The 115,111-nt window shown below is 58.4% G+C and carries 104 protein-coding genes, 3 tRNA genes and 1 pseudogene (1 of these 108 cut by a window edge); 64 read left to right on the forward strand and 44 right to left on the reverse strand.

Annotated features, from left to right (window positions below):
* The 3 genes from AD669_RS12800 to AD669_RS12810 form a co-directional block, all read left to right on the forward strand.
* Positions 1–763 carry the 3' portion of an FAD-binding oxidoreductase gene (locus AD669_RS12800; protein WP_053120229.1) on the forward strand. It extends 539 nt beyond the left edge of the window, so only the last 763 of its 1,302 coding nucleotides appear in the window; its start codon lies beyond the left edge, outside the window; it ends in the stop codon at positions 761–763.
* Positions 764–965: 202 nt separating this feature from the next.
* Complete coding sequence (locus tag AD669_RS12805) at positions 966–2,621, forward strand: intermembrane transport protein PqiB (protein ID WP_053120231.1); 1,656 nt, start codon at positions 966–968, stop codon at positions 2,619–2,621.
* Between the two features lie 17 nt (positions 2,622–2,638).
* Complete coding sequence (locus AD669_RS12810) at positions 2,639–3,190, forward strand: membrane integrity-associated transporter subunit PqiC (RefSeq protein ID WP_053120233.1); 552 nt, start codon at positions 2,639–2,641, stop codon at positions 3,188–3,190.
* Between the two features lie 16 nt (positions 3,191–3,206).
* Here the strand turns inward: AD669_RS12810 and xerC are convergent, their stop codons facing one another.
* The gene (gene xerC, locus AD669_RS12815) at positions 3,207–4,052 is read right to left on the reverse strand and encodes a tyrosine recombinase XerC (RefSeq protein WP_256218858.1); all 846 of its coding nucleotides are present in this window, start codon (positions 4,050–4,052) and stop codon (positions 3,207–3,209) included.
* A 446-nt stretch (positions 4,053–4,498) separates the two neighbouring features.
* On the opposite strand from xerC, the gene arnB reads away from it, so the two are divergent.
* From arnB to AD669_RS12855, 8 genes are read left to right on the forward strand one after another with little or no spacing between them, the layout of a single operon-like run.
* Positions 4,499–5,647: a UDP-4-amino-4-deoxy-L-arabinose aminotransferase gene (gene arnB, locus AD669_RS12820; RefSeq protein ID WP_053120238.1), complete on the forward strand. Its 1,149-nt coding sequence runs from the start codon at positions 4,499–4,501 to the stop codon at positions 5,645–5,647.
* Positions 5,644–6,666 (forward strand): undecaprenyl-phosphate 4-deoxy-4-formamido-L-arabinose transferase, encoded by a 1,023-nt coding sequence (gene arnC, locus AD669_RS12825; RefSeq protein ID WP_053120240.1) that lies wholly within the window; start codon positions 5,644–5,646, stop codon positions 6,664–6,666. The genes arnB and arnC overlap by 4 nt, the downstream gene beginning before the upstream one ends.
* Positions 6,663–8,654 (forward strand): bifunctional UDP-4-amino-4-deoxy-L-arabinose formyltransferase/UDP-glucuronic acid oxidase ArnA, encoded by a 1,992-nt coding sequence (arnA, locus tag AD669_RS12830; protein WP_053120242.1) that lies wholly within the window; start codon positions 6,663–6,665, stop codon positions 8,652–8,654. Before arnC ends, arnA begins: the two co-directional genes overlap by 4 nt.
* Complete coding sequence (gene arnD / locus AD669_RS12835; RefSeq protein ID WP_053120243.1) at positions 8,654–9,538, forward strand: 4-deoxy-4-formamido-L-arabinose-phosphoundecaprenol deformylase; 885 nt, start codon at positions 8,654–8,656, stop codon at positions 9,536–9,538. Before arnA ends, arnD begins: the two co-directional genes overlap by 1 nt.
* Positions 9,535–11,187: a lipid IV(A) 4-amino-4-deoxy-L-arabinosyltransferase gene (arnT, locus tag AD669_RS12840; RefSeq protein ID WP_053120244.1), complete on the forward strand. Its 1,653-nt coding sequence runs from the start codon at positions 9,535–9,537 to the stop codon at positions 11,185–11,187. Before arnD ends, arnT begins: the two co-directional genes overlap by 4 nt.
* Complete coding sequence (gene arnE / locus AD669_RS12845; RefSeq protein WP_053120246.1) at positions 11,184–11,528, forward strand: 4-amino-4-deoxy-L-arabinose-phosphoundecaprenol flippase subunit ArnE; 345 nt, start codon at positions 11,184–11,186, stop codon at positions 11,526–11,528. Before arnT ends, arnE begins: the two co-directional genes overlap by 4 nt.
* Positions 11,525–11,929: a 4-amino-4-deoxy-L-arabinose-phosphoundecaprenol flippase subunit ArnF gene (gene arnF / locus AD669_RS12850; RefSeq protein WP_053120248.1), complete on the forward strand. Its 405-nt coding sequence runs from the start codon at positions 11,525–11,527 to the stop codon at positions 11,927–11,929. The genes arnE and arnF overlap by 4 nt, the downstream gene beginning before the upstream one ends.
* Positions 11,926–13,317: a UDP-glucose/GDP-mannose dehydrogenase family protein gene (locus AD669_RS12855; RefSeq protein ID WP_053120250.1), complete on the forward strand. Its 1,392-nt coding sequence runs from the start codon at positions 11,926–11,928 to the stop codon at positions 13,315–13,317. Before arnF ends, AD669_RS12855 begins: the two co-directional genes overlap by 4 nt.
* Positions 13,318–13,558: 241 nt before the next feature.
* Here AD669_RS12855 and AD669_RS12860 read toward each other — a convergent pair whose 3' ends face one another.
* Positions 13,559–17,467, reverse strand: a complete 3,909-nt coding sequence (locus AD669_RS12860) for a hypothetical protein (RefSeq protein ID WP_156316148.1) — start codon at positions 17,465–17,467, stop codon at positions 13,559–13,561.
* 313 nt (positions 17,468–17,780) lie between these two features.
* Between AD669_RS12860 and AD669_RS12865 the strand changes: the two genes are divergently transcribed.
* The 4 genes from AD669_RS12865 (at position 17,781) to AD669_RS12880 (ending at position 22,285) form a co-directional block, all read left to right on the forward strand.
* The gene (locus AD669_RS12865; protein WP_053120254.1) at positions 17,781–18,959 is read left to right on the forward strand and encodes an MFS transporter; all 1,179 of its coding nucleotides are present in this window, start codon (positions 17,781–17,783) and stop codon (positions 18,957–18,959) included.
* A gap of 155 nt (positions 18,960–19,114) precedes the next feature.
* Positions 19,115–19,801: an HPP family protein gene (locus AD669_RS12870; protein ID WP_053120256.1), complete on the forward strand. Its 687-nt coding sequence runs from the start codon at positions 19,115–19,117 to the stop codon at positions 19,799–19,801.
* Positions 19,802–20,023: 222 nt separating this feature from the next.
* Positions 20,024–21,130: an enoyl-CoA hydratase/isomerase family protein gene (locus AD669_RS12875; protein ID WP_053120259.1), complete on the forward strand. Its 1,107-nt coding sequence runs from the start codon at positions 20,024–20,026 to the stop codon at positions 21,128–21,130.
* 3 nt (positions 21,131–21,133) lie between these two features.
* Complete coding sequence (locus AD669_RS12880) at positions 21,134–22,285, forward strand: acyl-CoA dehydrogenase family protein (protein ID WP_053120261.1); 1,152 nt, start codon at positions 21,134–21,136, stop codon at positions 22,283–22,285.
* Positions 22,286–22,386: 101 nt separating this feature from the next.
* Here the strand turns inward: AD669_RS12880 and AD669_RS12885 are convergent, their stop codons facing one another.
* The 6 genes from AD669_RS12885 to AD669_RS12910 all read right to left on the reverse strand — a co-directional run bounded on the left by AD669_RS12885 (position 22,387) and on the right by AD669_RS12910 (position 29,385).
* Entirely contained in the window at positions 22,387–23,160 is a 774-nt protein-coding gene (locus AD669_RS12885; protein WP_053120263.1) for an enoyl-CoA hydratase, read from the reverse strand.
* A 15-nt stretch (positions 23,161–23,175) separates the two neighbouring features.
* A complete protein-coding gene (locus AD669_RS12890; protein WP_053120264.1) occupies positions 23,176–24,303 on the reverse strand; it encodes an acyl-CoA dehydrogenase in 1,128 nt (375 codons plus the stop codon).
* A gap of 138 nt (positions 24,304–24,441) precedes the next feature.
* A complete protein-coding gene (locus AD669_RS12895; RefSeq protein WP_053120265.1) occupies positions 24,442–25,635 on the reverse strand; it encodes an acetyl-CoA C-acyltransferase in 1,194 nt (397 codons plus the stop codon).
* Between the two features lie 12 nt (positions 25,636–25,647).
* Positions 25,648–26,409 carry an SDR family NAD(P)-dependent oxidoreductase gene (locus AD669_RS12900; protein ID WP_053120266.1) on the reverse strand — a complete coding sequence of 254 codons (762 nt, stop codon included), beginning with the start codon at positions 26,407–26,409 and terminating at the stop codon, positions 25,648–25,650.
* Positions 26,410–26,425: 16 nt separating this feature from the next.
* Positions 26,426–28,090: an AMP-binding protein gene (locus AD669_RS12905; protein ID WP_053120269.1), complete on the reverse strand. Its 1,665-nt coding sequence runs from the start codon at positions 28,088–28,090 to the stop codon at positions 26,426–26,428.
* A 278-nt stretch (positions 28,091–28,368) separates the two neighbouring features.
* On the reverse strand, positions 28,369–29,385 hold the full coding sequence (locus AD669_RS12910; RefSeq protein ID WP_053120271.1) for an AraC family transcriptional regulator: 1,017 nt from the start codon (positions 29,383–29,385) through the stop codon (positions 28,369–28,371).
* A 288-nt stretch (positions 29,386–29,673) separates the two neighbouring features.
* Here AD669_RS12910 and efeU point away from each other — a divergent pair, with 288 nt between their 5' ends.
* The 4 genes from efeU to efeO (AD669_RS12930) are packed head-to-tail and all read left to right on the forward strand — an operon-like array spanning position 29,674 to position 33,892.
* A complete protein-coding gene (gene efeU / locus AD669_RS12915; protein ID WP_053120273.1) occupies positions 29,674–30,513 on the forward strand; it encodes an iron uptake transporter permease EfeU in 840 nt (279 codons plus the stop codon).
* Between the two features lie 8 nt (positions 30,514–30,521).
* Positions 30,522–31,721, forward strand: coding sequence for an iron uptake system protein EfeO (efeO, locus tag AD669_RS12920; RefSeq protein WP_053120275.1), 1,200 nt, complete (start codon positions 30,522–30,524; stop codon positions 31,719–31,721).
* Between the two features lie 18 nt (positions 31,722–31,739).
* Entirely contained in the window at positions 31,740–33,038 is a 1,299-nt protein-coding gene (efeB, locus tag AD669_RS12925) for an iron uptake transporter deferrochelatase/peroxidase subunit (RefSeq protein WP_053120277.1), read from the forward strand.
* A gap of 29 nt (positions 33,039–33,067) precedes the next feature.
* The gene (gene efeO, locus AD669_RS12930; protein WP_053120279.1) at positions 33,068–33,892 is read left to right on the forward strand and encodes an iron uptake system protein EfeO; all 825 of its coding nucleotides are present in this window, start codon (positions 33,068–33,070) and stop codon (positions 33,890–33,892) included.
* A 108-nt stretch (positions 33,893–34,000) separates the two neighbouring features.
* Here efeO (AD669_RS12930) and pssA read toward each other — a convergent pair whose 3' ends face one another.
* Positions 34,001–35,344, reverse strand: coding sequence for a CDP-diacylglycerol--serine O-phosphatidyltransferase (gene pssA, locus AD669_RS12935; RefSeq protein WP_053120281.1), 1,344 nt, complete (start codon positions 35,342–35,344; stop codon positions 34,001–34,003).
* A gap of 204 nt (positions 35,345–35,548) precedes the next feature.
* On the opposite strand from pssA, the gene AD669_RS12940 reads away from it, so the two are divergent.
* Positions 35,549–36,112, forward strand: a complete 564-nt coding sequence (locus tag AD669_RS12940) for a TetR/AcrR family transcriptional regulator (protein ID WP_053120283.1) — start codon at positions 35,549–35,551, stop codon at positions 36,110–36,112.
* A gap of 54 nt (positions 36,113–36,166) precedes the next feature.
* Positions 36,167–36,646, forward strand: coding sequence for a nuclear transport factor 2 family protein (locus AD669_RS12945; RefSeq protein WP_053120284.1), 480 nt, complete (start codon positions 36,167–36,169; stop codon positions 36,644–36,646).
* 104 nt (positions 36,647–36,750) lie between these two features.
* On the opposite strand, the gene sfnG is transcribed toward AD669_RS12945, so the two are convergent.
* Positions 36,751–37,833, reverse strand: a complete 1,083-nt coding sequence (gene sfnG / locus AD669_RS12950; protein WP_053120286.1) for a dimethylsulfone monooxygenase SfnG — start codon at positions 37,831–37,833, stop codon at positions 36,751–36,753.
* Between the two features lie 360 nt (positions 37,834–38,193).
* Between sfnG and AD669_RS12955 the strand changes: the two genes are divergently transcribed.
* A complete protein-coding gene (locus AD669_RS12955; RefSeq protein WP_053120291.1) occupies positions 38,194–38,973 on the forward strand; it encodes a TSUP family transporter in 780 nt (259 codons plus the stop codon).
* On the opposite strand, the gene nudC is transcribed toward AD669_RS12955, so the two are convergent.
* The 3 genes from nudC to AD669_RS12970 form a co-directional block, all read right to left on the reverse strand.
* Positions 38,941–39,771, reverse strand: coding sequence for an NAD(+) diphosphatase (nudC, locus tag AD669_RS12960; protein ID WP_053120293.1), 831 nt, complete (start codon positions 39,769–39,771; stop codon positions 38,941–38,943). The genes AD669_RS12955 and nudC overlap by 33 nt on opposite strands.
* 6 nt (positions 39,772–39,777) lie before the next feature.
* On the reverse strand, positions 39,778–40,590 hold the full coding sequence (locus tag AD669_RS12965) for a crotonase/enoyl-CoA hydratase family protein (protein ID WP_053120295.1): 813 nt from the start codon (positions 40,588–40,590) through the stop codon (positions 39,778–39,780).
* Positions 40,591–40,785: 195 nt separating this feature from the next.
* Entirely contained in the window at positions 40,786–41,556 is a 771-nt protein-coding gene (locus tag AD669_RS12970; RefSeq protein WP_053120297.1) for a class I SAM-dependent methyltransferase, read from the reverse strand.
* Between the two features lie 159 nt (positions 41,557–41,715).
* Here AD669_RS12970 and AD669_RS12975 point away from each other — a divergent pair, with 159 nt between their 5' ends.
* The 3 genes from AD669_RS12975 to AD669_RS12985 all read left to right on the forward strand — a co-directional run bounded on the left by AD669_RS12975 (position 41,716) and on the right by AD669_RS12985 (position 43,550).
* Positions 41,716–42,249, forward strand: a complete 534-nt coding sequence (locus AD669_RS12975; RefSeq protein WP_053120299.1) for a tetratricopeptide repeat protein — start codon at positions 41,716–41,718, stop codon at positions 42,247–42,249.
* A gap of 63 nt (positions 42,250–42,312) precedes the next feature.
* Positions 42,313–42,798, forward strand: a complete 486-nt coding sequence (locus tag AD669_RS12980) for a sigma-70 family RNA polymerase sigma factor (RefSeq protein ID WP_371262375.1) — start codon at positions 42,313–42,315, stop codon at positions 42,796–42,798.
* A complete protein-coding gene (locus AD669_RS12985) occupies positions 42,795–43,550 on the forward strand; it encodes an anti-sigma factor (protein WP_053120300.1) in 756 nt (251 codons plus the stop codon). Before AD669_RS12980 ends, AD669_RS12985 begins: the two co-directional genes overlap by 4 nt.
* Here AD669_RS12985 and AD669_RS12990 read toward each other — a convergent pair.
* The 3 genes from AD669_RS12990 to AD669_RS13000 all read right to left on the reverse strand — a co-directional run bounded on the left by AD669_RS12990 (position 43,534) and on the right by AD669_RS13000 (position 47,946).
* Entirely contained in the window at positions 43,534–45,717 is a 2,184-nt protein-coding gene (locus AD669_RS12990) for a hypothetical protein (RefSeq protein WP_156316149.1), read from the reverse strand. The genes AD669_RS12985 and AD669_RS12990 overlap by 17 nt on opposite strands.
* A 221-nt stretch (positions 45,718–45,938) precedes the next feature.
* Positions 45,939–47,240 (reverse strand): ATP-binding protein, encoded by a 1,302-nt coding sequence (locus tag AD669_RS12995; protein WP_053120304.1) that lies wholly within the window; start codon positions 47,238–47,240, stop codon positions 45,939–45,941.
* 4 nt (positions 47,241–47,244) lie between these two features.
* Positions 47,245–47,946 (reverse strand): response regulator transcription factor, encoded by a 702-nt coding sequence (locus AD669_RS13000; RefSeq protein WP_053120306.1) that lies wholly within the window; start codon positions 47,944–47,946, stop codon positions 47,245–47,247.
* Between the two features lie 275 nt (positions 47,947–48,221).
* Between AD669_RS13000 and AD669_RS13005 the strand changes: the two genes are divergently transcribed.
* The 11 genes from AD669_RS13005 (at position 48,222) to AD669_RS13055 (ending at position 60,879) form a co-directional block, all read left to right on the forward strand.
* The gene (locus AD669_RS13005) at positions 48,222–49,379 is read left to right on the forward strand and encodes an efflux RND transporter periplasmic adaptor subunit (RefSeq protein WP_053120308.1); all 1,158 of its coding nucleotides are present in this window, start codon (positions 48,222–48,224) and stop codon (positions 49,377–49,379) included.
* Between the two features lie 15 nt (positions 49,380–49,394).
* Positions 49,395–52,496, forward strand: a complete 3,102-nt coding sequence (locus AD669_RS13010; RefSeq protein WP_053120310.1) for an efflux RND transporter permease subunit — start codon at positions 49,395–49,397, stop codon at positions 52,494–52,496.
* A 134-nt stretch (positions 52,497–52,630) separates the two neighbouring features.
* Positions 52,631–53,050 (forward strand): hypothetical protein, encoded by a 420-nt coding sequence (locus AD669_RS13015; RefSeq protein WP_053120312.1) that lies wholly within the window; start codon positions 52,631–52,633, stop codon positions 53,048–53,050.
* A 138-nt stretch (positions 53,051–53,188) separates the two neighbouring features.
* Complete coding sequence (locus tag AD669_RS13020; RefSeq protein WP_053120314.1) at positions 53,189–53,830, forward strand: DUF1345 domain-containing protein; 642 nt, start codon at positions 53,189–53,191, stop codon at positions 53,828–53,830.
* A 75-nt stretch (positions 53,831–53,905) separates the two neighbouring features.
* A complete protein-coding gene (locus AD669_RS13025; RefSeq protein WP_053120315.1) occupies positions 53,906–54,760 on the forward strand; it encodes an AraC family transcriptional regulator in 855 nt (284 codons plus the stop codon).
* 37 nt (positions 54,761–54,797) lie between these two features.
* Positions 54,798–55,406: a LysE family translocator gene (locus tag AD669_RS13030; RefSeq protein ID WP_053120316.1), complete on the forward strand. Its 609-nt coding sequence runs from the start codon at positions 54,798–54,800 to the stop codon at positions 55,404–55,406.
* 135 nt (positions 55,407–55,541) lie between these two features.
* Entirely contained in the window at positions 55,542–56,570 is a 1,029-nt protein-coding gene (locus AD669_RS13035) for a LacI family DNA-binding transcriptional regulator (RefSeq protein WP_053120317.1), read from the forward strand.
* Positions 56,571–56,724: 154 nt separating this feature from the next.
* Entirely contained in the window at positions 56,725–57,507 is a 783-nt protein-coding gene (locus AD669_RS13040) for a sugar phosphate isomerase/epimerase (protein ID WP_053120318.1), read from the forward strand.
* Positions 57,500–58,474, forward strand: coding sequence for a sugar kinase (locus tag AD669_RS13045; protein ID WP_053120320.1), 975 nt, complete (start codon positions 57,500–57,502; stop codon positions 58,472–58,474). The genes AD669_RS13040 and AD669_RS13045 overlap by 8 nt, the downstream gene beginning before the upstream one ends.
* Before the next feature lie 115 nt (positions 58,475–58,589).
* On the forward strand, positions 58,590–59,888 hold the full coding sequence (locus AD669_RS13050; RefSeq protein ID WP_053120322.1) for an MFS transporter: 1,299 nt from the start codon (positions 58,590–58,592) through the stop codon (positions 59,886–59,888).
* Positions 59,889–59,901: 13 nt separating this feature from the next.
* A complete protein-coding gene (locus tag AD669_RS13055) occupies positions 59,902–60,879 on the forward strand; it encodes a D-glycerate dehydrogenase (RefSeq protein WP_053120324.1) in 978 nt (325 codons plus the stop codon).
* A gap of 124 nt (positions 60,880–61,003) precedes the next feature.
* Here AD669_RS13055 and AD669_RS13060 read toward each other — a convergent pair whose 3' ends face one another.
* Positions 61,004–62,191, reverse strand: a complete 1,188-nt coding sequence (locus AD669_RS13060) for a pyridoxal phosphate-dependent aminotransferase (RefSeq protein WP_053120326.1) — start codon at positions 62,189–62,191, stop codon at positions 61,004–61,006.
* Between the two features lie 210 nt (positions 62,192–62,401).
* On the opposite strand from AD669_RS13060, the gene AD669_RS13065 reads away from it, so the two are divergent.
* Positions 62,402–63,139 carry a hypothetical protein gene (locus AD669_RS13065; protein ID WP_053120328.1) on the forward strand — a complete coding sequence of 246 codons (738 nt, stop codon included), beginning with the start codon at positions 62,402–62,404 and terminating at the stop codon, positions 63,137–63,139.
* Positions 63,140–63,208: 69 nt separating this feature from the next.
* Here the strand turns inward: AD669_RS13065 and AD669_RS29010 are convergent, their stop codons facing one another.
* The 4 genes and pseudogenes from AD669_RS29010 to AD669_RS13080 form a co-directional block, all read right to left on the reverse strand.
* Positions 63,209–63,757: a methyl-accepting chemotaxis protein gene (locus AD669_RS29010; protein ID WP_371262376.1), complete on the reverse strand. Its 549-nt coding sequence runs from the start codon at positions 63,755–63,757 to the stop codon at positions 63,209–63,211.
* A gap of 357 nt (positions 63,758–64,114) precedes the next feature.
* A pseudogene (locus AD669_RS29015) lies at positions 64,115–64,834 on the reverse strand (MCP four helix bundle domain-containing protein); the annotation flags it as partial.
* Positions 64,835–65,171: 337 nt separating this feature from the next.
* Positions 65,172–66,314 carry a glycerate kinase gene (locus AD669_RS13075; RefSeq protein ID WP_053120332.1) on the reverse strand — a complete coding sequence of 381 codons (1,143 nt, stop codon included), beginning with the start codon at positions 66,312–66,314 and terminating at the stop codon, positions 65,172–65,174.
* A 200-nt stretch (positions 66,315–66,514) separates the two neighbouring features.
* The gene (locus AD669_RS13080) at positions 66,515–67,630 is read right to left on the reverse strand and encodes a sugar diacid recognition domain-containing protein (protein WP_053120334.1); all 1,116 of its coding nucleotides are present in this window, start codon (positions 67,628–67,630) and stop codon (positions 66,515–66,517) included.
* 171 nt (positions 67,631–67,801) lie between these two features.
* Between AD669_RS13080 and AD669_RS13085 the strand changes: the two genes are divergently transcribed.
* The 3 genes from AD669_RS13085 (at position 67,802) to rarD (ending at position 71,380) form a co-directional block, all read left to right on the forward strand.
* Positions 67,802–69,112 carry an MFS transporter gene (locus tag AD669_RS13085; RefSeq protein WP_053120336.1) on the forward strand — a complete coding sequence of 437 codons (1,311 nt, stop codon included), beginning with the start codon at positions 67,802–67,804 and terminating at the stop codon, positions 69,110–69,112.
* A gap of 179 nt (positions 69,113–69,291) precedes the next feature.
* Positions 69,292–70,305: an aldo/keto reductase gene (locus tag AD669_RS13090; RefSeq protein WP_053120339.1), complete on the forward strand. Its 1,014-nt coding sequence runs from the start codon at positions 69,292–69,294 to the stop codon at positions 70,303–70,305.
* Between the two features lie 193 nt (positions 70,306–70,498).
* Complete coding sequence (gene rarD, locus AD669_RS13095; RefSeq protein ID WP_053120341.1) at positions 70,499–71,380, forward strand: EamA family transporter RarD; 882 nt, start codon at positions 70,499–70,501, stop codon at positions 71,378–71,380.
* Positions 71,381–71,538: 158 nt separating this feature from the next.
* Here rarD and hppD read toward each other — a convergent pair whose 3' ends face one another.
* On the reverse strand, positions 71,539–72,615 hold the full coding sequence (gene hppD / locus AD669_RS13100) for a 4-hydroxyphenylpyruvate dioxygenase (RefSeq protein WP_053120348.1): 1,077 nt from the start codon (positions 72,613–72,615) through the stop codon (positions 71,539–71,541).
* A gap of 577 nt (positions 72,616–73,192) precedes the next feature.
* Here hppD and AD669_RS13105 point away from each other — a divergent pair.
* Together AD669_RS13105 and AD669_RS13110 are read left to right on the forward strand one after the other, a co-directional pair.
* Entirely contained in the window at positions 73,193–74,728 is a 1,536-nt protein-coding gene (locus AD669_RS13105; RefSeq protein ID WP_053120352.1) for an EAL domain-containing protein, read from the forward strand.
* 233 nt (positions 74,729–74,961) lie between these two features.
* Positions 74,962–75,327: a histone-like nucleoid-structuring protein, MvaT/MvaU family gene (locus AD669_RS13110; RefSeq protein WP_053120358.1), complete on the forward strand. Its 366-nt coding sequence runs from the start codon at positions 74,962–74,964 to the stop codon at positions 75,325–75,327.
* A 208-nt stretch (positions 75,328–75,535) separates the two neighbouring features.
* Here the strand turns inward: AD669_RS13110 and AD669_RS13115 are convergent, their stop codons facing one another.
* Positions 75,536–76,054 carry a DUF4946 domain-containing protein gene (locus tag AD669_RS13115; RefSeq protein WP_053120359.1) on the reverse strand — a complete coding sequence of 173 codons (519 nt, stop codon included), beginning with the start codon at positions 76,052–76,054 and terminating at the stop codon, positions 75,536–75,538.
* A 140-nt stretch (positions 76,055–76,194) separates the two neighbouring features.
* Between AD669_RS13115 and gloA the strand changes: the two genes are divergently transcribed.
* Positions 76,195–76,716 carry a lactoylglutathione lyase gene (gene gloA / locus AD669_RS13120; protein ID WP_053120360.1) on the forward strand — a complete coding sequence of 174 codons (522 nt, stop codon included), beginning with the start codon at positions 76,195–76,197 and terminating at the stop codon, positions 76,714–76,716.
* A 175-nt stretch (positions 76,717–76,891) separates the two neighbouring features.
* Here the strand turns inward: gloA and ahpF are convergent, their stop codons facing one another.
* From ahpF to AD669_RS13135, 3 genes are all read right to left on the reverse strand, one after another.
* Positions 76,892–78,454 carry an alkyl hydroperoxide reductase subunit F gene (gene ahpF, locus AD669_RS13125; RefSeq protein WP_053120362.1) on the reverse strand — a complete coding sequence of 521 codons (1,563 nt, stop codon included), beginning with the start codon at positions 78,452–78,454 and terminating at the stop codon, positions 76,892–76,894.
* 123 nt (positions 78,455–78,577) lie between these two features.
* Positions 78,578–79,141, reverse strand: a complete 564-nt coding sequence (ahpC, locus tag AD669_RS13130; RefSeq protein WP_007912224.1) for an alkyl hydroperoxide reductase subunit C — start codon at positions 79,139–79,141, stop codon at positions 78,578–78,580.
* Positions 79,142–79,277: 136 nt separating this feature from the next.
* On the reverse strand, positions 79,278–80,210 hold the full coding sequence (locus AD669_RS13135) for a site-specific integrase (RefSeq protein ID WP_053120364.1): 933 nt from the start codon (positions 80,208–80,210) through the stop codon (positions 79,278–79,280).
* Positions 80,211–80,387: 177 nt separating this feature from the next.
* Here AD669_RS13135 and AD669_RS13140 point away from each other — a divergent pair, with 177 nt between their 5' ends.
* Positions 80,388–81,404 (forward strand): DNA-binding protein, encoded by a 1,017-nt coding sequence (locus AD669_RS13140; RefSeq protein ID WP_053120366.1) that lies wholly within the window; start codon positions 80,388–80,390, stop codon positions 81,402–81,404.
* On the opposite strand, the gene gorA is transcribed toward AD669_RS13140, so the two are convergent.
* From gorA to galU, 3 genes are all read right to left on the reverse strand, one after another.
* Entirely contained in the window at positions 81,401–82,759 is a 1,359-nt protein-coding gene (gene gorA, locus AD669_RS13145; protein ID WP_053120368.1) for a glutathione-disulfide reductase, read from the reverse strand. The two genes, AD669_RS13140 and gorA, sit on opposite strands and share 4 nt — an antisense overlap.
* Before the next feature lie 83 nt (positions 82,760–82,842).
* Entirely contained in the window at positions 82,843–84,360 is a 1,518-nt protein-coding gene (locus AD669_RS13150) for an MFS transporter (protein ID WP_256218853.1), read from the reverse strand.
* A gap of 264 nt (positions 84,361–84,624) precedes the next feature.
* Positions 84,625–85,464, reverse strand: a complete 840-nt coding sequence (gene galU, locus AD669_RS13155) for a UTP--glucose-1-phosphate uridylyltransferase GalU (protein WP_053120371.1) — start codon at positions 85,462–85,464, stop codon at positions 84,625–84,627.
* A 248-nt stretch (positions 85,465–85,712) separates the two neighbouring features.
* Here galU and AD669_RS13160 point away from each other — a divergent pair, with 248 nt between their 5' ends.
* Both AD669_RS13160 and AD669_RS13165 read left to right on the forward strand, forming a co-directional pair.
* On the forward strand, positions 85,713–85,901 hold the full coding sequence (locus AD669_RS13160) for a hypothetical protein (protein ID WP_053120372.1): 189 nt from the start codon (positions 85,713–85,715) through the stop codon (positions 85,899–85,901).
* A gap of 140 nt (positions 85,902–86,041) precedes the next feature.
* Positions 86,042–86,329, forward strand: a complete 288-nt coding sequence (locus AD669_RS13165; RefSeq protein WP_053120373.1) for a hypothetical protein — start codon at positions 86,042–86,044, stop codon at positions 86,327–86,329.
* 3 nt (positions 86,330–86,332) lie between these two features.
* Here AD669_RS13165 and AD669_RS13170 read toward each other — a convergent pair whose 3' ends face one another.
* On the reverse strand, positions 86,333–86,563 hold the full coding sequence (locus AD669_RS13170) for a hypothetical protein (protein ID WP_053120375.1): 231 nt from the start codon (positions 86,561–86,563) through the stop codon (positions 86,333–86,335).
* 71 nt (positions 86,564–86,634) lie between these two features.
* Positions 86,635–86,991 (reverse strand): hypothetical protein, encoded by a 357-nt coding sequence (locus AD669_RS13175; RefSeq protein ID WP_053120376.1) that lies wholly within the window; start codon positions 86,989–86,991, stop codon positions 86,635–86,637.
* 211 nt (positions 86,992–87,202) lie between these two features.
* Here AD669_RS13175 and AD669_RS13180 point away from each other — a divergent pair, with 211 nt between their 5' ends.
* From AD669_RS13180 to ada, 5 genes are all read left to right on the forward strand, one after another.
* The gene (locus AD669_RS13180; RefSeq protein ID WP_007946189.1) at positions 87,203–87,505 is read left to right on the forward strand and encodes a DUF1883 domain-containing protein; all 303 of its coding nucleotides are present in this window, start codon (positions 87,203–87,205) and stop codon (positions 87,503–87,505) included.
* 29 nt (positions 87,506–87,534) lie between these two features.
* Positions 87,535–87,708: a hypothetical protein gene (locus tag AD669_RS28460; protein ID WP_156316150.1), complete on the forward strand. Its 174-nt coding sequence runs from the start codon at positions 87,535–87,537 to the stop codon at positions 87,706–87,708.
* Positions 87,709–87,801: 93 nt separating this feature from the next.
* On the forward strand, positions 87,802–88,512 hold the full coding sequence (locus tag AD669_RS13185; protein WP_053120377.1) for a 2OG-Fe(II) oxygenase: 711 nt from the start codon (positions 87,802–87,804) through the stop codon (positions 88,510–88,512).
* Positions 88,513–88,517: 5 nt separating this feature from the next.
* Complete coding sequence (gene alkB / locus AD669_RS13190) at positions 88,518–89,183, forward strand: DNA oxidative demethylase AlkB (RefSeq protein WP_053120486.1); 666 nt, start codon at positions 88,518–88,520, stop codon at positions 89,181–89,183.
* A gap of 86 nt (positions 89,184–89,269) precedes the next feature.
* Positions 89,270–90,337 (forward strand): bifunctional DNA-binding transcriptional regulator/O6-methylguanine-DNA methyltransferase Ada, encoded by a 1,068-nt coding sequence (ada, locus tag AD669_RS13195; RefSeq protein WP_053120378.1) that lies wholly within the window; start codon positions 89,270–89,272, stop codon positions 90,335–90,337.
* A gap of 13 nt (positions 90,338–90,350) precedes the next feature.
* On the opposite strand, the gene AD669_RS13200 is transcribed toward ada, so the two are convergent.
* Positions 90,351–91,334: an MDR family oxidoreductase gene (locus AD669_RS13200; protein ID WP_053120380.1), complete on the reverse strand. Its 984-nt coding sequence runs from the start codon at positions 91,332–91,334 to the stop codon at positions 90,351–90,353.
* Between the two features lie 190 nt (positions 91,335–91,524).
* Here AD669_RS13200 and AD669_RS13205 point away from each other — a divergent pair, with 190 nt between their 5' ends.
* The 10 genes from AD669_RS13205 (at position 91,525) to AD669_RS13250 (ending at position 101,967) form a co-directional block, all read left to right on the forward strand.
* Positions 91,525–93,987, forward strand: a complete 2,463-nt coding sequence (locus AD669_RS13205) for a hypothetical protein (RefSeq protein ID WP_053120382.1) — start codon at positions 91,525–91,527, stop codon at positions 93,985–93,987.
* A gap of 97 nt (positions 93,988–94,084) precedes the next feature.
* Positions 94,085–95,146, forward strand: coding sequence for a nitronate monooxygenase family protein (locus AD669_RS13210; protein WP_053120384.1), 1,062 nt, complete (start codon positions 94,085–94,087; stop codon positions 95,144–95,146).
* 181 nt (positions 95,147–95,327) lie between these two features.
* Positions 95,328–96,095: a molybdate ABC transporter substrate-binding protein gene (gene modA / locus AD669_RS13215; protein WP_053120386.1), complete on the forward strand. Its 768-nt coding sequence runs from the start codon at positions 95,328–95,330 to the stop codon at positions 96,093–96,095.
* Complete coding sequence (gene modB / locus AD669_RS13220) at positions 96,096–96,776, forward strand: molybdate ABC transporter permease subunit (protein WP_053120389.1); 681 nt, start codon at positions 96,096–96,098, stop codon at positions 96,774–96,776.
* Positions 96,777–96,779: 3 nt separating this feature from the next.
* On the forward strand, positions 96,780–97,859 hold the full coding sequence (modC, locus tag AD669_RS13225; protein WP_053120391.1) for a molybdenum ABC transporter ATP-binding protein: 1,080 nt from the start codon (positions 96,780–96,782) through the stop codon (positions 97,857–97,859).
* Between the two features lie 72 nt (positions 97,860–97,931).
* Entirely contained in the window at positions 97,932–98,969 is a 1,038-nt protein-coding gene (locus AD669_RS13230) for a DNA topoisomerase IB (RefSeq protein WP_053120393.1), read from the forward strand.
* Positions 98,970–99,113: 144 nt separating this feature from the next.
* Positions 99,114–100,742 carry an ABC-F family ATP-binding cassette domain-containing protein gene (locus tag AD669_RS13235; protein WP_053120395.1) on the forward strand — a complete coding sequence of 543 codons (1,629 nt, stop codon included), beginning with the start codon at positions 99,114–99,116 and terminating at the stop codon, positions 100,740–100,742.
* A 71-nt stretch (positions 100,743–100,813) separates the two neighbouring features.
* A complete protein-coding gene (locus AD669_RS13240; protein WP_053120397.1) occupies positions 100,814–101,044 on the forward strand; it encodes a hypothetical protein in 231 nt (76 codons plus the stop codon).
* Positions 101,045–101,165: 121 nt separating this feature from the next.
* Positions 101,166–101,396, forward strand: coding sequence for a hypothetical protein (locus tag AD669_RS13245; protein WP_053120399.1), 231 nt, complete (start codon positions 101,166–101,168; stop codon positions 101,394–101,396).
* 286 nt (positions 101,397–101,682) lie between these two features.
* Positions 101,683–101,967: a hypothetical protein gene (locus AD669_RS13250; protein WP_053120401.1), complete on the forward strand. Its 285-nt coding sequence runs from the start codon at positions 101,683–101,685 to the stop codon at positions 101,965–101,967.
* A 43-nt stretch (positions 101,968–102,010) separates the two neighbouring features.
* Here AD669_RS13250 and AD669_RS13255 read toward each other — a convergent pair whose 3' ends face one another.
* The 3 genes from AD669_RS13255 to AD669_RS13265 form a co-directional block, all read right to left on the reverse strand.
* Positions 102,011–102,268: a hypothetical protein gene (locus AD669_RS13255; protein WP_053120488.1), complete on the reverse strand. Its 258-nt coding sequence runs from the start codon at positions 102,266–102,268 to the stop codon at positions 102,011–102,013.
* Positions 102,269–102,368: 100 nt separating this feature from the next.
* A complete protein-coding gene (locus AD669_RS13260) occupies positions 102,369–103,673 on the reverse strand; it encodes an MFS transporter (RefSeq protein ID WP_053120403.1) in 1,305 nt (434 codons plus the stop codon).
* Between the two features lie 30 nt (positions 103,674–103,703).
* Positions 103,704–104,882: a M20 aminoacylase family protein gene (locus tag AD669_RS13265; RefSeq protein WP_053120404.1), complete on the reverse strand. Its 1,179-nt coding sequence runs from the start codon at positions 104,880–104,882 to the stop codon at positions 103,704–103,706.
* Positions 104,883–105,023: 141 nt separating this feature from the next.
* Between AD669_RS13265 and AD669_RS13270 the strand changes: the two genes are divergently transcribed.
* The gene (locus tag AD669_RS13270) at positions 105,024–105,977 is read left to right on the forward strand and encodes a LysR substrate-binding domain-containing protein (protein ID WP_053120407.1); all 954 of its coding nucleotides are present in this window, start codon (positions 105,024–105,026) and stop codon (positions 105,975–105,977) included.
* A 71-nt stretch (positions 105,978–106,048) separates the two neighbouring features.
* Here AD669_RS13270 and AD669_RS13275 read toward each other — a convergent pair.
* The 8 genes from AD669_RS13275 to AD669_RS13310 all read right to left on the reverse strand — a co-directional run bounded on the left by AD669_RS13275 (position 106,049) and on the right by AD669_RS13310 (position 110,977).
* Positions 106,049–106,135: transfer RNA gene (locus tag AD669_RS13275), tRNA-Leu, on the reverse strand.
* Between the two features lie 195 nt (positions 106,136–106,330).
* Positions 106,331–106,404 (reverse strand) — tRNA-Cys (locus tag AD669_RS13280).
* 47 nt (positions 106,405–106,451) lie between these two features.
* Positions 106,452–106,527: transfer RNA gene (locus tag AD669_RS13285), tRNA-Gly, on the reverse strand.
* Between the two features lie 60 nt (positions 106,528–106,587).
* Positions 106,588–107,148: a CDP-diacylglycerol--glycerol-3-phosphate 3-phosphatidyltransferase gene (gene pgsA, locus AD669_RS13290; protein ID WP_053120408.1), complete on the reverse strand. Its 561-nt coding sequence runs from the start codon at positions 107,146–107,148 to the stop codon at positions 106,588–106,590.
* A gap of 32 nt (positions 107,149–107,180) precedes the next feature.
* Positions 107,181–109,004 carry an excinuclease ABC subunit UvrC gene (gene uvrC, locus AD669_RS13295; RefSeq protein WP_053120410.1) on the reverse strand — a complete coding sequence of 608 codons (1,824 nt, stop codon included), beginning with the start codon at positions 109,002–109,004 and terminating at the stop codon, positions 107,181–107,183.
* Between the two features lie 2 nt (positions 109,005–109,006).
* Positions 109,007–109,648 carry a UvrY/SirA/GacA family response regulator transcription factor gene (gene uvrY, locus AD669_RS13300; protein ID WP_024012761.1) on the reverse strand — a complete coding sequence of 214 codons (642 nt, stop codon included), beginning with the start codon at positions 109,646–109,648 and terminating at the stop codon, positions 109,007–109,009.
* Between the two features lie 127 nt (positions 109,649–109,775).
* Positions 109,776–110,219 (reverse strand): N-acetyltransferase, encoded by a 444-nt coding sequence (locus AD669_RS13305; RefSeq protein WP_053120412.1) that lies wholly within the window; start codon positions 110,217–110,219, stop codon positions 109,776–109,778.
* A complete protein-coding gene (locus AD669_RS13310) occupies positions 110,216–110,977 on the reverse strand; it encodes a carbon-nitrogen hydrolase family protein (RefSeq protein WP_053120414.1) in 762 nt (253 codons plus the stop codon). Before AD669_RS13310 ends, AD669_RS13305 begins: the two co-directional genes overlap by 4 nt.
* A 618-nt stretch (positions 110,978–111,595) precedes the next feature.
* Here AD669_RS13310 and AD669_RS13315 point away from each other — a divergent pair.
* Positions 111,596–112,672 (forward strand): 3-deoxy-7-phosphoheptulonate synthase, encoded by a 1,077-nt coding sequence (locus tag AD669_RS13315; protein ID WP_053120416.1) that lies wholly within the window; start codon positions 111,596–111,598, stop codon positions 112,670–112,672.
* A gap of 43 nt (positions 112,673–112,715) precedes the next feature.
* Here AD669_RS13315 and AD669_RS13320 read toward each other — a convergent pair whose 3' ends face one another.
* On the reverse strand, positions 112,716–113,894 hold the full coding sequence (locus tag AD669_RS13320; protein WP_156316151.1) for a hypothetical protein: 1,179 nt from the start codon (positions 113,892–113,894) through the stop codon (positions 112,716–112,718).
* Positions 113,895–114,229: 335 nt separating this feature from the next.
* On the opposite strand from AD669_RS13320, the gene AD669_RS13325 reads away from it, so the two are divergent.
* The gene (locus AD669_RS13325) at positions 114,230–115,099 is read left to right on the forward strand and encodes a triacylglycerol lipase (RefSeq protein ID WP_053120418.1); all 870 of its coding nucleotides are present in this window, start codon (positions 114,230–114,232) and stop codon (positions 115,097–115,099) included.
* Positions 115,100–115,111 lie beyond the last annotated feature (12 nt).

Here is a 115,111-nt window from a genome sequence, read left to right on the forward strand (position 1 = left end):
GGACATGGGCTCAGGCCACCTGCATCCGTTGGATCTGGTGCAAGGCGAAGCACGGCTGGCGGCTTCGCTCGGCGTGCGGATTTTCGAGCAAAGCCAGGTACTGGAAATCATCCACGGCGCCACCGTTCAAGTGCGTTGCGCCAACGGCAGTGTGCGTGCGGGCAGTTTGGTATTGGGTTGCAACGCTCATCTGGATGAACTCGAACAACAGCTCAGTGGCAAAGTGCTGCCGGCCGGCAGTTACATCATCGCCACCGAGCCGTTGTCCGAGGAACGCGCCGCGCAATTGATTCCGCAGAATCTGGCGGTGTGCGACCAGAAAGTCGGCCTCGATTATTACCGGCTCTCGGCGGATCGGCGCTTGCTGTTTGGCGGAGCCTGTCACTACTCCGGACGCGATCCGGCCGACATTGCCGCCTATATGCGGCCGAAAATGCTCAAAGTCTTCCCGCAGTTGGCCGACGTGAAAATCGATTATCAGTGGGGTGGCAAGATCGGCATCACGGCCAACCGTTTCCCGCAGGTCGGGCGCCTCAAACAGCATCCAAACGTGTTCTATGCGCAGGGTTATTCCGGCCATGGCCTGAACGTCACGCATTGGTGCGCAAAACTGCTCGGCGAAGCGATTCACGCCGGCCACAGCCAAGGCATGGACGTGTTCAGCGGTGTGCCGCACATGACCTTCCCCGGCGGCCGGGCGCTGCGCTCGCCGTTATTGGCTCTGGGCATGTTCTGGTATCGCCTGCGCGAACTCATCGGCTAACATCCCTCCCCTGTAGGAGCTGCCGAAGGCTGCGATCTTTTGATCTTAAAAACAGAATCAACAGATCGCAGCCTTGGGCAGCTCCTACATTTTCAATGACATATGGGTTGTTCACATTTGCTCTATCGCGAAGCACCTCTATATTAATGAGGTGCTTTTGCGTTACTGACGCTCAGTGCCCAATAAACCGAGGAGGACATGGATGAAGTCGTCAGCCGTCGACGAGCCGCGAGCACCAGGCCAGGCACCGATCAAGACCCGCCGTTTTGGCGTGTCATTGGTCTGGATCGTGCCGATTGTTGCCGTATTGGTGGGTATTTCGCTGGTCGTGCACAACATCATGCAGGAAGGCCCGACCATTACGGTCACCTTCAAGACCGGTGACGGTCTCACCGCCAACAAAACTGAAGTTCGCTACCGCAACGTGGTCATCGGCCATGTATCGGACGTGGAATTGAGTGACGATCAGAAGAACGTCAACGCCACCATCAAACTGGCCAAACAGGCCGAGACCTTCACCCGTGAAGACTCGCAATTCTGGGTCGTGCGTCCGCGTATCGGCGCGGGCGGCGTGTCGGGCATCGACACCCTGTTGTCGGGCGATTACATCGGTGCCGACATCGGCCAGTCGAACACCCGTGCAAAGAATTTCAAAGGCCTGGAGAACCCGCCGCCAATCACCTATGGCGAGCCGGGCAAGCGCTTCAGCCTGCACACTCAAGACCTCGGTTCGCTGGACATCGGTTCGCCGGTTTACTACCGCAAGATTCCGGTAGGCCAAGTGGTTGCCTATGAGCTGGACAAGGATGGCAAAGGCGTGAACATCGAAGTGTTCATCCATGCCCCCAACGATGCTTACGTGACCGAAAACACCCGTTTCTGGAACGCCAGCGGCATTGACGTCAACGTCGGCGCCAACGGTTTTGCGGTGAAAACCGAATCGCTGTCGACCCTGTTGGTCGGCGGTATCGCCTTCCGTGCCCCGGAATACAGTCCCAACGACACGGTCGCCGCTGATGACCGTAATTTCGAACTGTTCGACGATCAACAGTCCGCCCTCGCCCCCCCCAACGGCAAGGCGCAATACCTGAGTCTGCGTTTCGAACAGCCCATGCGCGGCCTCAAGGTCGATGCGCCGGTGGAGTTTTCCGGCATTGAGATCGGGAAAGTCGTGGCGATCAATCTCGACTTCGATGCGAAGAAACAAACCTTTCCGGTCAATGTCGGCATCGTCATCTACCCGCAGCGTCTTGGCCAGGCTCACGCCAAAGTGCTGAAAGCCTTCAACCACAACCCCGACGACGAAGCCGCCGGGGTGCGACTGATCGGCACCTTCGTCGAGAATGGTTTGCGCGCGCAGGCACGCAGCGGCAACTTGCTCACCGGGCAGTTGTACATCGGTCTGGATTTCTACCCGAAAGCGCCGAAAGTTCCGTTCGACGTCAATGCACGTCCGGTCAGCATCCCGACCATTCCGGGCAGCCTCGAACAGTTGCAGGAAAAACTCGAAGCGATGCTCAACAAGATCAATGCACTGCCAGTGGAGCGCATTGCCGGCAATCTCGATGGCAACCTGATCGAGTTGCGCAAAGGCCTGACGCAGTTCAATGCGAAGACTTTGCCGGGCGTGCAAAAAACCCTCGGCGATGTCAGCAAAACGCTGGAGTCCGCCAATTCAACGTTGGCCGAAGATTCGCCACAACGCGAAAAACTCGGCGAAACGCTCGAAGAACTTGGACGCATGTCACGCTCGCTGCGTGAGTTGTCGGATTACCTGGGCCGTCATCCGGAATCGCTGATTCGCGGTCGCCCCGATAACGCCGCACCACTGGACCTTAAAGGCCCGCCACGCAATTGAGCACAGGAGCTGAAACCATGGCATTACCGTTGAAGATCACCGTGCTCGCTGCGTGCTTGTTGCTCGGCGCCTGCCGCAGCGACCCGATCAGCTTCCACACCCTGACGCCGGTGCAACCCGGCACCGGCCGCAGCGGCGCAGACATTGCCATCGAAGGCATTTCCGTACCGCCGCAAGTCGATCGAGCGCAAATCGTCATTCGCGAAGGCAACAGTGGTCTGGCAATTCTGGAAACCGAATGGTGGGGCGCCAGCCTCGCCGATGAATTGCGCAGTGCGCTGGTCGACCAACTGAGCAGCGCGGCCGGGCAACAGCGGTCATCGGTGCGGATTGAAGTGCAACGCTTCGATTCGATTCCGGGCCAGTACGGCTTGATCGACGTGAAATGGCGCTTGCGTCCGCTGGGGGCAACCGACAGTGGCTTGCTGACGTGCCGTTCAGTCCTGCAAACGCCATCCGGGCCGAGCATCGACGAACTGGTGGCAGCGCAGCAGAACAACGTCAAACGCCTCGCGGCGCAAATCACTCAGGCTGCCGGCAGCTCACGCGGCTGCCCACCCTCCTCCTGACCCCCACTCGCCCTGATCAGAGGTCGAAGCGATCCACGGCGCGGCGACGTTCATTGTCGTCGCGCACGTCGTAATTGGCGGTGGTTTGAATGTTGCTGTGATGCGCCAGTTTCTGCGCGATCGACAGATCATGCTCCTCGATCACCCGCGTAATGAATGAACGTCTGAAGTCGTGAGGCATGATCTTCACCCCGACCTGCGTGCCGCGCTGACGGGCGATGTAATAGATCGCGTGTTTGGTGATGCGCTCGCGGGTGATGTGGCTGCCACGGCGGATGCGATTGAACAGAAACGCATCATCGCTCTCGCCCTCCTTGAGTTGCTCGCGACGGAATTCCAGCCAGGCATTGAGCTTGGCGAACGCCCAGGTCGGCGCGTACTTGATCAGTTGTTTATTGCCCTTGCCGGTAACGGTCAGGCTGCGCTCGCGGAAGTCGACCTGGTTTAAATCCAGATCCACGGACTCCGACTTGCGCATGCCGGTGCCGTACAACAAGGCAATCACGGCAGCATCACGCAGACCCTGCGGCCGTGGATCCGCAGCGCAGACTTCCATCAATTCGTGAATCAATGTGCGTTTGAGATTGCGGCCCTGCGATAACCGCGTGCCGGCGATGCCTTTGACCGAACGCATCTTCAACAGATGATCCTGCGTGATCAGGCTCATGCGCCACGCTTCGTTCATCACACCGCGCACGGCATTCACATACAGCGAAGACGTATTCGGTGCGTAGCTGTCGGCGCGCAATGCTGCCACCAGCGCGATGACATCCTCAGGCTGCAGTGCATGCCAAGGGATTTCCTCGATGTTCACTTCTTCGAAACCGAGGCGGTCAGCCGCATCTTGCAAAACATAACGCATGGTCAACTGGCTGGAAGGCGCCAGCCGTGCCAGATACAACGTCAGCGGATTAATGTTGGACGGGGTGGATTCAATACTCGACAAGTCAATCAAACGAAACGGCCTTGAATAGAAAACGGTTCAACAAAACAACTTAAAAGTGCAAAGAAACTTATATAAGGAACGACTCTTCCGTAGGACTTTTCTATTAAAAGTGCCGATGAATGGAAGAAGTCTGAACGGCGGCTGTACGGCTCAAAGATAGACGATTTGCCGACCGCTTTTTGATGTTCCTTTCACAAAAACCGGCATAACCTTAATTACAACAGGTTGCCCCGAAAGGCCTACAACCTGCCGTCCGTGGGCATAAAAGTCAATCAGGCATTCCCCGGGCGGTCTTCCAAACCATTGAAATTCCGTGTTTTTCAGACAACTGGCTGAAGGATGGCTGTCGCCTCGAGGTTCTTATGAGTCAAGCGTTTCTGCCGTTTTCGCGTCCGAGTATCGGTGAAGAAGAAATAGCCGCCGTCGAACAAGTATTACGTTCGGGCTGGATAACCACCGGGCCTAAAAACCAGGCTTTGGAAGAACAGTTTGCAGACTATGTCGGTTGCCGTTATGCCGTGGCACTTTCCTCGGCCACGGGTGGCATGCACATCGCTTTACTCGCGTTAGGCATCGGCCCCGGTGATGAAGTGATTACGCCTTCGCAAACCTGGGTGTCGACCGCCAACATGATTTCGTTGCTCGGCGCCAAACCGGTGTTTGTCGACATCGACCGCGACACGCTGATGACCGACGCCGCGCGTATCGAAGGCGCCATCACCCCACGCACTAAAGCGATCATCCCGGTGCATTACGCCGGCGCGGCATTTGATCTCGATCCGCTGTACGCCCTGGCTGAAAAGCATGGCATCGCGATCATCGAAGACGCCGCCCACGCGGCGGGCACTCGCTACAAAGGTCGTCATGTCGGCTCGCACGGCACAGCGATTTTCTCCTTTCACGCGATCAAGAACATGACCTGTGCCGAAGGTGCGATGTTCGTCACCGACGACGAAGCGTTGGCCAGCCGTGTGCGCATGCTCAAGTTCCATGGTCTGGGCGTTGACGCCTACGATCGCCTGACCGGTGGCCGCAAGCCGCAGGCACAAGTGATGGAGCCGGGTTTCAAATACAACCTCGCCGACATCAACGCCGCGATTGCGCTGGTACAGCTGCAACGTCTGGACGAGATCAATGCGCGCCGCACCGAACTCGCCGCCGCTTACCGGCAAAAACTCGAAGGCCTGCCGGTGCTGCCACTGGCCCTGCCCGTTTACGCGCAACAGCACGCCTGGCACCTGTTCATCCTGCGCATCGACAGCGAGCGCTGCGGCATGGATCGCGAAGCCTTTATGAAGGGCTTGCAGGATCAGGGCATCGGCACCGGCATCCATTTCATCGCCACCCACCTGCACACCTGGTATCGCCAGCGTGACCCGGATTTATATCTGCCCAACACCGAGTGGAACTCGGCACGGTTGTGCTCGATTCCGCTGTTCCCCGACATGAGCGATCAAGACCTCGATCGCGTGGTCGGGGCCATCGCCACCCTCATGGATAAACGCCTGTGAAACCCTATCCGATTCGCTGCGTGTCGATCGTCATCCCGGTCTACAACGAACAGGACAGCCTCCCGGAACTGCTGCGCCGCACCGAAGCGGCGTGCCGGATGCTGCGTCACGACTATGAAATTGTCCTCGTCGACGACGGCAGCCGGGACGAATCCGCCAACATTCTTGAAGAAGCCGCCACCCGCGAAGACAGCCCGTTCGTGGCGGTCATTCTCAACCGCAACTACGGCCAGCACGCGGCAATCATGGCTGGCTTCGAACAGTGCAAAGGCGATGTGGTGATCACCCTCGACGCCGACCTGCAGAATCCGCCGGAAGAAATTCCGCGTCTGGTCGCCGAGGCGGAAAAAGGTTACGACGTGGTCGGCACCGTGCGCGGCAATCGTCAGGATTCGGCATTGCGCCGCTACCCCTCGAAACTGATCAACCTCGCCGTGCAGCGCTCCACCGGCGTCGCCATGAGCGACTACGGCTGCATGCTCCGCGCTTACCGCCGCACGATCATCGACGCGATGCTCGCCTGCCGTGAGCGCAGCACGTTCATCCCGATTCTGGCCAACAGCTTCGCCCGCCACACCACCGAAATCGTCGTCGCCCACGTCGAGCGTGAACACGGTGATTCGAAATACAGCCCGATGCGTTTGATCAACCTGATGTTCGACTTGATCACCTGCATGACCACCACGCCGCTGCGCCTGTTGAGCATTGTCGGTTTCGCCATGGCCGGTCTCGGCGTGTTGTTCGCTGCGGCGTTGATCGTGTTGCGTCTGGTGTTCGGAGCCGGATGGGCCGGGGACGGCATGTTCGTGCTGTTCGCGGTGCTGTTCGTGTTCACCGGTGGCCAGTTTATCGGCATGGGCCTGCTCGGCGAATACCTGGGGCGCATGTACAGCGACGTGCGCGCCCGCCCGCGTTTCTTCATTGAAAAAGTGTTGCGCAGCCACCCTTCCCACCCGGCGCCTGCGATCACGGTTGATGGTCTTTCTTCTACTTCTACTACCGGTCAGGTTCTCTCATGAGCGCAAAAACTGTTGTCTTCGCTTACCACGATATTGGCTGCGCCGGCATTCAAGCCCTGCTCGACAGCGGCTACGACATTGCCGCCGTGTTCACTCACGCCGATGACCCGAAAGAGAACGCTTTCTACGCCTCCGTCGCGCAACTGTGCGCCAGCAAAGGCATCCCGGTGCATGCGCCGGAAGACGTTAACCACCCGCTGTGGATCGAGCGGATTGCCAAGCTCAGCCCTGAGTACATTTTCTCCTTCTACTACCGCAACCTGCTGAGCGAGCAACTGCTGGCCACCGCGAAAAAAGGTGCGTTCAACCTGCACGGTTCGTTGCTGCCAAGCTACCGTGGCCGCGCTCCGGCGAACTGGGTGCTGGTCAATGGTGAAAGCGAAACCGGCGTCACCCTGCACCGCATGGTCAAACGTGCCGATGCCGGCGCCATCGTCGCGCAACAACGCGTGGCCATCGAGCGCAGCGACACCGCGCTGAGCCTGCACGGCAAACTGCGTATCGCCGCGACCGATCTGTTGCGTGACACCCTGCCAGCAATGCTGCAAGGCAAGACCAGCGAAACCGCGCAGGACGAATCGCAAGCCACGGTATTCGGTCGTCGCACGGCGGCGGACGGCAAACTGCTCTGGGCCAAACCTGCTGAGCAACTGTTCAATCTGGTGCGCGCCGTCACCCAGCCTTATCCGGGCGCGTTCTGCGCTGTGGGCGAGCACAAGCTGATCGTCTGGAGTGCCGAAGTCGTCAAAGGCAACGACGGTCAGGCACCAGGCCGGGTGATCAGTGTCGATCCGCTGCGCATTGCTTGCGGTGAAGACTCGCTGGTGATTCTCTCCGGTCAGCGCAACGACAACGGCCTGTTCCTCAGCGGCCCGCAACTGGCCAGTGAGTTGGGTCTGGTCGACGGTTCGCTGCTGCGCGGCGCTGAATCCGGTCGTGCGCCACGTCGCACGCGCGTGCTGATCCTTGGCGTCAACGGCTTTATCGGCAATCACTTGTCCGAGCGTCTGCTGCGTGATGATCGCTACGAAGTCTATGGTCTGGACATCGGTTCCGACGCTATCGACCGTCTGCGCAGCCACCCGCATTTCCACTACGTGGAAGGCGACATCAGCATTCACTCCGAGTGGATCGAATACCACATCAAGAAGTGCGACGTGGTGCTGCCGCTGGTGGCTATCGCCACGCCGATCGAATACACCCGCAACCCGCTGCGCGTGTTCGAGCTCGACTTCGAAGAAAACCTGAAACTGGTGCGTTACTGCGTCAAGTACAACAAACGCGTGATTTTCCCGTCGACCTCGGAAGTCTATGGCATGAGCCAGGACAAACACTTCAACGAAGACACCTCGAACCTGGTGGTCGGCCCGATCAACAAGCAGCGCTGGATCTACTCCGTATCCAAACAATTGCTCGATCGGGTGATCTGGGCGTACGGCGCCAAGGGTTTGAATTTCACTCTGTTCCGTCCTTTCAACTGGATGGGCCCGCGCCTTGATCGTCTGGACTCGGCACGTATCGGCAGCTCCCGCGCCATCACCCAATTGATCCTCAACCTGGTCGAAGGCACGCCGATTCGTCTGTTCGACGGTGGCGAACAAAAACGCTGCTTCACCGACATCGCTGACGGCGTCGAAGCACTGGCGCGGATCATCGATAACGACAACGACGTCTGCAACGGCCAGATCATCAACATCGGCAACCCGGACAACGAAGCGAGTATTCGCCAGTTGGGTGAAGAGTTGTTGCGCCAGTTTGAAGCGCATCCGCTGCGTGACAACTTCCCGCCGTTCGCCGGTTTCCGCGACGTCGAGAGCAAGGCGTTTTACGGCGCCGGTTACCAGGACGTCGAACACCGCAAGCCAAGCATCGCCAACGCCAAGCGCCTGCTCGACTGGACGCCAACCGTAGAAATGCGCGAGACCATCGGCAATACGCTGGATTTCTTCTTGCGTGAAGCCATGCTCGAAATCGCGGACAAGCATTGATGCAGGCCGGTTTACGCATCGACGTCGACACCTTTCGCGGCACCCGTGAAGGTGTGCCGCGTTTGCTGGAAATGCTCGACGAGGCGCAGATCAAGGCGACGTTTTTCTTCAGTGTCGGCCCGGACAACATGGGCCGGCATCTGTGGCGCCTGATCCGCCCGCAGTTCCTCTGGAAGATGCTGCGTTCCAATGCCGCCGGCCTGTATGGGTGGGACATTCTGCTGGCCGGCACCGCGTGGCCGGGCAAACCGATTGGCCGCGAACTCGGGCACCTGATGCGTCAGGCCCGCGACGCCGGTCATGAGGTCGGTCTGCACGCGTGGGATCACCACGGCTGGCAAGCGAATGCCGGGCGCTGGAGCGAGGCGCAACTGGCCGAGCAGATTCGTCAGGGCGTCGACACCTTGAGCGACATCCTTGGCGAGAAAATCACCTGTTCCGCCGCCGCCGGTTGGCGCGCCGACGAGCGTGTGATCGAGGCCAAGCAAGCCTTTGGCTTTCGCTACAACAGCGATTGCCGGGGATCGCAGCTGTTCCGTCCGTTGTTGGCGGACGGTACGCCCGGCACGCCGCAGATACCGGTGGATCTGCCGACCTTCGATGAGGTGGTCGGCCCCATCGTTGCCGCGCAGGAATTCAACGCGTTCATCCTTGAGCGGTTTCGCCCGGAAATGCTCAACGTCTACACCATTCATGCCGAAGTGGAAGGGATTCTGATGGCTGAGGATTTTCGTCACTTGCTGGCCGATGCGCGCCAGCGAGGTATCGACTTCAAACCGCTGGGCGACTTGCTGCCCGAGTTCTTCAACACTTTGCCCGTGGGTCGCGTACAGCGCGGCGCTCTCGATGGCCGTGAAGGCTGGCTGGGAGTGCAAGGCGCATGACTAAACGCTGGGCTTTGCCGCTGCTGTTGTTGGGCATCTGTCTGCTGGCCTACTTGTTGCCGCTGGGCAGCCACGGTTTGTGGATTCCCGATGAGACACGCTATGCGCAAATCAGTCAGGACATGCTGCTGAGCGGCAACTGGGTATCGCCGCACTTTATGAGCCTGCGCTATTTCGAGAAGCCGATTGCCGGCTACTGGATGATCGCGCTCGCACAGAATGTGTTCGGACAGAACCTGTTCGGCGTGCGCTTCGTTTCGGCGCTGAGCACCGGGTTGAGCGTGTTGCTCTGTTATCTGATCGCCCGGCGCTTGTGGAATGAGCCACGCAAAAGCTTCGCCTGCGCCCTGCTCTACATGAGTTTCACCATCGTTGCCGGCCAGGCGGGATACGCCAACCTCGATCCGCAGTTCACCTTTTGGGTCAACCTGAGTCTGGTGGCGCTGTGGTTTGCCGTCGACAGTCAAACCAGTGGCAAACGCATGCTGGCCTGGGCAGTGCTGGGGCTGGCGTGCGGCATGGGTTTTATGACCAAGGGTTTTCTCGCGTGGTTGTTGCCGGTGTTGATCGCCCTGCCGTGGATGCTCTGGCAAAAGCGCTGGCGGGAACTGCTGACATACGGCCCGGTGGCGATTGCCATCGCGATTCTCATCAGTTTGCCGTGGGTGCTCTCGGTGCATGCGCAAGAGCCCGACTTCTGGCGGTTCTTCTTCTGGCATGAACACATCCGCCGTTTTGCCAGTGACGACGCCCAGCACGATGCGCCGTGGTGGTTTTACCTGCCGCTGCTGCTGGCGTTCAGTCTGCCGTGGGCGGGTTTGATCCCGACAGCGTTCAAGCAGGCATGGCAGACACGCGCCCAGCCCCCCGTGGTGTTTCTGTTGCTGTGGCTGCTGATGCCGCTGCTGTTTTTCAGCCTGAGCAACGGCAAGTTGCCGACCTACATTCTGCCGTGCCTGCTGCCGATGGCGCTGTTGTTGGGTAATGCGTTGGCCGACCGTTTGCGGCTGGAACAGGGTCGAGCATTGGGTCTCAATGGCCTGCTCAATCTGCTGCTAGGCATCGTCACGCTGATCGCGCTGGTGTACCTGCAACTGAACCGGCCGCTGTACGACCACGAACTGCACAGTCTGGTGCTGGTGTTTATCGGGCTGATCGGCTGGATCATCGCCAACCTGCTGCAAGCCTTTCTGCCGCTGCAATGTTGGGCCGCACCGGCGTTCGGCAGCCTGTTGTTGATTGCGGTGCTGCCGGCGGCACTGCCGAAATCGGTGGTTGCCAACAAGATGCCTGATCAATTCATCAAACATCACGTTGCTGAACTGGCGCAGACCGATCACCTGCTGAGCAATGATCTGGGTGCCGCCGCTGCACTGGCCTGGCGTCTGAAAACCCCGCAAGTCGCGTTGTACAACACGATAGGCGAATTGAAATATGGCCTTGCCTATCCTGACGGCATTCAACAACGGGTCGATCCCGATCAAGTGCAACAGTGGATGCGCGAGGCGCGCCGCAGCGGTTCGGTCGGCGTGGTGATGCGCGTCAAGGGGCAGGACGAACTGGACGAAATCGACAGATTGCCAAAGGACGGCGTCCACTACGAACAGGGCAACCTGGTGATCATGATTCTGCCCAGGGAGGCGTCATGAGCCTGTTGCTGCTGTTGGCCGCGTGCCTGCTGACCTGTCTGGGACAGGTCGCGCAAAAGTACGCCGTGGAGGGTTGGCGCGGCGGCGATTCTTCGTTGACCGCCAAACTGCGTTCGCCGTGGTTATGGCTGGCCCTGCTCGCCCTTGGCTCGGGCCTGCTGGTCTGGCTGCTGGTGTTGCAGCGCATTGAAGTCGGCATCGCTTATCCGATGCTCAGCCTCAACTTCGTGCTGATCACTTTGATTGCGCGCTTCGTCTTCCGTGAACCGATCGACCGCCAGCATTGGCTTGGTGTCGCGCTGGTGATCGGCGGCGTGGCTCTGCTGGGGCAACAGTCATGAATCAACGTCGTGGAATCACTTTCGCCCTCGGCAGCGTTTTGCTGGTCAGCGCCGCGCAACTGGCAATGCGCTGGAGCATGACGCGCCTGCCCGTGCCAGAACAATGGCTGGCATTCGACAACCTCGACCTGCGTGCCCTGGCCGTAGTTGTCGCAGCGATCTTTGCCTACGCCTTATCAATGTTGTGCTGGCTGCTCGCCTTGCGCGACTTGCCGCTGGGCCGCGCCTATTCGCTGCTGAGCATCAGCTACGCGCTGGTGTACCTGCTGGCGGCCAGTCTGCCGCTGTTCAACGAATCCTTCAGTTTCACTAAATCGCTGGGCGTGGCGTTGGTCATGCTCGGGGTCATCACCATCAACACGCGTCCGGCTCGTGCGCCTGCACTCAGGAGTGCTCCATGAAAATCACAGTATTTGGCAGCGGTTACGTCGGTCTGGTGCAAGCGGCGGTATTGGCCGAGGTTGGCCATGATGTCGTGTGCATGGACGTCGACCAGAAGAAGGTCGATCTGTTGCGTCAGGGCCACGTGAGTATTTTCGAACCGGGGCTGGCCAGCCTGGTGCGCGAAGGCCTCGATTCCAAACGCCTGTTGTTCACCACCGATGAGAAACTCGCGGTGCAGCACGGTCGAGTGGCGTTCATTGCGGTGGGCACGCCGTCCCGCGAGGACGGTTCGGCGGATCTGCGTTACGTGCTCTCGGTGGGCGATGCGATTGCCCGGCACCGTGAGCAGCCGCTGATTCTGGTGGAGAAATCCACAGTACCGGTGGGCACCGGCGATACCTTGCGCGCGCACATCGAGAAAGCGCTGATCAAGGTCGGTCGGCTGCTGCAGTTCGATATCGTTTCCAACCCTGAGTTTTTGAAGGAAGGCTCGGCGGTCGCTGACTGCCGCCGCCCGGATCGCATCGTCATCGGCTGTGAAGGTGATGACGTGCGCGACGTGATGCGCGATCTGTACTCACCGTTCAACCGCAATCATGACCGCATCATGTTCATGGATCTGCGCAGCGCTGAACTGACCAAATACGCCGCCAACTGCATGCTGGCGACCAAGATCAGCTTCATCAATCAGATCGCTGAACTCGCCGAACACTTGGGCGCCGACATTGAGTCGGTGCGCCAAGGCATCGGTGCCGACACGCGCATCGGTTATCACTTCATCTATCCGGGTTGCGGTTATGGCGGTTCGTGCTTCCCGAAAGACATGCGCGCGCTGATCCACAGCGCCGAAGAAGCGCATTGCTCCAGCGATTTGCTGCAAGCGGTCGAGGCGATCAATCAGCGACAGAAACACAAGCTGTTCGAGCGCATCAACGCGTTCTATCAAGGCGAACTGCGCGGCAAGACGTTCGCCCTGTGGGGCCTGGCGTTCAAACCGAACACCGACGACATGCGCGATGCGCCGAGCCGTGTGTTGCTGGAGGAGTTGTGGGCCGCCGGCGCCAGCGTGCGTGCGTTCGATCCGGAAGCCATGCAGGAAACCCAGAACCTTTATCCGGACGAATCGAAACTGATGCTGATGGGCACCCCGGAATCGGTATTGCCGGGCGCCGATGCACTGATCATCTGCACCGAATGGCAGCAGTTCAAGGCACCGGATTTTGAGCTGATCAAACAGCGTCTGAACAATCCGGTGATCTTCGACGGTCGCAACCTGTACGACGCCGAGCGCTTGGAGCGCAACGGTATCCAGTACTTCCCGATGGGCCGTGGCGAATCGCGCAAATTGCCGATACCGTTTTCATCGGTGGCTTTCACCAACCCGATGAGATCCTGCAATACATGAACCCCTTGCAGGCGCTGCCGAAGGTTGCGATCTTTTGGCTTTTTTTACATTCCAGATCATAAGATCGCAGCCTGCGGCAGCTCCTACATGTCCCAACGTTTGCTGTGCGTCGTGCCCTATTCGCTGACGCGGCCGTTCGCCCGCTGCGCCATGCGCGTGGCAATTATCTGAGACCAGCGCAAGCCCCTGTGGCAGCGGGCTTGCTCGCGAAGCTTTTGACAATTTCGCGCCCGATGAAGCCCTAGCCCGCATTCACCACCTGAAAGGTGAATTCATTCATCCACGGCCCGACGATGGACGGCAACATTTGCCTTCCTGCCATTCGAATGTTCCCGAGTGGCAGAGGTTTAGTGACACACTCCCAGTACCCGTCCTCCGTGACATTTGCACTTGCTAACGGATTATTGGTATCTCCGGACCTGTATAAAAAGACAGTTGCGCGAGGATGACCACGCCCTTTCAACAGCGTCACCGGCGCAACTTGCTCACCGTTTGAATGACTCTCGAGAATGGGTGCAGGCAGAGCATTTTCCACGTTAACGGTGACTTCTGGACAGAATAAAGAATTCTTATCATCCAGCGTTTGCTGGACTGTAATAGTGAAATTCTTGAGCGCCGCGGCATGACTCAGGCACATACGCCACTGGCCATAAGCATCGACGGAACCTTCACCGTACAGAATGGTGCCATTATAAAAATTGCGCGCTCGAACAACGGCCCCGGGCATCCCCTTTCCGCTCATCCAGAACCGAGTGTCCACGGTAGCTCCTGCTGTCGGGCTTTCGATAGTGGGCGCGGGGAATCCGGCGCTGACTTGAACAACTTCAAACGTCGGATCTGGCTTCAACTCTGCAGACCAAATCTCGTCACTGGCCTGAATGACGGTGAGTGACTGCGAACCCTCGGCAAAAGCGGGTAAGCGCAAAGCCCAACGTCCCTGTACGTCCACCCACGCTTGAGCGAGGTCTTTACCGTTTTGACGGACATGGACCTTGGCCCCCGCAACGCCTGTCCCCGCCAACATCGGCTGGAGCCCGACCTCTTCACCTGGAAATGGCCGGGCGACAGTCGGTGCACTGAAACCGGTCAGCGGATACTCGATAATGAATCGCCCGCTACGCACCCACGGCGACTTTTTCCCGCCCAAGGTTTGCTGCACGATGACCCAGTTGGGCCCAGGATTAAGATCCGTGTTGCCCTCAACTGACCAATAGCCAGACTGATCGACGGTTGTAGTCGGTGCATGATTGATTGCGGGGTTGAATAGATCGGCCACCTGAATTGTCGCGCCGGGGAGCCCTCGGCCGCTGAATAGCACTCTTGAAACGAGGAAGTCACCGTCTGCAGGGTGAACGATCAGAGGTGCCGTCAGATCCTGAAGGTTGACGACGGCGGTATCGCTAGGATCTCCTCCAACTGAATCTTTGGTGCTATAGGCCCAATAGCTATAGTTCGTATCACCCTCGATTTTTTTGACAGTGCCCGACCATCGTCCTTCACTGTCTGCCAGGAATGCACCGAGATTGTCGCCCGCTCCTGCACCGAGACGTCTTACAACGACCGTATCGCCCGGGTGGGTGTATCCCGAAACGACCATTGACGAAGGATCAACCCACTCCCCTGCCGAAGGGCTTTCAAGATCTGGAGCGTTGGTCACCGTAACAAAGGAGTATTCCATGCTTACCCCATCTCCGCCTCCGTAAGATTGAGTGATTTTCAATTTTTTGCGGCCCACCGGCTCCAAAAATACTGGTGCTACCCATTGGCCATTTGCATCGACTTTAATGCCGCCGATCACTGGGTAATCGACGCCATCGAAAGACAGTTTTACAACAGCACCGGGCCAACCTGTTCCACTAAACGTGCTGCGTCGTGGGTAATAATTGTTTGGAACAGGTGTGAGCAGAGGCTTTGGCACCTTAACCGCGAACCGTACAGAAACACTGCGCTCGGAGGCCTGTTTTTCTGAGGTCTGCTGGGCATAAATATCGTGCTCGCCCACGACGAGTTCTTTGTCCAGTTTTACTGCCCATATACCCGATGCGGGCACGATAGTCTGGCCCAGCGCTGGGCCTTGGACCTTGTTGTCGAACACTGCGACGGTGGCGCCATCGTATCCGTTTGTCCCTTTGATTTCGGGTCGGAAGTCTGTCTCCTGTTGATTGCCCGGGAAGGTGATCACGGGTGTAGGTGTCGCAATTTTGAATTCAACCGGGCCGGCAGGAGGAGATGTTTGTTCAGAAAATGTTTGCGTGACCGTGAAGGTGTATTTACGTGGCACAAATGTAATTGGCAATGACGTCCATTTGCCGTCTGGAGCGCCTGTTACCGGAATCGGAATCTCTTGTTTTCCGTCGTTGATCAAAAGCATGAGCGAAGCGCTTGGCCAGCAACTACCGGAAAACGTTGCGGACAGACCATCGAGAGCCACAAGAATGTCTGTGGGTGCCAGTGGTTTGATGATCAAGGGCGCTGGCGCCGTAACCGGTAGTGAGTAAACGCCATTCATCAACTGCCGTACCGACACGGTATAGCTGCCCGGTGCAACCGCAGTAGCGGTTGTCGCCGTCCAGTCGCCGGTGGCTGTAACGGTTGCCGGTGACAAAGTAACCGTCGTTGTGCCGATGAGCTCGACCACGATAGTTGCAGCCGCCAGACCCTGCCAGACACTGCCCCGTCCGGTAACGGTGGGAATTTGCCCGATAAAGGTTGGCGTGTTGACGGTCGGAACAGGCGTCGGCACGTCGAAGACAGGTGCGTCTGGATGATAGATCGAAAAGATCCACGCGCTACCATTTTTAATTTTTTGCCTCGCCCCCCAACCGGAGCCGGTCGTGCCAGGTTTGATGGTAATGGGGGTCGTTTCGAAGTAGCCCTGCGAGTTCACCAAGGCGGTAGCATTCGGACTACCAGCGCCGGGGTGAATGTCGATGGTCGCAGTGGGAAAGCCCGTGCCTTTAAATATTGTAGTCGTGCCGGAATAGATGATTTGAGTGATAACCGGAGGCGCGGGTCTTACAGTCAGGGCGACAGGTGCGCTGCGGGTTGAAAGCCTGCCCGAGTAATTTAACTGCGCTGTGATGGTGCGAACACCCGGTTCCAAATTCTGTGTGAACTGTGCACTCCATGTTCCCGAAGTTGTTGTAACGCCTTGGCCAATTTTTTCATTGGTCATGTCCCGGTAGATATCGACTTGAATATTTGAGAACCCGGTAGTTGTTCCTGAAATGGTTGGTCGCAAGTCCACAGCATTGCCGGGGGCTGTCACAACAGGGGTAGGAAGTACAAGAAACTCTTGGGCTTGTGCCTTATCAGAGCTAATTCCCAGCAAAACTTGCTCGCAGGTCAAATTGATCAATGCACGAGGCAGTGCAGTCGTTACATTAACAGTCCATGTACCATTACCAGCGACCAATGCTTCGCCGAAAACCACGCTTCCTTGATCGGCTTCAAGAACTCTTATATTTGTGCCGGGATAACCACCCGAGCCTGTGATTGTCGGTTTAGCGCTGTCAATAATCCCATTCGCTGGTGGATTAATAACTGGTTTACCCAAACCAATAATCTCGAACCGCTCACTCCATTCCGATTCATAAAGACCTTCCACGTCAAATCGTGCGGCATACAAATGCCTACCATTAGGAGTTGCTAGGGATGTAGAGCAGTCACCATTCATTTGAACTGTTAGAGGATCATGATAAATACCCAACGACAGATTATAGATTTGTACATGGTATTTCACACCTGTCGGTAACTGACGCATCGGCGGGTTGAGTGGAATTTTTCCGGACACCCAAACTTCTCCTGGAAACTTACCCACTAGCACCTTTCCCCCAAGCGCGGTGCCATATACAGGATTTGTATGTTTTAGCCGGATATTACGATTCAACGATTCCTGTCCTCGTTGATTACTCACCACGATTAGATCTGAAACAACGCTCGCGAAAAACGACAAGGACATCTGCCCGTTGCGATAAGGGAGATCAGAATAATTTTGGCGGACAACTGAACCGTGCCAAAAACTGACGTTATAAGTGTCGTCGCCCCACATGCCCCCATCAAGGCGAACCGGAACACCTACATTGTAATAAGTTTTATCGGAGACAGGATCTAACATTCTAAATGTAAGAATTTCATTTTCATCGCGCATAGCAGCCTCGATACCCGTAATAAATAGATTGACTCCCTAGGTAAACTCTATTCATACGCCTCATATCCAACACCTGTAAGATCTGACAGTCCCGACGAACGGTGCGGCGCTATCTGAGCTGATGTTCGATTAGGCTTTAGACCAAATCTGCTTTGAGGATCTTTTGAGAATGAGCAACCACTTGGCGGGGATGGCCTTCTCGCGATCGGACTCGGTTTTAAAGGGAAATTGATTATCGGCTTGACCCCGGTTTCGGGCACGGTGAGGATGACCGCGCCAGCCAAGAACTCGAAATAAGGAAATCTCTTTTCCCGTGGGCACCTACTCCCCCCTCATCCGCCGGCTAATGGTCGCCTCACTGACCGTCGTCATCAGCCGTGCCCTGATCAGCCCGCTGCTCACGCTTTTCCTCAGCAACAAACTCGGCCTCAACCCCCAGGACGTCGGACTTCTGCTGGGCATCGCCGTATTCAGCGCCACACTCCTGTCGCTTTACGGCGGCTACATCATCGACCGACTCGACAAGCGTCAGTTGCTGATCCTGACCATGCTCTCCAGCGGCATCGGTCTGATGCTTTTGACCTTCTCGCAGAACCTGTATCTGGTCACTTTGGTGCTGATCATCAGCGAAACCGCGTCAGCCCTGTTCCTGATTTGCTCGAAGGCGATCCTCAGTGAAAACCTGCCGGTGGGCCAACGGGTCAAGGCGTTTTCGCTGAACTACACGCTGACCAATATCGGCTACGCGGTTGGTCCGATGATGGGCGTGGTGATTGCCGGCGTTCAGCCGTCGGCGCCGTTCATCGTGGCGGGGGCGATTGCCATAGGCAGTGTTTTTCTGCTGCTGGGCGCCAGGAAGGAGGCAAGCACGGAGACTTCGAGCAGCCCGTCGCAAAGTTTTCTTAACACCCTGATGATCCTGAAAAACGACCGGACGATGATCCTCTTCACCCTTGGCTGCCTGCTCAGCACATTGGTGCACGGGCGCTTCACCCTGTACCTGTCGCAATACCTGTTGGTCACGCACACCCAGCAACAGACGCTGGACACAATGGCCGCCCTGCTCGCCTGCAATGCGATCACGGTGATTTTGCTGCAGTACCAGATCGGCCGATTCCTCAAGCGCGAGCACCTGCGTCACTGGATAGCCGGCGGCACGGCGTTGTTCATCGTCGGGTTGATCGGTTTCAGCCTCGCCGACAGCTTGGTGGGCTGGTGCATAGCGATGTTTATCTTCACTTTGGGCGAGATGATTATCTACCCGGCAGATTTCCTCTTCGTCGATACCCTCGCCCCGGAAGAACTGCGCGGCAGCTATTACGGCGCGCAGAATCTGGCGGCACTCGGTGGCGCGGCGAGTCCAGTGATGTGCGGGTTTCTGTTGATGCACACGCCAGCGCCGAGCATGTTCTACGCATTAAGCGCATTGGCGGCGGTGGGTGGTTATTTGTGTGTAATCAGCGGACGTCGTGTCGCTTCAGTTCAAAAGTAACGCACTGAAACTGCATTTATATGAATTTGTCAGCATCGAAATAGATCGGCACACTGTGCGCGTTCCTCCCCCAATGTTGGAACACTTCGAGGGCTTTCCGGATTGCCGGACGAGTCCTTTTTTTTGTCCGGAATTTGTAGAAGGATCGGTTTTACATGCTCGCTCGCTGGTTGCCCGCCGCCATCAATACCCGCCCCACCGAATGGAGCCGCGCCGCGATCGGCATGGCGCTCGGCACGCTGTTCAGTGTGTGGTTGTGCGCGCAGGTGTTTGGTCATGAAGTCGCCTATCACTTGATCGGCCCGTTGGGTGCTTCGGCGGTGTTGCTGTTTGCTGTTTCGTCCGGTGCCCTCGCCCAGCCGTGGTCGATTCTCGGCGGTTACTTGTGTGCCGGTGTCGTCGCTTTGCTGGTGGCTCATGTACTCGGGCGAACCCTCGGCAGTGCGTGCCTGGCGGCGGGCATGGCGCTGATTCTGATGTGTTGGCTGCGTTGCCTGCATCCACCGGCGGGTGCGTTGGCGTTGACGTTGGTGCTGGCCGACCCGGCAACGATCGCCATGGACTGGAAAGCCATGGAGCCGGTGATGCTCGGCGCCGCGTGCATGCTGCTCAGCGCTTTGGCGTACAACAATCTGACGCGGATTCGTTATCCGAAACGCCCGGCGGAACCGGCGCCATCGGTGGCCCCGGTGGACAACCAGGCAATCACCGCCGAAGACCTGAAACTGGCGCTGGCCGACATGGAAGCCTTCATCGACATCACCCCCGAAGACCTCGAACAACTGATCCACGCCAGCGAACTGCACGCCAAGCGCCGCAGCATCACCGCAACCTTCACCTGACCCTTGTAGGAGCTGCCGAAGGCTGCGATCTTTTGACTATGTTTTTCAAGATCAAAAGATCGCAGCCTTCGGCAGCTCCTACAGAAGTCATCGCGTTAAGGCAAAAACGCAGACAGCCCCTGCACATATCCCCGTTGTACATGGCAAATTTGCACTGTTACGATCCGGTAACGCTCGCGCGCGAGCTTCTCGAATAAAGACAATAAAAGCAGGGAGTTACTGATGACAGCTCAGGCTTCATCCCCGCGGACTCAGTCCATGGATGCCACGCAAAACGAAGTGCTGGCCGAGGTTCGCAACCACATCGGGCACCTGACCCTTAACCGCCCCTCCGGTCTCAACGCCATCACCCTCGACATGGTGCGCCTGCTGCAACAGCAGCTCGACGCTTGGGCGACCGATGCCGACGTCCACGCCGTTGTGTTACGCGGTGCCGGCGAAAAAGCCTTCTGCGCGGGCGGCGATATTCGTTCCCTGTACGACAGTTTCAAAAGCGGCGACACGTTGCACGAAGATTTCTTCGTCGAGGAATACGCCCTCGACCTGACGATTCATCACTACCGCAAACCGGTGCTGGCCTTGATGGACGGTTTTGTCCTCGGCGGCGGCATGGGCCTGGTGCAAGGCGCGGATCTGCGCGTGGTCACCGAGAAGAGCCGTCTGGCGATGCCGGAAGTGGCCATCGGTTATTTCCCGGACGTGGGCGGCAGCTATTTCCTGCCTCGGATTCCCGGTGAGCTGGGGATTTATCTGGGCGTCAGCGGCGTGCAGATTCGCGCCGCCGATGCGCTGTATTGCGGCTTGGCTGACTGGTATCTGGACAGCAGCAAACTCGCACTCCTCGACGAAAAACTCGACGCGATGGAATGGCAGGACACGCCGCTCAAATCGCTGCAAAACCTGCTGGCGAAACACGGCGTGCAAACCCTGCCCGACGCACCGCTCGAAAAATTGCGTCCAGCCATCGACCATTTCTTCGCCCTGCCCGACGTACCGAGCATGGTCGAGCAATTGCGCGCGGTGACCGTAGCCGACAGCCATGAATGGGCAACCACCACGGCTGATCTGCTGGAAACCCGCTCGCCGCTGGCCATGGCCGTCACCCTGGAAATGCTCCGTCGCGGTCGCCACCTGAGCCTGGAAAATTGCTTCGCCCTGGAGCTGCATCTCGATCGCCAATGGTTCGCTCGCGGCGACCTGATCGAAGGCGTACGCGCCCTGCTGATCGACAGAGACAAGTCACCACGCTGGAACCCGCCGACCCTCGCCGCGCTGGACGCTGCGCACGTCGCGAGTTTCTTCCACGGTTTTGATGAGAGCGGGAGCTGAGCCATGCACGATCTCGAACTGACTGAAGAACAAGTGATGATCCGCGACATGGCCCGCGATTTTGCCCGTGGCGAAATCGCGCCGCACGCACAAGAGTGGGAAAAGGCAGGCTGGATCGATGATGCGCTCGTGGCGAAGATGGGCGAGCTCGGTTTGCTCGGCATGGTCGTTCCCGAAGAATGGGGCGGCACCTACGTCGACTACGTCGCTTATGCCTTGGCGGTGGAAGAGATTTCCGCTGGTGACGGTGCGACCGGCGCGTTCATGAGCATCCACAACTCGGTCGGCTGCGGCCCGGTGCTCAATTACGGCAGCGAAGCACAAAAGCAAACCTGGCTGGCGGATCTGGCCAGTGGCAAAACCATCGGCTGCTTCTGCCTGACCGAACCGCAGGCCGGCTCCGAAGCGCACAACCTGCGCACCCGCGCTGAATTGCGTGACGGCCAGTGGGTGATCAACGGCGCCAAGCAATTTGTCAGCAACGGCAAGCGGGCGAAACTGGCGATTGTGTTTGCCGTGACGGATCCGGAGCTGGGCAAGAAAGGCATCTCGGCGTTTCTGGTGCCGACCGATACCGCCGGTTTTATCGTTGATCGCACTGAACACAAGATGGGCATTCGCGCGTCGGATACCTGCGCGGTGACGCTGAACAATTGCAGCATTCCCGAGGCCAATCTGCTCGGTGAGCGTGGCAAAGGTCTGGCGATTGCTCTATCCAATCTTGAGGGTGGACGTATCGGCATCGCGGCTCAGGCATTGGGCATTGCCCGTGCGGCGTTTGAAGCGGCGTTGGCCTATTCGAAGGATCGCGTGCAGTTCGACAAGCCGATCATCGAACACCAGAGCATCGCCAATATGCTTGCGGACATGCACATGCAGATCAATGCGTCACGGCTGCTGATCTTGCACGCGGCGAGATTACGTTCGGCGGGGAAACCGTGTTTATCGGAGGCTTCGCAGGCCAAGTTATTTGCTTCGGAAATGGCCGAGAAGGTCTGTTCGTCGGCGATTCAGATTCATGGCGGGTATGGGTATCTGGAAGATTATCCGGTCGAGAAGTACTACCGTGATGCGCGGATTACCCAGATTTATGAAGGGTCGAGCGAGATTCAGCGGATGGTGATTGCGCGGGATTTGAAGAACTATCAACTTTAACGGCAAAAGATCGCAGCCTTCGGCAGCTCCTACAGGAAACGCATTCCCATGTAGGAGCTGCCGAAGGCTGCGATCTTTTGATCCTGCACTCAAATACAGCGTTACTTGCCCTGGAACTCCGGCGCACGCTTGGCCACAAACGCCGCCATCCCTTCTTTCTGATCCTGCGTCGCAAACGCCGCATGGAACACCCGACGCTCAAAACGCACGCCTTCCGTCAGGTTCACTTCAAACGCACGGTTGACACTCTCCTTGACCATCATCGCAATCGGCAACGACTTGCTGGCAATCACCGCAGCGACTTTCAGCGCTTCATCCAGCAGCTCATCACTCGGCACAATCCGCGCGACAATCCCGCAACGCTCCGCTTCCACCGCATCAATCAAGCGCCCGCTCAGGCACATTTCCATGGCTTTGGCCTTGCCGACTGCGCGGGTCAAACGCTGGGTGCCGCCCATGCCCGGCAGCACGCCGAGGTTGATTTCCGGTTGACCGAACTTGGCGTTGTCGCCGGCCAGAATAAAGTCGCACATCAGCGCCAGTTCACAGCCACCGCCGAGGGCAAAACCGTTCACCGCAGCGATGATCGGCTTCCGGCGGTTGGCCACGCGATCGCTGTCGCTGAACAGGTCGTCCATGTAGATCTGCGGGTAGGTCAGCTCAGCCATTTCCTTGATGTCTGCACCGGCGGCGAAAGCTTTTTTCGAACCGGTGATAACGATGCAACCGATGTTCGCGTCCGCTTCCAGCGTATCCAGCGCCTGGTTCACTTCGCTGACCAGTTGCGCGTTCAGGGCGTTCAGCGCCTGCGGGCGATTGAGGGTAATCAGGCCAACACGGCCATGGTTTTCCAGCAGAATCGTTTCGTAAGCCATGGGTAAAATTCCTTGTCAGAGATTGCGCGAAATGACCATGCGCTGAATGTCGCTGGTGCCTTCGTAGATCTGGCAGACGCGCACGTCGCGGTAGATGCGTTCCAGCGGGAAGTCGTTGAGATAACCGTAACCGCCGAGGGTTTGCAATGCCATCGAGCAGACCTTCTCGGCCATTTCCGAAGCGAACAGTTTGGCCATCGACGCCTCGACTAACGCCGGCTGGCCGCTGTCACGCAGGGCCGCCGCGTAATGCACCATCTGCCGGGCGACGGCAATTTGCGTGGCCATGTCCGCGAGGCGGAATGCGACGGCTTGATGTTCGATGATCGGCTTGCCGAAGGTGTCACGCTCGCGGGCGTAATCACGCGCGGCTTCAAATGCGGCACGGGCCATGCCCACCGATTGCGAAGCGATGCCAACGCGACCGCCCTCAAGATTGGCCAAGGCGATTTTGTAGCCCTCGCCCTCCTCGCCCAAACGGTTGGCCACCGGCACCTTCACGTCTTCGAAAAGAATCTGGCAGGTGTCGGAGGCGTGCTGGCCGAGCTTGTCTTCGACCCGCGCAACTTTGTAGCCTGGCGAATCAGTCGGCACGATAAACGCGCTGATGCCGCGCTTGCCGGCGCTCGGATCGGTCACCGCAAAGACTATGACGATCCCGGCGTTTTGCCCCGAAGTGATGAACTGTTTACAGCCGTTCAGCACGTAGTGATCGCCGTCCAGACGCGCGCGGGTTTTCAGGCTGCTGGCGTCGGAACCGGCCTGCGGTTCGGTCAGCGCGAAGGCACCGAGCATGGCGCCACTGGCCAGCGGTTTGAGGAAGCGTTCGCGCTGATCGTCGTTGCCGAACTTGAGGATCGGCACACAGCCGACCGAGTTGTGCACGCTCATGATCGTCGAGCAGGCACCGTCACCGGCAGCGATTTCTTCCAGGGCCATGGCGTAGGCCAGGTAGCCGGTGTCGCAACCGCCCCACTGCTCCGGCACGAGCATGCCGAAGAAGCCCAGCTCGGCCATTTCGCCGATGGCTTCCTTGGGGAAACGGTGCTCGCGATCCCACTCGGCGGCGAACGGCTTGAGGCGTTCCTCGGCAAACTGCCGGGCCATGTCACGGATCTGGGTTTGGTCTTCGTTGGGAATCATGGTGAATCCTTAAATCCGGGTTTCCACAATCCCTTGTAGGAGCTGCCGCAGGCTGCGATCTTTTGATCTTGCTTTTGTTTTCCAAAAATCAAAGTCAAAAGATCGCAGCCTGCGGCAGCTCCTACAGGGGTGGTGTGTTTAGTAGAGGCATTCCACGGCCATGGCCGTGGCTTCGCCGCCGCCAATGCAGATCGCAGCGATACCGCGCTTGAGGTTTCGCTGGCGCAGGGCCGAGAGCAGCGTCACCAGAATCCGTGCACCCGATGCACCGATCGGATGCCCTAGCGCACACGCACCGCCATGCACATTCAACTTGTCATGCGGGATTTCCAGATGCGTCATCGCCGCCATGCCGACCACGGCAAACGCTTCATTTACCTCAAATAGATCGACATCACCCAGCGACCAACCGGTTTTCTTGATCAACTTCTTGATCGCCCCAATCGGCGCCACCGGAAACAGGCCTGGGGTGTCGGCGAACGCCGCGTGACCATGAATCACCGCCAGCGGTTTCAACCCCAGCTTCTGCGCCTGCGATTGACGCATCAGCACCAACGCCGCCGCGCCATCAGAAATCGAACTGGAATTTGCCGCCGTCACCGTGCCACCTTCGCGGAACGCCGGTTTCAGCGAGGCGATCTTGTCCAGTTTGGCTTTCGGTGGCTGTTCGTCGTTGCTGATCAGCACCTGTTCTTTGCCGACGGTCACGGTCAGAGGGACGATTTCGTCCTTGAAGCTGCCGTCCTCGATTGCCTGCTGAGCGCGAGTGGTGGAGGCGATGGCGAATGCATCCTGAGCCTCGCGGCTGAAGTGATTGGTTTCGGCACAATCCTCGGCGAAGGTGCCCATCAAGCGGCCCTTGTCGTAAGCGTCTTCGAGGCCGTCGAGGAACATCGAATCAAGCACACGGCCATGGCCCATGCGGTAGCCAGCGCGAGCACGATCCAGCAGATACGGCGAGTTGGACATGCTCTCCATGCCACCCGCGATCACCACATCGGCGCTGCCGGCCATCAGCATGTCGTGGGCCAGAATCGTGGTCTCCATGCCCGAACCGCACATCTTGTTGACCGTGGTGCAACGGGTCGATTTATCCAGCCCGGCGCCCAGCGCAGCCTGACGCGCCGGCGCCTGACCGAGGCCGGCCGGCAACACGCAACCGAACAGCACTTCATCCACCGCGTCACTGGCAACACCGGCACGCTCAACCGCAGCCTTGATCGCCGCCGCACCGAGTTGCGGCGCGGTGAGGCTTTTCAGTTCGCCCTGAAAACCGCCCATCGGTGTGCGCACGGCGCTGACGATAACAATCGGATCGTTGGAAATAGTCATGACAAATCCTCCTTACTTGGCGGCCATGCGCAAGGCGCCGTCGAGACGGATCACCTCGCCGTTGAGCATGCTGTTTTCGATGATATGCCGAACCAGTGCAGCGTATTCGGCAGGCTTGCCCAGACGCGGCGGGAACGGTACGCCGGCGGCCAGCGAGTCGCGGACTTCCGGGGTCATGCCGGCCATCATCGGGGTTTCGAAAATGCCCGGGGCGATGGTCATCACGCGGATGCCGAAGCGCGCCAGTTCACGGGCGGCGGGCAGAGTCAGACTGGCGATTGCGCCTTTGGATGCGGCGTAAGCTGCCTGACCGATCTGGCCGTCGAACGCTGCGACCGAGGCAGTGTTGATAATCACGCCGCGTTCGCCGTCGGCATTGGCTTCGGATTCGGCAATCGCCGCAGCGGCCAGACGCAGCATGTTGAAGCTACCGATCAGGTTGACGTTAATCACTTGCGCGAAACTGCTCAACGCATGCGGGCCGTTCTTGCCGAGGATTTTCTCGCCACGGACGATGCCAGCGCAGTTGACCAGACCATTGAGACTGCCAAATGCGGCGACGGTCGCTTGCACAGCAGCTTCGGCGGCGGCTTCGTTGCTGATGTCGGCCACCACACTTTGCGCACCGAGACGCTGAGCCTGAGCGGCAACCGCTTCGGCGTTCATGTCCACCAGCATCACTTTGGCGCCGGCATTCACCAGCAATTCAGCGGTGGCCGCGCCTAGGCCAGACGCACCGCCGGTGACGATAAAAACCTTGTTCTCGATCTGCATGACTGTCTTTCCTGATTCAAGCTGAAACGTTATGCGCCGCGGCCTCTTGAGCCTTGGCGATTTCCTGGTTGCGCAAGATAAAGCGCTGCAATTTGCCGCTCGGGGTCTTGGGCAATCCGCTGACAAATTCGATTTCACGCGGGTACGAATGCGCCGCCAGACGCTTGCGAACATGTTGGCGCAGTTCTTCGGCCAGCTCCGGCGCGGCGCGGTATTGCGCACTCAACACGACAAAAGCTTTGACCAGCTCGGTGCGCTCCGGATCCGGTTTGCCGACGACGGCCGCTTCGACCACTGCAGGATGTTCGATCAGTGCGCTTTCGACGTCGAACGGGCCAACGCGATAGCCGGAGGTGGTGATCACGTCATCGCTGCGGCCGACGAAACTGATGCTGCCGTCCGTGTTCCATTCCACGGTGTCGCCACTCAAGTAGTAATCGCCGACGAAGGCCTTGGTCGGCGCGCCTTCGTAGCCACCGAACCAGCACATCGGTGATTGCGGACGGTCGATGGCGAGGATGCCGGGCTGGCCGACTCCGAGTTCGTTGTACTGATCATCGAGCACGACGATGCGATGGCCCGGCGAGGCAAAACCGGCAGCGCCGACGTGTACCGCGTGATCGAGGCCATGGTGGTTGCACAGCACCATGCCCAATTCGGTCTGGCCGTAGTGATCGTGAATAACCACGCCGAGGTTGTCGGCGAACCAGCGGATCACTTCCGGGTTCAGCGGCTCGCCGGCGCTACTGACGATGCGCAATTTGCCTTTGATCGACTTGGCGAACTCGTCACCGCCGGCGATCAGCAGACGATAGGCCGTCGGTGAACCGGTGAGGTTGGTAATGCCGTACTTGTTGATCACCCGGCAGGTGCTTTCGAGGGTGAACGGGCCATCGTAAAAGGTGATCGGATGCCCCATCGACAATGGGCCGGTGACGCCGAAATAAATGCCGTAGGCCCAGCCCGGATCGGCTACGTTCCAGAATGCATCTTCCGGGCGCAGATCAACGGCATCGCGGGTGTAGCTCTGGAACGCGACGATGGCTTTGAGTGGTACCGACAGCGCTTTCGATGGGCCGGTGGTGCCCGAAGTGAACATCAGCAGAAACGGGTCTTCGCCGGTCAGCAGCACTGGCTCGCAGAGGTTGGAATAATTGGCCAGTTCGGCCCAGAAACTGAAATCGCCACGGACGATGCCCTGGCCTTTGGCGCCGCCGACGGTGACCAGGGTTGGGCAATCGGCGACTTCAGTGAGTTTCGGCCGGTTGATCGCATCAGTGACTACGACTTTGGCGCCGGAGCTGTTCAGGCGATGTTCGAGGGCTTTCGGGCCGAACGCGGTGAACAGCGGTTGATAAACCGCGCCGATGCGCCAGGTGGCGAGCACGGTGATGAGCAATTCGATGTTGCGCGGCAGCAGGCCGGCGACTTTGTCACCCTTCTGCACGCCTTGGGCGAGAAGGAAATTGGCGAAACGCGCAGCTTTGTCCTGCAGGTCGCTGAAGGTGTACGTCGCACTGGCGCCGTCGCGACCTTCCCAGAACAGCGCAATGCGCCCGGGCAAGGCGTGGCGGTCGCAGCATTCGACGCAGGCGTTGAGCGCCTCCAGCGTACCGCTGAGCGCGGCTTCCACGGTGTGCTGATAGTTGAACTGTGTGGTGGCAGACAAGTAATCGCGCATTGCCAGAATCCCTCTGTGTTTTTATTAGGCTGGGAACCGTAAACAACAGAGGGATAGTCGCGCTGTGCGGGGGTTGGGGCAATGGTCAAAGCCATCAAAGTGGCTGACTGGTTTGGCCAAGACAGCTCAACATCGCCCTCCCTGTAGGAGCTGCCGAAGGCTGCGATCTTTTGACGTTTATTTTTTTAGAACAGGATCAAAAGATCGCAGCCTTCGGCAGCTCCTACAGGGGAGTGCCTTTCAAATGTAGGAGTGAGCCTGCTCGCGATAGGGCCGGGTCAGACAATCTCATTCAAAATCAGCGTCCGATAGTGCCCCGGATTCGACCCCGACCATTTACGAAACGCCTTATAAAACGAACTCGCATCGGCAAACCCCAACCGACTCGCAATCTCAACAAAACTGATCGAAGGCTCCGCCAGCCAGACAATCGCCAATTCCTTGCGCACGCTGTCCTTGAGCCCCTGATACGTCTGCCCTTCCTCGGCCAGTCTTCGGCGCAAGGTCGAGGCCGACATGCACAATTGCTGCGCCAGGGCCTCGGTTTCCGGCCACTGCTCGGCCGGCAACTCTCGCAGATCCTGCTTGATCCGACTCGCCAGGCTCTCCGGGTCGCGGTACTTCACCAGAATGTTCGCCGGCGCATGGGCCAGAAAGCGTTTCAACTCTTCGGCAGACCGCTTGATCGGCAGATCGAGGCAATCCGCCGAGAAGATCATCCGCGTGCGCGGTCGATCGAAACGCAGGTTCTCGGAAAACATCACCCGATAGTCATCGGTGAACGGCGGCTCGGGGCAACGCAGCTCTATCGCCAGAATCGGAATCCGCCGCCCCGCCAGCCAACAGGCGACGCCGTGGACGATCATCCAGTAAGTGAAATAGGTGAAGGCGCGACGCGGTTCGGGGTCATCCTCAAGCAGAACGATTTCGGCGAGGCTCTGCTGATGCACCAACTGCGCCGGCATGCGCTCCAGCATCAGCGAGAGAAAACTCAAACCCGTACTCAAACCCGCGGCAAGCGTGGGTTGCGCCATGGCGCTGCGGCAGAGGAACTCCAGACTGCCGGACTTGAGCCGGCGCGGATCCATGCCGAAGAATTCGTCGTCACCGCGCCGGGCCAGCAGGCGCCAGAGTTTGGCGTACTGCGAGGCCGGCACTCGACCGTTGTCGGTTCGCAGCAACGCCGGATCAATCCCGACCTTGTTCAAGACTTCTTCCGTGGCCACGCCCGGGGCACAACTTTGCAGCAGCGCTTCACGCACCAGTTGAACGGCGATGGTGTCTTTTTCCGACATGGAGCGCGCGTATTCCTGTTGTTTTTTCGATGACACGCATCTTACCTCAGGCCACACGAAACCCTATGTAGGAGCTGCCGAAGGCTGCGATCTTTTGATTTTCTAAACCAAGATCAAAAGATCGCAGCCTTCGGCAGCTCCTACAACATTCCGGTGTCACCCGCATGAGAATGGTTGTTCTTTACTTTGTTCAGCTTCTGTTCAGGTTTGTGTCAATGATTGTCATGTGAGAATGGTTGTCATTATGTTACAACTTGTAACCCCTCAGAATGATTCGTTGGACACCTAATGCTCGTTCCTTTTCTGATCATGCTGCGCGAAGGCATCGAAGCCGCGCTGATCGTTGGCATCATCGCCAGTTACCTCCAGCAAACCGGCCGTGGCCAGTGGATGCCTGCCGTGTGGATCGGCGTTTTCCTTGCCGCCGCCCTCGCCCTGCTGGTTGGTGGTGGTCTGGAACTGGTCAGCGCTGAATTCCCGCAAAAGCAGCAGGAACTGTTTGAAGGCATCGTCGGGCTGGTCGCCGTGGGGATTCTCAGTTCGATGGTGTTCTGGATGCGCAAAGTCGCGCGCTCGATCAAACATTCGCTGCAAGCCTCACTCGATCACGCGCTGACTTCTTCCAAGCATCAGGTCATTGCGCTGATCGCCATGGTCTTCTTTGCCGTGGCCCGCGAAGGTCTGGAAACGGTGTTCTTCCTGCTCGCGGTATTCCAGCAAAGCGAAGGCCCGGGCGCGCCGATCGGTGCCCTGCTCGGCCTGATTCTGGCAATCATCGTCGGGTTCCTGATCTACAGCGGCAGCATGCGCCTCAATCTTTCGGCATTCTTCAAGTGGACCGGCCTGTTCATTCTGGTGGTCGCCGCCGGGATTCTCGCCAACTCGGTGCAGGCGCTGCATGAAGCCGGGCTGTGGAATCACCTGCAAACCGTGCTGTTCGACTTCAGCGCGACGCTGCCGATGGATGGCCCGCTGGGCTCGGTACTCGCCGGCATGTTCGGTTATCAGGATGCGCCGACCGTCAGCACCCTCGGTGCCTATCTGCTTTATCTGCTGGTGGCGCTGGTGATGTTCTTTCTCCCCGCGCCCAAACCCGCCGCGCAATCGTCTTCCGTTTCCAGCCAATAAGGGCATTCATGTCAAAGCCTAATACTCCTCAGGCCTCCCCTCCCCGCGCCTTGCGTTGGGCGGTGGCCGGTTCGGTGGTCATCATGATCGCCGCCGGTGGCCTGTTCTGGTACGCCTCGAAAATGGCTGCGGCCAAGCGTCAGCACAATCACGATGAAGTGGTGGTGAATATCCATCCGGGCAGTTGCGAACCGAATGCGCTGACCGTACCGGCCGGCCGCGCCAGCTTCCGCATCGTCAACCGCTCCGACCGCGCGGTGGAATGGGAAATCCTCGACGGCGTGCTGGTTGTCGAAGAGCGCGAGAACATCGCGCCCGGCCTGAGCCAGGTGATCAACGCCAATCTGCAACCGGGCGATTACGCGATCACCTGCGGCCTGCTGAGCAACCCGCGCGGCACCTTGCACGTCACGCCGACTGCCGCGTCTGACGCTGCCGCCAAAGCCAAGCCGTCGATGGTGGCTTTCGTCGGGCCGCTGTCGGAATTCCGTGTGTACCTGGCCAGCCAGAGCAGCGTGCTGATCAAAGCCGTGACCGCGCTCAATCAAGCGATTGAAAGCGGTGATTTGAGTCAGGCTCAGGCGTTGTACCTGCCGGCGCGTGCCGCTTATCAGCGTCTGGCCCCGGCGGCGCAGCGTTTGGCCGAGCTGGACAACAGCATCAATGCCCGCGCCGATTATTTCGAAAAACGCGAACAGGATCCGGCCTTCGTCGGCTTCCATCGCCTCGAATTCGGCCTTTTCCAGCAGCGCAAACTCGATGAACTGAAGCCGATTGGCCAACGCCTGCTCAGCGACGTCACCACGCTCAAACAGCAACTGCTCGCCCAATCGCTGCCACCGGAGCAACTGGTGAATATTGTCGTGCGCAACCTCAACACCCTCGCCGACGTGCGCGCCGCCAGCGGTGAAGAGGAACGCTACAGCCACAGCGATCTCAACGGTTTTGCCGCGAATGCTGAAACCGCGCACAAAGTCGTCGATTTGCTGCGGCCGATGCTGAGCAAGTCAGCCGCTGACCTGCTGCCGAAAATCGACAAGGCACTGACGGACTTCGACACACAACTCAACAGCTACAAGATCAAGGACGGCTACGCCAGCTACGACTCCGTCAGCGGCGAACAACGCAAGCAGATCGCCGACAAGGCCCAGGCTCTGGCCGACGCGCTTGATGGCATTGATCCCGCCCTCGGCCTCTCCGGCCTGTAAGCAGAAGACGAATTCGCGATGAAAGATTTGGAACCCCTCAACCTGCAACGTCGCCGTGTCCTGATGGGCATGGGCGCCGCCGGTGTCGCCCTCGCCGGCTCAGCCCTGAGCTGCCCGGCCATGGCCGCCGCGCCGGCGCAAGTCACCGAAGCGCCGAGCAGCGACAAAACCGAAGACCGCCACGATTTCCACGGCCTGCATCAAACCGGCATCGTCACCCCGCGCCCGGCGTCGGGCATGCTCGTTTCGTTCGACGTGTTGGCCAGTGATCGCGAAGACCTTGAGCGACTGTTTCGCACCCTCAACGAGCGCATCGCCTTCCTGATGAAGGGCGGCCCGGTTGAGCAAATCGATCCGAAGTTGCCGCCACCGGACTCCGGCATCCTCGGCCCGAACGTGACGCCGGACAACCTGACCATCACCGTTTCCGTCGGCGAATCGCTGTTCGACGAGCGCTTCGGTCTGGCCGATGCCAAGCCCAAGCGCCTGCAACGCATGGTCGGTTTCCCCAACGATGCGCTGGAGGCCGATTGCTGCCACGGCGATCTGAGTTTGCAGTTCTGCTCGAACACCACCGACACCAATATTCACGCCCTGCGCGACATCGTCAAAAACCTGCCCGATCTGCTGCTGGTGCGCTGGAAACAGGAAGGCAGCGTGCCGCCGCAAGCCCCGGCGAAACCCGGTGTGCCGGCGCAATCGGCGCGTAATTTTCTTGGTTTTCGCGACGGCTCGGCCAACCCGAATTCCAACGATGCGAAAGCCATGGACAACATCGTCTGGGTGCAACCGGGCAGCGACGAACCGGCCTGGGCTGCGCATGGCAGTTACCAAGCGGTGCGGATCATCCGCAACTTCGTCGAGCGCTGGGATCGCACGCCGTTGCAGGAACAGGAAAGCATCCTTGGCCGGGTGAAAACCTCCGGCGCGCCTATCGGTGGCAAACACGAAACTGAAGTCCCGGACTATCACAAAGACCCGGAAGGCAAGCTGACCAAACTCGACGCGCACATTCGCTTGGCCAACCCGCGCACCGCCGCGAGCCAGGCCAACCTGATCCTGCGTCGGCCGTTCAACTATTCCAACGGCGTCAACAAGAACGGCCAACTCGACATGGGCCTGCTGTTCATCTGTTACCAGGCTGATCTGGAAAAAGGCTTTATCACCGTGCAGACCCGCCTCAACGGCGAACCGCTTGAGGAATACCTCAAACCGGTCGGCGGCGGTTACTTCTTCACCCTTCCGGGTGTTACGGGCGACAAGGATTTCATCGGTCGCTCGCTGCTCAACGCCGCACAACCCAAAACCGCTGCCTAAAAACAACATTCAACACTGGAGCCGCCCCCATGAAGAAGACGCCACTCGCGTTATTGCTGACCCTTGGTTTGCTCAACACCCCGCTGTCGGCGTTCGCCGCGACAGCGCCGCTGGATCTGGTCGGGCCGGTGTCGGACTACAAGATTTACGTCACCGAGCAACTCGATGAGCTGGGCAGCCACACCCAACAGTTCACCGACGCCGTGAAAAAAGGCGACCTGGCCACCGCGCAAAAGCTCTACGCCCCGACCCGCGTTTACTACGAGTCGATCGAGCCGATTGCCGAGCTGTTCAGTGACCTCGATGCGTCCATCGATTCGCGCGTCGACGACCACGAGAAAGGCGTGAAGGCTGACGACTTCACCGGTTTCCACCGCATCGAGTACACGCTGTTCTCGGAGAAAAGCACCCAGGGCCTGAACGAGCTGGCAGACAAGCTCAACAGCGACGTCAAAGACCTGCAAACCCGCGTCGCTGGCCTGACCTTCCCGCCTGAGAAAGTGGTGGGTGGCGCGGCTGCGTTGCTGGAAGAAGTCGCTGCAACCAAGATCTCCGGCGAGGAAGATCGTTACAGCCACACTGATCTGTATGACTTCCAGGGCAACATCGACGGTGCGAAGAAAATCGTCGATTTGTTCCGTCCGCAGATCGAGAAGCAGGACAAGGCGTTCATCGCGAAGGTCGACAAAAACTTCGCCACGGTCGACAAGATTCTGGCCAAGTACAAGACCAAGGACGGTGGATTTGAGACGTATGACAAGGTGAAGGATAACGATCGTAAAGCGCTGGTCGGCCCGGTGAATACCTTGGCGGAAGACCTGTCCACGTTGCGTGGGAAGTTGGGTCTCAACTGACAGATTTGATTTGTTGGCAGAAAAGATCGCAGCCTTCGGCAGCTCCTACATTGGGCGGTGTACACCCTGTAGGAGCTGCCGGAGGCTGCGATCTTTTGCTTTTAACCGTCAGAGAATCCGGTACAGCAACCGCTCAATCCGCACCCGACTCACGCGCTTGAGAAACTTCGCCACCGCGCCCGGATACTCCGGCAACGTCTCAAGATTCTGAAAGCTGTCGATCCGCGTGGTATGGCGGAAAATCTCTTCCAGCTCCTTCGCCCGTGGTTCCAGCCACTCGCCTTTCGGGTCTTCAATCAGCAGCGCGTTTTCCAGATCCAGACGGAACGCCCGTGGATTAAGGTTGTTGCCGGTCAACAACGTATAACGCTGATCAACCCACATGCCCTTGAGGTGATAGGTGTTATCGCCATCACGCCACAAGTGAAGGTTCAACTGGCCGCTGTCGATGTTGCGCTGATGGCGTTTGGCAAAGCGGCGCAGGCTGATCTCGTACAGATACGGCAGCGCCGCGATGACCTTGAACGGCTCGCTCGGCGGGATGTAGAAGTCGTTGGCGGTTTTGTCGCCGACCACGATGTCGATCTTCACGCCACGCGCCAATGCGCGGTTGATCTCGCGGATCACGCCCAGCGGCAAGTTGAAGTATGGCGTGCAGATGGTCAGCTGTTTCTGCGCGCTGGCGATCAGTTCGAGAATAGCCCGGTTCAGCGGGTTGTTCTTGCCGACGCCGAGCAACGGTGTCACCGACAGACCGTCTCTGGCGGTGCTGCCAGTGGCCGTGTCGTACGTTGCATATTTGAGGCGGCTGCGCAGATCACCGATGTCGTTGCGCAGGCTGCGCGTAGTCGGCAGGTTCGGCAGGTCGAGGCGATGCACGGCTTTGGATTCGATCAGGCCGTGCTTGACCAGATGATGCATCGAGTCCGCCAGTTCGTGGCTTTGCAGCACGTGATAACGGTCAAACCGGTACTTGTCGAACTTGTGCAGGTAAACGTTGTTCAGGCTCGCACCGCTGTAGACCACGCAATCGTCGATCACGAAGCCCTTCAAATGCAACACGCCGAACAGTTCGCGGGTCTGCACCGGCACGCCGTACACCGGCACTTCGCTCTGGTGCGTACGGGTCATTTCCTGGTACCACGCGGAATTGCCCGGCTGCTTGCCGGCACCGATCAGCCCGCGCTGCGCGCGCAGCCAGTCGACGACCACGGCGATTTCCAGCTCAGGACGTTTGAGCTTGGCGGCGTGCAAGGCATCGAGAATTTCCTGACCGGCTTCGTCTTGCTGCAGATACAGCGCGACGATGTAGATGCGCTGGGTCGCCGTGGCGATTTTTTCCAGCAGGCAACGACGGAACTCGGCGGCGCCGGACAGAATGGTCATGGCCTCGGCGGTCAGCGGAAAGCTGCGCAGTTTGGGCAGCAAGGAACGTTTGAAAAGCAACGGCATAGGGCTCGCAATGGGTCGAATCCGAAGAACCCGAGAGCTTACACCATCGCATCCTTCGGGTCTTGTTAGAGCCCTCAAACAGGTCAAAAGATCGCAGCCTTCGGCAGCTCCTACATTGGCCCGTGTAGGAGCTGGCGAAGGCTGCGATCTTTTGATCTTAAAAAACAATTGCAAAAGGAGAACGCCCGTTCTACTGACGGCCACATGAACGAACCAATCAATACCGAAACCCGCGACATTATCCTCGACGTCACCGAAAAACTGATCTACAAAAGTGGCATCGCCGCCACCAGCATGGATCTCCTGGTGAAAACCGCCGGCGTCTCGAGAAAAAGCATCTACCGTTATTTTGCGGACAAAGACCAACTGGTCGCCGCCGCTCTGCAACGCCGCGACATTCGCTGGATGCACTGGTACCGAAACGCCGTTGATCAAGCCGAGACCCCGGCCGATCGCCTGCTCAACCTGTTTACCGTGCTCAAGGAGTGGTTCGCCTCGGAAGGTTTCCGTGGTTGCGCCTTCATCAACACCAGCGGCGAGACGGGCGATCCACAGAATCCGGTGCGTCTGATCGCCAAGGAACACAAACAGAAGCTGCTCGACTACGTGGTTGAGCTATGTACCGAACAGGGCGTCGCGGATCCGCAGCAACTGGCCAGACAGCTGCTGATCCTGATTGACGGCGCCATTACCGTCGCGCGGGTGATGGGCGATCACAGCGCCGCCGATAACGCGCAAAACATGGCGCGGAAGTTGTTGGATCTGTAATGCCTTTATAAGCCGGACTTGTTGTTAAACCGCAAACCCTATCGGGAGTCTGATATGTCTACTGCAGCGCAAGTACGTCCGCCATTGCCCCCCTTCAACCGTGAGTCGGCGATCGAGAAAGTGCGTCTGGCCGAAGATGGCTGGAATTCCCGCGATCCGGAAAAGGTCTCGCTGGCCTACACCCTCGACACCAAATGGCGCAACCGCGCCGAATTCGCCAATAACCGCGAAGAAGCCAAAGCCTTCCTGACGCGCAAGTGGGCGAAAGAGCTGGATTACCGCTTGATCAAAGAACTCTGGGCCTACTCCGACACGCGCATCGCGGTGCGTTACGCCTATGAATGGCACGACGATTCGGGCAACTGGTTCCGTTCTTACGGCAACGAGAACTGGGAGTTTGATGAGCAAGGCCTGATGTTCCAGCGCTATGCGTGCATCAATGACCTGCCGATCAAAGAGAGCGAACGCAAATTCCGCTGGCCACTGGGCCGCCGCCCGGATGATCACCCAGGCCTGTCCGACCTGGGCCTGTAAACACCGTCTCCTGTAGGAGCTGCCGAAGGCTGCGATCTTTTGATGTTGTTTTCAAGATCAAAAGATCGCAGCCTTCGGCAGCTCCTACAGGGGATTTGTGGTGTTCAGGCGACGGCGGCGGTCTTCTCGGCCTCAAGTTCGCGCACTAGCGGCAACACCCGCTCACCGAAATATTCCACTTCTTCCTGAAAGTGCAGAAACCCCGCCAACACCAGATCCACACCCACCGCTTTCAACGCCACGATCCGCTCGGCGATCTGTAACGGCGTACCAATCAAATTGGTCTTGAAGCCATCGTTGTACTGCACCAGATCCTCGAACGTCGATTTCGCCCAGTTGCCTTCACCCTCCGGCGACGCCCTGCCCGCCTGTTTCGCCGCATCGCCAAACGCGTTCACCGCTTGCGGATCGGCCTGATCGATGATCTGCGCTAACACCGCTCGCGCTTCTTCTTCGGTGTCGCGGGCAATCACGAACGCATTGACGCCAATCTTCACCGCATGATTATTTGCCGCTGACTTGGCACGAATATCGTCAACCTGCGCCTTGATCCCTTCGACGCTGTTGCCGTTGGTGAAATACCAGTCCGACACCCGCGCGGCCATGTCTCGCGCGGCGCGGGAACTGCCGCCCTGAAAGATTTCCGGCCGCCCCAGCGGTTTCGGTTTCAGGCTGTAATGGTCGAAACGGTAGAAGTCGCCGCGAAAGGTGAAGTTGTCCTGACTCCATACACCGCGCAGGCAGCGAATGAATTCTTCGGAACGGCGATAACGTTCGTCGTGCTCCAGCCAGTGCTCGCCAATCGCCTGAAACTCGCCTTTGAACCAGCCGCTGACGATGTTCACCGCGATGCGGCCGTTGGTGAGTTGATCGATGGTCGCCAGTTGCTTCGCCGCGAGCGCCGGCTGCCACGGGCCGGGCAGGAGCGCGGCGATGACTTTGAGCTTGGTCGTCGCGGCCAGCAGTGCATGACTGAACGCAACCGACTCATGCTGGAACTCGGCGCCATAACCGGCGGTGAAGCGGATTTGCGTCAGCGCGTATTCAAACCCGGCGGCTTCGGCGATCTGCGCGAGTTTGCGGTTGTAGTCGATGCCCCAATCGGTGCGCTGTTCGATCTTGCTGACTACCAGCCCACCGCTGACGTTTGGCACCCAGTAGGCAAATTTGACGGGTTGCTGGCTCATTGGCGTGTCCTCGGGATGTTTTGGGAGATGGGAGAGGTAGAGCAGCAAGTGTGCCAGGGTTGGAATGCCTGGTTTTATTGATGTTTAGCGTGGAGTAGATGTTTTGTAGAGGGGGAATTTGTTGGCTGGCTGTTGAGTGGGCAACAGTAGATTTTGCAGTGGCTGGAAAGCCGCCTTCGCGAGCAAGCTCGCTCCCACAGGGGATTTGTAGTGAATATCGATATTGCGAACAACCCAGAAACTGTGGGAGCGAGCTTGCTCGCGAAGGCGTCCGATGGGTCGCCGCAACAGTTGGATACAGGTAACATAACCGCCCTCCCCGCAGCTCCCGTTCTGCGCCCTGCCGAATAAGCCGATTCCATGCCTTTCGAACTCAGCGTTGACCTCACCACCCTGGCGATTCTCGCCCTTGTCGCTTTCGTTGCCGGTTTCATCGACGCCATCGCCGGCGGTGGCGGTCTGTTGACCACACCCGCGTTGCTCACCGCTGGCCTGCCGCCGCACCTGGTGCTGGGCACCAACAAACTCAGTTCAACATTCGGCTCGGCGACCGCCAGTTTCACCTTCTACCGCCGCAAGTTGTTCCATCCACGGCAATGGGTTCACGCCATTGTCGGCACACTGGTCGGCGCATTGACCGGTGCCGTCGTCGCCCATTACCTGCCGGCGGAATGGCTGAACAAAATGCTCCCGGTGATCGTCTTCGCTTGCGGCTTGTACCTGTTATTCGGCGGCACGCCAAAAGCACCGCTGGACAGCGACGCGCCGATCAAAAAGAAATGGCAATCGACCCAAGGTTTCAGCCTCGGTTTCTACGACGGTGTCGCCGGCCCCGGTACCGGCGCGTTCTGGACGGTCAGCAGTCTGCTGCTCTACCCGATCGATCTGGTCAAGGCCAGCGGCGTGGCGCGCAGCATGAACTTCGTCAGCAACATTGCGGCGCTGTCGGTGTTCGTGTTTTCCGGGCAGGTGGACTGGATCATTGGCCTGAGCATGGGCCTGTCGGTAATGGTTGGCGCGTTCTTTGGCGCGCGCACCGCGATCAGCGGCGGCGCCAAGTTCATTCGCCCAGTGTTCATCACCGTGGTGCTGGGTTTGACCGTGCGCCTAGCCTGGCAGCACTGGTTCAGCGTGGCCTAAGCGCCGCGCCACGTAGACGTCGATCAGGTAACGGGCAATCGACTTGGACGCCGGCAACGGCGGCAGGTCGTGCACGTTGAACCACTGGGCGTCCTCGATCTCGTCTTCCTGACAGACAATCTCGCCCCCCGCGTATTCGGCATGGAAGCCGAGCATCATCGAATGCGGGAACGGCCAGCACTGGCTGCCCAGGTACTGAATGTTCTTCACCTCGATCTGCACTTCCTCGCGCACTTCCCGAATCAGGCAATCCTCGGCAGACTCGCCCGGCTCGGCGAAACCGGCCAGCGTGCTGTAGACCCCGGTGACGAAACGCGGTGAGCGGGCCAGCAGAATCTCGTCACCGCGAGTGATCAGCACAATCATGCTCGGCGAAATACGCGGATAACTGCGCAGGTCGCACGGCTGGCAATACATCGCCCGCTCGCGCGGCACTTGCGTCATGGCTTGCCCGCAGTTGCCACAGAAACGATGCTCGCGCGCCCAAGTGCCAATCTGCGCGGCGTAACCGAGCACTTTGTAGATCGTGTGATCGCCCTCGAGCATGAACGCCCGCAGACCTTTCCAATTGCACCCCGGCACCTCGCTGGCGCTGCGCAACTCCAACAGATACACCGGCTCGCCGTCGAGATGGCCAATGCCGTGCTCGGTGAGGACTGACAAGTCCTGACGCCTGAGCCATTCCCGGGGGAACAGCGCGCCGTTGTCATCGAACAGAAAGCCTTCCGGGCTGCGCGCCACGGCCCAGCCGCCCGGTTGATCGGTGTCGAGTACTGCAGTGGTCCAGCGAGCTGTCATGGTTTCTCAGTCCAGAAATTCGGGTTTCTGTTTGCTCATGTGGGCGGCCATGGCCACGCGCAAATCGGTGGATTGCAACATGGCGGCATTCCAGGTGGCAACGTATTCGAGGCCGTCGTCGATGCGATGGTCGCGCATGTAGCTGATCATTTCCTTGGTGCCGGTGACCGCAATCGGCGACTTCGAGGCGATTTCGCGGGCGATGTCGAGCACGCCCTCGAGCAACGTGTCTTTGTCGCTGTAGACGCGATTGACCAGGCCAATGCTGCGCGCCTCGTCAGCGCCGAAGGTACGACCGGTGTAAGCCAGTTCACGCAGCATGCCGTCACCGATGATCCGTGGCAACCGTTGCAAAGTGCCAACATCGGCGGCCATGCCGATATCGATTTCCTTGATCGAGAATTGCGCGTCTTCGGCGGCGTAACGCATGTCGCAGGCAGCGATCAGGTCGATCGCACCGCCCAGGCAGTAACCCTGAATCGCCGCGAGCACCGGTTTGCGGCAGTTGTCGACGGCGTTGAACGAGGCTTGCAGGGTGAGGATTTTGCGCCGCAGCAGGCGCGCGTTGCGGCCGACGTCCTTGCCCAGTTCATTGGCGACGCCGGCGAGCATCATCAAATCGATGCCCGAGGAGAAATGTTTACCGTTGCCGCTGAGCACCACCACGCGCACTTCGTCGGTGTCGTCGATCCACTGGAAGATCTCGACGATCTCGCTCCAGAACGCCGCGTTCATCGAATTGATCTTTTCCGGGCGATTGATCTGCACATGGGCGATGTTGTCGGCCAGTTCGACGCTGAAGGCGGAGTATTGAGTCATGGCAGTGATCCTTTACCGGGCAGAAAATGAGGCCCGAACTATAACAAGGCATCACGGTGGCGGTTCGGACAAATGCGGGACTGATTGAGTTTTGCTGGTGTCTGGAAGGGCCTCATCGCGGGCAAGCCTTGCTCCCACAGGAGTGGCGCAAACCCTGTAGGAGCAAGGCTTGCCCGCGAAGCCCGCACCGCCGATCTAACTACCTTTAACCGCGACAAATGCAGCAGTCTCATAAGGCACCGTCACCACATCCCTGCCCCGCAACTCAGGCTCGGATGAGATCAACGCGCGAATCTGCTCATCCACCCTCGCCCGCTGCGCCTCTGGCAGCGAGGCAATAAAACTGGTCGAACGCACCCGGTTGAACAGCACATCCTCGGCCGACCCGGTATGCCCATTGTGAAACTGCTGCACCTGCAACGGCCCAAACGACGGATGCGGAAATGCTTTGCGCCATTCACCGGTGTAGTAACGCGGCGTATCGCCCTCCAGCGCATTGACGATCGCGTCCAGCTTCGGCACCCAACTGACTCGCGTATCACGCAGGTTCCAGATCAACCCGAGCCTGCCGCCGGGCTTAAGTACCCGAGCGATTTCCGTCAGCGCCTCTGCACTGGCAAACCAATGAAACGCCTGCGCACAGACCACCACATCCACCGACGCATCCGGCAACGGCAAATCGGTCGCGGTGCCGTGTACAGCCAGCACCTGCGGCCAGGCATCGGCGAGTTTTTCCAGCATCTGCGCCACCGGTTCAACGGCAATCACCTGCGCGCCCGTCGCTACCAACCGGCCAGTGAACTTGCCGGTACCGGCGCCCAGATCGATCACGGTTTGGTGATTATCCAGCCCCAGCGTTGCGCTCAGCCAGTCGCTGACTTGTGGCGGGTAATCCGGGCGTCCTTTGACGTAGGTATCGGCAGCGGTTTTGTAGCCGCCAGTGGCGTGATGGAGCTGATCGTTCATGGCAGTCCCCTATATGGCAGAGCTTCGGATCAACGGCAGACGCTCACGAGCATAGCGCCGGAATTTGTGCCTCACTTGAACAGTCACTGACAAAGCAATGAATAAAATTTCACGCTGTGGTGTTCAAAGTGAAACATAACCTCCTGTGGAGCCTTGCCCATGACTATCCGTTCCGTTATGTTCGCCGCCCCGTTGCTGCTGGTCGCCGCGATGTCCAGCCATTTGGCCTTCGCCAACGGTGATGAAGACGAGCCGGTGAAGAAGCCCGAATGCCCGAAAGGCCAGGTCTGGGACAGCAAATCGCAGAAATGCGCGCTGCAAACCAGCAGCCTGTTGCCGGACGCCGATCGCACCGACTACGCCTATCGACTGGCCAAGGACGGGCGCTACGAAGAAGCCCTTGCACTGCTCGACACACTGCAACAACCGAACACCGCCAAAGCCCTCAACTATCGCGGTTACGCCACGCGCAAATTGGGGCGCACCGACGAAGGCATCGGCTATTACCTGCAATCGGTGAAACTCGATCCGCAGTACGCGCAAGTGCGCGAATACCTCGGCGAAGCCTATGTGATCAAAGGCCGCGTCGACCTGGCGCAAGAACAGTTGCAGCAGATCAAATCGATTTGCGGCACGTCCTGCGAGGAATATCAGGATCTGGCGCAAGCCATCAACGGTTCATCGAAAACCTGACCTATCACAGCGGAGGCCATCATCGTCAGCGATCAGGCATTCAGAGCGGAACTCGGACAGCATCTGGCGCGATTGTGGCGCTACGGTTTGCTGCTGTCGCGCAATCGGCATGTCGCCGAGGATCTGGTGCAGGCGACGTGTGTGCGGGCACTGGAGCGTTCTGCTCAATACGCGGCGGGCACGCGCATGGATCGCTGGCTGTTGAGCATTCTGCATTCGATCTGGCTGAATGAAGTGCGCGCGCGTCGGGTGCGCAACGGTGCCGGCCAGGTCGATGCCGACGGTCAACTGGCGTTTGATGGCGAATACGCGGCGCAGACGCATGTGATGGCTGCGCAAGTGATTCGCCGCGTCGATGCGTTGCCCGAAACCCAGCGCGAAACCGTGTATCTGGCCTACGTCGAAGGGTTGTCTTATCGCGAAGTCGCCGAGATCTTGCAAGTGCCGATTGGCACCGTGATGAGCCGCCTCGCCACCGCGCGGCTGAAACTCGCCGAATATCCGCCGCTGCAAGCCGTACCGAAAGCCACCGAAGGTGATCGCCCATGAACACGCCTTCGGATGAGCAACTCGTCGCCTACCTGGACGATGAACTCGATGCGGACTACCGGCGCCAACTCGACGACGCCATCGCTGATGACCCGCTGCTAAATCTGCGCGTGCAATGGCTCGCGCGCAGCAACCTGCCGTACAAAAACGCCTACGACGAACTCGCACAACAAGCACCGATGGAGCGTTTGCAAGCGCGGCTTGATGCGATCGCGTCGCCAGAACGTCCGGGAATAAGTCGACGCTGGTTCATCGGCGCGGCGGCGGCAGCGCTTGTCGGCGCAGGCGTACTGGCTGACCGCCTGGTGCTCGGTTGGCAAGCGAAACAATCGCACAACTGGCGTGAACTGGTCAGTGACTACATGGCGCTGTACGTGCCGCAAACGCTCGCGCACTTGCCTACCGACGACGCCACGCAACGGGCGCAACTGCAGGCAGTGGACAAGCGATTGGGTCTGAGCCTTTCAACGGCCAAACTGAAACTGCCAGGTGCCGAATTCAGGCGCGCGCAAGTGCTCGAATACGACGGCGTGCCGATCGCGCAGATCGTCTATCTTGACGCCAAATACGGGCCGCTGGCGCTGTGTGTGACGCGATCGAACAGCGGCAGTCGGCCAATCGCGCAGGAACACCGGCACAACATGAACGTCGTCTATTGGACCGAACGCGAACATGCCTGGATGCTCATCGGTTACAACCCGTCCTCCGAACTGGCGGGCATGGCCAAGTCACTGATCAGTACTCGACTCTAATGTTGTCGAGGCTGAACCAGTCTCCGGTCGGACAGGTAATCTTGATGAACTTGATTCCCGCTGCGGCTAACGAAACCCCTACCGGAGTGCTGTATGAAGCCCCGAGGAATTGGCTGCCGAGCAACGCTCCGTCAGCGGCGAAATATTCCGCAAAGCTGTCACCGAAGTTGACACTCACATGATAGAAGCCGATTTTTGAACAGGCCTTTTTCAATTCCAGTTCTACGACGACCGGTTTCGGCCCAAACGCATCGCGACCAATGCTCAGCACTTGGCCTTCGATCTGGCCGAGGAATGATTCGCCGATGTCGGAACGCTGCATGATTGCGCATTCGCCGTCGCCTGACTGGAAGGTGAATTTGAGGTTGGACGTTTCCATGACGCCTCCCTCTTTCACCGCTTGCGGGCTGGCGCTGGTGAAATCCTCCAGCAGCGTGGCGGGAGAGTCGAAGACTTTGTAGTCGATCGTCTTGTACGTCACGGCCGCACTCTCGTCCTTGCTTCCGTCGAAAGACACCTTCAACTCCAGCGTGACCGCACTGCCCGGTTTGAATTTTTCGAGTTCAGCGCGGGGCAACGTATTCTCCAGACCACTAATCACTTCAACCGGCGTCACCGGGGCCCCGTTGGCGATCAGAATCTCGTGTGGCCTATCGCTGTGATCCGTCCCGATCAGGCGAAACCAGCGCAATTGGCCGACCGCCATCGCCGGCCACGATTTACAGGTTGCCTCAGCCGGGCCGATAAACGCCCCCATGTCCAGCGTGTCACCCAAGGCTTGGGTGATACGAGGTACTGGCAGTTGCCAGTCGCCGTGTGCAATTGGCTGCACGATGACGTCAACGGCACCTGAAGGTTGAAAGCCTCCAGCACGCAACAACTCCCAATAAAGCTTGATGGTTTTACCGTGATTGGCAGCAATCCCCTCCGGCTTGAGCAAGAAGGTTGCCTGCTTGTCTTTGTTGAAGTTGATTGGCGCAAACACTGGCGAACCCAGCCCGGAAACACCTTCGACCACCAAGCGTGCCTGATCGCCTTCGTGTGCATCCGGGTAGTCCACTCGCACAGTAAGCCCGTTCGGGAATGCCAGCGGTTCCACTTCGCTGCCGGCGCCGACCAGCGTCGGCGGCTTCAGGTCGGAGGCCGCTGAGCCGGTGATGCTGACCGTCAGCGCTTCTGAACGATCCAGCAAGACACCGCCGCTCATCCGTGTGTAGTGAAAAATCGCTTTGCCGCCTGCAGCAGCGGCGAAATGCGCATGAGGTACCGGGATTGAATACATAAACGGCGTGTTTTTGATTTTCTCGATCAGGGTCAATGCTTCTTCGCCACCACCGGCGGTACGGAAGATGCAGCGCAGATGGATTGCATCGTCCTTCAACCAACTGCGCGGCACATAAACCTGCGCAGTGGCCGGCTTGCCGTCCAGCTTGCTCAAATCAATAGTGTCCGGGTCATCCTCGGCATCGTTCGGGTCTTCACTGACAATCGGTGGGTCGTACCAATTGCCCTTGAGATTCACATAGATATGTTGCACCGCTGAATCGGGATTGTTGGTGTCCGGGCCGTTCCCGGCACAGTCGTACACGGTGTAACTCAGCGGAAAATCCCGATGATCGCCCGCTGCAATGAACGTTGCTTCATCGATGGTCATTGCCACTGGCAGGCCGCTGTCGGCCTCCGCCTGATTCACTGCGTGTTTCAAAACCACCCCGTTGCAATCGAGCCGGATCGTATCGAACGGCCTCATCAGCGGATAAAAAACATTTACGTTGACGCCATCGCGCGCTCGGTCGGCGTTCACCCCTTCATCGCGGATGGACTGCGCGATCTCCAGCGTCAGCTCCGAGTGCCCCTCGTTACCCGGATCGAAATCCACACCGCCTGGACGCTTGCTGTGAAACCAAAGCAGCAATGGATGCGAAGTTTCGTGCTCCACACCGGCCCGCTCAAAGCCGTATTCAAGCGTATTGACCCCGTCCTTCCACAGCTTTGCCGGCGCAAACAGGGTCGCCTGCTGACTCTCCTCGCCTGCCGTAATGATTTTTTTATCAGCCACCGCGCCGTTCAGGCGCAACAGCAGCGAGTCATCCGCCGCCGTGCTCAACGATGGTTGAATGAATACCTTCACGCCTTCGGGATTGAGCTGAGTCAGCGCCAGTTGCACCGCGCCATCGACCGGTTGCGGTGCAGTTACCGGTTCTTTCATACCGGGAACACTAGGCTTGTCGAGAGTAGGCGCGGCCATCGGCTTCAGTCCTTTGCGAGGAGACGGGATTGATCAGGGCAGTAACCTGTCCCTTTCATCAAATCCCCTAACACCAAAGGCCGCAACTGTCAGATCTGACAGGGGTGTTTAAACAACCAGCGGTCAACCGCCGACAAAAATCACTTGAATGAAGGCAACCAAAGTCGAAAGCGAGCGCCACCTAACGGCGAAGCCTCTACCGTCAGAGAACCGCCCTGCGCTTCCAGTGCCCGGCGACTGATTGCCAGTCCGAGACCAAATCCGCCCGTAGCGCGATCACGACTGCGGTCAAGGCGATAGAACGGCTCGAAAATCCGCTCACGCTCGTCATCCGGAATCCCGATACCGTCATCGTCGACCCAGATTTCACAACCTTCATCCTTGACCTGCACGCCAATCTGAATGCGTTTCTCGCAATAACGCATGGCGTTGCGCAGCAGGTTCTGGATCGCCCTGGCAGTCAGGCGCGGATCCAGCGAAAAACGCTCAAGCTGCCCGTGCAACAACACGTCGATGACGATTTCCGGCGATTCCAGTTCTTCATCAACACTGCCCAGAATGCTGTCGATAAACTCATCCAGCGAGACTTCGACCTGTTCCGGCAACTGCGCCGGGTTCTGCAAGCGGCTGTAGGAGAGCAACTCCAGCACCAGTTCATCGAGTTCACGAATGTGCGCGACCAGCCCTTGCAGACGTTCGCGGCTGGCGGCCGGCAGATCATCGGACAAGGCCAACGCAAGGCCGAAATCCAGACGCGTCAACGGTGTGCGCAATTCGTGGGATACCGCATTGAGCAGGTCACGTTGCTGATTGAGCAGGTTCTCTATGTCGCCGGCCATGGTGTCGAACACATTGGCCAGACTGCCGATGTTCGAGCTGCGGGCGATCTTCGTGCGCTCGCTCAAATGGCCTTTGCCGAAACGTTCGGCGGTACCCTTGAGGCGTTCGAGATCGCGCCAGTGCGGGCGCAACCACAGCAACAGGCATGCGAGCAACGACGCACCGATCAGCACGTTGATGCTCCAGTACAACAAGTTGACATCCATCGGATCCGGCGGCACCACCATCTGCACCGCAACGTCGTCATTGAGCGGTGCTACCGCCAGCGTGCGCCAGCCCCAATCACCGATGCGCACGACGTTTTCGCCACGGCGCAGACGCTCTTGCTCGATGGCGGTGAAGTCGGCGCTATCAATACGGGCGAGGACGATGTGCAGCGGCTGAAAGTCTTTGTCCATCGACTGCGCCAGCGCCGGCCACTGATCTTGCGGCACGGCGCGGAACTGCTTGGTGATCAGCGATTGCAGGCCACGGGAATAATCGAGGTTGTAGGTGACAAAGCGTTCGCGGAACGCCATCACCACCAGATCCGGCACCAGATAAATCGCCGCGCTGTACGAGATGATCGTCACCAGATACAGGCGAAACAGGATGCGAAACATCAGCTCAGCATTCCCATTCCGAACGGCTGAACAGGTAACCCTTGCCCCACACGGTTTTGATCTTGCGCGCCTCGCCGGCGTGGTCATCGAACTTGCGACGCAACTTGGAAATCGCCACGTCCACCGAGCGATCGGTGCCGTTGAATTCGATGCCGCGCAGGCGTTGCAGGATCTGATCACGGCTGAGCACTTCGCCGGCATGTCGGGCCAACACCACCAACAGGTTGTATTCGCCGCTGGACAGTTCCACCGGTTGATCGCGCCAGGTCACCGTGCGCTCGGACAGGTCGATGCACAGGTTGCCCATGAGGATGCGGTCGTTGGCGGTCACCGGTTCGCCGAGGCTGCTGCGCCGTAACAACGTACGGACGCGGGCGAGCAAGACTCGCGGCTCGCAGGGTTTGGTGACGTAATCGTCGGCGCCCATTTCCAGGCCGAGCACTTGATCGTGACTGTCATCGCGCGCGGTGAGCATCAGGATCGGCAGCGTCGCCGAGTCGGCGCGCAGCAGGCGACAGACCTGTAAGCCATCAAGCCCCGGCAGCATCAGGTCGAGAATCACCAGATCCGGCGGATTGATCCGCGCCCGTTCACGCACGTGATCGCCACGGCCAATGACGCTGACGCTGTAGCCGTTGCGTTCGAGGTAGCTGGAAATCAGTTCGGCGAGGGCGGTGTCGTCTTCGACCAGGAGGATGTTGGGCATGGGTGTTCCAGAAAAGTGCTGTGGCGACTGATAAATCCCAATCGCGAGCAGGCTCACTCCTACAAGTGATTTGTGGTCAACACAGAACAGTGTAGGAGTGAGCCTGCTCGCGATGGCGGTTCATCTGTCGCAATAAATTTCAAGGGCTAAAGGATATACGCCCTCACCCGTCCCTGAGTAAAACCCTTACACAATTTCACACAGCGCCTACAAAGCTTCACCGCTACTCTCGGCGACTGTCCGTAGGATGCGGGCATCAATATTGGGGGTAGTACATGTCGAACAAACTGCTGGCCGGGCTCGGCCTGATCGCATTTGCGCTGACGCTGAGCGCGTGTGATTCATCTTCGAACGCCGAAGAACAGGCGCCGCCGGCCACGGTGCGCATCGAAACCCTTGAAGCCCGCCCGTTAACGCTGAGCAGCGAACTCAGTGGCCGCATCGCCGCGCCGCGTATCGCCGAGGTGCGTGCACGGGTGGCTGGAGTGGTGCTGGAACGCACCTTCCGCGAAGGCAGCGACGTGAAAAAAGGTCAGGTACTGTTCCGCATCGACCCGGCGCCGTTCAAGGCTGACCTCGACAGCGCCGAAGCCGCGCTGCGCAAGGCCGAGGCCAATGCGTTTCAGGCCAAGTTGCAGGAACAGCGTTATGCGCAGCTGATCGGCGACAAGGCCATCAGTGCTCAGGATTACGACAACGCCCGCGCCACCGCTCGCCAAACCGCCGCGGACGTCGCGGCCAACAAGGCTGCCGTGGAACGAGCGAAACTGAGTCTGGGTTACGCCACCGTCACTGCGCCGATCTCCGGTCGTATTGGTCGGGCGCTGGTGACGGAAGGCGCACTGGTCGGGCAGAACGAAACTACGCCATTGGCGCTGATTCAGCAGCTCAACCCGATTCACGCCGACGTCACTCAGTCGACCCGTGAACTCAATGAACTGCGCCGTGCGTTCCGCTCCGGGCAGTTGCAGCAGGTCGGTCAGGATCAGGTCAAAGCCACGCTGATTCAGGATGACGGCAGCCTCTATCCACTGCCGGGCAAGTTGCTGTTCGCTGATATCACCGTCGATCCGGGCACTGGCCAGATCATCCTGCGCAGCGAATTCCCTAACCCGGATCTCGATTTGCTGCCGGGCAGTTTTGTCCGCGTGCGTCTGGAGCAGGCAACCATTGCCAATGGCCTGACCGTGCCGCAACGCGCCGTGCAACGTGACAGTGCCGGTATCGCTCAGGTGCTGACGGTCGATGAGCAAATGCGCGTCGCCCTGCAACCGGTGCAACTAGGTGCGGTGCAGAACGATCGCTGGATCGTCACCGGCGGCCTCAAGCCCGGCGACCGCATTGTCATCGAAGGCCTGCAACACGCCCGTCCCGGCGAGAAAGTGCAGATCGACGACACCCCTCTTCCACTTGCCCAGACCTCTGGTCAGTAAGCAGGACGCTTTTATATGCCGCAGTTCTTTATCGACCGCCCGGTGTTTGCCTGGGTGGTCGCGTTGTTCATCCTCTTGGCCGGCGCGCTGGCCATCCCGCAATTACCGGTGGCGCAGTACCCCGACGTCGCACCGCCACAGATCGAAATCTATGCCGTGTACCCCGGCGCCTCGGCGCAGACCGTCGATGAAAGCGTGGTCAGCCTGATCGAAGAAGAACTCAACGGTGCCGATCACCTGTTGTACTTCGAATCGCAAAGCAGCCTCGGCAGTGCGACGATCAAAGCCACGTTCCAGCCGGGGACTAATCCCGAGCTGGCACAGGTTGATGTGCAAAACCGTCTGAAAGTGGTCGAGTCGCGTCTGCCGCAAGCGGTGAATCAGCAAGGCTTGCAGGTGGAGAAAGTTTCTTCTGGCTTCCTGCTGTTGATCACCCTGACGTCCAGCGACGGCAAGCTCGATGACGTAGCGCTCAGCGATTACCTCGCGCGCAACGTGATGAACGAGATCAAGCGTCTGGACGGCGTCGGCAAGGCGCAGCTGTACGGCGCCGAACGCGCCATGCGCATTTGGGTCGATCCGCAGAAACTGATCGGCTTCAACCTGACCCCGGCCGACGTTAACGCCGCGATCACCGCGCAAAACGCTCAAGTTTCCGCTGGCAGCATTGGTGATTTGCCGAACCCGTCGAGCCAGGAAATCACCGCGACGATTCTGGTCAAAGGCCAGTTGTCGACCCCGGAAGAATTCGCCGACATAGTGCTCAAGGCCAATCCGGACGGTTCGACCGTGCGCATCGGCGATGTGGCGCGAGTTGAAATCGGCAGTCAGGAATACCAGTTCGGCACGCGCCTCAATGGCAAACCGTCCACCGCTGTCGGCGTGCAGTTGTCGCCGGGCGCCAATGCACTCGCCACTGCAACCCTGGTGCGGGCGAAAATGGATGAGCTGTCGCGCTACTTCCCGGCCGGCGTCGAATACAAGATCCCCTACGACACGTCGCCATTCGTGAAAGTCTCGATCACCAAAGTGGTTTACACCTTGGGCGAGGCGATGCTGCTGGTGTTTGCGGTGATGTTCCTGTTTCTGCAAAACATCCGCTACACGCTGATCCCGACGCTAGTGGTGCCGGTAGCATTGATGGGTACCTTCGCGACCATGTTGGCGCTGGGTTTCTCGATCAACGTACTGACCATGTTCGGCATGGTGCTGGCCATCGGCATTCTGGTCGACGATGCCATTGTCGTGGTGGAGAACGTCGAGCGGATCATGGCCACCGAGGGTTTATCGCCCAAGGAGGCCACGCGCAAAGCGATGACGCAGATCACCGGCGCGATCATCGGCATTACGCTGGTGCTGGTCGCTGTGTTTATTCCGATGGCCTTTATGCAGGGCTCGGTCGGGGTGATTTACCAGCAGTTCTCGCTGTCGATGGCGACCTCTATTCTGTTCTCGGCGTTTCTTGCCCTGACCCTGACCCCGGCGCTGTGCGCGACCTTGCTCAAGCCGATTGCCAAGGGCGAGCATCACGAGAAAAGCGGATTCTTCGGCTGGTTCAATCGCCGTTTCGAGCAACTGACCGAGCGTTATCAGGGCTGGGTCGGCTATGCGCTCAAGCGTACCGGTCGTTATCTGCTGATTTACGTGGTGCTGCTGGTCGGTCTGGGCCTGTGCTTTATGCGCCTGCCCTCCTCGTTCCTGCCGGTTGAGGATCAGGGTTACACCATTACTGACATCCAATTGCCGCCCGGTGCTACCAAGAACCGTACGGTGCAAGTGGCCGAACAGTTCGAGGCGCACAACGCCGGCGAGCCCGGGATCAGCGACAGCGTGGTGATTCTCGGTTTCAGCTTCTCGGGTAGCGGGCAGAACGCCGCGTTGGCGTTCAGCACACTCAAGGACTGGTCTGAACGTGGCAACGATGACTCGGCCAGTTCGATTGCCGACCGCGCCAACGCCGCCCTTAGCCAGATCAAGGATGCGATGGCGTTTGCCGTGTTGCCGCCGCCAATCGATGGCCTGGGCACCTCTAGCGGCTTCGAATTCCGCCTGCAGGATCGCGGCGGCCTCGGCCACGCGACGCTGATGCAGGCGCGGACAGAGTTGCTCGCCGCAGCGGAAAAAAGCCCGGTGTTGATGAACGTACGCGAAAGCGCATTGGCTGAAGCGCCGCAAGTACAGCTTGAAGTCGACCGTAAACAGGCGAATGCCTTGGGTGTGTCGTTCGCGGATATCGGCAACGTGCTGTCCACGGCTGTCGGTTCCTCGTACATCAACGATTTCCCCAACCAGGGTCGTATGCAGCGTGTGGTGGTACAGGCCGAAGGTGATCAACGCAGTCAGGTCGATGATTTGCTGAAAATGCACGTGCGCAACAACGCCGGAAAAATGGTGCCATTGTCGGCATTCGTCCGGGCCAAATGGATTCAGGGCCCGGCGCAGTTGACGCGTTACAACGGTTATCCGGCGATTGCGATTTCCGGTGAGCCGACACCGGGGCACAGCACCGGTGAGGCCATGGCTGAGATTGAGCGCTTGGTCGCGCAAGGCCCGAAAGGCTTGGGGCAGGAGTGGACGGGGCTGTCGTTGCAGGAGCGTTTGTCCGGCAGTCAGGCGCCGATACTGCTCGGGTTGTCGCTGCTGATTGTGTTCCTGTGTCTGGCGGCGCTTTACGAGAGCTGGTCGATTCCGACTTCGGTGTTGCTGGTAGTGCCGCTTGGTGTACTCGGCGCAGTACTGGCGGTGACGCTGCGCGGCATGCCCAACGATGTGTTCTTCAAGGTCGGTCTGATCACCATTATTGGTCTGTCGGCGAAGAACGCGATCCTGATCATCGAGTTCGCCAAGAGCCTGTATGACGAGGGGCATGACCTGATCGACGCGACGTTGCAGGCGGCACGACTGCGTCTGCGGCCGATTGTGATGACTTCGCTGGCGTTCATTCTCGGTGTAGTGCCGTTGGCGATAGCGACCGGCGCGAGTTCGGCGAGTCAGCAGGCGATCGGGACGGGGGTGATTGGCGGGATGATCACCGCGACGTTGGCGGTGATTTTCGTGCCGGTGTTTTTTGTTGTGGTGATGAAGTTGGTCAAACGACCTCACGCCAGCAAAAAATAAGTTTCCGCCCGCGAGGTTATAACCGATTCAAAGGCAAATCTACTGTCAAGTCTGACAGTAGATTTGCCTGCTCTGGCGGGAGAATCTGAAGGGGATCCAACAAACCATTCAGTGTTCTGCAAAGGGAAGCTGCCATGAGCAACGGGAAAAACGATAAAAAAGTGACGGGGAAACTTAAGGCTGAAATCAAGACCTCAAGCCGGTCATACGCATTCAACTCCCAAGATGTCACCACTAATCAGAGTGGAGGCACGTTTTACTACCAGGCCTTTCACTTCTTCTGGGATCCGAGCGATCTTGTCCAGGTCAATATTTCGTTCCCCGAGACCACCAAAGCCGGTAAGTATCTGCTGAATGGCAAATCAGGCATTTACATGTCTTTCGCAACGTCGTCTGAAAATAGCTTGGGCCCTTATAAAGCCGTCAGTGGCGAGATCGATATCAAGGAGGATCCTACCGCGAGCACATTGAAAGCAGTTTTCGAATTCGAGGGTGTTAATCCCGAAGGTAAGAAAGCCACCGTCGACAAAGGCGATGTATCGATTGGCGCGTGATTAATGCAGGAGCTGCCGCAGGCTGCGATCTTTTGATCTTTTCGAACCAGGGTCAAAAGATCGCAGCCTGCGGCAGCTCCTACAAAAGCCCTCTGGCGTGCGCTATGGTGCTGGGACAGTTCGCTAACGTGAGTCCTCATGCGCTTTCTTGCCCGCACCCATCCTCGCCTGTCCGCCGCCGCACTGGTCGGTCTCGCTACCGGACTTCTGGCCCCCGCCGATTCCATCGTCAGTAAAATCCTCATTGGCTGGAACGCCGGCGTCTGGACGTATCTGGTTCTGATGCTCTGGCTGACAATCCGTGCGAAAGCGCCTGACGTCCAGCGCATCGCCGAAGTCGAAGACGAGAACGCCGCACTGGTGTTGTTCGTCGTCTGCATCGCCGCCATGGCCAGCCTTGCCACCATCACCTTCGAACTGGCGGGCAGCAAGGATCTGGAAACCAACCGCAAGTTGATTCACTACGCCTTCACCGCGCTAACGGTGATCGGTTCGTGGCTGCTGATCGGGGTGATTTTCTGTGTGCATTACGCGCGCCTGTATTACACCTGCAAAGACAAGGAGCCGGCGCTACGCTTCGCCGAAGGGTTGACCACGCCCAATTATTGGGATTTTTTGTACTTTTCCTTCACCATCGGCGTCGCGGTACAAACGTCTGACGTGGGCGTGGCGACCCGGCAACTGCGCAAGATCGTGCTGTTGCAATCGTTGCTCGGATTTGTGTTCAACACGGCGATTCTGGGTTTCTCGATCAACATTGCTGCCGGCCTGTTCGGTTGAGCGCTGCACAAATCTTCTAGGCGCCTCGCCAACAGCAGGGCTAAATTACCCGAAACTTTGCCCGACAGGTGCGGCATGGACTCTCAAAACTGGATCGATCTGGCCCAGGATGCCGACACCGGCATCGAGACCCTGCGCGCGCATTTCAAGGGGCATGCTTACGATCCGCATTGGCACGACAGCTATCTGGTCGGCATCACCGAACAAGGCGTGCAGCAATTCAACTGTCGGCGCACGAAGCACCAGAGCACGCCGGGCAAAGTGTTTCTGCTAGAGCCGGGCGATATCCATGACGGCGACGCGCCCACCGAGGGCGGCTTCACCTATCGCATGCTGTATCTCGATCCGGTGTGGATCGAACGCGAACTTGGCGCCCTGTTCGAAGATGCTCCGCTCAATAGTCAACTGAGTTTCGCCAACACCTTGATCACCGATCCGCAACTGATGCAGGCCACGCAAATGGCCTTTCAGACGCTGCACGGTGGCGAACTGAAAATCGTCCGCCAGACTGCGCTGGACAATCTGCTCGGCCAACTCACCCGCCATTTGCACTGGCGCACGCGTTACGGCGCTGATCCGCGCTTGCCGCTGGTGGCGCAAAAGGCTCGCGACTATCTGCATGCCCATGCGCATCAGGACATTGGCCTGGAGCAAGTTGCCGCCGCGACCGGCGTTGACCGCTTTCGCCTGACCCGCGCCTTCAAGGCTGCGTATGGACTGGCGCCCCACGCCTATCTGGTGCAATTGCGTCTGGCCAAGGCGCGGCGCCTGCTAGCCAGCGGCGAACAACCGGCTGCGGTGGCGGTGGAACTGGGTTTTTCTGATCAAAGCCATCTCGGTCGCTGGTTCGTTCGCGCTTACGGCCTGACCCCGGCGATGTATCGCAATCGCTGCTCAAATCTTCCAGACATGGCAGCGGGCAAGCACTGAAGATCGGCTTATCGATCTTCAACGGAGTTTGCCTGCGATGCTCTCTACTTTCCCGACGTTACTGCCGTTTCTGCTGTTCGCGTTTGTCGCCTCGATTACCCCCGGCCCGACCAATATTCTGGTGCTGAGCAACAGCGCTCGTTACGGTCTCGTTGCCGCATTGCCAATCATTTTCGGCGCCTGTGCAGCGGCGGCGTTGCTGGTGTTGGTGGTCGGCAGTGGCGCCGGCTCGGCGTTGACTGAATTACCCGGCGTACAGAAAGCCATGCAGTGGATCGGCGTGGCCTGGCTGAGTTACCTGGCCTGGCAGATTTTCCGTGCGCCCGCCGTCGAATTGAATACACAAAAAACAGGGGCTCGATTAGGGCTGACGGGAGCGGCCAGTTTGCAATTGATCAATCCGAAGACCTGGATGATGGCGTTGGCCGTGGTCAGCGTTTTTGCCGACAACGGTGAAGCCCGATTGGCGCATGTGGTGATCCTGTCACTGCTGTTTTTCCTGATCTCGCTTCCTTGTTTGGGCATCTGGGCGCTGCTCGGCGCCGGCTCTGCGCGATGGTTGCGCTCACCGCGCGCGTTGCAACGGTTCAACCGTTTGATGGCGGTTCTGTTGCTCTGTTCGGCATGGCTGAGCGTGTTGATTTAAGCCGCTCGTCGGTGCTCATACACCGCGCGGCGATCATTTACTTGACGGACGATTTGATTCTGGTGTTTCCTGAAACCGGTTTCAGCGCCTCTCACAGCGACTGAACCTATAAATCCAATAACAAGGTTTCAGACCGTGAACGACTTTTCCGCCGCCCAGCGCAGCCGCGTGACCATGCTTGATGTTGCCGAGCGCGCTGGTGTTTCCAAGGCCAGTGTCTCGCGCTTCATCGGCGAAGATCGCGCCCTGCTCTCCGATGCCATTGCCCTGCGCATCGAACAGGCAATCGACGAACTCGGCTATCGCCCGAATCAAATGGCACGCGGCCTGAAACGTGGACGCACACGTCTGATCGGCATGCTCGTCGCCGATATCCGCAACCCTTATTCAATTGCCGTGATGCACGGGGTGGAAACCGCCTGCCGTGCCCACGGCTACAGCCTGGTGGTGTGCAACACCGACCGCGATGACGAGCAGGAACGCCAGCACCTGGCGCTGCTGCGCTCTTACAACATCGAAGGCTTGATCGTGAACACCCTGGGTCATCATCGCGACGAATTGCACGAACTGCACCGTGAAATGCCGATGGTACTGGTGGATCGCAAAGTCGACGGGCTCGACAGCGACATGGTCGGGTTGAACAACCCGCACGCCGTGGAAATGGCCCTCACCCACCTTGAGCAACGCGGCTATCAAGAGGTGCTGCTGGTGACTGAGCCCTACGACGGCACCAGTTCGCGGATTGAACGAGTCAGCAGTTTTCAGCAACAGATCGCCCAGCGCTCGAAGCTGACTGGCGCGGTATTGGAAACCTCCGATGACCTTGCCGCCGAACTGCAAACCTTTTTGAAAACTTCATCTGCCGGCCCTAAAGCGCTGTTCTGCGCCAATGGCGTGGCGGCGTTGGCCAGCACCCGCGCGTTGAAGGAAATCGGCTGCCGCTTGTTTGAGGATGTCGGGCTGATCGCGCTGGATGATCTGGATTGGTATCCATTGGTGGGCAGCGGAATTACTGCGCTGGCCCAGCCCACTGAAGAGATTGGCGCGCGGGCGTTTGAGTGTTTGCTCAAGCGCTTGCGTGGGGATGATGCGGCGGCGCGGGTGCTGGATTTTGCGCCGGTGTTGGTTGAGCGTGGGTCTACCTATGGGGACGGTGGTGTTTGATCTGACGTCTTCGCGAGCAAGCTCAGCTCCTACAAAAGCGGGCTGTATCTCCCGTAGGAGCAAAGCTTGCTCGCGAAGAGGCCCTATAAAACACCACAAAACCACCTGATATTTTTTTGAACAAAAATGAAACCGGTTTCAGAGGTCAATAACAATGAATAAACCCGCCGTTTCCATCAGCCTGTCCAGCTACGGTGCCGAGCTCGTGCGCCAGCGCGGACAAGACTTTTTCATCGACGTTCTGGCCGCCGCCGGTGCCGATCGCATCGAGTGGCGCGAGGAATTGCTCACCCGTGAAGTCCCCGCGCAACTCGCCGAAGCCACTCAGGTTCTAGGCCTGCAAAGCATCTATTCCTCACCGACCGAACTGTGGCTCGCCGGCCACGCGCAGCCCAACCCGGAGCTGATCAACGCGCTGCAACACGCTGAAGCGTTCGGTTCGAAATGGCTGAAGGTCTCCCTCGGCTACTTCACCGACACCAACGACCTGCAAGCCTTGGCCCAGCGTCTGCAACAGAGTCCGGTGCAACTGCTGGTCGAGAACGATCAAACCCTGCACGGCGGTCGCATCGAGCCGTTTCAACGTTTTTTCACCGCCGTCGAACAGCACAACCTGCCGATCAAGATGACCTTCGACATCGGCAACTGGCAGTGGCAAGACCAGTCCGCCGCCAGCGCCGCGCGGCTGCTCGGGCGCCACGTCGGTTACGTGCATTGCAAAGCCGTGGCCCGCCGCGCCGACGGCAAACTGGTCGCCGTGCCGCCCGCCGCCACCGACCTGCACGTGTGGGAACAACTGCTGCGGCACATGGCCCAAGGCGTTATGCGCGCCGCTGAATACCCGCTGCAAGGCGAAGACCTGGTGCAACTGACCACTGAACACGTCGCCGCCCTCGCCCGCCTCGGCCAATCCCGTCTGGAGCCTGCTCATGTCTGAGATCGATATTCTCTCGTTCGGCGAAACCATGGCGATGCTGGTCGCTGAGCAGAGCGGTGATCTGGCCACCGTCGAACAGTTTCACAAGCGCATTGCCGGCGCCGACAGTAACGTCGCCATCGGCCTGTCGCGGCTGGGTTTCAACGTCGCGTGGCTGAGCCGTGTCGGCAATGATTCGCTCGGTCGCTTCGTGGTGCAGACGCTGGCCAATGAAGGTCTGGATTGCGGCCATGTCGCGGTCGATCCGCAACACCCGACCGGGTTTCAGTTCAAGTCGCGCAGTGACGATGGCAGCGATCCGCAGGTCGAGTACTTCCGTCGCGGTTCGGCGGCCAGTCACTTATCGCCGCGTTCGATCAACGAAACGCTGCTCAGTGCCCGCCATCTGCACGCCACCGGCATTCCGCCAGCGCTGTCCGCCACGGCACGGGAAATGTCCTTCGAACTGATGACGCGCATGCGCAATGCCGGGCGCAGCGTGTCGTTCGATCCCAACCTGCGCCCAAGCCTGTGGGCCAGCGAGCGCGAGATGATCAGCGAGATCAACCGCCTCGCCGCCCTCGCCCACTGGGTGCTGCCGGGGTTGAGCGAAGGTCGTTTGCTCACCGGGTTTGATGATCCGGCGGACATTGCCGCGTTCTATCTCGATCAGGGTGCAGAAGCTGTAGCGATCAAACTCGGCCCGCAGGGTGCCTATTACCGTACGCAGCAGACTCAGGGTTTTGTCGACGGTGTGCCGGTGGCGCAGGTGGTCGATACGGTCGGCGCCGGTGACGGTTTTGCGGTCGGGATGATCAGCGCTTTGCTCGAGCATCAGAGTTTTGCCGAGGCGGTGCAGCGGGCGAACTGGATTGGCAGTCGAGCGGTGCAGAGTCGCGGGGATATGGAGGGTTTGCCGACTCGCCTTGAATTATCCGTTGAATTTGAAACCGCTAATCGCGAGCAAGCTTTGCTCCTACAAGGGTAAGGCGTGCGTTCGCCTTTGTAGGAGCAGAGCTTGCTCGCGAAGGCGTCGGTTGACTCACCACACATTTTGATCCGTTACCTGCTGCGACAAAAACAACAAGCTCAGGAGCAACGCCATGAAAACCGCAACCCTCGCCGCCCGTCGCTGGTGGTACATCATGCCCATCGTGTTCATCACCTACAGCCTGGCGTATCTCGATCGCGCCAACTACGGTTTTGCCGCTGCTTCGGGCATGGCCGCCGACCTGATGATCACCCCGGGCCTGTCCTCGCTACTCGGTGCACTGTTCTTCCTCGGTTACTTTTTCTTCCAGGTACCGGGCGCGATTTACGCGCAAAAACACAGCGTGAAGAAGCTGATTTTCGTCAGTCTGATCCTCTGGGGCGGCCTCGCCACGTTGACCGGTGTGGTCTCCAACGCTTACTGGCTGATCGTCATCCGCTTCATGCTCGGCGTGGTCGAAGCCGCCGTCATGCCGGCGATGCTGGTCTACCTGTGCCACTGGTTTACCCGTGCCGAACGCTCGCGCGCCAACACCTTTCTGATCCTCGGCAACCCGGTGACCATGCTGTGGATGTCGGTGGTGTCGGGCTATCTGGTGCAGCATTTCAGCTGGCGCTGGATGTTCATCATTGAAGGTCTGCCGGCGGTGCTTTGGGCATTTATCTGGTGGCGTCTGGCCGATGATCGTCCGTCCCAGGCCAAGTGGCTCAGCGACGAGGAAAAGCACGATCTCGAAAGCGCCCTCGCCGCCGAACAGGTCGGCATCAAAGCGGTGAAAAACTACGCCGAAGCGTTCCGTTCGCCAAAAGTCATCATTCTCGCGCTGCAGTTTTTCTGCTGGAGCATTGGCGTCTACGGTTTTGTGTTGTGGCTGCCGTCGATCCTCAAGGCTGGCGCAGAAATGGACATGATCGAGGCCGGCTGGCTGTCGGCGCTGCCATATCTGGCCGCGGTGATCGGCATGCTGGTGGTGTCGTGGGGCTCGGACAAACTGCAAAAGCGCAAACGCTTCGTCTGGCCGCCGCTGCTGATTGCCTCCATTGCGTTCTACGGTTCCTACGCCTTGGGCGCGGAACATTTCTGGTGGTCGTACACGTTGCTGGTGATCGCCGGCGCCTGCATGTACGCGCCTTACGGGCCTTTCTTCGCAATCGTTCCAGAGATTCTGCCGGCCAATGTCGCGGGCGGCGCGATGGCGTTGATCAACAGCATGGGTGCGCTCGGCTCGTTCGGCGGCTCGTACCTGGTCGGTTACCTGAACAGCTCCACCGGTTCGCCCGGCGCCTCGTATTTGTTGATGAGCGGCGCGTTGCTGCTGTCGGTGGTGCTGACGATTTTCCTCAAGCCCGGCGCCAGTGATCGCGTCGTCGCCAAAGCCGTGGCCACGCGAGCCGTGCCGGCTCACTCCTGAAGAGATTTCTGCCATGAAAAAACACGTCGTGTTGTACAAAAAACTGTCGCCCGCGCTGATGGCGCGCCTGCAAGGGCAGTGCGAAGTGACGCTGATCAACAGCCTCGATGCCGACGGCCTCATGCAACTGCGCGATGCCCTGCCCCGCGCCCAGGGTTTGCTCGGCGCCAGTCTGAAACTGGATGCGGCGCTGCTTGATCTGGCGCCGCAACTGGAGGCCATCGCCAGTGTTTCGGTGGGCGTCGACAACTACGACATCGACTACCTGAGCCAGCGAAAGATCCTGCTGACCAACACCCCGGATGTCCTCACCGAAACCACCGCCGACACCGGTTTCGCCCTGATTCTCGCCGCCGCTCGCCGCGTGGTGGAACTGGCGAACATGGTGCGCGGTGGTCAATGGAGTCGCAACATCGGCCCGGCGCATTTCGGCACCGATGTGCACGGCAAGACGCTGGGGATTATCGGCATGGGCCGCATCGGTGAAGCGTTGGCGCAGCGCGGGCATTTCGGTTTTGGCATGCCGGTGATCTATCACAGCAATTCGTGTAAACCGGCGGTTGAGGCGCGATTTGCTGCGCAGTATCGAAGCCTTGAAGACTTGTTGCAGCAAGCCGATTTCATTTGCCTGACCTTGCCGCTGACGGCGCAGACCGAAGGCTTGATCGGTGTTGAGCAGTTTGCGTTGATGCGGCCAGAGAGCATTTTCATCAACATCTCGCGGGGCAAGGTAGTTGATGAGACGGCGATGATTGATGCGCTGCGCAACAACCGCATTCGTGCGGCGGGGCTGGATGTGTTTGAGCGAGAGCCGCTCAATCATGATTCGCCGTTGTTGCAGCTCAGTAATGTGGTGGCAACGCCGCACATGGGTTCGGCCACGCATGAAACGCGCGAGGCGATGGCGCGGTGTGCGGTGGAGAATCTGCTGGCGGCATTGGCTGGGCAGAGACCGGCGAATCTGGTGAATCCATCGGCCTGGCAGGGCTGAGGTTTTGTAGCTTTTTCAAGGCCGCCTTCGCGAGCAAGCTCTGCTCCTACAAAAGCAGATCAGCATTGCACCTGTAGGAGCAAAACTTGCTCGCGAAGAGGCCGGTGAAAGCAACACAAATCCATCAGGCACTGCGTACCTGTAAAAGCTGCGCCGCACACAGCGCAATCCGTGCACACGCATCCGCCAGTTTCACCCGATCGACCACCAACCCAATGCGAATATGCCCCGCCGCACTCGGCCCGAACGCTTCACCGGCCAACACCGACACCCCATAACCTTCTAGCAACTGCGAAGCAAACGCCTGCGCACCCAATCCGGTCTGGCGCACATCGACCATCACAAACATCCCGCCATCCGGCCGGATCGGGTGCAAACCCGGGCATCCGCGCAAGCGATCGCAGACCAGATCCCGGCGCAAACGATATTCCTCGCGCATCTGCGTCACCTCCGGCAGATCCGTCGCCAACGCCACTTCTGCGGCTTTCTGCACAAAGTCCGGCAGCCCGAACAACATGCTCAACGACAAATTGACCAAATGCTCGGCCAACGACTTAGGCCCGATCGTCCAACCGATGCGCCACCCGGTCATCGCATGGGATTTCGACAGACTATTGATCGTCGCCGTGCGCTCGGCCATGCCCGGCAGGCTCGCCGGGCTGACGTGCTCGCCTTCATAGAGCAGATCGCTGTAAACCTCGTCACTGATCAGCCACAGATCATGACGAATGCACAGCGCCGCCAGTTCCTGCCAGATCAGCAAAGACAGGCTCGCGCCGCTGGGGTTGTTTGGACTGTTGAGCAACATGGCGCGGGTTTTCGGTGTAATGCGCGCAGCGACATCGGCAGGATCCACGCGAAAACCGTTCTCCGACCGCACCGGCACTGGCACGACTTTCGCCCCGCAAGCACCAAACACCCCTTCGTAAGTCACGTACATCGGCTCAGCGACAATCACCTCGTCGCCGGGATCCAGCAGACATTGCGCCACCGAATACACCGCACATTGCGCACCGGGCATGACGATCACATTGTCAGCATCGACGGCCTGACCACTGCGCCGCCGATGCCGCTCGGCAATCAACTTGCGCAACGCCGTACGGCCACGCACTTCGGAATAATGCGTGTCGCCGGCCAACAAACTGTCGATGGCGCCGTGAATGATCGGCAACGGCGTATCGAAATCCGGATCGCCCACACTCAACAACAAAACATCGACCCCCTCGGCGCGTAGCTCCAGCGCGCGGTCGTGAATCTGCCAGGCAGCGGCTCCTTCCCCGGCGATTCGTTGGGTCAAGGCTGAATAGCGCATGTACGTCTCCTGATGGCGCGGATTCCAGCCTTCACCCTATCTCAAATCAGCCAACTCGCCAGCGGGCAACCTCGGATATTGCCGGGTTTATCGCCCTGGGAATACCTGTCAGACCTGACAGTAGACGCACGCCGACGTTGGGTAGCTAATAAAACAGTCGCTATCAGCCATAGATTTCACGAGTGAAATACAACAACGGAGTGTTGCGCAATGACCAGTCTCAACGAAACTATTCTTGAACTGACTGCACCCAGTATTCCCTACGCAAGACCCAACTTTCCCGGCAGTCAATATAATCTGATGCCTATCAATGACCTGAATCCCATGGAGGTACGGATCCCGCAATGGCCAGACTCGGATAAAGCGGCGCCAATGATCCTGACCATCAGTATCGGCCGAGATCAACAGCCCTCCGAAGACGTTGCTACCTACACCTTGTACGGGCCTCTGGATTTCAGGAATTTCCCTTTTAAAGGGGCAATACCTGCTCAGTATCTGGCACTGGAAGGTGTTTATGAGGTTGGCTACGACGTGAAAATTGAGGAAAACACCCAAACGTCGCTAAGCAATCAATTCACAATCGATAGAACCGCTCCGAACAAAAATCTGCCGGGTGAATCGCCGATTTTTCCGTTGTCTGTCATTAACGAAGGGGTGACCAGCCAGTATCTGCAGGATCACAACGACGAGGTGATTGTTGAGATTCCGGTTTACACCGATCAACGAGAAGGCGACCTCATTAGTTTTTATTTCGGCAGTTTCACTGATGGTCCAGTTTTGCGCACGACGGTCAGCGACTCAATCTCGCGCACTCTCATCCGACTATCAGGTGAAACGATTCGCAAAAAAGGTAACGGCGATCAATTTACTTATTACATTCTGGATGACCGCGCAGATAATCAGGGGCCCCATTCAAAGAGCAAATCCATTGTCGTGGCTCTGTCCTGAAATCTCTGCGTAATGGCGAAACAGGCTGAAGCCACTAATGGGCCTCAGCCTTTTTCACAGACTTCGCTCTCAAATCACAAAACGCGCCACCATCGCGTTCAAATCCACCGCCAGACGCGACAATTCATGCGTCGCGGCGCTGGTCTGGTTGGCCCCGGCTGCCGATTGCGTGGCGAGGTCGCGGATGTTGACCAGGTTGCGATCGACTTCGCGCGAGACTTGCGCCTGTTCTTCCGAGGCGCTGGCGATGACCAGATTGCGCTCGTTGATCTGGTGGATCGACTGGGTGATTTGCTCGAGTGCCACACCGGCAGCGCGGGCCATTTCCAGGGTGGATTGGGTACGCTGGTTGCTTTGCTGCATCGACGAGACCGCTTCACCGGTGCCGTTCTGGATGCCAGCGACCATTTTTTCAATTTCCTGGGTCGACTGCGCGGTGCGATGGGCCAAAGCGCGGACTTCATCGGCCACCACGGCAAAACCACGACCGGCCTCACCGGCACGGGCGGCTTCAATGGCGGCGTTGAGCGCGAGCAGGTTGGTCTGTTCGGCGATGGCGCGGATCACGTCGAGCACTTTGCCGATGTCGCGACCTTGCGTAGCCAGGCCTTCGATCATGTGCGCGGTGTTCTGCACGTCGTGGGTCATGGTCTGAATCGCGTCGACGGTTTTCACCACTTGATCGCGACCTTCGCGGGCGGCTTGCGTCGACTGGTTCGAGGCTTCGGAGGTCGAGACGGCATTGCGCGCGACTTCTTCGACGGCGGCGGTCATCTCGTTGACGGCGGTGGCGGCTTGTTCGATTTCGTTGTTTTGCTGTTGCAGGCCACGGGAGGCTTCTTCGGTGACCGCGCTGAGTTCTTCGGCGGCCGCGCCCAGTTGCGTGGCGGATCCGGCGATCTGTTCGATGGTTTTGCGCAAGTTGGTTTGCATCGACGCCAGTGCCTGAAGCAAACGTGCCGGTTCGTCGTTGCCGTCGACTTCGATGGTTTTGCTGAGGTTACCGTCGGCAATGGTTTGCGCGGCGAGTACGGCGCGATTCAGCGGAGTGACGATGCTGCGGGTCAGCAACAGCGCCAGCAACACTGTGGCAAGGGAGGCAACTACCGCGACGATAATGATGCCGGTGATAGCGCTGTCGTAATATTTGCCTGCTTGGCTGGACGCAGTTTTCGCGTCAGTGGCGTTGATTGCGATCAGTTTGTTGAGCTGCTCGCCCATCTGGTCGGTGCCGTCCTTGATCCGCGTGTTGATCAGGGTGCGCATCTCATCGACCTTGTCCTGACGCGACAGCTCCATCATCTGATTTTGCGCTTGCATGTAATTGTCGAGCGTCGCGGCGAACGCCTTGTACTGCGCGAGTTCTTCGCCGCCGGCCGGCAATGCGGCATAGCTGGCCTGAGCGCTGCGAACCTTGTCGACGAGCACGCCGATGCGCGTTTGCGCTTCCTGCAAACTCGCCGGCTCACGATTGACTAACACCCGAAACGACAAAATGCGCAGGCGCAGGACGTTCTCGGTCACGACGCCGAGATAACCGACGCTGGGCAGTTGGTTGGTTTCCATGTCGATGGAGGCTTGGCGGATGGTGGTCATGCGATTGACGGCGAACACGCCGAGCACGATCACCAACAAAGCGATAAAAGCAAAACCGAGGAAAGCACGCGGGGCGATGTTCAAGTTGCGCAAGGACATAGTTGGACTCTCGGATGATAGAAGCGACGAGCGTCCATGCCCTGATCACTGGCCCGTGGGGTGGGCTTCAGTCCGGCGTCACTGTTTTAGAATGCTTGTGCTCGCCTGATAGCTATATCGGCCAGGCTTGAGGAAGGTTGCGGGTAAAGCGCAAATATTTTTCAGGGTGTTACAGCAATGAAACACCAACGCACCCCCTGTGGCGAGGGGATTTATCCCCGTTGGGCTGCGAAGCGGCCCCCAGCAATCTGTCAGGTAAACCGCGCGTACAGGTATTGCGACTGCTGCGCAGCCGAACGGGGATAAATCCCCTCGCCACAGGGGTTCTCTTTGCGGTTTAGAAATTACGGTGAGCCATCTGCCAGACGCGCGCGATATCGGTCGCGCGTTCACGCAGCAAACGCGGCGCTTCGGCGCACGCTTGCTCCAGCGTCATCGGGCCGCTGGTCACAGCAAATGCGGCATCGATACCGTGTCCGTAGAGTTCCTGATAGCCCTCGCCCAGGGTTCCCGCGATGACGATCACCGGCACGTCGTGCTGCTTGGCAATCCGCGCCACGCCAAACGGGGTTTTGCCGCGCAAGGTCTGTGCGTCGAAGCGCCCTTCCCCGGTGATGACCAGATCCGCACCTTTCACTGCTTCGGCGAGACCAACCAGTTCGGCCACCACTTCAACGCCAGCCTGAAACTGTGCGCCAAGAAACGCCTTGGCGGCGAAACCCAGTCCACCCGCTGCGCCGCTACCCGGCTCATCACGAACGTCTTTGCCCAATGCCTGCGCGCACAATTCGGCGAAATGGCCGAGGGCCAGATCCAGTTGCTGAACCTGCGCCGGTGAAGCACCTTTCTGCGGGCCGAAAATCGCCGAGGCACCGTGCGGGCCGCACAGCGGATTGTTCACGTCGGCGGCAATGTCGAAACGCACTGCGGCCAGACGCGGATCGAGGTCACTCAGATCCAGTCGCGCCAGTTGCGCCAGTGCCAAACCGCCTGGCACCAATGCTTGTCCTTGCGAATTGAGCAATTTCACGCCCAACGCCTGCATCGCACCGGCACCCGCGTCATTGGTCGCACTGCCGCCAATCGCCAGAATCACCCGTTGCGCGCCGGCATCCAGCGCGGCACGAATCAATTCACCGGTGCCGAACGTGCTGCTGATGCACGCATCGCGCTGCCCCGGCGGCACCAATTGCAAACCACTGGCCTCGGCCATTTCGATAATCGCGGTGTGGTTGTGCGGCAACCAGCCCCACGCCGCCTCAACCGGCGCGCCCAGCGGGCCACGCACGCGGGTGCGGCGCAGTTCGCCTTCGCAGGCCGCGAGAATCGACTCGACCGTGCCTTCGCCACCGTCGGCCATCGGGCATTTGACCAAAGTAGCTTGCGGCCAGACTTGCGCCAGGCCAAGGGCAATGGCCTCGGCGACGCCTTGGGCACTCAGGCTGTCCTTGAACGAGTCGGGGGCGATGACGATCTTCATGCGAATTCTCCAGTTCCAATGCCCCTCATGCTGCCAGTCGGCATGCGCATTGACGCCTGTCCGCTGCACAAGTGGCGCGGGCGTTTATTGTTCATTTTCACAAAAGCAGGTTGCATACGCCCGTGTAGGAGCTGCCGCAGGCTGCGATCTTTTGATTTTGCTTTTAAAAGATCGCAGCCTTCGGCAGCTCCTACAGAGGGTTATGAGTCAGTCTGGGGAAGCAGCTGCACCCCAAGATAAAGCGCCAACATCCCATCCAGCCGCAGCGGATCAACCCCACTGAGCTCGGCAATCCGCTCCATCCGATATCGCAGACTATTGCGATGAATCCCCAGCGCATCCGCACAAGCCTGACTCTGGCCGTCGTGCTCGCACCAGCTGCGCAACGTCGCCAATAACTGGCCGTTAGCGTCCTTGGCGATCACCTTGCGCAGCGGTTTGAGCAACTCATCCAGCGCATCATCGTTGCGGTGCCGCCACAACATCACCGGCAATCGATAACGATTGAGCGTCAGCAAACGCGAGTGCGGCAACACCTCGCGACCATAAGCCAGCAAATCTGCCACGCGACGATAACAACGCCGCAATCCGCCAAGGCCGTCCGCCTGCCCGCCGACCGCAATGCGCAACACCTTCCAGCCGAGGCCATCGAGTTTCTCCAGCAAACGATCGTGCTCGACGTTCTGGCTCGCCGGCCGACACCACAGCAACGAAGTCTTCGCCGAACTCACGCACCAACTGTCCGGATAGCGCGAGGTCAGCCACGCGCTCAGCGCCTCGACCGTCTGCCCCGGCCCATGCTCCAGACCCAATTCGAACAGATACGGTATCCGCGTCAATTGCGGTTTGAGCCCCAGTTGCTGCGCTTCATCGACCAGGCGCGGCGAATCCCCCGCCTCACTCAACAGCAACGCCAGCAGATCATCACAACGCTGACGCCGCCATTGCTGCTCGGCCTGCTGATTGCGCTGGCCGACGAGCATTTCCGCGGTCATGCGCACCAATTCGGCGTAGGTGCGCAGCAATTCCGGCTCGCCGGTGATGCCGAGCACGCCGATCAAACGTTGATCGAGCAGCAGCGGCAGGTTGATCCCCGGCTGCACGCCCTTGAGATGCACCGCCGTCTGCGCATCGATTTCGACCACACGACCATTGGCCAACACCAGTTGCGCGCCCTCGTGACGAGTGTTGATGCGCTCCGGTTCGCCACTGCCCAGAATCAAACCCTGGCTGTCCATGACATTGACGTTGTAGGGCAAAATGGCCATGGCCCGGTCGACGATGTCCTGGGCAAGGTCGTGATCGAGTTCGAACATAACGGCGGCAATCCTTATTTTCTGGCACTGGCAGTTGTTCAGCCGCACAGGGTCTGGCGGCAAACCCTGTGCTCAGGCACAAAGACAATCCGGCCACAGGTGACCGAGACTCTCGGGGCGATCAACGTTAACCTGTGCATCGCAAAAAATCATAATAAAGAGAGAGCCGCTATGTCGCACAGCGCCGCAGCTACCCAGACCAAAGACGACGATAAAAATGCCGTTTATAAACGCATCACCCTGCGTTTAATCCCCTTCATCTTCATCTGCTACTTGTTCAACTACCTCGACCGGGTCAACGTTGGATTTGCCAAACTGCAGATGCTCGACGCACTGAAATTCAGCGAAACCGTATACGGCCTCGGTGCCGGTATTTTCTTCATCGGCTACGTGCTGTGCGGCGTGCCGAGCAACCTGGCGTTGACCAAGTTCGGTCCGCGGCGCTGGATTGCGGTGATGATGATCACCTGGGGCACGCTGTCGACCTGCCTGTTGTTCGTCACCACACCTACCGAGTTCTACACCCTGCGCCTGTTTACCGGTGCCGCCGAAGCCGGGTTCTTCCCGGGCGTCGTGCTGTATCTCTCGCAGTGGTTCCCAACGTTCCGTCGCGGCCGGATCATGGCGCTGTTCATGTCGGCGATCCCGGTTTCCGGTTTGCTCGGCAGCCCGTTCTCCGGCTGGATTCTCAACCACTTCGCCGCCGGCCAAGGTGGTCTGGCCGGCTGGCAGTGGATGTTCCTGCTGCAAGGCATTCCAACCGTGGTGCTCGGCGCCCTAGCCTATTTCCTGCTGAGCGACAGCTTCGCCAACGCCAAGTGGCTGACCCCGCATGAGCGCGCAGTGCTTGAGGCGGATCAGGCTGAAGATCTGGCGAACAAGCCGAAGACCACGTCCGACTCGTTGCTCGCAGTGTTCAAGAATCCGGCGATCTGGGCGTTCGGCCTGATCTACTTCTGCATCCAGAGCGGCGTGTACGCGATCAACTTCTGGCTGCCGTCGATCATCAAAAACCTTGGCTTCAGCGATAACCTGGTGATCGGCTGGTTGAGCGCGATCCCGTATCTGCTGGCAGCGGTATTTATGCTGGTAGTCGGCCGCTCGGCGGACTTGCGCAAAGAACGTCGCTGGCACTTGGTGGTGCCGATGCTAATGGGCGCGATCGGTCTGGTGATTGCGGTGAATTTCGCGGCTAACCCGGCGATTGCGATTCTTGGTCTGACCATTGCGACCATGGGCGCGCTGACCGGTTTGCCGATGTTCTGGCCGGTGCCGACAGCGATGCTGAGCGCAGGTGCTGCTGCCGGTGGTCTGGCGTTGATCAACTCGATGGGGCAAATGGCTGGGTTCCTCAGCCCGTACCTGGTGGGTTGGGTCAAGGACAGCACCGGTTCGACCGATGCGGCGCTGTATCTGCTGGCGGGTGTGATTGTCGGCGGGAGTTTGCTGGCGTTGCGCATGACGCGGACGTTGCGGGCTTAAATAGCAGCAAAGGTCAAAAGATCGCAGCCTGCGGCAACTCCTGCCTTGGAATACGTTTCCTGTAGGAGCTGCCGCAGGCTGCGATCTTTTTGCGTTTAACGAGCACAACAATTCACTTTGCCCCGCACCACGCTTCTGGTATTTGATTAACGCTTTCCCACCGATAAAAGGATGTCGGCATGAGCTATCGCACACTGGGTCACTCGGGGTTAAAGGTGTCCACCCTCACCCTCGGCACGATGATGTTTGGCGAACAAACCAGCGCCGAAGATTCGTTGCGCATCATCGACAAGGCCTGGGATCAGGGCATCAACTTTATCGACACCGCCGACGTTTACACCCAGGGCCGCTCCGAAGAAATCGTCGGTGAAGCGATTGCCCGTCATCGCCATGACTGGGTGCTGGCGACCAAGGTCGGTTTCGGCCCGGTGGACGGCGTGCCGAACCGCAGCGGTTTGAGCCGCAAACATATTTTCAATGGAATTGATGCGAGCCTGACGCGGCTCGGCACCGACTACCTCGACATCTATTACCTGCACCGCGAAGACCACAACACGCCGCTGGAAGTGACCGTGTCAGCGATTGGCGATCTGATTCGTCAGGGCAAGATTCGCTATTGGGGCCTGTCGAACTACCGTGGCTGGCGGATTGCCGAGGTGATCCGCATCGCTGACCAACTCGGCGTTGATCGCCCGGTGATCAGCCAACCGCTGTACAACATCGTCAATCGTCAGGCCGAGACCGAGCAGATCACTGCCGCGCAAACTTACGGCCTCGGCGTGGTGCCTTACAGCCCGCTCGCCCGTGGCGTGCTCAGCGGCAAGTACGCGCCGGACGTAACGCCAGATGCCAACAGCCGCGCGGGACGTCAGGACAAGCGCATTCTGGAAACCGAATGGCGCGTGGAGTCGTTGCGTATTGCTCAACAAATTCAGCAGTACACAGAACAGCGTGGTGTCGGCATGGTTGAGTTTGCGATTGCCTGGGTGTTGAACAACAGTGCGGTGACCTCGGCGATTGTCGGGCCTCGGACTGAAGAGCAATGGGATGCGTACACCAAGGCGCAGGCGGTGAAGATTACGGCCGAGGATGAAGCATTTATCGATTCGCTGGTGACACCGGGACATGCGTCGACGCCGGGCTTCAACGATGTGAGCCATTTTGTGTCTGGCCGTAAACCCCACACAGCCTGACGTCCCCGTGTAGGAGCTGCCGCAGGCTGCGATCTTTTGATCTTTAAAAAGCAAAATCAAAAGATCGCAGCCTTCGGCAGCTCCTACAATTACTCATCTGTATGTGTTGAAAATAATGACCATCCGGCCAATATTCAGCACAAAAACCACGTATCCTTCGCGCCCCGTTTGATCACCCACCCGCGAGGACAGTTTGTCTAAAGGTATCGCTTTATCGGTTTCGGCCTCGGTGCTGTTTGCCGTCATGTATTACTACACCTCGCTGCTCACCCCGTTGAGTGGCGTGGAAATCTTTGGCTGGCGGATGCTGCTCACTGTGCCGTGCATGACCGTGTTCATGCTGGTGTCCGGTGAATGGCGGCGGGTGGTGGAGCTGGTTCGGCTGATGGCCGCGAAGCCAAAGTTGATCGCCGGCCTGATCGTCTCGGCCGCCCTGCTCGGCGTGCAACTGTGGCTGTTCATGTGGGCGCCGCTCAACGGCTACAGCCTTGATGTCTCGCTGGGCTACTTCCTGCTGCCGCTGGCGATGGTGCTGACCGGGCGAATTGCCTACGGCGAAAGTCTGTCTTACCTGCAAAAGATTGCGGTGTTCTTCGCCAGTCTCGGCGTGTTGAACGAGTTGTATCAGGTCGGCGGATTTTCCTGGGCGACGCTGGTGGTCGTGATCGGCTATCCGCTGTACTTCGTGCTGCGCAAATACCTGAAGACCGATCACCTCGGTGGTTTGTGGGTCGACATGACGCTCATGCTGCCAATTGCCTACTGGTTTGTGCAGGGTGGCGAGCAAGGTTTCGGCGTGTTCGATCAATACCCGGGGCTGATGTGGCTGATTCCGCTGCTCGGTTTGATCAGTGCGTCGGCGTTGGTGGTGTACATCATTGCCAGCCGTTTGCTGCCGTTCAGTCTGTTTGGATTGTTGAGTTACGTTGAGCCGGTGTTGTTGCTCGGCGTGGCGTTGTTGCTGGGTGAGAGCATCAAGTCGGGGGAATGGCTGACGTACATTCCGATCTGGCTGGCGGTGGTTGTGCTGGTGTTTGAAGGCTTTAAACACTTGATGCGTCAACGCCGTCCTTAAAAGCAAAAGATCGCAGCCTTCGGCAGCTCCTACATTTGGAATGCATTTTCCCTGTAGGAGCTGCCGAAGGCTCGGGCCGCGATCGGACGATCTTTTGATCTGAAAAAAATCCCGGCCCTGCATCTCTGCAGGCCGGGATTTTTCATTTCGTCAGCGGATTACTCAGTCGCAAGCACACCACGACGCACCTGATCACGCTCGATCGATTCGAACAGCGCCTTGAAGTTGCCCTCGCCGAAACCATCATCGCCTTTACGCTGGATGAATTCGAAGAACACCGGGCCCATCAGGGTTTCCGAGAAGATCTGCAGCAGCAGACGCTTGTCGCCCGACTCGGACGAACCGTCCAGCAGGATGCCGCGCGATTGCAGTTCATCGACTGGCTCACCGTGGTTCGGCAGACGGCCTTCGAGCATTTCGTAATAGGTTTCCGGCGGCGCGGTCATGAAGCGCATGCCGATTTTCTTCAGGCGATCCCAAGTGTCCACGAGGTTATCGCTGAGGAACGCCACGTGCTGAATGCCCTCGCCGTTGAACTGCATCAGGAACTCTTCGATCTGGCCGGCGCCCTTGGACGATTCTTCGTTCAGCGGGATGCGGATCATGCCGTCCGGCGCAGTCATCGCTTTCGAGGTCAGGCCGGTGTATTCGCCCTTGATGTCGAAATAACGGATCTCACGGAAGTTGAACAGCTTCTCGTAGAAATTCGCCCAGTAAGCCATGCGACCGCGATACACGTTGTGCGTCAGGTGGTCGATGATCTTCAGGCCTGCGCCCACCGGGTTGCGGTCAACGCCTTCGATAAACACGAAGTCGATATCGTAGATCGAGCTGCCTTCGCCAAAACGATCGATCAGGTACAGCGGCGCGCCGCCAATGCCTTTGATCGCCGGCAGGTTCAGCTCCATCGGACCGGTTTCGATGTGGATCGGCTGAGCGCCGAGTTCCAGTGCGCGGTTGTAGGCTTTTTGCGAGTCTTTAACGCGGAACGCCATGCCGCAAACGGACGGGCCGTGCTCGGCCGCGAAGTACGAAGCAACGCTGTTGGGTTCGTTGTTGAGGATCAGGTTGATCGCGCCCTGACGATACAGGTGCACGTTTTTCGAACGGTGGGTGGCGACTTTGGTGAAGCCCATGATCTCGAAGATCGGCTCCAGCGTGCCCGGCACCGGCGATGCGAGCTCGATGAATTCAAAGCCCATCAGGCCCATTGGGTTTTCGTATAAATCTGTCATGGTGACGCCTCATCATTTCTTATCAATTAACCAGGGTTATTTGTCAGTCATGCGAGGTCGGTGGGTGGCGCACAGGAGATGCCGCGCACACTGCGGGCGAGGAAGTCACCGTAGATCAGTTGAAACCCGAATATCTTCATTGTCGACCCAAGGCTCTTGCGGGCGAGGCTTCTGCTGCCAGAAGACGATTATTATTGTATGCGTAACCCGATTCTACACAGCGTAAATAGGCTTGTCTGCCCTCCCTATAAAATCCGCTTTTTTGCGCCCGGCGCAAGGGGTTTGTTGCACAGGTTGATCGGGCTCAACCTTGCGCGGCACCGGGGCCGAACAGCGCCGGCCCTGTTGATTCGCCATGTCGGGCCGACGGAAAAGAGCCGCAGATGCCGTATCATTGCTGCCCCTTGATGCTCACCGAAGCGTTTGTTCGACACTGGCGTGGTCTTCATGCATCACCGATGAGCGGCGCAAGCGCAATCCGCCATCTATCATCCCTTCTGCCTGATCTCTTTTTCGGCGGCGCACGGTTGCCCGGCCTACATTCAAGAGCTCCACTTTTACGCGACAGGAAGCGCCCATGCCGTTAACCGTCAGACCCCGCCGCAAACGCAGCACGCGCCTTATTGTGACGCTGCTCAGCGGTTTTCTTCCCGTGATTCTAGGCAGCGTGATTCTTTACATGCAGGCCGAACGCACGTTGCAGCAGAGCACGGCGCACACGGCCGAAGAAGCGTTGCGTCAGTTTGACCTGATGCTTGATAACACTGCGCAAGCGGCGCGGCAGCTGCTGCCATTGGCCGGGCAACCGTGCAAGTCGGTGACGCTGGCGTTGCGCGAGCAAGTCACCCGCCGGCCTTTCGTGCGCTCAACCAATCTGGTGTGGGACGACAATCTTTATTGCAGTTCGCTGTTCGGTGAGTTCAGTGAACCCGTCAACGCGGGCGATTACGCGCAGGGCAAATTGTGGTTGATGAATGGCAACCCGGTGACGCCCAACACCGCCCTGCTGATTTATCGCCTCAGTGAAGGACGCGGCGGCGCCTTGACCACCCTAGACGGCTACCACTTGAGCAATGTGCTGCGCCTCATTGGTCGGGACACGTTGTTGTTGCTGCAAGTCGGCGATAACTGGCTGTCCGCCGACGGCAAAACCCATCAGGGCGCACTGCCGGAATTGCCGGTCGCGCAAAGCATGCGTGACTCATCGCATTATGCGTTCAGCGTCAGTGCCGGATTCCCCGAAGGTGAAACCTGGCGTTACATGAGCGATGAATATCCACCGTTGTTCAGTTTGCTGATCTTTTTCGGCGTGGTGTCTGGCGCGATTGGCCACATCGTGCAGAAGCGCTCGACCTCGCCGAGCCACGAAATGTTACGTGCGCTGGAGGCCGGTGAGTTCATTCCGTACTTTCAACCCGTGGTATATGGCGACAGTAAAAAATGGACCGGCACAGAAGTGCTGATGCGCTGGAACCATCCCAAAGAGGGGCTGGTGCGGCCTGATCTGTTTATTCCGTTCGCCGAGCATTCCGGACTGATCGTGCCGATGACCCGTGCGCTAATGCAGCAGACTGCCGCCCTCCTCGGCCCTTTATCGTCGACGTTTGTCGCGCCATTTCACATTGGCATCAACATTACCGCCAACCATTGCCAGGATCTGGAACTGGTCGAGGATTGCCGCGAGTTTCTTTCGGCATTCAGCGCGGGCAGCATCACGCTCGTGCTGGAGTTGACCGAGCGCGAACTGATCGAGCCCACCGATATCACTCGTCAGCTGTTCGAGCAATTGCACACTTTGGGGGTAAAGATCGCCATTGATGACTTCGGTACCGGACACTCAAGCCTCGGTTATCTGCGCAAATTCAATGTCGACTACCTGAAGATCGATCAGAGCTTCGTCGCCATGATCGGTATTGATGCGCTGTCGCGGCATATTCTCGATTTCATCATCGAACTCTCTGCCAAGCTCGATCTGGGTATTGTTGCCGAAGGCGTCGAAACGCAAGCGCAGGCCGATTACCTGACCGCACATAACGTTAACTTCCAGCAGGGTTATCTGTACGGCAAACCCATGCCGGCTGCCGACTTCATTAGTGCATTAACTCATCATTAACTAAATGGGCTTAAGCCGGGTGCGCCGACCGCGCGCACCAAATTGATACAAAAGATCGCTGTTGTTACATGAAGACAACAACAGGATTTACTCTTGACGCATTAACAACTACAATTTTTGTTGCCTGTGCAGAATTGGCAGGTGAGCCATTATCACCGAGTCGCTACAAGGCTCTTGGCTTATAGCTTTGTTTGCGGTTGGTATCAGCCAAATACATTATTGGAGTAAAGATATTGTCCAGACTCGCTGAATTTCGTGCAGCTGAAAAGGCCCTTCAGGAACAGCTCAAGCAGCTGGAATCGCTGAAGAACGATGCCGGGCTCAAGAAAGAAATCGAATTCGAAGAAAAGCTCCAGGGGCTGATGAAAACCTACGGCAAAGGCCTGAAGGACATCATCTCCATTCTCGATCCGAACCCGTCAAAATCCGGCCTGCAAACATCCGCAGCCCCTAAGACCCGCCGTGCACGCGTGGTCAAGGTTTATCAGAACCCGCACACCGGCGAACTGATCGAGACCAAGGGCGGCAACCACCGCGGCCTGAAAGCCTGGAAAGAACAATACGGTGCAGCCACCGTTGATTCCTGGTTGCGCGGTTAATCTCACGCCAACACAAAAGCCCTGCAGAAGCAGGGCTTTTTTTTTGACGATATCTAACAAATGCAACGAATGTCGCCAAGCAAGTTGCGATTGCCGTGTAACGCGCACGAGTCATTTGCATCTATTGTTTCTTGGCTGAATGTTGCGAACGCTGCCGGAATTAAACTTTCGGCTTAATGCCTTTGGGTATCTAGCACAGAACGGCGAATTAAAGTTTCAGGCTGTTTCGAGCCGCCGCTATTTCCTCAGCGCTTGCTTTATAAATCTCAGCCTGCCCCGCGTAAGAAAGAACATAAGCCTTGTCCGCATCGACCGCAGCGACCAAAGTTTGCGACAGCACATGACGACCGTTTTCAGTCACCGTACAAGTCGTCTCAAGTGCACTCAACGAGCCTAGATTCGCTGGATGCACGCGGTTGCAAACACTTTGATAGCCGCTCTGAAAAAAGTCCTTCTGTATCGACTTGCGCATTTCCAGCAACACGCCTTGCAGGTTGACCTGGTGACCGCTCTCGACTGGCGTCATGGTCAGCTCCATCACCATCACCTGATTGCCGTCGGCGTCATTTTTGACTGCGCGCTGACGTGAAACCTGCGGCGCGGCGTCCGTCAGCGTTTGCACCTCCCAGCCCGCAGGCCAGGTGATGCTCGGCGCATCGGCCAATGCTGCAGCGCTGATCAAGGCTACGCCGAAGAAAACCAACAGGGATTTGCACGGTCGGATCATTACTAAAGGCACTCAAAGGTTGAATCACAAAGTCTGAGGCTCGCCCGCACACAGGGCAAGCCCGCGCTTTGGGTTTGGCGATGCCGTTTGGCATGCGTATCATTGCGCCCATTCACTCGCCCATTGTTATTGGAGGGCCCATGAGCCTGCACGAACTGAACACTTTCCCTGGCGTCACCGCCGCGCCAGACAGCGCAACCCGCAACTTCGTTTTCAACCACACCATGCTGCGCGTGAAAGACATCACCAAGTCTTTGGACTTTTACACCCGCGTGCTGGGTTTCTCGCTGGTTGAAAAGCGCGATTTCCCGGAAGCCGAGTTCAGCCTGTACTTCCTCGCACTGGTCGATAAAGCCCAGATCCCGGCCGACGCAGCTGCTCGCACCGAGTGGATGAAGTCGATTCCGGGCATTCTGGAGCTGACGCACAACCATGGCACTGAAAACGATGCCGACTTCGCTTACCACAACGGCAACACCGATCCGCGTGGCTTTGGCCACATCTGCATTTCGGTGCCGGATATCGTCGCTGCTTGTGCACGGTTTGAAGAGCTGGGTTGTGATTTCCAGAAACGTTTGACCGATGGCCGCATGAAGAGCCTGGCGTTTATCAAGGATCCGGATGGCTACTGGGTTGAGATCATTCAGCCTGCGCCGATGTAACTGACAGCACAAAACCTCTGTAGGAGTGAGCCTGCTCGCGATAGCGATGTATCAGTCAATAGAATACTGAATGCACCACCGCTATCGCGAGCAGGCTCACTCCTACAATTGAATTTGTGTCAGGCACAAAAAACCCGTGATCGCTCACGGGTTTTTTATTATCAGCGCTGACAGCTTACGCCGGCGCCGAAGTCCGGATCAGGTGATCAAAAGCGCTCAGCGAAGCCTTCGCGCCCTCGCCCACCGCAATCACGATCTGCTTGTACGGCACAGTCGTCACGTCACCCGCTGCAAAGATTCCCGGAATCGAAGTCTCACCACGGTTATCGACAATGATCTCGCCACGCGGCGACAGCTCGATGGTGCCTTTGAGCCAATCAGTGTTCGGCAACAAACCGATCTGCACAAAGATCCCTTCCAGCTCGACCGTGCGCAGTTCATCACTGTTGCGATCCTTGTAGCGCAAGCCGTTGACCTTCTGCCCGTCGCCCGTCACTTCAGTGGTTTGCGCACTGGTGATCACGGTGACGTTTTTCAGGCTGTGCAATTTGCGCTGCAATACCGCATCGGCGCGCAGTTGCACATCAAATTCCAGCAGCGTGACGTGAGCAACGATACCGGCCAGGTCGATAGCTGCTTCAACGCCGGAGTTACCGCCGCCAATCACCGCGACACGCTTGCCTTTGAACAGCGGGCCGTCGCAGTGCGGGCAGTACGCCACGCCTTTGTTGCGGTAATCCTGCTCACCGGGCACGTTCATTTCACGCCACCGCGCACCGGTCGCCAGAATCACGCTCTTGGCTTTGAGGGTCGCGCCGCTGGCGAAGTGGACTTCATGCAACTCGCCGTTTTTGCCAGGGATCAGCTTGTCGGCACGCTGCAGGTTCATGATGTCGACGTCGTATTGTTTGACGTGTTCTTCCAGCGCCGTGGCCAGTTTCGGCCCTTCGGTTTCCTGTACGGAAATGAAGTTCTCGATGGCCATGGTGTCGAGCACCTGCCCGCCGAAGCGCTCAGCGGCGACGCCGGTGCGGATGCCTTTACGAGCGGCATAAATCGCTGCCGAAGCACCGGCCGGTCCACCGCCGACAACCAATACATCAAACGCTTCTTTGGCGCTGATTTTTTCGGCCTGACGTTCAATGGCGCCGGTGTCGAGTTTGGCGAGGATTTCTTCCAGGCCCATGCGGCCTTGGCCGAAGTTTTCGCCGTTCAAGTAGATGCTCGGCACGGCCATGATCTTGCGATCGTTGACTTCGTCCTGGAACAACGCGCCGTCGATGGCGACGTGGCGGATGTTCGGCTTGAGCACGGCCATCAGGTTCAGCGCCTGGACCACGTCCGGGCAGTTCTGGCAGGACAGCGAGAAGTAAGTCTCGAAGCTGAACTCGCCTTTGAGCGAGCGAATCTGCTCGATCACTTCAACGCTGGCCTTCGATGGATGGCCGCCGACTTGCAGCAGGGCCAGCACCAGCGAAGTGAATTCGTGGCCCATCGGGATGCCGGCGAAACGCAGACTGATGTCGGCGCCCGGGCGGTTGATCGAGAACGATGGCTTGCGTGCATCGTCACCGCTGTCGATCAAAGTAATTTGGCTCGAAAGACTGGCAACGTCTTTCAGCAGTTCCAGCATTTCACGGGATTTCGCACCGTCGTCGAGGGAAGCAACGATCTCGATCGGCTGGGTTACCCGTTCCAGGTACGATTTCAACTGGGCTTTAAGATTGGCGTCCAACATACGGGCGATTTCCTTTATTTGAGGCGAAAAAAAGCCCGAGCGAATCTCGCCCGGGCATTTTTTGGGGCGGTGCAGCGTACTTAAGAAGGTGCGGCGTACCGCCCTGAGTTGCGTGTCACAGACTTAGATCTTGCCGACCAGGTCCAGGGACGGAGCCAGAGTGGCCTCGCCTTCTTTCCACTTGGCTGGGCAAACTTCGCCTGGGTGAGCAGCAACGTACTGAGCAGCCTTGATTTTGCGCAGCAGCTCGGAAGCGTCACGGCCAACGCCGCCATCGTTCAGTTCAACGATTTTGATCTGGCCTTCAGGGTTGATCACGAAGGTGCCACGGTCAGCCAGGCCAACTTCTTCGATCAGCACGTCGAAGTTACGGGAGATGGCGTGGGTCGGGTCGCCGATCATGGTGTATTCGATTTTGCCGATGGCTGGCGAAGTGTTGTGCCAGGCAGCGTGGGCAAAGTGGGTGTCAGTGGAAACGCTGTAGATTTCTACGCCGAGTTTCTGGAAGGCAGCGTAGTTGTCCGCCAGGTCTTCCAGCTCGGTTGGGCAAACGAAGGTGAAGTCGGCTGGGTAGAAGAACACGACCGACCACTTGCCTTTCAGGTCAGCGTCCGACACTTGAACGAAGTCGCCGTTTTTGAACGCGGTAGCTTTGAACGGTTTTACTTGGCTGTTGATGATAGGCATTGATGACTCTCCGTCAGGGTTGTGAATTCGATGGGAGAATCCTAACCACTCGCTCGACGGATGGCTCATTGGCAAACCTGATGCTGCTGATATGTTTTGGCTATTAGGCAACTGTATTAATAGAAGAAATGGATATCTAGGCGGGCACGTCGGTAATCCGCGCCATTCCTTGAAACGGGCTGACCTCGACATAACGCATCGCAGACTTCATGTCCTTCCAACCGACGTAGCTCATTAACGATTTCAAATCCCAACCACTTTGATGCGCCCAGGTGGCGAAGCCGCGCCGCAGGGAATGGCTGGTGTAGTTTTCGGCAGCGATCCCGGCACGCTGCAAGGCCTGGCGCAGTAAAGGGATGATGCTGTTGGCATGCAGGCCCTCCTCGTTCAGATTGCCCCAGCGGTCAATGCTGCGAAAAACCGGGCCGCGCACCAATGCCGCTTCGGTGATCCAGTCGATGTAGGCCTGAACCGGGCACAGCTTTAACAGCGCCGGCGCTTGATAAGTCTGCCCGAGGTTTTCCCGATCGCCCTTACTGCGCGGCAGATACAAGGTGATGCCTTTGCCGGCGTGCGCTTGCACATGTTCAATCTGCAAGCGGCATAGCTCATCACTGCGGAAGCCCCGCCAGAATCCCAGAAGAATCAGGGCGCGGTCGCGGTAAGCCTTGAGCAGCGCCGGGCGATCCTGCTGTTCTTTAGCGGTTTGCGCTTCGTGCTCCAGCCAATCGATGACGCGCTGCAAATCCTGCAACTGCAACGGCTCGGCCTGCTTCTCCTGTGCCGGGTGCAGGGCGCGAATGCCTTTGAACACCTTGCGCACCACCGGCGCCTTGGTCGGATCAGCAAAGCCCTGACTGTTATGCCACTGTGCCAACGCTGACAGACGCAGCTTCAGGGTGTTGATCGATAACTCCCCGGCATGCGCCACCAGATACCGCGCGACGCTATCAGCCGTGGCTGGCAGGAACCCGCCCCACTTCACTTCGAAATGTTCAATGGCTGCGCGATAGCTTCGGCGCGTGTTGTCGCGGGTGGCGGCTTGCAGATAGCGATCCAGATCGCTCATGGGCTGTTTTCTCGCTGGCGTACTGATTCAGGGATGCAGATGTTCATTTTGCCGCCTGACACTGGGTAATACCAGTATATCCCGCGTCTTTAATATCAATGATTTAACTTTATTTTCAGCATGGTACACTGCGTACTTAGGTGGCATGTACCACAGTATGAAACCGTAGGAGTTCACATGGCCCGTGGCGGCATTACCAAAGCACTGGTGCAGATCGCGCGCACAGCGATTCTGGCTCGCGGAGAACACCCGAGCATCGATGCAGTACGCATTGAAATGGGCAACACCGGCTCGAAAACCACGATCCATCGCTATTTGAAAGAGCTGGATGATGGCGCTCAGCCGACTGAAGCATCAGCAGAACCCATCGACGATGAGCTGACCGCCCTCGTCTCCCGCCTCGCTCAGCGCCTGAAAGAACAGGCGCAAGAACCCATCGAACAAGCTCGCGAGCAGTTCGAGGAACAGCGTGAGGCACTGGAGTCGGAGCTGAAGCAGGTTCGTCAGGCGCTGGAAAAAATCGAGCATGAGCACGATATCCAAGGCGCAGCGCTCGCGCGCGAATCCGAAGCGCTGAACAACACGCGCTCGATGCTGCAGACCGAACAAACCCGTAATGCCGGTTTGAATCAGGCCTTGGCCGACTTTGAATTGCGCCTGCAGGACAAGGACGAGCAGATTCGCTCGCTGGAAGAAAAGCACCTGCATGCTCGCGACGCACTTGAGCATTACCGCAACGCCACCAAAGAGCAGCGCGAGCAGGAACAGAGCCGCCATGAAAGCCAGGTGCAGCAGATTCAGGCAGAACTGCGTCAGGCACAGCAAAGCGCACTGGTGCGTCAGGACGAGATCACGCAACTGCATCGCGATAACGAGCGCTTACTCACGGAAAACCGTGGCACCCAGCGCGAATTGAGCCTGACGCAGGATCAGCTCAAGCAAAGCAATCAGCGTCAGGATCAATTGCTGGAGCAAGCGACGCGGGTGGACAGCGAACGCACCCTCCTCCAGGAACGTTTACGCGTGGCCACACTGGAAAGTCAGACACTCAAACAGAACGTCGAAGAGCAGGCGCTCCTCAATCAGTCACTGGAAAAGCAATTAAGCAAAACGCAGGCGAGCCTGGAAGAAAGCCAGCGTCTGGCGGCTACCGTTGCGGCAGCGCCAGACTCGGCCAAACCGAAGGACGCTTAAGCGCCGACCGGTGTACGCATGGTGACAAACTCTTCGGCGGCCGTCGGATGTACCCCGATCGTGTCGTCGAAGTCGCGCTTGGTCGCGCCTGCCTTCAGCGCAATCGCCAGGCCTTGGACGATTTCGCCAGCGTCCGGGCCGACCATGTGGCAGCCGAGAACTTTGTCGGTTTTGCCGTCCACCACCAGCTTCATCAGCGTTTTCTCCTGACATTCAGTCAAGGTCAGCTTCATCGGGCGGAAGCGGCTCTCGAACACCACAACATCGTGGCCAGCCTCGCGCGCTTCCTCTTCGGTCAACCCGACCGTGCCAATGTTCGGCAGGCTGAACACCGCCGTCGGGATCATCTTGTAATCCACCGGACGATATTGCTCAGGCTTGAACAAACGACGCGCTACGGCCATGCCTTCCGCCAATGCCACTGGCGTCAGCTGCACTCGACCAATAACGTCGCCCAGCGCCAGAATGGACGGCTCAGTAGTCTGGTACTGATCATCGACCTTGATGAAGCCTTTGTCGGTGAGCTGCACATCGGTGTTTTCCAGCCCGAGATTGTCGAGCATCGGACGGCGACCGGTCGCATAGAAAATGCAATCCGCCTCCAGCTCGCGACCATCCTTGAGGGTGGCTTTGAGGCTGCCATCGGCCTGTTTATCGATGCGCGCGATGTCGGCATTGAATTGCAGATCCAGACCGCGCTTGGTCAGCTCTTCCTGCAAATGTTTGCGCACCGAACCATCGAAACCGCGCAGGAACAGATCACCGCGATACAGCAGCGTGGTGTTCGCGCCGAGGCCGTGGAAAATCCCGGCGAACTCAACTGCGATGTAACCACCACCCACCACTAGTACACGCTTAGGCAGATCTTTGAGAAAGAACGCCTCGTTGGAACCAATCGCGTGTTCGTGCCCCGGAATTTGCGGAATCTGCGGCCAGCCGCCGGTGGCGATCAGAATGTTTTTCGCGGTAAAGCGTTCGCCATTGACCTCGACTTCATGAGGCCCAACGATCTTGGCGTGCGCCTCATGCAAGGTCACACCGCTGTTGACCAGCAAGTTACGATAAATGCCATTGAGGCGATTGATCTCGCGATCCTTGTTGGCGATCAGCGTCGCCCAATCGAAGTTCGCTTCGCCAAGGCTCCAGCCAAAACCGGACGCTTGCTCAAAGTCTTCAGCGAAATGCGCGCCGTACACCAATAGCTTTTTCGGCACACAGCCAACGTTGACGCAGGTACCGCCCAGATAACGGCTCTCGGCCACCGCCACTTTCGCGCCGAAACCGGCTGCAAAACGCGCAGCGCGCACACCGCCGGAACCGGCACCAATCACATAAAGGTCAAAATCGTAGGCCATTTCTATCTCCTCGGCAGGTGAACAGCATACCTGCCGACGCTCATTGAGCAAGTCTCCAACGGGTTTGCCCTGCATTAACGACGCTAAGAATCCTCCACCGTCATAGCTTCAGGTATCCGCAAGGTGCGCCAGGTGATCAGCATCGCAACGAGCGCCAGGCCGAAAGCGGCCCATGACACCAGCCCCACACCACCCTCAAACGCCAACGCCGCTTGCGACATCAGCGTCTGCGCTTGCTCAGCGGATAACCCGGCGGCGACAGAAAGTGCGCCGGAGAGCGTCGCGCTCGCCGACATAAACTGAATGTCGTTCAAGAAGGCCGGCAGTTGCAAAGCGCCGCGATAGTAGGCCGTGACCAGACCGCCAAGCAGTGTAGTGCCCAGCACGACGCCCACTTCATACGCGGTCTCACTGATTGCGGAGGCTGCGCCTGCCTTCGCCGGCGGCGCGGCAGACAAAATCACATCGTTGGTCACTGTCGTAATCGCGCCCACCCCGATATTTAGCAAGGCGAACGCTGCCACCCATACCGCCAGACTGCCGCCCATGCTCGCCACCAACAGAAACGCCGCGCCGGCGAATCCAGTCAGGATTGGAATCAGGACATGCACAGGCACACGTTTCGCAATCGGCACGACAGCCATCCCGACGATGATCGCCATGATTTGCCCGGGCACGAGCGCCAGACTCGCACTCAGCGGCGACATCTGCAGAACGATCTGCAAGTACTGAGTGGTGAAGAAAACAAAACCTACTAGAAAGGCGAGGCTCATCAGATTGATCAGAATTGAGCTGCTGAAAGCGCCATTGCGAAACAGGCTCAAGTCCATCAACGGCTCAGCAAGGCGCGACTGACGCCGCACGAACATCCAGCCTGCTAACAGTCCAATCAGAAACGTGATCAACACGACCTCGTCGATACCGTCACTGGCGCCACGCTTGACGCTGTAAACAATAGCTCCCAACGCGACCATCGATTGCACAATGCTCACTGGATCCAGCGACCCTGACGCATCCCGCTCCGACTCAGGCAGAAACAGCGGCCCCAAAACCAATAACGGTATCAGCACAGGCACCGCCAATAGAAAAATGGCGCCCCAATCAAAGAACTCCAGCAGCACCCCGCCGACCAAAGGCCCTAACGCCGAACCCACCGTCAATGTTGTCGCCCAGATCGCCACGGCCAGTCGGCGCTCGTCGCGATCTTCAAACACCCAGCGTATCAACGCTAAAGTCGAGGGCATCAGCATTGCGCCGAAAATACCCATACAGGCACGCCCGATGATCAGTTGCATGGCTGTTTCGGAATAGGCAGTCAAAACAGAAACGACAGCAAAACCGAAGGATCCCGCGAGCAGTAATTTTCGATGCCCGACCCGGTCACCCAAGCTGCCCATCGACACCAGCAAACCTGCCAGCACCAACGAGTAGGCATCGATCATCCACAGTTGCTGACTAGCGGTTGGGTGCAACGCTTCGGCGATTTTTGGCAGTGCGAATCCCAACACCGTGTTGTCAACGGTCACCAGCAACACTGGCAGCATCAGAACCGCAAGACTCATCCAGCGCGTTTTACTTGCAGGCTTTGCTATCAACACCACGGGCAATTCTCCTTATTGCCAAAAATGGTTCCACGGCAATGCCGTGAAACGCCTCTCCTGCACTCATCCCTGGCAAGAGCCCGTCAGTTCAGCAGTGAATACACCTTCTGACAAACGCTCATTTGTTTCAGTTTGCATCCCAAGAACAAGGTCAGAGACCGTGTCTTTTTTCGGCACAAAAAAACGCCCCGAACCGGTCGGGGCGTTTTTTGGCCTTCACACAAATGACATCGTGCGAAGGTGCTACAAATGGATCAAGCGCTCTTAGTAAGCCTTGCCAGTCTTGTAGAAGTTCTCAAAGCAGAAGTTGGTCGCTTCGATGTAGCCTTCAGCACCACCGCAGTCGAAACGCTTGCCTTTGAACTTGTAGGCCATGACGCAGCCGTTCTGGGCTTGTTTCATCAGGGCGTCGGTGATCTGGATCTCGCCGCCTTTGCCTGGCTCGGTTTGCTCGATCAGGTCGAAGATGTCCGGGGTCAGGATGTAACGACCGATGATCGCCAGGTTCGAGGGAGCGTCTTCCGGCTTTGGCTTCTCGACCATGCTGTGAACGCGGTAAATGTCATCGCGGATCATCTCGCCAGCGATTACGCCGTATTTGCTGGTTTCCTGCGGATCAACTTCCTGGATGGCGATGATCGAGCAGCGGAACTGCTTATACAGTTTGACCATCTGGGTCAGGACGCCGTCGCCATCAAGGTTGACGCACAGGTCGTCCGCCAGTACCACGGCGAACGGTTCGTCACCGATCAGCGGACGGCCAGTCAGGATCGCGTGGCCCAGACCTTTCATTTCGGTTTGCCGGGTGTAGGAGAACGAGCACTCGTCGAGCAGCTTGCGGATACCGACCAGGTATTTCTCTTTGTCGGTGCCTTTGATCTGGTTTTCCAGCTCGTAGCTGATGTCGAAGTGGTCTTCCAGAGCGCGTTTGCCACGACCGGTAACGATAGAAATTTCCGTCAGACCAGCGTCCAGAGCTTCTTCAACGCCGTACTGGATCAGTGGCTTGTTTACCACCGGCAGCATTTCTTTAGGCATGGCTTTAGTCGCTGGCAGGAAGCGAGTACCGTAACCGGCTGCTGGGAACAAGCATTTCTTGATCATATAAGTCCTTGAAAAGGCTGTGTGTACGAGTTTCGGCGCAGTCTAATCAGGCGGCGTGCACCTTACAATGCCCCGCGCTGGCTAACCGATGCCATCATAGAGAAATATTCTGGCGGATAGTTCCGCTGGCATCATCGAGCAGCGAAATCAGCGTAGCTCAAAGAATCTACCACCATACGCGCATCATCACCCAGCGCCAGCATTTGCCGGTATCATGGCGCCTTTGAAACAGCGAACGAGACAGATAGATGGCCGAACCAAAAATCATCAACGGGTACACCGTCGGCAAGGGCAAAGATGGCCAATGGCACATTACTGCCACCAATGGCGAGGATGTTTCCGGGCCGCTACCTACCGAAGCAATGGCGATTGAGGTGGCCTCGGTGCTCGACTACACCCCTCCTGCGCCTAAGCGTCGCGGCAAAAATCAAGACTGATTGACCGCGTTACGCCATAAGCCCTGCCAATACGCAGGGCTTTTTTGTGTCCACGTGCAAACAAGTGGCCAATCGCTATAACCTTTTCACGCCGGCGCTGTCAGAGCGTCTAGTCCCCCTACTCGCTGAAGACGACACCTATGAACATAAACAATTTTTTGCCACTGATTGCAGTACTGGCATTGGCCGGCTGCGCCACCTCTGAGCCGACGTACCTGAAAACCGGTGAACAGGGTTTGACCATCGATTGCTCCGGCGAAGCCAATTCCTGGGCCACCTGCTATGAAAAGGCTGACGCCTCCTGCGCCGGCACCGGCTACCGCATCGTTGGCACCGACGGCACACCGCAGCCAAAAGAGAGCGACAAAACGCTGGGCGTTGACGTCGGCAACTACAAAACCCGCAGCGTCGTGGTGGTCTGCAAATAATCGCTACATGTGAATTTCGGCGAACTTGATCCCGAGGCCGCGCACGACTTCGATCAAGTCATCGAGTTTGCTGAACGATTCGACTTCGTCGTTATCGTCGACCAGAAAATAGCTGCGACCGGCGCTTTTCTTGAAAAAGACAATCCATTCACCCGAGTTCGCCGGGTTCTGGATGACATGGGTGGCAGAGATAAGGCCCTCTGCATGGCGCTCCCGCACTTGCTCTCGCTTCATCGCGACTCCAGAAATGAAAATGCCGCCACAGCATGACTGTGGCGGCATTGATGCTGATGACGGTTAGTCTATCAGCCAGAGATGCAGGCGTTGGCCGCGTTACGCACATCACGAGGGCGTACCGGCACATTGGACATGCGCTCGTGCAGCTTGATGCTGCTGCCGCCGGAGCGGTCTTCGATGTCAAACACCGCTGCCGCACCCGTCGACAATTTGCCCGGGACGATCACCTGGACGCCGTCCTTCTTCGGCTGCACCTGCAGCGCACCACGGCTGTCAGCCAGCTTTTCCGCCAGGCACTGCGCATACTCATGGGGCTTCTTGCCAGAGATCACGCTCATGGTCGGCAGCGTTTCGTTGATTTCAGAAACATTCGCGCAACCACCCAAAGCCAAAACCAACGGCAGACACACCACACCCCACTTCATACAAATCCTCCTTTAAAGACCGTCCGACAGCACAAATGCCGTTTTTCTCCGAGGTCTTCTGCATTTAACCTGCATCCAATCGCGAATATCTGTTCAAAATTGTCAAACCAACGCCCGACGGCCAGATAATAACCCGTGCGGGCTGATAAACTGCGCCCAATCGACAAGCTATCGTTTTGATTTTGTAGAAAAAGCCCTTCTGGAGGCGCCCATGAAATTTATTCACCAGCGCGAGCACCTCAACGAAGACGACATCGTCGTCATCCAGTGCTCGCAAACCTGCAACATCCGTCTGATGAACGACGCCAACTTCCGCAGCTTCAAGAACGGCGGCCGTCACACCTACCACGGCGGCGCTTTCGACACGTTTCCGGCCCGCATCACCGCACCGAGCACCGGTTTCTGGAACATCACCATCGACACCGTCAACCGCCGCCCGATCAGCGTGACCCGCAAGCCGACCCTGACGCACTCGATCAAGATCATCCGCCGCTCCAGCACCAAACTGAGCTGAGCCGATCCCGCCAACGCACACAGGTAAGCATGAACGTGGCCCAAACGACCAAATACGTCATCAAGTACAAGCTCAATGGCGAACGCCGCTTTGAGTTCGCGCAGTTGGAAAACGGCACCGCCGAAGAAGCCAAGGCTGCACTCGATGCCCTACATGACAGCGAAGATGTGATCAGCGAAATCAGCGTCAGCAAAGCGTTGTAAGGCGCCGCTGCGAATTCGATCGCAAGCGGCGGAGTGTTCTGCCGCAGGGATGTGTCTAGCCTGATCACCTCGACTTTGCGTCCAGGAATCAGCATGCCAATGTCCCCTGCCCGACTGAATTCGCTCGACTGGTCAGCGCTGGAGCAGCAACTGGATCAGGATGGTTTTGTCATCATCCGCTCCCTGCTGCTTGGCCAGACGTGTGATCGTTTGAGTGACTTGTACCCGCAGACCGAACCGTTCCGTTCGCAGGTCATCATGGCCCGCCACGGCTTCGGTCGCGGCGAATATAAATACTTCCGCTATCCATTGCCCACAGCCGTAGAACGGCTGCGCACAGCGTTGTATCCGTATCTCGCGCCGCTAGCGAATCGCTGGCAAGCGCGCATGAATCTGCCCGAGCGGTTTCCGACGACGCACGCTGAATTTATTCAGCAATGTCACGCCGCCGAACAGACGCGCCCTACTCCGCTGTTACTGCGCTATGGCCCGCAGGACTACAATTGTCTGCATCAGGACGTGTACGGCGAACGGTTATTTCCGCTGCAAGTGGCGATTCTTCTGTCAGAGCCTGGCGAAGATTTCACCGGCGGCGAGTTGGTTTTGACCGAACAGCGCCCACGCATGCAATCACGCGTTCACGTCATGGATCTGAAAAAAGCCGACGCCTTGATCTTCGCGGTGAACCAACGACCGGTCAAAGGCGTACGCGGCGACTATCGGGTGACCATGCGTCACGGCGTCAGTCGCCTGCACAGTGGAAATCGGCATACCCTAGGCATCATCTTTCACGACGCATTGTGAACACCATGCAACCGAGCAACTTCGACCTGTTCGCTGACAACGAACCGCGACAACAGCCTCGCGCAGACCAGATCGGTGAACAATCGTGGGTGCTGAGGGGTTTCGCGCTGCCTGTTGTCGATCAACTTCTACCGGCACTGGAAAACGTACTTGAAGCCGCGCCATTGCGCAGCATGATGACGCCGGGCGGATTCAGCATGTCCGTCGGCACCAGCAGTTGTGGCGCTTTGGGCTGGATCACCGATCGCAGTGGCTACCGTTACTCCAGCGTCGACCCGCTCAGTGGAGCGCCATGGCCAGCAATGCCAGAGGCCTTTGCTGAATTGGCCCATTCAGCCGCCACCCAAGCCGGTTTTCCTGATTTTGTGGCAGATTCCTGCCTGATCAATCGCTATATCCCCGGCGCCAAAATGTCTTTGCATCAGGACAAAGACGAAAATGCCTACGCCGCGCCGATCGTTTCTCTGTCACTGGGTTTACCGGCGATGTTCCTGTTCGGCGGTTTTGCCCGCAGCGACAAGACCCAACGTGTTCCGTTGCTGCACGGCGACATGGTGATTTGGGGCGGCGTCGATCGGCTGCGCTTTCATGGCGTGTTACCGATCAAACAGGGTCGACATCCACAACTCGGTGAGCAGCGGATCAACCTGACCTTTCGCGTAGCCGGATAAGCTTAAGAGTTTGACCGCAAGGCCCGGAGTGTTGTCCTCGCCGGCGCTGGATAACCTGAATCAAACAGGCCAACGGATTAACCTTCATGAAAACGCTTTCGACCCACCTCAACATCGAAAACGATCCACGCTGGGCCGCCGTCGTTGCCCGCGACCCACGGGCGGACGGGCAGTTTGTCTACGCAGTGAAAACCACCGGCATCTATTGCCGCCCGAGTAGCCTGGCGCGCCTTCCAAAACCACAGAATGTGGAGTTTTTCGACAGCGCTGCCGAGGCTGAAGCGGCGGGTTATCGGCCGAGTAAGCGCGCCGGTAAAGATCAGACGGAGGTCAACGCTCAACACGCGAAGACGGTGGCGCAAGCCTGTCGGCAGATTGAGTCGTCTGAAACGTTACCGACGCTGAATGACCTCGCGGAAACAGCAGGCTTGAGTCCATTTCATTTCCACCGCGTGTTCAAAGCTTCTACCGGACTCACCCCGAAAGGTTACGCCGCCGCGCATCGCTCGCGCAGGGTGCGTGAACGCTTGGCGGACGGCGGCTCGGTGACCGATGCGCTGTATGACGCGGGTTTTAATTCCAATAGTCGTTTCTATGAATCAGCCGATCAGGTGCTCGGCATGAAACCCGGTGATTACCGCGCGGCCGGGCAGAACAACGATATCCGCTTCGCTGTCGGCGAATGCTCGCTCGGGGCGATTCTGGTGGCGCAAAGTGATCGTGGGGTTTGCGCGATTCTGCTGGGGGACGATCCGCACCAATTGGTGTGTGATTTGCAGGATCAGTTTCGCCGCGCCAATCTGATTGGTGCCGATAGCGATTTTGAACAGTTGATCGCAAAAGTCGTGGGGTTTATTGAAGCGCCGGCCATTGGCCTCGACTTGCCGCTGGACGTCAGAGGCACGGCATTTCAGGAGCGAGTCTGGCAAGCGCTGCGGGAAATTCCTGCGGGCAGCACTGCCAGTTATTCCGAGATTGCCCTGCGCATCGGCGCGCCAACGTCGATGCGCGCGGTGGCTCAGGCCTGTGGTGCGAACCGGTTGGCGGTAGCGATCCCCTGTCACCGTGTGGTGCGCAGCGACGGCAACCTCTCCGGTTACCGTTGGGGCGTCGAACGTAAGCGCCTGTTACTGGATCGCGAAACGCAGTCCTAGAGTCGGCTGATTCTCAGCGATTGACGTCGACCACCACCCGGCCACGAATGCGCCCGGCAAGCAACTCAGGCGCAGCATTAATCGCCTCGCTTAAAGCGATTTCATGGCTGATCAGGGGCAACAAGGCGAAATCCAGATCTTTGGCCAGACGTTCCCAAGCCTGCACGCGACGGGCCTTGGGTTGAGTCACGCTGTTGACGCCCGCGAGGGTCACGCCGCGCAAAATGAACGGCGCAACCGAGCCCGGGAAGTCCATACCCTGCGCCAATCCACACGCGGCGACGGTGCCTTCGGAACGCGTACTGGCGCAGGCGTTGGCCAATGTATGGCTGCCGACCGAATCAATCACCGCCGCCCAGCGCTCCTTCGCCAATGGCTTACCCGGCTCGGACAGGGTTGCACGATCGATGATTTCGCTGGCGCCGAGTTGCTTTAAATATTCGTGCTCAGAAGCCCGGCCAGTGGACGCCACCACGCGATAACCCAAGGTGTTCAGCAGCGCAATGGCAAAGCTGCCGACGCCGCCATTGGCGCCAGTCACCAGCACCTCGCCTTGCTCCGGGGTCACGCCATTATGCTCGAGAGCGAGAATGCACAGCATCGCCGTGTAACCCGCCGTGCCAATGGCCATGGCTTGTGCAGCGGTGAAGGCTTCGGGCAACGGAATCAGCCAATCGCCATTGAGTCGCGCTTTCTGCGCCAGACCACCCCAATGGGATTCGCCGACGCCCCAGCCGTTGAGCAGCACCTTGTCGCCGACTTTATAGTCGGGATGCGAACTGGCTTCGACGGTGCCCGCCAGATCAATCCCCGGCACCATCGGAAACTTGCGCACCACCGGGCTGCTGCCGGTAATTGCCAGACCGTCCTTGAAGTTCAGTGTGCTGTAGGCCACCTGCACCGTGACATCGCCGTCGGGCAATTGATCTTCATTGAGTTGCTGCAGGTCGGCGCGGTAACCGCTGTCGTCTTTGTTGATCACAATGGCGTTGAACATGAGTGCCCTCGCATGGCTGGATGTTGAAATGTCGTGCCTTGAAATACCACATCGCAACACGTTGCCACACTCGACTTTGTGTCTGGCTTAAATTTCATCGGGTAATTTCATTGTCGGCGTCTATGCTTTTTCGACTACCCTGCTGATCTTGGCCAAGCCCTCTAGAATCACCTTGTCGATGGAGTTGACGATGTCTCACCCGCGTTCTCTTGTAGTGATGCTGATGCTCAGTCTGCTGGCATTTGGCAATGCGTGGGCGGCGCCTGCCCCGGCTGCTGATGCGGCAACATCTGCAGCACCGAGTGAGCCGGCGTGGCCACAAGTCATTACCAGCGGCAAATCGAAATTGACTGTGTACCAACCGCAACTCGACAGTTGGGACGGTTACACGCTCAACGCTCGCGCGGCTGTCGAAGCTACCGGCGCTGATGGCAAATCCACTTACGGCATCGTCGAGTTCAGCGCCCACACCCTGGTCGACAAGGCCACGCGTTGGGTCGCGCTCGATCAATACAAAATCATCAAAGCCGATTTCCCGGCCGATGCCAGTCAAGCAGACACTTGGGCGGCAGCGCTGCAAAAAGACGCCGACAAGCGCAAGAAAACCATTTCCCTTGATCAGCTCGAAGCCGCTGTCGGCGTATTGTCGGCAGAACAGAAGGCAGACAGCGCTCCGCTGGAAAACAACCCGCCGACCATCATCAGTTCCGACGTCCCGGCGATGCTGGTTTACATCGACGGTGATGCGGCGTATCGGCCGGTGGAAGGCACGTCGCTGCAACGAGTGATCAATACTCGCCCGCTGCTGCTCAAGGACGAACAAGGCAAACACTATCTGCACGTGTTTGATGGCTGGATGGTCGCAGACCAGATCAACGGTGATTACACACGTCTGGCAAAACCGCCCGCCGATCTGGAAAAAGCCAAACAGGCCGCCATCAAAAGCCGTCAGGTCGATCTGCTGACCGGGCAAAGTGATCCGAAAGACAAGATCCCCAGCCTGGCCAAACCGCCGCAGCCGAAGATCTTCATTGCGACCACGCCTACCGAGTTACTGGTAACTGATGGCGCGCCGCAATGGCTGCCGATTCAGGGCACCGGCCTGCTCTACGTCAGTAACACCACCGGACATATCTTCAAGGAAATCGGCGATCAGAACAGTTATGTGTTGATCTCCGGGCGCTGGTTTCGCGCCAGCGACATGAAGGGCCCATGGACGTTTACCCCGGCGGATAAACTGCCGGCAGACTTCGCCAACATTCCCGACGACAGCCCGAAAGAGAACGTCAAAGCCTCGGTCGCCGGCACTCCGCAGGCGAAAGAAGCGGCGATTGCCGCGACCATTCCGCAGACCTCGGCGATCAAGAAAAGCGCGGTGAAAATGACCGCACCGCAGTTCGATGGCGAGCCGCAGCTCAAAGCGATCAACACCACGCCGTTGCAATATGTAGTCAACAGCGCCACACCGATCATCCGGGTCGACAACAACAGTTGGTACGCCGTGGAAAATGGCATCTGGTTTACCGCCACCTCGGTGAACGGCCCGTGGGTCGTGGCCAGCTCGGTGCCGGCAGTGATCTATTCGATCCCGCCGAGTTCGCCGATGCATTACCTGACTTACGTGAAAGTCTATGAGTCCAGCGGCGATACCGTGGTGGTCGGTTATACCCCGGGTTATCAGGGCTCCAATATTGATCCGGTGACTAATGTCGTGGTTTACGGCACCGGTTATCCGTACACGCCGTGGGTCGGTAGCGTCTGGTACGGACCGCCGGTGACTTACGGTTTCGGCGTCGCGATCCGCTACACCCCGTGGACTGGATGGACATTCGGATACGGTTTCGGCTGGAGTTGGGGCGGCAGCACCGTGGCGATGGGCTGGGGCTGGGGCGCTTATCCGTGGTGGGGAAATTACGGTTGGGGTTACGCCTGGGGCCCGCGCTTGTATCCAGCGCCACTGGCCTGGGGCGGCGCTGCTTATGGTTATCGTGGCGGCGCAGTGGCGTGGGGCCCGGGCGGATGGGCCGGCACCACCGGCAATATCTATCATCAGTGGGGTGACCGCGCGACCGTCAGCCGCTACGGCGCCGGTTACAACGCCTGGACCGGCAATCGCTGGGCAGGTCAGGTCGGCTCCTCCTACAACTCGCGCACCGGTGTGGCGGCCGCCGGTCAACGCGGCGCGGTACACAACGTCTACAACGGCAATTACGCGGCCGGCCGCAGCGGTGCAGTCGTCGGGCCGAATGGCGGCGCTATCGCCGGCGCGCGCCTGACAGAGGGTAATACGCGCACTGGTACGCAGGTCACTGCCAATCGCGGCGCGGTGTACAACCCTAATACCGGCAAGACCACCCAATATGGCGCTATCCACGGCCGCAACGGTGGCGCAGCGCAGGTCGGCAACAACGTTTATGCCGGGCGCGACGGCAACGTCTACAAAAAAACCGACAGTGGCTGGCAATCGATGGTCGGCGGTGGTGGCAGCACACGCGCGGCGCCGCTGAACAACAACCCACAGCTGCAAAATCTCAATCGCGATTCCGCTGCGCGTAATTTCGGCAACCAGCGCACCAACAACTTCCACAACTCCTCGCAATTCATGAATCACTCCTTCGGTGGTGGTGGAGGCGGCGGATTCCATCGACGTTAACGGCTTGTGAATTTCGGACTGGCCCTGAGTCCGGTTTTGCTGTTAAAAAACCGGCTCAGCCGTCCCTGCCCGTTTCAACGTTCGGAGTACCGCTTTCATGAGCCAATGGCCAGACACCCGCATTCTTGACCTGTTCGGCATCGAGTTGCCGATCATCCAGGCCCCGATGGCCGGCGCCACGATCTCGTCGATGGTGATTGCCGTGTGCAACGCTGGAGGCTTGGGTTCGATGCCCGCCGCGATGTTGAGCATCGAGCAGTTACGTGAAGAACTGAAAACAATCCGCGAGCACACCGACAAACCTTTCAACGTGAATTTCTTCTGCCATCAGCCACCGGCAGCCGATGAACAGCGCGCGCGTGATTGGAAGAATTTGCTGGAGCCTTATTACCGCGAACTGGGCGTCGACTTTGATGCACCGACGCCGGTGTCCAACCGGGCGCCGTTTGATGCGGCCGCTTGCGAGGTGCTGGAAGAGTTTCGCCCCGACGTGGTGAGTTTCCACTTCGGTCTGCCGGAAAAATCTCTGCTGGATCGGGTCAAGGCTACAGGCGCGAAAATCATCTCCTCGGCCACCACCGTCGATGAAGCCGTGTGGCTGGAGCAAAACGGCTGCGACGCGATCATTGCCATGGGCTATGAAGCCGGTGGCCATCGCGGGATGTTTCTCAGCGATGACCTGAGCAGTCAGGTCGGCACCTTTGCTTTGGTACCGCAGGTGGTTAACGCGGTGATGGTTCCGGTGATTGCGGCCGGTGCGATTGCCGATGCTCGCGGGGTGGCGGCGGCGTTCATGCTCGGTGCGTCAGCGGTGCAGGTCGGCACAGCGTATCTGTTCACCCCGGAAGCGAAAGTCAGTGCCTCGCATCACAAGGCTTTGCGTACAGCCAAGGAAAGTGAGACGGCCGTCACCAACATTTTCACCGGGCGCCCGGCGCGTGGGATTCTCAACCGTGTGATGCGCGAACTCGGGCCGATGTCGGCGAAGGCGCCGGCCTTTCCTTTGGCTGGTGGCGCGCTGATGCCGCTGCGAGCGAAGGATGATGCGCAGTTTGCCAATCTTTGGGCGGGTCAGGCGTTTACGCTGGGGCGGGACGTCAGTAGTGCGGAATTGACGAGGCAGTTGGCTGAGGGGGCGTTGGCGAAACTTGTGAGGTAGCGGACGGATTTCGCAGTAATTGGAAAGAGGGCGTGCTGCGCGCGCCAACGGGGATAAATCCCCTCGCCACAGGGGAGTGTTTCGCTATATATTTCGCTATATAGCGAAACCACCCTCGCATCGGCGCAGTCCACCTCCAACAATAACTGCCCTCTGCACTTGCCAACAACGGAGCTGTTACATGACCACTCGTGCCTCACGTTTTGCCCCAACTTGCCTGGCCGCTTTGCTGGCGACCTTCGCCATCGGGGCTGCTCAGGCTGATGAAGTGCAAGTGGCAGTTGCTGCCAACTTCACTGCACCGATTCAAGCCATCGCGGCAGATTTCGAAAAAGACACCGGGCACAAACTGGTCGCAGCCTACGGCGCCACTGGCCAGTTCTATACCCAGATCAAGAACGGAGCGCCGTTCGAAGTGTTCCTCTCGGCCGATGACACTACCCCGGAAAAACTCGAGAAGGAAGGCGATACCGTTAAAGGCTCGCGCTTCACCTACGCCATCGGCACCCTGGCGCTGTGGTCGGCAAAAGAAGGCTATGTCGATGCCAAAGGCGACGTGCTGAAGAAGAACGAATACCAACATCTCTCTATCGCCAACCCGAAAGCCGCACCTTACGGCCTGGCCGCCACCCAGGTGCTGGAAAAACTGAAACTGACCGAAGCCACCAAAGCCAAAATCGTTGAAGGCCAGAACATCACTCAGGCCTACCAGTTCGTTTCCACCGGCAACGCCGAACTGGGTTTTGTAGCGCTGTCGCAGATCTACAAGGATGGCAAAGTCAGCAGCGGTTCGGCGTGGATCGTTCCAGCCAGCATGCACGACCCGATCAAACAGGACGCCGTAATCCTCAACAAAGGCAAAGACAACGCCGCCGCCAAAGCACTGGTTGAATACCTCAAAGGCCCGAAAGCCGCTGCGGTGATCAAGTCTTACGGCTACCAGCTCTAAATGTCGCTGACGAGTGCCGATTTCGCGGCGATCTGGCTGACCCTGAAACTGGCGTCCCTGACCACCGCGATACTGCTGGTTGTCGGCACTCCGATTGCCCTGTGGTTGTCGCGCACCCAATCGTGGTTGCGCGGCCCGATCGGGGCGATCGTCGCCCTGCCCCTCGTGCTGCCGCCGACCGTTATCGGTTTCTATTTGTTGCTGATGATGGGGCCGCACGGTTTCCTCGGCCAGTTCACCCAGTGGCTCGGGCTTGGCACGTTGACGTTCAGCTTCACCGGACTGGTCATTGGCTCGGTGATCTATTCCATGCCGTTCGTGGTGCAACCGTTGCAAAACGCGTTCTCGGCGATCGGCACCCGCCCATTGGAAGTGGCGGCGACCTTGCGCGCCAATCCGTGGGACACATTCTTCAACGTGATTCTGCCGCTGGCCCGTCCCGGTTTTATCACGGCGGCGATCCTCGGATTCGCGCATACCGTCGGTGAATTCGGCGTCGTGCTGATGATCGGCGGCAACATTCCTGACAAGACCCGCGTGGTCTCGGTGCAAATCTACGACCACGTCGAAGCCATGGAATACGCGCAGGCCCATTGGCTCGCCGGTGCCATGCTGGTGTTCTCGTTCCTCGTGTTGCTGGCGCTCTATTCCAGCCGCAAAACCCGCGCAGGCTGGAGCTGATCGATGATCGAAGCACGTCTGAAAATCGCTTATTCGGGCTTCAGCCTGGATGTCGATCTGCATTTGCCCGGGCGCGGTGTTTCCGCGTTATACGGACATTCCGGCTCGGGCAAAACCACCTGCCTGCGCTGCATTGCCGGCCTGGAACGCGCCGAGCAAGGCTTCGTGCAAATCAACGACGAAATCTGGCAAGACAGCGACAACGGCATTTTCGTCCCGCCGCATAAACGCGCGTTGGGTTATGTGTTTCAGGAAGCCAGTCTGTTTCCGCATCTGTCGGTGCTGGCCAACCTGCAATTCGGCCTCAAACGTATCGCCAAATCGCAGCGCCGGGTTGATCTGGCACAAGCCACCGAACTGCTCGGCATCGGCCACTTGCTCGAACGCCATCCGCAGCATTTGTCCGGCGGTGAACGCCAGCGTGTCGGCATCGCCCGCGCACTGCTGACCAGCCCGAAACTGTTGCTGATGGACGAACCCCTCGCCGCCCTCGACAGCCAACGCAAAAGCGAAATCCTGCCTTATCTGCAACGGTTGCATGACGAACTGGATATTCCGGTGCTGTACGTCAGCCACGCGCAGGACGAAGTCGCGCGACTGGCCGACCATCTGGTGTTGCTCAGCGACGGCAAGGCGCTGGCCAGCGGCCCGATTGGCGAAACCCTAGCGCGTCTGGATCTGCCGATGGCAATGGGTGATGACGCCGGGGTAATCATCGAAGGTCAGGTCAGCGCTTACGATGCGCAGTACCAACTGCTGAGCCTGCAACTGCCTGCCACCGAAATGAACATTCGTGTCACTCACGAACCGATGACCGTGGGTCAAGCCTTGCGCTGCAAGGTTCACGCGCGCGACATCAGTCTGGCGCTGCACAATGACGCCTCCAGCAGCATTCTCAATCGCTTGCCGGTCACGGTTGTCAGCGAACAAGCGGCGGACAATGCCGCCCATGTGCTGATTCGTCTCGATGCCGGGGGCACCCCACTGCTCGCGCGCATCACCCGCTACTCGCGCGATCACTTGGCGATCCAACCGGGCCAGCAACTCTGGGCGCAAATCAAGGCAGTTGCAGTGCTCGCATAAATCATTCGGCACCACGGCGAGAGCGCGCGGTCAATCGTTTTACAGACCGCCGCGCCACTTAAGGAAGTCGCCATGTCCGAAACCGAGCTGACCGATGCACTGCCATCCGACCTGCACTACGTCGATGACACGCAGCCCGGCATCACCCGCAAAAAACTGCGCGGCAAGTTCGCCTATTTCGAGCCGTCCGGTCAGCGCATTACCGACCCGGACGAAATCAAACGCATCAACGCCCTCGCGGTTCCGCCGGCCTATGTCGATGTGTGGATCTGCGCCGACCCGCGCGGTCATCTGCAAGCCACCGGCCGCGACGCCCGTGGTCGCAAGCAATATCGCTATCACGCTCGCTGGCGCGAAGTGCGCGATGCCGACAAATATTCGCGGCTACGCGAGTTCGGTCTGGCGCTGCCAAAACTACGCAAACAACTGGAAACACTACTGGCCGCGCCCGGCTTTAGCCGCGATAAGGTTATGGCCACGGTGATCACTCTGCTCGACGCCACGTTGATTCGCGTCGGCAACACGCAATACGCCCGCGACAATCGCTCTTACGGGCTGACCACCCTGCGCAGTCGCCATGTCGAAGTGAATGGCAGCGCGATCCTCTTTCAGTTTCGCGGCAAGAGCGGCATCGAACACCAGATCACCGTCAAGGATCGACGCCTCGCGCGGATTATCAAACGCTGCCTGGAGCTCCCCGGACAGAATCTGTTTCAGTACCTGGACGAACACGGCGAGCGCCACACCGTCAGTTCTTCCGACGTCAACAGCTACCTGCAAACCCTGACCGGCGCCGATTTCACCGCCAAGGATTACCGCACCTGGGCCGGCAGCGCCTTGGCCTTGGCGGTGTTGCGTGAACTGCAATGGGAGTCGGAAACCGAGGCCAAACGGCATGTGGTCGACATGGTCAAAGGCGTCGCCAAACAGTTGGGCAACACGCCAGCGGTGTGCCGCAAGTGCTACATCCACCCCGCCGTGGTAGAAAAATTCATGCTCGGTGCCCTCGCCGAATTGCCGCGACCTCGCGTACGCAAGGGGCTGCGCAGTGAAGAAGTGGCCTTGGCGATGTTTCTCGAACGGATGAGCGAGATGGCCGTCGCACCTTGATCGTCCGCGCATCGTCGTCTAGGCTAGCCACCTTCCCCTCTTCAGGATGACCGCAGAAGTGAACAATCAGGCCTTCTAAAAATGTAATCGCGACAGTCGCCGCTTGGCGTTTGTCAGTCTTCACGACATTTTTTGGAGGTGCCGATGACTCACGTCTCGCGTACGCCTGCCCTCGTCTCGCTCAATCAGCTGAGTTTCCAATTCGCCAATGGCGAGACGATTTTCAACGCACTGAATCTGCAGTTCGATCATGTCCCGACCGCGATTGTCGGTCGCAACGGTGTCGGTAAAAGCCTGCTCGCGCGCCTGATTGCCGGGCAGCTACAGCCCACCTCCGGGAGCGTATCAAGCGCAGTGCCTGTGATGTACGTACCCCAAACATTTGTCGGCGCCCCTGGCCAAACGGTGGCGGACGCGACGGGTACAGCCCAAGTACTTGAAGCACTGCAGCGCCTCGACCAGGGCAATGCCAGCGCCGACGATTTCGACATCATCGGCGATCGCTGGGATTTGCCGGAACGTTTACGGCAGATGCTTGATGAGTGCGGACTCACCGATATCGCTGATACCGACCTCACCGAAAACCTCAGCGGCGGCCAACAAGTCAGAATCGCCCTGATCAAAGCGCTGTTGAGCCAGGCGCAATTGCTGGTGCTGGATGAGCCAACCAATCATCTGGACAGCGCCGGTCGCCAATGGCTGCTGAGATCACTACAACACTGGCGCGGCGGTCTGATCGTCATCAGTCATGATCGACAGTTGCTGGAGCGGATGCAGCGGATCGTCGAACTGACGCCGTTGGGCGTAAATGTTTTCAGCGGCTCCTACTCAGCCTTTACCGAACAACGAAGCCTGCAACACGCAGCCGCTCAGTCACACCTCGACCAAGCCAGAACCGAACGCCAGCGCGAGCGTTCCCGCCTGCAACGCGAGCACGACACGATCCAGCGCCATGCCGCCAACAGCCGGCGCAATGCGCAAACCGCGAACGTTTCCAGCATCGAACGCGCCGGGATGAAAGGCGCGGCGCGGGACATCATGGGACATGTGCGCGTTGGCCATCAGGCGCGTAAATCCGATCTCGATAACCGCGTGCGTGAGGCGTTTGCAAAGGTGCTGCCCGAAGACAGCGTGCTGATCAATCTTCCGGGCAGCGTGGTGCCGAACAGCCGCCAAGTCTGCACGCTCGTGGACGCGTGTCTGCCGTGGTTATCGCCGGTGAGCCGACTGAGTCTCGCGATCCAGGGGCCGATGCGCATCGCCGTCAGTGGTCCTAACGGCTGCGGTAAATCGACCCTTCTGAACATGCTCGCCGATGAACTGGAACCGGCCAGCGGTACCTGCACGACTCATGTACCGCTGGCGTTCCTCGATCAACAACTGCGTCTGCTTGATGACGCAAACTCCATTGTTGACCAGTTGCTGGCTCAGCAAACTCCGTTGAGCGAAGGCACCCTGCGCAGTTATCTGGCGCACCTTCAACTAAATGCCCAGCGTGCGACCCAGCCCTGCGCTTTGCTCAGCGGCGGCGAACGCCTGAAGGCTGCACTGGCATTGGCGTTGTGGCGCCAGACTCCGGCGCAATTGCTCTTGCTTGATGAACCGACCAATCATCTGGATCTGGCCTCGGTGGAAGCTTTCGAACAGTCATTACAGAGTTTTCCCGGCGCCATTGTCGCGGTTTCCCACGACCAGACGTTTCTACAAGCGTTGAATCCAAGCCATCGGCTAACGTGGCAGCCAAGCGGTTGGCTGCTGCAACCGACGAGTTGAGCTGACTATTTTTTGCACGATTGCCACAGGCTTCTATAGTTGATCTGACACGAATCAGCTGCGGTGACGCCATGGAAGACATTTTCGTTGTGAAGCGTTGCAACAAGATCATCATTCATGGTCGGCGCGCCGAGGACAGCCAGCACGAACCCGCCGAAGCCATCGGCTGGTTTCGCATTTGCGATACACGCACAGGCGGTTTCATCGGCGATGGCTACGACCGGGAGGAAGACGCACGGCGCGAATGCCTGCGCCTCAACGCAGCGAGTTCGATATTGCCGGCTCGCGAATCGTCAGCCTGATGCTGATCATTTGCGGGTCTATACTGAAACCAGCTGAGGGAGCAGCGCCCCAACGGCATAAAGCTCGCAGTTCGCGGGCTTTTTGCTGCCGCTCAGCGGTTTCACCGAACGGAGGTGTTCCATGTCCGAAAAAGAGTCCATCACCACCCTCCTCACCTTGCTCGACGCCCGGCAGGCGCGCCTCGCGGCCGCTTGCAAAGAGATCGCCGACTGGGTTGATCATCAAGGCGGTCACCCCACCGCCCTGCGTATTCGCGATCGTCTGAATGACATCGAGAAAGACGCGCCGTTGATTCGCAACACGCTGTCGGCGCTCAGACCCATTGACCGGCCTCTGCCACGGTTTAGATAACAAACGCGAATAGCACGAACGCCCCGCTGCGACTTTCGATCGGGGCTCTAGAGCGGCGACGGCTGTGTTACCGAGGGATTATCTGTCCGGCGTTTATATTTTCCTCGTTGATTTGTTTATTTTCACAAAATCATGACATCTGCGCGCCTACAGTGAAATCACTCCTTTGGAGATCACACTTAACGCCCGCCCGCATGCGGGTGTTTTTTTGCCTGAAATTTGGCTCGGCGAACACCTGCGGCTATCAGTGGTCACAATTTAGTACACGTCACAAAGGAGACGATTCATGGTTATCCATTTCAACGTCGATGGTCATTTAGCCTGCGGGCATAAAGGCAAACATCTCACTGCCAGCCGCGAACTCAATCGCGTGAAGTGCCGCAGCTGCCGTAATACCGATGCGTACAAGCAAGCCAGAAAAGATCAGCGTAACGCGGCTCGACGCGCAACACGCCAGGCCAAAACCACACACCACGCCGTCAACTGGCGCTCCTCATGGGTAGAGCGTTTGGCTGCGATGCCGGGGCGTCAACGCCTGCCTCGCGGCTTTGCCGGACAAGCCTTCGTTTAGTCCGCAATAAAAAATGGGCCGGCGAGTGCCGGCCCATTGCTTACTAGTTGTTGCCCTGAACATCCTTCACGGTCTTTAAAGCCCGATTCGTTAAATCAATACACTTCTGTTTGTCGCCTGCCTTTTGCGCGGCCTCGGCATCTTTACGGTCTTGCTGGATATTGCCCAAAGCAGGCTGTCCCATCACTGCCGTCTGTTTGAGGTCGTGCAGTTTCTGCAAGTTAATGGCGCACAAGTCATCAGCGGCAAACAGCGGTGTTGCAACAACCAAAGACGCGAAGAACAGACCTAATCGTTTCATGACGAATTCCACCTGTTTGGACTTGGGAATTTGACTATAGATGCTGAATTGAAAGAGCGACGGCCAAGGCATATGAAACGCCGAAACAAACAGCCGAACACTAATCCAGCGGCTTGCCGGCGGTCTCCTTGACCCTCATCAAACCGATCAAGGTCAGACCGACGCAGAACATCATGTACAGGGCTGGCGCGTTGTTATTGCCCGTCAGCCCGATAAGCCCGGTGGCAAAAAACTGCGCAAAGCCGCCAAAAACAGAGACGCCCAAGCAATAAATGATCGACAACCCGGTCGCACGAATCGCCCGTGGAAACAGCTCGGTCACCAGCACCAGTGTCGGCACGGTAATCAGCACCAACAGAAACGTGGTGACCAATGAAACGGCCAACAGTGTTATCAGCGTCGGATACAGATTCATCAACATAAAAGCCGGATAAATCAGCAGCAGCATCGGAACGCAGCCCAGCGCAATCGTGCGCCGCCGACCGATGCGATCACTCAACCGCCCCGCCCAGATCGACAGGCTGATCTGCACCAGCGCGCCAAGACAGGCAGCCGTCGTGCCCATGGTCATCGGCAGATGCAGGACAGTCACGGTGTAGTTGGTCATGTAGTCGAGCACGATATAGCTGGATGCCGTGCTGCCGATCACCAGCAACACACCGCTGACGACAGTGCGCCGATAGTCCCGGAAAATGACTCGCAGACTGGACGTCGCCTCACTGCCCTCTGGTGTTTCAGCGGCGGTTTCCTTCAAGTGACGGCGGATGTAGATGCCGACCGGGATCACCAACATCCCCAACACAAACGGCAGACGCCAGCCCCAGCTTTCCAGTGCCTCGGCGCTCAAGGAAGAACTGAGCGCCAGTGCCACCAGCGCGCCGAGCATGAAGCTCAATCCCTGACTGAACAGCTGCCAACTGCCATAAAAGCCACGGCTGCGATCGTCAGCGTATTCCATCAACATCGCTGTGGAGGCGCCCACTTCGCCACCGATCGCAAAGCCCTGAACCAGCCGCGCCAGCACGATGATCACCGGCGCCGCGATGCCGATCTGCGCGTACGTCGGCGCAATCGCAAACATCAACGAACCCAGCGCCATCAGCCATAACGTCACCATCATTGCCGGTTTACGCCCAACGCGGTCGGCGTAGCCGCCCAGCACCAGACCACCAATCGGGCGCATGCCGAAGCCGACACCAAAGGTTGCCAGTGACAGCAGCAATTGTCCTAACGTGCTTTCGACCGGAAAAAACTGCCGACCAATGAGCGTGGCAAAAAAGCTGTAAACAGAAAAATCGTAGAACTCCAGCCCGGAACCGATGGTGATCGCGGCAATGGCACGCGCGCCAAGCGGTTTTCGAACTGAAGAAGTCGCAGGTATTGCGCTGGAAACAGATGCAGACATCGGGTGAACTCCTCAAAGATCGATCACGAATCAGCGCAGAAAGGTTTCGACCAGGCGCACCCAATAGCTCGCCCCTGTCGCGAGGCATTGATCGTTGAAGTCGTAACCCGGGTTGTGCACCATGCAGCCACCCTCGCCGTCCCCGTTGCCAATCAGCAGGTAGCAGCCGGGGCAGCGCTGCAACATGACGGCGAAATCTTCGCTGCCGGTCAGCGGTTGCAGATCGCGGATCAGCCCCTCCTCACCCAGCCAGTCGACGGCAACCTGTCGGGCAAATTCGGTGCTTTCGGCATGGTTGATCAACGGCGGAAAACGCTGGGCCTGATCGACGACGACAGTGGCACTCGCGCCGAAGCTTGTTGCCTGCGCTTCAGCCAGGTCGGTGATTCGTAAGATCAATTCGTCGCGGACTTCAGGTTTCAGTGCGCGCACGCTCAGTTGCAGTTCGGCGTGATCGGCAATGACATTCGGGGCAATGCCGGCGTGGAAGGAGCCGACGGTGACCACGGCAGTGTCGAGCGGATTAACGTTGCGCGAGACGATGCTTTGCAGCGCCATGACAATCGCAGCGCCGACAAACAACGGATCAATGGCTTTGTGCGGCATCGCGCCATGCCCGCCAATACCGTCGACTCGAATGGTCACGGTATCGGTGGAGGCCATGAACGGCCCCGGTAAAAAACCGAGCTTGCCGACCGGCAGGCCCGGCATGTTGTGCATCGCAAACACTGCATCGCAGGGAAACAGCTCGAACAAGCCGTCATCCAACATGCGTTGCGCGCCGCCATCGCCCTCTTCTGCGGGCTGGAAAATCACTACCAGCGCGCCATCGAATTCGCGACTGTCGGCCAGATGTCTGGCAGCCGCGAGCAGCATCGCAGTATGACCGTCGTGCCCGCAGGCATGCATCACGCCATCGTGTCGGCTGGAATACGCCAGGCCCGTTTGCTCAACAATCGGCAAGGCGTCCATGTCGGCACGCAGGCCGATCATTTTACTACCGCTGCCGTTGCGCAACAGTCCAACGACGCCGGTGCCCGCCATACCGCGATGCACCTGATAGCCCCATTCTTCAAGTTTTCCGGCAACGAGGTCGGCAGTGGCGAACTCCTCAAAGCTCAATTCTGGATGGGCATGAATGTGTTGCCGCAGCGCAATCATTTCTTCCTCGATCGCGCGGATACCGGGCAGCGCAGGCAGGTCGATCATCACGTACTCCTCATTTTTTAAAGTCTTGTTTTCGGGTGTTCCGCTGATAGGCTGCGATGCTAATCAGTTGGCGATGGCCGTGGCAGTCGCAAAAAGCGGGGGCTGAAACCCGCTGGTTTACACCTTTGACTGGGAGAAGTGATGAAGCTGCATCAATTGCGCGCGCTGGTGATGACCGCCGACTGCGGGAGCATTCGTGCTGCCGCGCGGCAACTGGGTGTCTCGCAGACCTCAGTCGCCAAAGCGTTGCGTGAGCTTGAAGAACACCTGCATTTGCCACTGCTGGTGCGCAATGCCAACGGCGTAGTGCTGACCCAATACGGACAGTCTCTACTGCAACATGCGCGGCAGATGCTCAGTCAACTGGAGCGCGCGCAACTGGAACTCGCGCATCTGAGCCACGAGGCGCAAGGCCAGTTAAGGTTGGGGATCTCGCCTTGGATGGGCATGACGTTATTGCCGGAAGTGGTGATGCTGTTTCGTCAACGCATGCCAAAAGTGCGTCTGGAGATTTTCGAGGGGTTGATGGCGGTGGCGCTGCCAAGATTGCGTGACGGCACGATGGAATTTGCGGTTGGCCTGGTCTCATCGCTGCTACCGCGACCGGAGTTCGTCAGCGACCCCCTCTTTGCCTATCAGATGGCGGTCGTTGCCCGCCGCGAGCATCCACGGCGGCACAGCCAATCCATTCATGAATTGCTCGATATGGATTGGGTGGTGAACTACCCGGATGCCAGTCACGAAGGCCTGATGACCGAACTGTTCTGGCAACACGGTGCGCAGATCGATATGCAACACATCCACCGCGCCCACTCGCCTCAGCTGACGTTATCGATGATTGAGCAAACTGACATGCTCAGTTACTTCCCCGAGCCGATGTTGACCGTGCCGATGTATGGCGAGCGTGTAGCGCGACTGCCGCTGAAGGAAGCGTTTGCGACTGACACGATAGGCATCGTCACCACCCGCAATGTGCAGTTGGGCGTGGCCGCTCAGTGTTTTGTTGAATGCCTGACGCAGGTTATCCGCCGTCGCGCGCGTTCGGCGCGCAAAGAGGATGTCCAGTTGTTCGATACGCTGGAATTGTTGATCTGAATACTCGGCGGGTTTTTCTGGGCACAAAAAAGGGCTTGCATGAGATATGTCATGCAAGCCCTTGATATTCATGGTGCCCGAAGCCGGAATCGAACCGGCACGCCCTTACGAGCGGGGGATTTTAAGTCCCATGCGTCTACCAGTTTCGCCATTCGGGCGGTAGCGCGGTGTTGCTGTCTCCGACTGTTCAGTCGCGATCCTGACAGGATGCAGGCTTGAACAGCCGAGCGGGAAATATATACATCACTCCCCGGTGAAGCAAGTTCGCATTGGCTGTTTTATAGACTAAATCTTACAGCGCAGTGCAAATAAAAAAGCTCCGTAAATCATGGATCTACGGAGCTTGTTTATAGTGGAGGCCGAGGTCGGAATCGAACCGGCGTAGGTGGATTTGCAATCCACTGCATAACCATTTTGCTACTCGGCCTCAAAACGTTTGCTATCAGTAGCACAACAACAAACGCGTTTTAAACTTGGAGCGGGAAACGAGACTCGAACTCGCGACCCCGACCTTGGCAAGGTCGTGCTCTACCAACTGAGCTATTCCCGCTTGGTGATGCGCATTCTATAGAATTAAGAAGCTCCGTCAACCCCTTGATTCAAAAAAGTTTTATTTCTTTTCAACATCGGTCTTCAGATGTGGCCAGGCAGCGCGAAGGTATTGAACCATCGACCACAACGTCAGGCCTGCGGAGATCATCAACAGCGAATAACCCAGAATGACCCAAAAGGTAAAGTCCTTCGGATTGGCCAACAGGATCACCAGTGCGAGCATTTGTGCGGCGGTTTTCCATTTGCCGAGATTGGACACGGCGACATGCGCGCGAGCACCCAGCTCGGCCATCCACTCACGCAGTGCCGACACGACAATCTCGCGACCGATGATAACGGCGGCTGGCAGAGTCAACCACAGGTTGCCGTGTTCTTGCACCAACAACACCAATGCGACGGCGACCATCAGCTTGTCGGCAACCGGGTCGAGGAAGGCGCCGAATGGCGTGCTTTGCTCCAGGCGACGGGCCAGATAACCATCCAGCCAGTCCGTTGCAGCGGCAAAGGCAAATACCGAAGCGGACGCCATGTAGCTCCACTGGTACGGCAAATAGAACAGCAAAATGAAGATCGGGATAAGCAGGACGCGTAGAACGGTAATCAGATTAGGGATATTCATCGGCACAACTGGCTACGAGGTGAGGGGGCATTCTACTCGCTATGCAGGTTCGCATAAATCGACTCTGCGAGCTTTTTACTGATCCCCGGGGCTTTGGCGATCTCTTCGATGCTGGCACGAGTCAGCTCCTGCAATCCACCAAAATGTTTGAGCAAATCTCGACGGCGGGTAGGCCCGACACCGGCAACGCCTTCCAGCGTTGAGGTACGCCGGGTTTTGCCGCGACGTGCGCGGTGCCCGGTAATTGCAAAACGGTGCGCTTCGTCGCGGATCTGCTGGATCAGATGCAGCGCCGGTGAGTCGCCGCGCAGCGTGAACTCGTGCGCCGCATCATTCAGATACAGAGTTTCGAAACCAGCCTTGCGCGTTGCGCCTTTTGCAACGCCAAGCAAGATCAGATCCGGCACCGCCAATTCGTTGAGCACGTCACGCGCCATCGACAACTGACCTTTGCCACCATCCACCAGCAGAATGTCCGGCAGCTTGCCCTCGCCTTCCTTCAGCTTGCTGAAGCGTCGGGTCAAGGCCTGGTGCATGGCGGCGTAATCGTCGCCCGCTGTCACACCTTCGATGTTGTAGCGACGGTAATCGGATTTGATTGCGCCTTCCGGGCCGAACACCACGCATGATGCGACGGTTGCTTCGCCACTGGAGTGACTGATGTCGTAGCACTCCAGACGCTGCGGCGGCTCGTCCAGATTGAGCACTTCGGCCAATGCTTCGAAACGCGCAGCGGTGTGTTGACGGTTGGCCAGACGCGCACTCAGTGCCTGTTCGGCGTTGGTGACGGCCAATTGCTGCCAGCGCGCTCGCGTGCCACGCACCCGGTGGCTGATGGCTAATTCACGCCCGCGCAATTTGTGAATGGCTTCGATCAGCGTCGGGAAATCTTCGTGGACGACGTTGACGATCAACTCGCTCGGTAGATCGCGTTCCGGGCTGCTGATGAAGTACTGTCCGAGAAACGCCGCCATGACCTCAGAGACGTCTTCTTCAATCCCGACTTGCGGGAAGAAATTCTTGCTGCCGAGCACGCGCCCGCCACGGACACTGATCAGATGCACGCAGGCACCGCCCGGGTTGACGAACGCAGCAATGACGTCGATATCGCCCGTACCGCCTTCCATGCTTTGCTGATCCTGAACCCGGCGCAGCAAGGCGATCTGATCGCGCAATTCGGCGGCGCGCTCGAATTCGAGATTGATCGCTGCCTCCTCCATCGCCGTCGAGAGTTCATTGGTCAGCGCGTGGCTACGCCCTTCAAGGAACATCACCGAGTGACGCACATCTTCGGCGTAGACCTCAGGCTCGACCAGGCCGACGCACGGCGCTTTGCAGCGTTTGATCTGATATTGCAGGCACGGACGGGTGCGGTTCTTGTAATAGCTGTCTTCGCACTGACGGACGAAAAAGGTCTTTTGCAGCAGGCTGAGGCTTTCGCGAATCGCCCCGGCGCTCGGATATGGCCCGAAATATTTGCCTTTGGCCTTTTTCGCGCCGCGATGAATGCTCAGACGCGGGAACTGGCCGTCCGACAAAAACACGTAGGGATAGGATTTATCGTCGCGCAACAGAATGTTGTACGGCGGCCGCCATTCCTTGATCAGCGTCTGCTCGAGTAGCAGCGCCTCGGTTTCGTTGGCGGTGATGGTCGTTTCGACCTGAGCGATACGCCCGACCAGCGCAGCGGTTTTTGGCGCCAGCCCGGTCTTGCGGAAATAACTGGCCAAACGCTTCTTGAGGTTCTTGGCCTTGCCGACATAGAGCAGGCGCGCATCGCTGTCGAACATGCGATAAACGCCGGGGCGCCCACTGACGGTGGAGAGAAAGGCGCCGGAATCGAATACTTCTGTCATGGTCAGGCGCTGGCATCGACCATGCCGTGTCGGACTGCCAGAAGGGTCAACTCAACATCGCTGCTGATCGAGAGCTTCTCGAAAATACGGTAACGGTAGGTGTTCACGGTTTTTGGCGACAGGCACAACTTGTCGGAAATGATCTGCACTTTCTGACAACCAACAATCATCAACGCAATCTGGATTTCGCGCTCGGACAAGGCATCGAACGGCGAATCGTTGGTCGGCTGGAAAGACTTGATCGCCAACTGTTGAGCGATCTGCGGGCTGATGTAGCGCTGACCGGCAAAGACCAGGCGAATGGCCTGAACCATCTCCGGCAATCCCGCGCCCTTGGTCAGGTAACCGGCGGCACCTGCTTGCAGCAACCGTGTCGGAAAGGGATCTTCTTCGCACACAGTGACGGCAACCACCTTGATGTCCGGATGACTGCGCAGCAGCTTGCGGGTGGCTTCAAGGCCGCCGATGCCGGGCATCTTGACGTCCATCAGCACCACGTCGGGCTTCAACTCACGCGCCTTGATCAGGGACTCTTCCCCGGACTCGGCCTGGCCGACCACTTGCAGGCCATCGATATCGGCCAGCATCCGTGTAATGCCTGTACGAACGAGATCATGGTCATCGACCACTAGCACCCTAATCAAGCAGACACCTCGCGATATGGTCTTATTGGGATGCCCGACACCTTAGCAAAAAGAGCCAGACAGACCTAGCGGAAAGCCGCATTTAAAAAGTTTCAATTCATCTTTGAGGTCTTGCCAGCCGTGGCTTTCAGAGCACAGGCGTGCTCAAATCGAGCTGCATGCGCAGGAAACACTCGTCCTTTCCATGAAGCTGTAGTCCTTTTCGCTGATACAAATTTTTTGCCGGATTGTTTTCGAATACCGTCAGCCGCAAAGCCGTACGCTTCTCATGGCGAGCCATCTCGATAACCTGATCAATTGCCCAGGATCCCGCGCCCTGCCCCTGAAACGCTTCAGCCAGCTGCAATTCACGTATATACAGTGCCCGCGCATCGCGGCTCAGGCTGAGAAACCCCAGCGCTATATCATTGCGGGTGATCAGCCAGTTTTCTCGGCCCGTCCAGGCGACGTCAAAGGCTTCATCCTGCCAAAGCAGCTCATGTTGAATGTAGTACGGCAACATGTTCCTGCAGGTGAGATCGCGGGCGAACGCCAAGTGCTCAGATGTTGCACGACGTAACCGGAACGTCATCGTGGCACATCCACTGCAACGACCCGCCCGCTCCATTCGCCATCACGACGCTGTGCGACTACCAGACAATCGCCCGCTCCTGCTGCCGAAACCAAAAGATCGCCAGTTTCTGACCAGATCGCACTGCGACCCGCAGACTGCCAGCCGCCGGTGAGACCTCCGTGATTGGCCATCAATACGGCCATCGAATGGTGACGAGCATAGCCGTGCAGCAACGCAGAATCTGGCTCGTAGCCTTTCTCGCTGATCAATACACCCGCCGCGTACAGATTGGCACCCTGGTCAGCGGCAGCGGCCGCGTGGCTGGCGTGATTGAAATCAGCGCAGACCGCCAGCGCAACCTTATCGTCACCGATTCGCAGTGTTGCACCGCCGATGCCGGGGGCGAAAATCCGCTCCTCGCCCGTGTGCAAATGTTGTTTGCTGTAAACACCGAGCGAACCATCAGCCCCCAAGACCAACGCGCCAATCCATACCGCAGACGCTTTATCTGCCCGGATCGGCATCCCGACGACAGCGGTGACGCCCAGCGTTCGCGCCAGATCGCGTAACGGTTCAATGACCGCATCGTGCGGATCAATGGCCAACGCTGCTGCCGCCTCACCTTCATAACCGGTCAGCGACAACTCCGGAAAGACCAGCAACTCGACGCCCTGCTCCGCCGCCACTTCGATAAAGCACAAATGGCGTTGGATATTCGCCGCAAGATCCCCCGCAATGGAGATGGATTGGGCGGCAGCAATGGTCAGCGTCGACATGGTTCATCCTTGGGTTCAGGCGAAACGCTGAGTTTGTCACAACTGTTGCTACGCTCAAGCGATAGGCAAATTGTTCTTCACGCCATAGCATTTTATGATTGCTGAGGCGCATCGGCCTCTAGTAAGCTCGGCGCATTCATTGGAGACAGACCATGTTCAACGCCCTTCCACAGCTTCGTATCGTCAGCGCCCTGCGCTCGATGGCGGCTGCGTGGGCGAAAGACGTTTGTGCTCCGGTCAGCTTTTATTTTGGGTATTGGTTTAGCCACTAGCGCGCCTGATACCCAAACGGCGCCCATGTATAACGGGTCGCCTACCAGAGATTTCTCAACCCCCGGTCGGCCTCCCGACCGGGGGTTTTGTTTTTTCTGGCCCCTGCTTTTTCAGCAACACACCAGACACTTTTGAGGATTTACCCATGAACTACGCCACTTATTACCGTTACGACACTTTTACCGCCTGGCGATTTATCAGCCTCCGCTCGGGACAGCCTGCCGCCTCCGATCGGTCACCCACCGGTGGCAAACGCACACACGTAGCCAATACGGCCAATTGTCGAACACCCCAGTAGGGCCGAGCGAGCGGGAAGCACCCGCCGCCAGCCCAGGAATTGTGAATATGAACTCGTCCGTTTCTGCTCTGCCACTGTCCAGCCTCAACTCTGCCAATGAAGCGCTGACCCTGCGTCTGCCCAGCTCGTTGCAACTCAAGCAGCAATTGCCCCTGAGCACTGCCTTGAGCCAGCAAGTCGCCGCCCACCGCCAGGCGGTACGCGCCATTCTCAACGGTGAAGACCAACGTTTACTGGTCATCGTCGGCCCTTGCTCAATCCATGATCCTCAGTCTGCCCTCGAATACGCCGACAAACTCGCCCGTCTTGCCGATCAAGCCAGCAACGAAATGCTCCTGGTGATGCGCGCTTACGTGGAAAAACCCCGCACTACGGTGGGCTGGAAAGGTCTCGCGTATGATCCGCACCTCGATGGCAGCGATGACATGGCGGCAGGCCTGAGCCTGTCGCGCGAACTGATGCTGGAAATGATTCGCCTCGGTTTGCCAGTCGCTACCGAACTGCTGCAACCCATGGCCGCCGGTTACTTCGATGACCTGCTGAGTTGGGTCGCCATTGGCGCGCGCACCACCGAATCGCAGATTCATCGCGAAATGGCCAGCGGTCTGGGCATGCCGGTCGGCTTCAAAAACGGCACCGACGGTGGCGCCGCAGTGGCCGTTGACGCCATGCGCTCAGCCGCACACCCGCATCGGCATTTCGGTGTCGACAGCCAAGGGCATCCGGCAATCATTCAAACGCCGGGCAATGCAGATACCCACTTGGTACTGCGCGGCGGCCACAAGGGGCCAAACTACGACCGCAACAGCGTAACCGCCATCAATGCCGAACTGACCCGACTGAAAATCCCCGGCCGGATCATGGTCGATTGCAGTCACGCGAACAGCGGCAAGGATCCTTCGCGTCAGCCCGCTGTTTTCAATGACGTACTCGAACAGCGCCTGCAAGGTGACCGCTCACTGATCGGCATGATGATCGAGTCGCATCTTTTCGAAGGTTGCCAGCCGCTGAGTCCTACGATGCGCTACGGCGTTTCCATCACCGATGGTTGCCTGGGTTTCAACGCGACGGAGCACCTGCTTCTGGATGCCGCAAAGCGTTTGAGTGCTCAGCCGCGCACCTGATGACAACGCCCTCCGGTACTTTTCGCACCGGAGGGCAATCGTGCTACTCAACTCGTAGCAGCGTTATCGCGGAGGCTTGACTGTCATCATCCGAGCGCTCCACTGAATAGGCGATGCGCACTGTCGAGCCCTGATGCTCACGCCAGAACCGGTGGGGCACGATAAACACCAACGGCTGCCCCGCTGACTCGCGGGTAATCTCACGCTCGTCACGATGGTTGAAGTAATCACCATCACACTTGAGATAGACCAACTCACCCTCCTGAGCTTGGGCATTGCCGATCACAACGGTGATGCCATCCGTTGAGTCCACCACATCAAGCACTTCGTCCTGAGCTTCGAGGACATCCGGCGCCTCGAGCAAACCACGAATCAAAGGTGCGATGACAAAGGTTGCGATGTCGGAATCTCGCGCCTCGCCAGTTTTCGGCTCAACCCGATAACGCACTGTCACTTCGCCGCCAAGATGTCCCGCAATAAGATCAGCACCAATCCAGAAAGACAGCGTATTGCCTACCGCCAACGACTGCAGGGTCAATGCATCGTTAAACACCTCCGTCAGAACAGCACCTTGCCAGGTCAACAACACTCTGTCGCCTTCGGCCATACGTGAATACGGTCGAAGGCTGATGCAGGTGCCTTCGCTGAGTCGCTCAGGATCAAGGATTGCGCCAACCGCTTCTTCGACATAGGGCGCAAGCAACCTCGGGCGAACATCGCCGACGTCCAGTTGCAACCTTGCCGACGTGAGCGGTTGCGCTTGTTTGGCACTGAAAAGCGTCCAGTAGATTTCCAGCGACCCACCATCCAGCGCCGCGACATGCACGCCTTTGATGACGAATACGATTTCCTTGCCGACCTGTGCTTCGCTGACGAAACGAGCGCTTTCATGCTGATAGGTGAACCCATCGATATCGAGCCCTTCCCAGCGCAACAGCACTTTATCGCCGCACGCCATGTTCGGGTAAGGCGGGATCCGGACGATGGCCCTCTTCAGGGACGGGTCAAGTACGGCTTGTGTCATCGAATCAAGATTCGGTGCGGGCAATGCAAGCACTGCCTCGGCATCCAGGGTATTGCCCGCTCGAAAGCAGAACTCCAGCGACGTTTCATCCGCTTTGAAACTCAGCGCGCCCTGTTTATCCAGTGCAACCCAGCGCGGCTGAAAAGTGCCGGGGTTCTGCGATGACGCGACTGACAGATGTGCTTCATGCGTAGTCATGGGTGCCTCCATTCCTTGGATTAAACGCTGTCGTCAATGACTGCGTTGACTGCCCCTATTTAACGCGGTCAATCATTCAATGGATATCAGCCGATTGCCTTTAAGCACGGAGGCAAAGGCATCACGCAAAGTAGGCAAGCCGCAAAAAAAACCAACACGCCGTCCGATAGACGTCCAAAGAATAGGAGCTGGATTTCAGCACTTTCCGAAGTTTCGTACAGCTTCTAGTCCAGATTCCAACGACAACCGAGGCTTATTCGTACTTCGCTAACGGAATGACTGTTTTAGAGTGGCACGCAGATTTCACCCAGAACCTCTGCGAAAAGGTAGTCAACATGCAACGGAATGCTACAACTCAGTACCCGATCCTGCTGGTACATGGCCTGTTCGGATTCGAGCGTATTGGCTCCTTCGAACTCTTCCACGACGTCAAGAAAGCACTTCAGGCTGTTGGCTGCCGAGTGCTTGTACCGCATCTTTCAGCCACCCATGACAACGAAATGCGCGGTGAACAATTGTTGCAGCAAATCGACACGGTGCTCAGGGGTACCGATTCGAGCAAAGTCAATCTGATCGGGCACAGTCAGGGCGCACTCGCCGCCCGATACGCTGCGGCGCTTGCCCCACACGCCGTCGCTTCCGTGACATCGGTGAGTGGCCCCAACCAGGGTTCGGAATTGGCCGATGTGCTGCGTGAAGCACTGATTCCCGGACAACTGCCAGAAAAAATCGCGCAGACAGTCGTCACGTTATTTGCCGATTTTTTGTCGGTGCTCAGTGGCCGCATAGCCATGCCGCAGAATGCGATCGCTGCGCTTGGCGCCCTGACGACGCAAGGCATTGGCCGCTTCAACGAAAAATACCCTCAGGGCCTGCCCGACAGTTGGGGCGGCCAAGGGCAAGAATCGGTCAATGATGTTCGTTACTATTCCTGGAGCGGCACGTTGCCGGATCACAGTCAGCCAACGCTCGATCCGGTGGAGCACATCTGCCGAAACCTAGCCAGATACTTCAAAAAAGACGCTGGGCAAAACGACGGATTTGTCGGCCGCTACAGTTCTCACCTGGGGAAAGTGATCCGTTCGGACTACCCGTTCGACCATCTGTCCATTCTGCGTAGCGCAAGTGCCTTGCGCGCAGTATCACCGGATCCGATCGAACTCTACGTGGCGCATGCCCGCCGCCTGCAGGCAGCTAACCTGTGAAGTTGCCGCGTC

Origin of the sequence: Pseudomonas sp. P1.31, from assembly GCF_001269815.1 — a bacterium.
Taxonomy (GTDB): Bacteria; Pseudomonadota; Gammaproteobacteria; order Pseudomonadales; family Pseudomonadaceae; genus Aquipseudomonas; species Aquipseudomonas rustica.

Excerpts from the sequence above, each read along its gene's own strand:
- AD669_RS12900 (WP_053120266.1), bottom strand. The coding sequence starts at position 26,409 with ATGCAGATCGAGAACAAGGTTTTTATCGTCACCGGCGGTGCGTCTGGC.
- AD669_RS13015 (WP_053120312.1), top strand. The coding sequence starts at position 52,631 with ATGAGCAACGGGAAAAACGATAAAAAAGTGACGGGGAAACTTAAGGCT.
- alkB (WP_053120486.1), top strand. The coding sequence starts at position 88,518 with ATGCAACCGAGCAACTTCGACCTGTTCGCTGACAACGAACCGCGACAA.
- AD669_RS13200 (WP_053120380.1), bottom strand. The coding sequence starts at position 91,334 with ATGTTCAACGCCATTGTGATCAACAAAGACGACAGCGGTTACCGCGCC.
- AD669_RS13305 (WP_053120412.1), bottom strand. The coding sequence starts at position 110,219 with ATGACGTTCCGGTTACGTCGTGCAACATCTGAGCACTTGGCGTTCGCC.
- AD669_RS13235 (WP_053120395.1), top strand. The coding sequence starts at position 99,114 with ATGACTCACGTCTCGCGTACGCCTGCCCTCGTCTCGCTCAATCAGCTG.
- AD669_RS12995 (WP_053120304.1), bottom strand. The coding sequence starts at position 47,240 with ATGTTTCGCATCCTGTTTCGCCTGTATCTGGTGACGATCATCTCGTAC.
- arnB (WP_053120238.1), top strand. The coding sequence starts at position 4,499 with ATGAGTCAAGCGTTTCTGCCGTTTTCGCGTCCGAGTATCGGTGAAGAA.
- AD669_RS13005 (WP_053120308.1), top strand. The coding sequence starts at position 48,222 with ATGTCGAACAAACTGCTGGCCGGGCTCGGCCTGATCGCATTTGCGCTG.
- AD669_RS13205 (WP_053120382.1), top strand. The coding sequence starts at position 91,525 with ATGTCTCACCCGCGTTCTCTTGTAGTGATGCTGATGCTCAGTCTGCTG.
- AD669_RS13310 (WP_053120414.1), bottom strand. The coding sequence starts at position 110,977 with ATGTCGACGCTGACCATTGCTGCCGCCCAATCCATCTCCATTGCGGGG.
- AD669_RS13055 (WP_053120324.1), top strand. The coding sequence starts at position 59,902 with ATGAAAAAACACGTCGTGTTGTACAAAAAACTGTCGCCCGCGCTGATG.
- nudC (WP_053120293.1), bottom strand. The coding sequence starts at position 39,771 with ATGACAGCTCGCTGGACCACTGCAGTACTCGACACCGATCAACCGGGC.
- efeO (WP_053120279.1), top strand. The coding sequence starts at position 33,068 with ATGAAGAAGACGCCACTCGCGTTATTGCTGACCCTTGGTTTGCTCAAC.
- AD669_RS13250 (WP_053120401.1), top strand. The coding sequence starts at position 101,683 with ATGGTTATCCATTTCAACGTCGATGGTCATTTAGCCTGCGGGCATAAA.
- AD669_RS12910 (WP_053120271.1), bottom strand. The coding sequence starts at position 29,385 with ATGTCGGAAAAAGACACCATCGCCGTTCAACTGGTGCGTGAAGCGCTG.
- arnT (WP_053120244.1), top strand. The coding sequence starts at position 9,535 with ATGACTAAACGCTGGGCTTTGCCGCTGCTGTTGTTGGGCATCTGTCTG.
- pssA (WP_053120281.1), bottom strand. The coding sequence starts at position 35,344 with ATGCCGTTGCTTTTCAAACGTTCCTTGCTGCCCAAACTGCGCAGCTTT.
- AD669_RS13270 (WP_053120407.1), top strand. The coding sequence starts at position 105,024 with ATGAAGCTGCATCAATTGCGCGCGCTGGTGATGACCGCCGACTGCGGG.
- AD669_RS12965 (WP_053120295.1), bottom strand. The coding sequence starts at position 40,590 with ATGACTCAATACTCCGCCTTCAGCGTCGAACTGGCCGACAACATCGCC.
- AD669_RS13080 (WP_053120334.1), bottom strand. The coding sequence starts at position 67,630 with ATGTTCGAACTCGATCACGACCTTGCCCAGGACATCGTCGACCGGGCC.
- efeU (WP_053120273.1), top strand. The coding sequence starts at position 29,674 with ATGCTCGTTCCTTTTCTGATCATGCTGCGCGAAGGCATCGAAGCCGCG.
- AD669_RS13240 (WP_053120397.1), top strand. The coding sequence starts at position 100,814 with ATGGAAGACATTTTCGTTGTGAAGCGTTGCAACAAGATCATCATTCAT.
- sfnG (WP_053120286.1), bottom strand. The coding sequence starts at position 37,833 with ATGAGCCAGCAACCCGTCAAATTTGCCTACTGGGTGCCAAACGTCAGC.
- arnF (WP_053120248.1), top strand. The coding sequence starts at position 11,525 with ATGAATCAACGTCGTGGAATCACTTTCGCCCTCGGCAGCGTTTTGCTG.
- AD669_RS13325 (WP_053120418.1), top strand. The coding sequence starts at position 114,230 with ATGCAACGGAATGCTACAACTCAGTACCCGATCCTGCTGGTACATGGC.
- gloA (WP_053120360.1), top strand. The coding sequence starts at position 76,195 with ATGAGCCTGCACGAACTGAACACTTTCCCTGGCGTCACCGCCGCGCCA.
- AD669_RS13175 (WP_053120376.1), bottom strand. The coding sequence starts at position 86,991 with ATGAAGTGGGGTGTGGTGTGTCTGCCGTTGGTTTTGGCTTTGGGTGGT.
- efeB (WP_053120277.1), top strand. The coding sequence starts at position 31,740 with ATGAAAGATTTGGAACCCCTCAACCTGCAACGTCGCCGTGTCCTGATG.
- arnD (WP_053120243.1), top strand. The coding sequence starts at position 8,654 with ATGCAGGCCGGTTTACGCATCGACGTCGACACCTTTCGCGGCACCCGT.
- AD669_RS13245 (WP_053120399.1), top strand. The coding sequence starts at position 101,166 with ATGTCCGAAAAAGAGTCCATCACCACCCTCCTCACCTTGCTCGACGCC.
- AD669_RS12810 (WP_053120233.1), top strand. The coding sequence starts at position 2,639 with ATGGCATTACCGTTGAAGATCACCGTGCTCGCTGCGTGCTTGTTGCTC.
- AD669_RS12985 (WP_053120300.1), top strand. The coding sequence starts at position 42,795 with ATGAACACGCCTTCGGATGAGCAACTCGTCGCCTACCTGGACGATGAA.
- AD669_RS12955 (WP_053120291.1), top strand. The coding sequence starts at position 38,194 with ATGCCTTTCGAACTCAGCGTTGACCTCACCACCCTGGCGATTCTCGCC.
- AD669_RS13265 (WP_053120404.1), bottom strand. The coding sequence starts at position 104,882 with ATGATCGACCTGCCTGCGCTGCCCGGTATCCGCGCGATCGAGGAAGAA.
- AD669_RS13105 (WP_053120352.1), top strand. The coding sequence starts at position 73,193 with ATGCCGTTAACCGTCAGACCCCGCCGCAAACGCAGCACGCGCCTTATT.
- AD669_RS12860 (WP_156316148.1), bottom strand. The coding sequence starts at position 17,467 with ATGCGCGATGAAAATGAAATTCTTACATTTAGAATGTTAGATCCTGTC.
- AD669_RS12870 (WP_053120256.1), top strand. The coding sequence starts at position 19,115 with ATGCTCGCTCGCTGGTTGCCCGCCGCCATCAATACCCGCCCCACCGAA.
- AD669_RS13090 (WP_053120339.1), top strand. The coding sequence starts at position 69,292 with ATGAGCTATCGCACACTGGGTCACTCGGGGTTAAAGGTGTCCACCCTC.
- AD669_RS13315 (WP_053120416.1), top strand. The coding sequence starts at position 111,596 with ATGAACTCGTCCGTTTCTGCTCTGCCACTGTCCAGCCTCAACTCTGCC.
- AD669_RS13060 (WP_053120326.1), bottom strand. The coding sequence starts at position 62,191 with ATGCGCTATTCAGCCTTGACCCAACGAATCGCCGGGGAAGGAGCCGCT.
- efeO (WP_053120275.1), top strand. The coding sequence starts at position 30,522 with ATGTCAAAGCCTAATACTCCTCAGGCCTCCCCTCCCCGCGCCTTGCGT.
- AD669_RS13140 (WP_053120366.1), top strand. The coding sequence starts at position 80,388 with ATGGCCCGTGGCGGCATTACCAAAGCACTGGTGCAGATCGCGCGCACA.
- AD669_RS13065 (WP_053120328.1), top strand. The coding sequence starts at position 62,402 with ATGACCAGTCTCAACGAAACTATTCTTGAACTGACTGCACCCAGTATT.
- AD669_RS13260 (WP_053120403.1), bottom strand. The coding sequence starts at position 103,673 with ATGTCTGCATCTGTTTCCAGCGCAATACCTGCGACTTCTTCAGTTCGA.
- AD669_RS13185 (WP_053120377.1), top strand. The coding sequence starts at position 87,802 with ATGCCAATGTCCCCTGCCCGACTGAATTCGCTCGACTGGTCAGCGCTG.
- modA (WP_053120386.1), top strand. The coding sequence starts at position 95,328 with ATGACCACTCGTGCCTCACGTTTTGCCCCAACTTGCCTGGCCGCTTTG.
- xerC (WP_256218858.1), bottom strand. The coding sequence starts at position 4,052 with ATGCGTTATGTTTTGCAAGATGCGGCTGACCGCCTCGGTTTCGAAGAA.
- AD669_RS29010 (WP_371262376.1), bottom strand. The coding sequence starts at position 63,757 with ATGATCGAAGGCCTGGCTACGCAAGGTCGCGACATCGGCAAAGTGCTC.
- AD669_RS12875 (WP_053120259.1), top strand. The coding sequence starts at position 20,024 with ATGACAGCTCAGGCTTCATCCCCGCGGACTCAGTCCATGGATGCCACG.
- ahpF (WP_053120362.1), bottom strand. The coding sequence starts at position 78,454 with ATGTTGGACGCCAATCTTAAAGCCCAGTTGAAATCGTACCTGGAACGG.
- AD669_RS12805 (WP_053120231.1), top strand. The coding sequence starts at position 966 with ATGAAGTCGTCAGCCGTCGACGAGCCGCGAGCACCAGGCCAGGCACCG.
- AD669_RS12975 (WP_053120299.1), top strand. The coding sequence starts at position 41,716 with ATGACTATCCGTTCCGTTATGTTCGCCGCCCCGTTGCTGCTGGTCGCC.
- modC (WP_053120391.1), top strand. The coding sequence starts at position 96,780 with ATGATCGAAGCACGTCTGAAAATCGCTTATTCGGGCTTCAGCCTGGAT.
- AD669_RS13050 (WP_053120322.1), top strand. The coding sequence starts at position 58,590 with ATGAAAACCGCAACCCTCGCCGCCCGTCGCTGGTGGTACATCATGCCC.
- AD669_RS13230 (WP_053120393.1), top strand. The coding sequence starts at position 97,932 with ATGTCCGAAACCGAGCTGACCGATGCACTGCCATCCGACCTGCACTAC.
- AD669_RS13030 (WP_053120316.1), top strand. The coding sequence starts at position 54,798 with ATGCTCTCTACTTTCCCGACGTTACTGCCGTTTCTGCTGTTCGCGTTT.
- galU (WP_053120371.1), bottom strand. The coding sequence starts at position 85,464 with ATGATCAAGAAATGCTTGTTCCCAGCAGCCGGTTACGGTACTCGCTTC.
- pgsA (WP_053120408.1), bottom strand. The coding sequence starts at position 107,148 with ATGAATATCCCTAATCTGATTACCGTTCTACGCGTCCTGCTTATCCCG.
- AD669_RS12855 (WP_053120250.1), top strand. The coding sequence starts at position 11,926 with ATGAAAATCACAGTATTTGGCAGCGGTTACGTCGGTCTGGTGCAAGCG.
- AD669_RS13165 (WP_053120373.1), top strand. The coding sequence starts at position 86,042 with ATGAACATAAACAATTTTTTGCCACTGATTGCAGTACTGGCATTGGCC.
- gorA (WP_053120368.1), bottom strand. The coding sequence starts at position 82,759 with ATGGCCTACGATTTTGACCTTTATGTGATTGGTGCCGGTTCCGGCGGT.
- AD669_RS13160 (WP_053120372.1), top strand. The coding sequence starts at position 85,713 with ATGGCCGAACCAAAAATCATCAACGGGTACACCGTCGGCAAGGGCAAA.
- AD669_RS12895 (WP_053120265.1), bottom strand. The coding sequence starts at position 25,635 with ATGACTATTTCCAACGATCCGATTGTTATCGTCAGCGCCGTGCGCACA.
- uvrC (WP_053120410.1), bottom strand. The coding sequence starts at position 109,004 with ATGACAGAAGTATTCGATTCCGGCGCCTTTCTCTCCACCGTCAGTGGG.
- ada (WP_053120378.1), top strand. The coding sequence starts at position 89,270 with ATGAAAACGCTTTCGACCCACCTCAACATCGAAAACGATCCACGCTGG.
- AD669_RS28460 (WP_156316150.1), top strand. The coding sequence starts at position 87,535 with ATGAACGTGGCCCAAACGACCAAATACGTCATCAAGTACAAGCTCAAT.
- modB (WP_053120389.1), top strand. The coding sequence starts at position 96,096 with ATGTCGCTGACGAGTGCCGATTTCGCGGCGATCTGGCTGACCCTGAAA.
- AD669_RS12885 (WP_053120263.1), bottom strand. The coding sequence starts at position 23,160 with ATGGCTTACGAAACGATTCTGCTGGAAAACCATGGCCGTGTTGGCCTG.
- AD669_RS13115 (WP_053120359.1), bottom strand. The coding sequence starts at position 76,054 with ATGATCCGACCGTGCAAATCCCTGTTGGTTTTCTTCGGCGTAGCCTTG.
- AD669_RS13320 (WP_156316151.1), bottom strand. The coding sequence starts at position 113,894 with ATGACTACGCATGAAGCACATCTGTCAGTCGCGTCATCGCAGAACCCC.
- arnA (WP_053120242.1), top strand. The coding sequence starts at position 6,663 with ATGAGCGCAAAAACTGTTGTCTTCGCTTACCACGATATTGGCTGCGCC.
- AD669_RS13040 (WP_053120318.1), top strand. The coding sequence starts at position 56,725 with ATGAATAAACCCGCCGTTTCCATCAGCCTGTCCAGCTACGGTGCCGAG.
- AD669_RS13020 (WP_053120314.1), top strand. The coding sequence starts at position 53,189 with ATGCGCTTTCTTGCCCGCACCCATCCTCGCCTGTCCGCCGCCGCACTG.
- AD669_RS12890 (WP_053120264.1), bottom strand. The coding sequence starts at position 24,303 with ATGATTCCCAACGAAGACCAAACCCAGATCCGTGACATGGCCCGGCAG.
- hppD (WP_053120348.1), bottom strand. The coding sequence starts at position 72,615 with ATGACAGATTTATACGAAAACCCAATGGGCCTGATGGGCTTTGAATTC.
- AD669_RS13180 (WP_007946189.1), top strand. The coding sequence starts at position 87,203 with ATGAAATTTATTCACCAGCGCGAGCACCTCAACGAAGACGACATCGTC.
- AD669_RS13025 (WP_053120315.1), top strand. The coding sequence starts at position 53,906 with ATGGACTCTCAAAACTGGATCGATCTGGCCCAGGATGCCGACACCGGC.
- AD669_RS13135 (WP_053120364.1), bottom strand. The coding sequence starts at position 80,210 with ATGAGCGATCTGGATCGCTATCTGCAAGCCGCCACCCGCGACAACACG.
- AD669_RS12880 (WP_053120261.1), top strand. The coding sequence starts at position 21,134 with ATGCACGATCTCGAACTGACTGAAGAACAAGTGATGATCCGCGACATG.
- AD669_RS13085 (WP_053120336.1), top strand. The coding sequence starts at position 67,802 with ATGTCGCACAGCGCCGCAGCTACCCAGACCAAAGACGACGATAAAAAT.
- AD669_RS12905 (WP_053120269.1), bottom strand. The coding sequence starts at position 28,090 with ATGCGCGATTACTTGTCTGCCACCACACAGTTCAACTATCAGCACACC.
- AD669_RS13170 (WP_053120375.1), bottom strand. The coding sequence starts at position 86,563 with ATGAAGCGAGAGCAAGTGCGGGAGCGCCATGCAGAGGGCCTTATCTCT.
- AD669_RS13045 (WP_053120320.1), top strand. The coding sequence starts at position 57,500 with ATGTCTGAGATCGATATTCTCTCGTTCGGCGAAACCATGGCGATGCTG.
- AD669_RS13255 (WP_053120488.1), bottom strand. The coding sequence starts at position 102,268 with ATGAAACGATTAGGTCTGTTCTTCGCGTCTTTGGTTGTTGCAACACCG.
- arnE (WP_053120246.1), top strand. The coding sequence starts at position 11,184 with ATGAGCCTGTTGCTGCTGTTGGCCGCGTGCCTGCTGACCTGTCTGGGA.
- AD669_RS12970 (WP_053120297.1), bottom strand. The coding sequence starts at position 41,556 with ATGAACGATCAGCTCCATCACGCCACTGGCGGCTACAAAACCGCTGCC.
- AD669_RS13000 (WP_053120306.1), bottom strand. The coding sequence starts at position 47,946 with ATGCCCAACATCCTCCTGGTCGAAGACGACACCGCCCTCGCCGAACTG.
- ahpC (WP_007912224.1), bottom strand. The coding sequence starts at position 79,141 with ATGCCTATCATCAACAGCCAAGTAAAACCGTTCAAAGCTACCGCGTTC.
- AD669_RS13210 (WP_053120384.1), top strand. The coding sequence starts at position 94,085 with ATGAGCCAATGGCCAGACACCCGCATTCTTGACCTGTTCGGCATCGAG.
- AD669_RS13010 (WP_053120310.1), top strand. The coding sequence starts at position 49,395 with ATGCCGCAGTTCTTTATCGACCGCCCGGTGTTTGCCTGGGTGGTCGCG.
- AD669_RS12945 (WP_053120284.1), top strand. The coding sequence starts at position 36,167 with ATGTCTACTGCAGCGCAAGTACGTCCGCCATTGCCCCCCTTCAACCGT.
- AD669_RS12940 (WP_053120283.1), top strand. The coding sequence starts at position 35,549 with ATGAACGAACCAATCAATACCGAAACCCGCGACATTATCCTCGACGTC.
- AD669_RS13075 (WP_053120332.1), bottom strand. The coding sequence starts at position 66,314 with ATGAAGATCGTCATCGCCCCCGACTCGTTCAAGGACAGCCTGAGTGCC.